This window comes from Bradyrhizobium manausense, from assembly GCF_018129685.1.
GTDB lineage: Bacteria > Pseudomonadota > Alphaproteobacteria > Rhizobiales > Xanthobacteraceae > Bradyrhizobium > Bradyrhizobium manausense_D.
Genome location: NZ_JAFCLG010000004.1, coordinates 339,808 through 441,443, shown reverse-complemented (window position 1 = coordinate 441,443; position 101,636 = coordinate 339,808). Strand labels below are relative to the sequence as shown.

Genomic DNA, 101,636 nt, shown 5'->3' with positions numbered 1-101,636 from the left:
GTGATTGTTGTTGGCCTCGTTGCTCTCCGAAATCGCATTATTGTAGTCGGCGAGTCCGCCGATGTAATACGTGCCGGGGGACAGATTGGCGGGAAGCGCCAGCGAGACAGTCTGGTGATCGTAATAACCGGGGGCCCCGTTCGCCGACAGCCCTGGCGAGGCCACTGTCGTTAGCAGCGTATCTCCAGTCGTGATCGTCGCGTCGGTCGACAGATAGAGGCCCGAGATCGAGGCGGCAGCGGCAGCCTTGCCAAAATTCACCACCCAGAAGTCGACGTTGGTGCTCCCGCCCGGCGCAATCGTCGTGCTGCTGACGCTGTCGAACGATGCGGTCAAATCAGGCTTGGCCGGCGCTGCCGGCGCCGTCACCGTGATCTGCGTGACATCGTGATTGTTGTTGGCCTCGTTGCTCTCCGAAATCGCATTATTGTAGTCGGCGAGTCCGCCGATGTAATACGTGCCGGGGGACAGATTGGCGGGAAGCGCCAGCGAGACAGTCTGGTGATCGTAATAACCGGGGGCCCCGTTCGCCGACAGCCCTGGCGAGGCCACTGTCGTTAGCAGCGTATCTCCAGTCGTGATCGTCGCGTCGGTCGACAGATAGAGGCCCGAGATCGAGGCGGCAGCGGCAGCCTTGCCAAAATTCACCACCCAGAAGTCGACGCTCGTGCTCCCGCCCGCCGCAATCGTCGTGCTGCTCACACTGTCGAACGACGCTGTCAAATCAGGCTTGGCCGGCGCTGCCGGCGCTGTCACCGTGATCCGCGTAGCATCGTGATTGTTGTTGGCCTCGTTGCTCTCTGAAATCGCATTATTGTAGTCGGCGATTCCGCCGATGTAATACGTGCCGGGGGCCAGATTGGCGGGAAGCGCCAGCGAGACAGTCTGGTGGTCGTAATAGCCGGTCGTCCCGTTCGCCGACAGCCCTGGCGAGGCCACCGTCGTTAGCAGCGTATCTCCAGTCGTGATCGTCGCGTCGGTCGACAGATAAAGGCCCGAGATCGAGGCGGCAGCGGGAGCCTTGCCAAAATTCACCACCCAGAAGTCGACGCTCGTGCTCCCGCCCGGCGCAATCGTCGTGCTGCTGACGCTGTCGAACGACGCGGTCAAATCAGGCAGAGGGGGCTGTGCGACAACGGTACTGTCGATAATGCCATCGGCAAATTTGAAATTTTCTACCGCCGTGACGGTGTCGGTGCCATCGGGGGAGCCGCTACGCTGATCGGCGACGGTCCACGTCGCTGAATTCGCATTGTAGGTGACGAGGTAGTCTGCCCTGTTGCCTGAATAGACGACGGTATCGATGCCCGGACCGCCATCGATGGTGTCGTTGCCGCCACCGCCGGTGATCGTGTCGTTGCCGGCACCGCCCTTCAGCACGTTGGCAACGGCATTGCCGATGATGATGTCGTTGCCGGACCCGCCGGTTGCGTTGTCGATCAGCGAGCGCGTGTCGCCATTGTAGAGATAGGCGTTATAGACGTTGCCGGACGCATAATGACCGTTGCCGAGATAGGCCAGCTGCGTGCTTGAGAACAGCGAGGACGCGCCGGGGTTGAGATCGATGGACAGGTTGGTCGTGTAGTTCGACAGATCGTAGGTATTGACGCCGCCGCCGTCCCAGATCGTCTCAAAGATGCGGTTGGCCGAGCCGCCGGCGCCGCCGCCCGGCGCGAGCTGACCGACGCCGTTGATGAACTCCTGCCCCGTCGTCGGGTTCCAGGTGTAGACGGTGTTGCCGCTCTGGGTGTTGTAGTTCGCGCCATACAGCGTCTGCAGCGCGAGGATATCGTTGGCCATGTAGGTCTGCGGATATCCGTAGGCCTCGTTGGTGTAGCCGGTGAGCGGACCGCCGACGTAACTGCGATAGCTCATGACGGTGTATTCGCTGTCATCATGCGCGGCCGGCACCGCGACGTTGGCGACGCCACCCGTCTCCTGGCTGTGCTTGAGGCCGAAGGCATGGCCGAGTTCGTGCAGCGCCGTTGTGAAATAGTAATTGCCGAGTTGCGCCTGGGTGTAGTCGTACGCCGTGCCGAACCAGACGTCGCCACCGGCCGCGTAGTTGCCGGGGTAGTAGGCGTAGGAGGTCGGGTTGGCCGCCGGCGACTGCGCGACCATGATGTCGGCGTAGCTTGAGCCGCTATAAGTGATGCTGGCGTTGGTGTAGCTCTTGATCAGCGCGATGGCGTAATTGATGGCCGCCTGCATCTGGGTCGGCGCAGCCGAAAAGCCGGACGTGGTCGGTTCGCCGTTACCGCCGGTGTACGCGCCATAGGTGCTGGCAAGCGTCGGAAAGCTATAGCTGATCGTGCCGGACCAGGCTGTACCCGCCAGCATGCCATCGATGTCTGCGTTGTTCGTCGCGTTAACGTTGACAGCGGTCGCCATCAGAATTCTCCAAAGCAGTATGCCCCGCTCGAATCCGAGTGCGGACAGGCGCGATTCTACCTAGAGAGTTAGACGTTTGGTTTAAGTTTGGCGAAGCAACCCAACTTCTTTCGTAACGCCGTGTTAAACATCAAATCCCGTATTCATACGGCCCGAAAGGACGATGCAGGTTCCTTCCGCCCGTCCTGATTTGCAATGGAAATCATGAAGCTACATCTGCTCCCGGTCGGCTTGGTCTGCGCCCTCATGGCGCTCTCAAGGCCGGATCATCAGCCCCTTGGAGGATTGTCTGTCATGGTCGGAAAAGCTGGCGCCGATGATGGCGGCAAGGCGGGGCGTGCGCCCTCGGTTCCACCAGCCCGCGCCCCTTCGGCCGCAGTCGCCGAGGAGTACGAGCTCGCCCGGCAAAAGGGCACGGCGGAAGCGTTCGAGCTCTTCATCGCTCGCCACGGCGACGATCCGCTGGCCGAGAAGGCGCGGGCGGAGCTGAAACGCCTGTCCCGTTGAGATCTTTTCTGCCGGGAGCGACAATGTCCGGCTTCGTCCCACACTGCGCCAGCTGACGCGGCACTCAGAGCCCGTCTGATTCGCCGTTCTTCGGTGTCGCGCGCGGCACGAAGGGCGCGAACGACGTGCTGGCCGCGGTCGGCATCGTCAGCTTGCCTCCGCCGTCCGCAGGTACGGGCAATCCCGCCGGCGCACTGGTTGCGCCCGGTCGCTGCAGCGCCAGCACCTCGCTGCGATCGCCCCGCTTGAACGTCACTTCGCGCGGCTGCACCGAGCTCAGCGACCAGCCGCCGAGGGTTTCGCCCGGTCGCATGCGAAGGACCTTCTGGTCGGAGCGGCTGACGAGGATCGCGATAGCATCGCCCTCGCCGACGACGGCCCCAACCAGAATCAGCGGCGGCGGCTCGACCGGTTTTGGCGGCGGCGCGCGAACCTCAACGACCGGGGCGGCAGCGACCGCGCGCGGCGGCGGCCGGCGCGTGGCCGAGAAGATCGGACGTTCCTGGGTCGCCGTTAGCGCCGCCAGCGGCACCGACCACAGCGGATTGCCGCGGGAGGCCGGCCTGCTTGCAGTCGGCGCGGGCCGGGCAGTCGGATTCACCGTGCCGGCATCGGCGCTCGCGGCGGAACGGCCAGCCATGTCGTCGGACAGGATGTCGACGAGCGACGAGGTCGCCGCCATCGCCTGGGCAAGGCCAATCGCCGCGCAAAGCACGGCCAATCGGGTCGGTTTCAGCCAGACGGACATCCAGGTTCCTTCGCGACCTGCCGCGCCAGCGCGCGGCAGGCGCCCCCAAAACTAGACCCGATGGGCCTTGCCTTCAACCGGCTCACGGATCTGCTCAGCCCTCCGATGCCCGCCCCGCGTGTTGCAAAGCGTAAGGATGTTGCCCAATGGCAACGACCGCTGAAATTGCAAAGGAAACGGGCACGAACCAGCGCAGATTGACCGCTGTTCACTGACACCTGATGCAATGGCATGAGATCATGGAGGAAGGGCATACCCCTGCCCGCTCGAATGATGCTTGGGCGATTTACTTGGACGATTTGCTTGGGCGATTTGCTTGGGCGATTTGTGAAGGGCCGATGGCTGGATCGAAGATCGCGCGTGGAAGGAAGGACGACCGGCTGCGCTCCCTCTTCGGGCACGCGCTGGCGACCCTGCTCGCGACCACGGCGCTTGGCGTCGCCGCCGCGCACGCCGCCGACGGCACCTGGACCGGCGCCTCGTCCGGCGAATGGACTGACGGCACCAACTGGAGCTCGACGCCGAGCGTGCCTGATGGCATTGCGACGTTCTCGACCACAGGCCCGACCAGCGTCACCGCCAGCGGCCTCGTCAATATCGGCCAGGTGATCTTCGGCAGCACACCCAACGCGCCGGCCTATAGCATCGCCACCGGCGACTTCTTCGTGGTCAACGGCGCCGGCATTTTCAACAATTCGACCCACACGCAGACATTCACCGTCGGCGCGCCCATGGTGTTCACCAATGCGAGCAGCGCGAGCGGCGGCAGCAATTTCGTGACGTACAGCGTCGTCGGCGGCTCGATGAGCTTCAACAACAGCTCGACCGCCGGCACGGCGCACATCACCAGCAGCGGCGATATCGAGTTCAACAACAACAGCACGGCAGGCACTGCGACGATCGTCAACACCGCGGTGATCAATTTCAACGATTCCAGCTCGGCTGGCGGCTCGAACATCACGAACAACGCGACCGGCTTCGTGACCTTCAACACCACGTCGACCGCCGGCACCGCGGCGATCTCCAACAGCGGCACGCTGAACTTCGCCAACTCGGCCACCGCCGGCAGCTCCACCATCACAACCAGCAACGGCGGCACCACGAACTTCACCGGCACCAGCAGCGGCGGCAGTGCGCGCTTCATCACCGCGCTCGGCGGCACGGTCGACTTTTCCGGCCTGACCAGCGGTGGCACGACCGCTGGCTCGATCGAAGGCGCGGGCAATTACGCGCTCGGCGCCGTCTCGCTGACCACCGGCAGCCTCAACACCGCGACCCAGGTCGACGGCGTGATATCGGGCACCGGCGGCGCACTGACCAAGGTCGGCACCGGCACGCTGACGCTGACGGGCGCCAATACTTATTCGGGCGCGACAACGATCTCGGCCGGAACGCTGGCGCTGTCGGGTACCGGCAGCATCGCTTCCTCCAGCGTCGTCACGGTGAATGCGACGTTCGACATCTCGGCAATGACCCCGTCATTCGCTGCGATCACGACCCTGGCCGGCAGTTCGAGCGGCATCGTCAACATGGGCACCAAAGGGCTGTTCGTCACCAGCGGCTCGACCGAGTTCGCCGGCGTGATCCAGGGCAGCGGCGGCCTCGAGGTCGGCGGCGGAACGCAAACGCTCTCGGGTGTGAATACCTACTCCAATGCGACCCAGATAGACGCCGGCGCCACGCTGGCGCTGAAGGGTGGCGGATCGATTGCGAGCTCGGCCAGCGTCACGTTTACGCCTGGCGGAGGCGGTACATTCGACATTTCGCAAACGACCTCCGGCGCGACGGTGAACGCTCTGGTCTCCGCCACTGGCGGCAGCTTCGTTTCGCTGGGGTCCAAGACGCTGACGATCACAAGCGGCAGCTTGTACGGCGGCGTGATCCAGGATGGCGGCATTGCCGGTGGCGTTGGTGGCAACCTCGTCATCGCCAACGGCGCCACGCAACAGCTCTACGGCGTGAACACCTATACCGGCACCACGACCATCGCGGCCGGTGGCGAGCTGGACCTCACCAATGGCGGCAGTGACGGCAGCATTGCGACCTCGAGCAATGTCATCACCAACGGCCTCTTCGACATCTCGGTCCTCGCCGCCGGCACCTCGATCAAATCCCTGTCGGGTGCAGGCAATGTCAATCTCGGCGCCAACACGCTGACCATCACGCGCGGCAACGGCACCTTCGCCGGCGTCATCCAGGATGGCGGCGCCGGCGGCGGCCTCACGATGGCCGGCGGGACGGAAACCCTGACCGGCGCCAACACCTATACCGGCGCCACCACCGTGAACGGCGGCACGCTGGTCGTGAACGGCTCGATCGTCAGTGCCTCCACCGTCAATGCCGGCGGCACGCTCGCCGGCACGGGCGCCGTCGGCAGTGTCGCGGTCACCGGCGGCACGCTCGCACCGGGCAATCCGGGCGCGGTCGGCACGCTGGCGATCAACGGGGCCCTGAGCTTCACCGCCGCCTCGACCTATCTCGTCCAGATCTCCTCGAGCGCTGCGAGCCTCGCCAACGTCACCGGCGCTGCCAACCTCGGCAGTGCGACGGTGCACGCGAACTTCATCTCAGGGACGGTCCAGAAACAGTACAAGATCCTGCACGCGACCGGCGGCCTCGGCGGCACCACCTTCAACCCCGCCGTCGTCTCCAACATGCCGACGATCAATGCGACGCTGAGCTATGACGCCGCCAACAACGTCTTCCTCAATATCGGCGTCAACTTCACGCCGAGCGGTGGCGGCCTCAACGTCAACCAGCAGAACGTCGCGAGCACGCTGACCAATTTCTTCAACACCACCGGCGGCATTCCCGCGGCCTTTGCCGGGCTGACGCCCGCGGGGCTGACCGCGGCCTCGGGCGAGCTCGGCACCGGCATCATCCAGTCCGCCATCAATGCCGACGGCCAGTTCCTCAATTTGATGCTCGATCCGACCATCGCCGGCCGCTCGAGCGGTTTCACCAAGGCGGGCAGCATCGCGCAATTCGCCGACAGTGATGACACGGATGCTTATGCGTCGATGCGCCTGGCCACCCCGCGCGAGCGCGAGGCCTTTGCAATGGCCACCAAGGCGCCGCTGCTGTCGTCGCAGCCGATCAATCGCTGGAGCGTCTGGACAGCCGGCTATGGCGGCTCGGCGCAGGTCGGCGGCAATGCTGTCGTCGGCTCGCAAGACCTGACGGCACGGGTCTGGGGCGGCGCTGCCGGCGCCGACTACAGGATGTCGATGGATACGCTGGTCGGCTTCTCGCTCGGCGGCGGCGGGCTGAATTACTCGCTTGCCAACGGGATTGGCGCGGGCTCCGCGGACATGTTCCAGGCCGGCGTCTACGGCCGGCACAATTTCGGTCCCGCCTACATCGCCGCGGCGCTCGCCTATGGCTGGCACGATGTCACCACCAACCGCACCGTGGCGGCTGGCGGCTTCGACCAGCTGCAGGGCCGCTTCAAGGCCGACACCTTCTCGGCCCGCTTCGAGGGCGGTTATCGCTTCACGACACCGCTGATCGGCATCACGCCCTATGCGGCCGCACAGGTGACGAACTTCAACCTGCCGAACTATTCCGAAGTCAGCCTCATCAGCGGCGGCCTGTTCGCGCTGAACTATGCCGCGCGCTCGCTGACCGACACCCGCTCCGAGCTCGGTCTGCGCACCGACAAGTCCTACGCGATGCAGAACGGCGTGCTGACCTTGCGCGGCCGCGCCGCCTGGGCGCACGACTATGATCCGAGCCGCGCCGTCACCGCGCTATTCCAGACCTTGCCCGGCACCAGCTTCGTCGTGAACGGCGCCAGGGTCGACGCGGATTCCGCGCTTGTCAGCGCCAGCGCCGAGATGAAATGGCTGAACGGCTTCTCGGTCGCCGGCACCTTCGACGGCGAGTTCTCCGGCAACGTCACCAGCTATTCCGGCAAGGGCGTGTTCAAGTACAGCTGGTGAGCTGCCGGCAACCGTCGCCCTGCGTACGAGCTACGGCTGGCGGGATCGGCGCATGGCTGCTGCGCCGGTCGACGCTTGCCGCATGATCTTTCGGCACTATGGTAGGTCCGCAATCTGTTCCCGGAGCCATCAAAGATGCCCTTTCCGCACGCCTCGGAAGCCCTGTCGCGCTTCACTGTGCTCGATCTGACCCGCGTCCGGTCCGGGCCCACCTGCGTGCGGCAACTCGCGGACTGGGGCGCCACGGTGATCAAGATCGATGCGCTGACCGAGGATTCCGGCGGCGAGCAGCCGGGCGGGCCGCGTCGAGGCTCCGACTTCCAGAATTTGCACCGCAACAAGCGGGCAATGACGCTGAACCTGAAAGACGAGCGCGGGCTCGCCGTGTTCAAGCGCCTCGCCGCCAAGGCCGACGTCGTGGTCGAGAATTTCCGCCCCGACGTGAAGAAGAAGCTCGGCATCGACTATGAGAGCCTCGCCGCGATCAACCCGCGCATCGTCTATGGCAGCATCTCCGGCTTCGGTCAGGACGGCCCCTATCACAAGCGGCCCGGCTTCGATCAGATCGCGCAGGGCATGGGCGGGTTGATGTCGATCACGGGTGCGCCTGGCGGAGGGCCGATGCGGGTCGGCATTCCCGTCGCCGACCTCACCGCCGGCCTGTTCTGCGCCATGGGCATCCTCACCGCGCTGCTCGAGCGCGAGGTTTCGGGCAAGGGCCAGTGGGTGCAGACGTCGCTGCTGCAAGCCCAGATCTTCATGCTCGACTTCCAGGCCGCGCGCTGGCTGATGGAGAAAGAGGTCGCCAAGCAGGCCGGCAACAACCATCCGACCAGCATCCCGACCGGCGTGTTCAGGACCTCCGACGGCTACATCAACATCGCCACGACGGGCGGACGAATCTGGGAGCGCTGCGCGCAGGCCATCGGCGCGCCGGAGCTCTACGATCATCCCGATTATGCGACGGCCCCGGCCCGCTCGAAGAACCGCGACGCGCTCAACGCCGAGATCGAGAAGCGCACCGTCACGAAGTCGACGGAGACCTGGGTGCGCGAGCTCAACGAGGCCGGCGTGCCGTGCGGTCCGATCTACGCCATCGACCAGATGTTCGACGACCACCAGGTCAAGCACCTCGGCATCGCGCAGGATGTGCCCAACGACGAGGGCCGCCATATCCGCCTGGTCGGCCAGCCCGTGACGCTGTCGCGCACGCCGAGCAGGATGGTGGCGCGCCCGCCTGAGTTCGGCGAGCAGACCGACGAGGTGTTGAAGGAGTTCGGCTTCGCCGCCGACGAGATCGCAAGGCTCAGGGACGCCAAGGTGGTGTAGGCGGTAAGCGCGAAGCTACTCACGACAAAGCCCGGCGCGAGCCGGGCTTTGCTTCTCGTGGAACGCCTGTGTTGATGTCAGTATTTCGCGACCACCGGGCCGCCGAACTCATAGTTGATGCCGGCGCGCAGGATGTTGTCGGTGAAGCGCGACGACACGTTGGTGGCAATGGTCGACCCCGCCGGCGCAAGCGTGAACGGACCGGAGTCGAAGCGTCCGAGATCCATGTAGAGATATTCGAGCTTGGCGCTCCAGTTCTGCGTGATCTTGCCTTCGATACCCACGCCCACGGTCCAGCCGGCGCGCGTCGTCGAGGTCGAGCCAACCGAGGCGAGCGCGACGCCGCCGGGGTTGAAGCCGGTCATGGTGCCGGTGGTCTTGATCTCGCCAAAGGCCAGGCCGCCGGTGCCGTAGAACAGCACCTTGGGGGTCGCCAGAATGCCGACGCGGCCACGGAGCGTGCCGAACCATTGCAGCTTCTGGTCGATCGTCAGCGTGGTACCGGCGAGGCCGCCGGCCGGCAGGAAGGTCAGGCCGGGAAGACACGGACCGCCGGCCGGCGCGACGCCGGCGCAGCTGAAGATGGCGCGGCCCTTCTCGTCCGACCAGTTCAGGTCACCCTCGACGCCGAACACCCAGTTCGCGCTCTGCCAGTTGTAACCGGCCTGGCCGCCGGCAACGGCGCCGTTCATGTCGAATGAAGCGCTGGTGATAGAGCCGGCGGGCGGCACGATGATCGCGCCCGTTGCGGTGTTGGTGTAGGTGACGTCGCTGCGCGAGCGACCCCAGCTATAACCGCCATTGGCGCCGATATAGAAACCGGTCCAGCTCCAGACCGGATCGACCATGACCGGTGCCTTGACGTAGGGCTTTGCCGCCAGGTCTGCAGCCAGTGCGCCCGATGCGAACAGCGACATCGCCGCTGCCATTCCCATCACGATCCGCTTCATGGAATCCCCTCCGCACAATCTCGTGATCAAGATATACGCCGCCGCCTGCCCAAATGCTGTGCCGCTACGGCAACAACCGGAAACAATCGAACCGAGGGGTGTTGCGGAACGGAACACAGCCGATTCGTCAGGCCATTGATATCAAACGATATTTTCTTGCGGCCTACCGCGCTGTCGCCCCAGTCCGTTGCGTCCAGCCGAGGCGCCCGAGCAGCCCGTCAATCGCCGGCCAGAACAGCAGCACGATCGCCAGCGTCGTGATCGAGCCGACCAGGCCGTTCGACCAGAACACCTTGAGGTCGCCGCCCGAGCCGATCATCGACAGGCGGAAGGCGTCCTCGGCGCGATTGCCAAGCACGAGCGCGAGCGTAAACGGCGCGAGCGGAATGCCGATCTTCTTGAAGACGTAACCGACGACACCGAAGCCGAGCATCAGCCAGATGTCGAACATCGCATTCTGGATCGCATAGGCGCCGATCGCGCAGGACACCACGATCATCGGCGCGACCGCTGCGAACGGCACGCGCAGGATCGAGGCGAAGATCGGCACAGTCGTCAGCACCAGGACGAGGCCGACGACATTGCCGAGATACATCGAGGCGATCAGGCCCCAGACGAAATCCTTGTGCTCGACGAACAGCAGCGGGCCGGGATTGAGACCCCACACCATCAGCCCGCCGAGCAGGATCGCGGCGGTGCCGGAGCCGGGAATGCCGAGCGCCAGCATCGGCAGCAGCGCCGCGGTGCCGGAGGCATGCGCCGCCGTTTCCGGCGCGAACACGCCTTCGATGCGGCCCTTGCCGAAGGTCTCGGGATCTTTGGCGAAGCGTTTGGCGAGGTTATAGCCCATGAAGGACGCCGCGATCGCGCCGCCCGGCGTGATGCCGAGCCAGCAGCCGATGAAGGACGAACGCAACAGCGTCACCCAATATTTCGGCAAGTCCTTCCACACGCCCAGCACGACACGCAGCGAAATGCTCGCCGCGTGCCCGCGCAGTGCGAGGCGCTCCTCCATCGTCAGCAGGATCTCGCTGATGCCGAACAGGCCGATCACGGCGACGAGGAAATTGATACCGCGCAAGAGCTCGGACGAGCCGAAGGTCATGCGCAGCTGGCCCGACACCGTGTCCATGCCGACGCCGGCCAGCAGCAGGCCAAGCGACATCGAGATGACCGTCTTGTGCCTGGCCTCGCGCCCCAATCCGACGAAGGAGCAGAAGGTCAGGAGGTAAACCGCGAAGAACTCGGGCGGACCGAACTTCAGCGCAAAGGACGAGATCATCGGGGCGAGAAACGTGATCAGCAGCACCGCAACGAGCGAGCCGATGAAAGAGGACGTGAACGCTGCCGTCAGCGCCTCGGCCGCCCTGCCCTGCTGCGCCATCGGATAGCCGTCGAAGGTGGTCGCGACCGACCAGGCCTCACCGGGGATGTTGAACAGGATCGAGGTGATCGCACCGCCGAACAGCGCGCCCCAGTAGATGCACGACAGCATCACGATCGCCGAGGTCGGATCCATCGTGAACGTGAGCGGCAGCAGGATCGCGACCCCGTTGGGACCGCCGAGGCCCGGAAGGACGCCGACGAAGATGCCGAGCACGAGCCCGACCATCATCAGCGCGAGCGTCTTCCACGTCAGCAGGACGGCGAAGCCGTGGAGCAGGAGACCGAAAGCTTCCATCGCATTCGCCCTAGTGGCCGAAGGCCGCTTCGAGCGGCCCTTTCGGCATGATGACGTCGAAGGCGATGTCGAAGGTGACGAACATGATCGCCGTGAACAGGAAGGCGGTCAGCAGCGATTTCCACAGCGCGATCTTGCCGATCGCCCGCATGAAGCCCGCGATCAGCAGGAAGCTCGCGACGTAGAGGCCGAGGAACTGCGTCACCAGGCAGAACAGCAGCGTCGGCACGAACACGGCCATCACGCGGCGGGCCTGCGCGCGCGTGACGAAAGTTTCGGATCGTGTGCGGCGCGCAAGAAGCGCGGCGCTCAGGCCGTAGAGGCTGGCGCCGCCCAGCACGATGGACAGATAGAACGGGAAATAGCCGGGCTCGGGCCCGGTCGAATCCCAGGACGCGCCGCTGCGCCAATTGTCGTAGCCCAGGATGGCAGCGAGCGCGAGCAGCAGCAGGCAGGCGATGATTTCGACCGTGCCGGTGCGCGTGACGGAGGGCGAGTTGTCGTCAGGCGCGGTCGGATCGTCGACGACGATTTCTAGATCGGTTTGGGACATGAGCCGCTTGCACAAGCTGGGAGTGATGTCACCTCGCCCCGCTTGCGGGGAGAGGTCGGCGCGAAGCACCGGGTGAGGGGGACTCTCCACGAGTCCGTCTGCCACTGTCTTCGGGGAGAGAGCCCCTCAACCCGACCCTCTGCCCGTAAGTACGGGGAGAGGGAGAAGAGAGAGCGCCTACTTCGCGACGAACCCTGCTTCCGTCATCAACGACTTGTTCAGGGCATCGTCCTCCTCGAGGAACTGCACCATGTCCTTGCCGGTCAGGAAGATCGGTTTCAGCGCCTGTTTTTCCATGTAGTCCTTGTATTCGGCGGTCTGCGTGACCTTGTGGAACAGCTCGACATAGAATGCCTGCTGCTCACCCGTGACCTTGCCCGGCAGGAACATCGCGCGCAGCATCAAATACTGCACGTCGACGCCCTCCTCCTTGCAGGTCGGGATGTCGGCCCAGGACTGCGTGTCCGTCACCTTGCTGGTGTAGGTGATACGCTCCTTGTCGAACACGCAGAGCGGACGTACCTGGCCGGCGCGCCAGACTTCGAGATTTTCGGACGGGTTGTTGACGTTGGATTCGGTGTGGTTGCCGACCAGCTGGGTCGCGGCCTCGCCGCCGGACTTGTAGGGCAGATAGGAGAACTTCGCACCGGTCTTCTGCTCGAGGAAGACCGTCAGCACGTGATCCTCGCGTTTGGAGCCGGTGCCGCCCATCTTGAACGGCGCGGATGCCGCCTTCGCGGCCTCGACGAATTCCTTCACCGATTTGGGGCCGGCGCTGTTGTCCCACAGCACGAACTGGTCGAGCCCGATCACCGCGACCGGCGTGAGCTCGCGCCAGTTGAACGGGATTTTCGCCGACAGCGGCAGCATGTAGATCAGCGAATAGGCGATCAGCACCTTGTTCGGATCACCCTCGCTGGATTTCATGTACATCAGCGCTTCGGCACCGGACGCCCCACCCTTGAGCGAGACGACGATCGGCTGCTTCATCAGACTGTTCTTCTGGATCGCGGCCTGCATCATCCGCGCCATCTGGTCGGAGGCGCCGCCGGCGCCCGCCGCCACGACGATCTCGACGGGTTTGGTCGGCTCCCAGCCGGCCAGTGCCGGTGCAGCCCAAAGCGCGGCCGTCAGCGCCACTGCGGCCTTCATTCCATGTCCCACGCGTTTCCCCTGGGCATTTCTGGCATTCGGAATGCCAATCTTGTGGTAGCATTGTGGGGATATCCCCGGCAAGTTCAAGCCGGCGGCACTCTCCACCTATGACTTTCGGCGGGATGCGAGAACCTCGTTAGGCCGGAGCCGGCCCCAGGTCGCAAGCCACAGACGAGGGCTGCTCCCGCGGTGGCCGCCAGGCAACACTGCGAACCATTCCGATAGAATCGCGATTCTGCCAATTGCCTCGGTCGTAAGATATCGTTACCCGTTCCTGAAGAGGAACCTGCGAATGGGCTTTCGGAAGCGAATCAATGAGCTGATGATCGCCTTTTTGCAGGGCATTGTCGGCGCAGCCTTGTTCTCGGGGGCAGCGTTGGCCGATCCGCTGCTATTTACCTCCGCGCCGGCCCCCGGCAATGGACCGGCGGTCGATGGCTTCAACGGCAAGGCCGAGGCGTTCGGCGGCTCGCTCGCCAATCGGTCCCTGGGCGGCGCGCAGGGCGCAGTCACGATGCCCTTGGGCCAAAGTATCGGCGCACAGTTGGACGGAGCTTTCGGCAGCTTCGACGGTAGTCGCTTCGGCAATATCGCCGGCCACTTCTTCTGGCGAAATCCGGGTCAGGCCCTGTTCGGCGTCTATGCGAGCCACACCGCCTGGGATCGCTACGGCGGAGCGCGCGTCAGCCAAGTGGCCGGCGAAGGCGAGTATTATTTTGGCCGTTTTACGATCCAGGGAATCGCTGGTGTCGAATTCGGCAACCAGGCTTCCCTGACGACCTCCTCGACCAGCATCGTCGCTCCGGCGGCCCACCTCTTCTTCGTTCCCGGCGCCCCCGGGGTGATCACGGCCACGACCAGCACCTCGGCGTTCGACGTTCGCACCCGGTTCTTCGACCAGATCAACCTCAAATACTATCTGACCGACGACTGGATGGGATATGTCGGCCATCGCTATCTCGGGGGCAAGAACGCGATGGCGCTCGGCAGCGAATATGCCTTCCCGCTCGGCCACCAGATCAAGGCCTCCGCCTTCTTCGAAGCGCGCGTCGGAGAAGGAGACACTCGCGGAATCTGGGGTGGCCTGAAGTTCTACTTCGGCCAGAAGGACAAGCCGCTGATCGCGCGGCATCGTCAGGATGATCCGAACATCTGGAGCACAGACACGTTGTTCAGCATCGTCAATTCGCAGACAGGATCCAGCTCGAGCACGTCGAGCGTCTTCTGCAACCCGCCGGATACCCTGATCGGCGGAAAGTGCGTGTCCGAGGAGGAATAACCGGGGGCCCGCCCTGGGCCAACGGCTGGACTCATCAAGTGGCGGCTATTTTCCCTTCCACACAGGCGTCCGCTTGTTGAGGAAGGCGTCCATGCCCTCGCGGAAATCTTCGCTCATATAGGCCTTGAGGATCAGGTCCTGGCCCTGCTCGCGCGACAGCGTGGGACGGATTCGCCGCACGGCTTCCTTGGCCGTCTCCATCGTGAGGGGCGCGTGGCTTGCGACCAGCCTTGCGGTCTCGTCCGCGCGCCGCTGCAGGGTCTCGACATCGGGCACGATCTCGTTGAGCAGGCCGAGAGCCAGCGCCTCCGGCGCCTCGATCAGACGTGCCGTGAAGATCAGGTCCTTGGTGCGGGCCGGACCGACCAGCGCAACGACACGGCTGATGTTCGACATCGACAGGCAATTGCCGAGCGTGCGCGCGATCGGAAAACCCATGCGCGTCGTCGCGGTGCCGATCCGCAGGTCGCAGCAGGCGGCGATGCCGGCGCCGCCGCCGGTGCAGGCGCCCGCGATGGCCGCAATCACGGGGACGCGGCACTGCTCGAGCGTGCCGAGCACGCGGTCGATCCGCGACTCGTAGTCGAGCGCATCCTGCGCCGTCTCGAAGGCGCGGAACTGGGAGATGTCGGTGCCGGACGCGAAAGCCTTGTCGCCGGCGCCGGTCAGGATCAACACCTTGATGGAGCGATCGGCGTTGATCTCGGTGCAGATCTCCGCCATGCGGTCATACATGGCGAAGGTCATGGCGTTGCGCGCCTGCGGGCGGTTGAAGGTGATCCGCGCGATGCCGTCCGTGACGGAGTAGAGCAGGTCTTCGTCGGCAGTTGCAGGTGCGTTCATCGCGCTTTCACTTTCCAGTTCGTTCAGGCCACCTGGGCCTTGGTCATCGGCACCACGTCGCGTCCCTTCAGGACGTCCATGGCTGCCAGCACGCCGCCGCTCCGATGCGGAATCTTTGCAAGATCCAGGCCCATCTCGACGCCGGCGAGCGTGCCCATCAGCATCAGATCGTTGAAGTGGCCGATATGGCCGATGCGGAACACCTTGCCTTTGACCTTGTTCAGGCCGGTGCCGAGCGACATGTCGAAATTGTCGAGCACCACCTTGCGGAAGGCGTCGGCGTCGTGGCCATCAGGCACGCGCACGCCGGTCAGCGCCGGCGAGTGCGCGGCGGGATCGACGCACTGCGTCTCCAGGCCCCAGACCTTGGCCGCGGCGCGCGTCGCGGCGCTGTGACGCTTATGGCGCGACCAGACGTTCTCGAGGCCTTCCTCCTCCAGCATCTTGACGGCCTCACGCAGGCCCATCAGCAGATTGGTGGCAGGCGTATAGGGGAACGTGCCGAGCTTGTTGAAGGAGATGACCTCCTGCCAGTCCCAATAGGAGCGCATGCCCTCGTTGGCTTTGGCGACACTGAGCGCCTTCTCCGATACGGCGTTGAAGCCCAGGCCTGGCGGCAGCATCAGGCCCTTCTGGGAACCGGCGACCGAGACGTCGATGCCCCAGGCGTCGTGCTCGTATTCCATCGAGCCGAGGCCGGAGATGGTGTCGACCATCAGCAGCGCCGGGTGCTTGACGCGATCGAGCAGCTTGCGCACATCGAGCGGCGGCGTGACGCAGCCGGTCGAGGTCTCGTTGTGGACGACGCAGACCGCCTTGATCGCGTGCTGCTTGTCGGCGCTCAAACGCTTCTCGATCTCGGCAAGGTCCGCACCATGGCGCCAGTCGCCGGGGATGAAGTCGACATCGAGCTTGAACTTGTCGGCGATGCCGCGCCACAGCACGGCGAACTGCCCGGTCTCGCACATCAACACCTTGTCACCGGGCTTGAGCACGTTGACCATCGCCGCTTCCCAGGCGCCGGTGCCGGACGAGGGGAAGATGATCACCGGCTGCTTGGTGCGGAACACCCGCTGCATCGCGGCAAGGGCGGCAAAACCGAGCTCGGCGAACTCCGCACCGCGATGGTCCAGCGTCGGCATGTCCATCGCCCGCAGCACCCGGTCGGGCACGTTGGTCGGTCCTGGAATCTGTAGGAAATGCCTTCCAGTGTGCAGAGTCATCGGCGTCCTTCCCGGTCTGGCCTTGATTTTGATGGCCCGCCGAATAGCACCATTTGACCGGCTTGTCCCCTCTCCTGAAGGTGCCTCCCATGCACATCAGGCGGCCCTACTCGGCCGCCACCACCCTCCCGGACGACGCCGTCGCCTCGGCGTCCGTAAACGGGCGCTCCGGGTGCATCAGGAAGGCAGAAACGCCACCCAGCAGGAGCAGCCCCATCGACATCAGGAACGGCAGGTACCAGTTGCCGGTCGCGTCGATCACGAAACCAGCGACCAGCGGCGAGACGATCGCGGCGAAGGCCGAGCCGGTGTTCATCAGCCCCGACGCGGTCCCCGAATATTTCGGGGCAATGTCCATCGGGATCGACCACATCGGACCGATCACGAGCTCGGCACAGAAGAAGCCGGCCGACAGACACAGCGCGACGATGGTGATGTCGTGGACGAACAGGATCGGGAACAGCGAGAGCAGCGCTCCCGCAAATCCCGTTACGGTGACGCTGAGCCGCGCCAGGCGGACATTGCCGGTGCGATCGAGGATCTTGTCCGAGATCACGCCCCCGACACTGTCGCCGATCACGCCGGCGAAGAAGACGCCGGAGGCGAACAGCGCCGAGTTCTTGATGTCGAGATTGTAGTTGTTCTTGAAGAACAGCGGCAGCCAGTTGAGATAAAGCCAAAGGCACCAGCCGTAGCAGAAATAGGTCAGCGTCACCGGCCACATCCGCCCCAGCAGCGGCCCCCAGGGCACACGCGGCCGCTCGCCGGCCGGGCGCGGCGGCAGCGCGGCAAGCTCGGCCTGCGTGATGGAGGCGTGGTCTTTCGGCTCGTTGCGGAAGTACCAGACCCAGATCACGCCCCAGATCAAGCTGACGAAGCCGAGCACGACGAATGCGCCGCGCCAGGTCAGCCACAGGATCAGGAGCGCCACCACCGGCGGCGTGACGGCATTGCCGAGCCGGGCGAAGGAATGGGTCAGGCCCTGCGCGAAGCCACGGCGATTGGCCGGCGTCCAGTACTGCATCGCGCGCGTCGCGGTCGGGAACGTCGCGCCCTCGCCGAAGCCGAGCGCGAAGCGCGCCACGAACAGAGCGGCAAGACCGTTGACGAAGCCGGTCGAGATGGTGGCGACCGCCCAGATCATGCCGCACCAGAACAGCGTCTTGCGCGGCCCGAAGCGATCGCCGACCCAGCCGCCGATCACCTGAAACAGCAGATACGGATAGGCGAAGGCGGAGAAGACGAGGCCGAGCTGCGTGTTCGAGAGAACGAGCTCCTTCTGGATCTCGCTCGCGGCCGTGCCGATGTTCACCCGATCGACATAGGTGATGAAATACATTGCGCAAAGCATCGCCAGCACGACATGCGTGGCCTTGAACCTGATACCCATCTCCACCCTCCTGATCGTTTCTTATGATTGCCGCCCGCGTGTCTCGCGCGGGCCTTAAGTGCCGACCACTTTGAGATGGGGCGATGCATTGCCCTGCGCGCGCTGCTCCAGCAGCTTCATCGCGGCGTCGACGCCGCCGGAGCGGTGCGGCACGCCGGCGACCGACAGGCCCATCTCGACGCCCGTGAGCGCGCCCAGCAGCGTCAGCGCATTGCATTCGCCGAGATGGCCGATGCGGAAGACCTTTCCGGCGACCTTCGACAGGCCCGAGCCGAGCGACATGTTGTAGTTTTCGAGCACGATCTTGCGGAACTGATCGGCGTCATGTCCGGGCGGCATCAGCACGGCGGTGAGCACCGGCGAGAATTCCGACGGCTCTTGGCAAAGCACTTCGAGCCCCCAATGACTGACGGCGGCACGCGTTGCGGCAGCGAGCCGCTGATGCCGGGCGAACACGTTGTCGAGCCCCTCCTCCAGCAGCATCGCGATCGCCTCGCGCAGGCCGTAAAGCAGGTTGGTCGCCGGCGTGTATGGGAAGAAACCGTGGGCGTTGGGCTTGAGCATCTCCTCCCAGTCGAAATAGGAGCGCGGCATCTTGTTGGTCTTCGCCGCCGCACGCGCCTTCTCCGAGATCGCGTTGAAGCCGAGGCCGGGCGGCAGCATGAAACCCTTTTGTGAGCAGCTGACGCTGACATCGACCTTCCACGCGTCGTGGCGATAGTCGACCGAGCCGAGCGAGGAGATGGTGTCGACCATCAGCAGCGCCGGATGCGAGGTGCGATCGATCGCGGCCCGGATCTCGGCGATGCGGCTGGTCGCGCCGGTCGAGGTCTCGTTGTGCACGACCATCACCGCCTTGATGGCACGGGCCTTGTCCTCGGTGAGCCTGGCCTCGATCACGTCAGGGTCGGCGCCGCGACGCCAGTCGCCCGGCACGAAGTCAACCTCGATACCGAAGCGGCCCGCCATCTGGCGCCACAGCGTGGCGAAATGGCCGGTCTCGACCATCAGCACCTTGTCGCCGGGCGACAGCGTGTTGACGATCGCAGCCTCCCAGGCCCCGGTCCCCGACGACGGGAAGATGATGACGGGCCCCGTGGTCTGAAAGATCTTCTGGCTGCCTTCCAGCACGGTGCGGCCAAGCTCGCCGAATTCGGCGCTCCGGTGGTCGATGACGGGCATGTCCATGGCGCGCAGGACGCGCTCGGGGACCGGGCTCGGGCCCGGAATCTGAAGGAAATGGCGTCCCTGATGCATGAAAACCTCCCTGGCAACGGACTCTGGCCGGCTCGGACGTCATTTTGCATTCATTTTTTGTCATTTCAATCGAAATTTGGTATTCGATTGTGGACGTCGACGCGATATCGCGAGCAAACTACTGTGCTGCAAATGAAATCCACGATTCCCGACACCGGGGTCCCGATCGGCCCATCCAATGGCGGCGAACGCCAGGACAACCGTCACGAGGCCTCGCTCCATGGCGAGATCCTGTTGCGGCTGCGCGACTATGTCGTGGAAGGCAACATTCCCGATGGCGCGCGGGTTCCTGAGCGCCAGCTCTGCGAGATGTTCGGCATTTCCCGCACGCCCCTGCGCGAGGCCCTGAAGGTGCTCGCCGCCGAGGGGCTGATCGAGCTCCTGCCCAACCGCGGCGCCCGAATCCGCCAGCTCAGCCAGCGCGACCTGGAAGAGCTGTTCGACGTGATGGCCGGCCTTGAAAGCCTCGCCGGGCGCCTTGCCTGCGAGGCTATTACAGACGATGAAATCGCCGCGATCGAGCAGCTGCATTACGACATGTACGGTTATTATTTGCACCGCGACATGCCCGGTTATTTCCAGGCCAACCAGCGCATCCACGAGAGCATCGTCGCAGCCGCGCGCAACGAGACGCTCAAGACGGCTTACGCCAGCTTTGCCGGCCGCATTCGCCGCGTCCGCTACTCCGCAAACTTCGCCCGCAAGCGGCGGCGCTGGGCCGAGGCGATGCGCGAGCACGAGGCGATCCTGGACGCCCTGCGCCGCCGTGCGGCCAGCGAGCTCAGCGACATCCTGTTCCAGCACCTGCGCAACAAGCGGGCGGCGGCGCTCGAACACCTCGCCGAGCCTCCAGAGGACACGCCAGCGGCACCTTGATGGGCCACCGGCTTGCTCATTTTGAATTCATAATATAATCGGTCAGAAACTAGAATGAATACTCCAACGAGGTCCAAGGGCCGCGCTGGAGCAATCCGGGACCAGGGATGACAAACGCCTCCTCGCTCGAACGGCGCCTGCGCGCGGCCATGACCGGCGACGTCCTGTTCGACGGCTTCAGCCGCGGCCGCTACGCCACCGATGCCTCGTTCTACCAGATCGTGCCCTCAGGGGTGGTCGTTCCCAAGACCATGGACGAGGCCCTGGCGGCGCTGGCGATCGCGCGCGACGAGGGCGTGAAGGTCACCCCGCGCGGCGGAGGCACCTCGCAATGCGGCCAGACCGTCAATGACGGCCTCGTGGTCGATCTCTCGAAACACCTCAACAGGATCCTGTCGCTCGATGTCGAGGGCCGGACCTGCGTGGTCGAGCCCGGCATCGTGCTCGACGACCTCAACCGCCAGCTGAAAAAGCACGGCCTGTGGTTTCCGGTCGATGTCTCCACGGCGTCGCGCGCCACGATCGGCGGCATGGCCGGCAACAATTCCTGCGGCGGCCGCTCGCTCCGCTACGGGACGATGCGCGACAATACCCTGTCGATGGAGGCCTCTCTCGCCGACGGCACCTTGAGCCGTTTTGGCGAGGTGTCGCGCGACCTGTCCGACTTTAGCGCCAGCGACGGCATGCGCGCATTATTCCGCGACATGCTCGATCTCGGTGCCCGCGAGGCCGACGAGATCGCCGCGCGCTTCCCGAAGGTGCAGCGCCGCGTCGGCGGCTACAATCTCGATGCGCTGACCCCGCGCAATGCCCGCAACAACATGGCGCACCTGCTGGTGGGATCGGAAGGCACCCTCGCCTTCACCACCAAGGTCGAGCTGAAGCTGTGGCCCGTCATCCGCAACAAGGCGCTCGGCGTCTGCCATTTCGGCAGCTTCTACGAGGCAATGGATGCCACCCAGCATCTGGTCAAGCTGAAGCCGATCGCGGTCGAGCTGGTCGACCGCACCATGATCGCGCTCGGCCGCGATATCGCGATGTTCAAGCCGATCATCAACGCGGCGATCAAGGGCGATCCGGATGCCGTGCTGGTGGTCGAGTTCGCCGAGGAGGATCAGGCCGACAATCTGTTGCGCCTGAGGCAGCTCTCCGAGCTGATGGGCGATCTCGGCTTCGGCTGGAACAACGATATCAGCAAGTGGGGCGGCGTGGTCGAGATCACCGAGCCGGCGTTGCAGAGCGGCATCGCCGATTTCCGCGCCGCCGGCCTCAACGTCATGATGTCGATGAAGCAGGAGGGCAAGCCGGTCTCGTTCGTCGAAGACTGCGCCGTGCCGCTGCCGCATCTCGCCGACTACACTCAGCGCCTGAACGAGGTGTTCGCGAAACACGGCACCAGCGGCACGATGTATGCGCACGCCTCCGAGGGCTGTCTGCATGTGCGGCCGGTGCTGAACTTGAAGCTCGAGAAGGACGTCAAGGCGATGCGCGCCATCGCCGAGGAAGCCTTCGCGCTGGTCCGCGAATACAAGGGCTCGCATTCCGGCGAGCATGGCGACGGCCTGGTGCGCTCCGAATTCCACGAGGCCATGTTCGGGAACCGCCTCGTTGCCGACTTCCGCGAGGTGAAGCATCGCTTCGATCCCGCCGGCGTGCTCAATCCCGGCAAGATCGTCGACGCGCCCAGGATGGACGACCGCTCGCTGTTCCGCTTCAAACCCGACTATCGCGTCGCCGACCTCAAGACGAAGCTCGACTGGTCCGCCTGGCCCGGCGCCGGCGGCGGTTTCCAGGGCGCGGTCGAGATGTGCAACAACAACGGTGCCTGCCGCAAGCTCGAGGGCGGCGTGATGTGCCCGTCCTATCGCGCCACCCGCAACGAGAAGGACGTCACCCGAGGACGCGCCAACACGCTGCGGCTCGCGATTTCAGGCCAGCTCGGCCCCGACGCGTTGTCCTCCGACGAGATGATAGAGACGTTGAAACTCTGCGTCTCCTGCAAGGCCTGCCGCCACGAATGCCCCACGGGCGTGGACATGGCCAAGATGAAGATCGAAGTGCTCGCGGCACGGGCAAGCTCCCATGGTTTGACGTTGCGCGATCGCCTGGTCGGGTACCTGCCGCGCTATGCCGGCCTCGCCTCGCGCTTCGCCCCGATCGCGAATTTGCGCAACCACAGCGCGCTCCTGCGCAAGCTGTTCGAGCGCTTTGCCGGCATCAGCGCGCGCCGCGCCCTGCCCGCCTTCCGCAGCGACGTGTTCGTGCCGCCGGCTGAGGTGGCTGGTCCCGAGACCGGCCGCGACGTCGTGCTGTTCGCCGACACCTTCAATCGCATCTACGAGCGGGAGAACCTCGACGCCGCGCTGCGCGTGCTGACAGCCGGCGGTTATCGCGTGCATCTGCCGAAACCCACGAGCGGCAGCCGTCCGCTCTGCTGCGGCCGCACATTCCTGTCGGCCGGTCTGGTCGATGAAGCGAGATACGAGCTCGACCGTGTTGTCGCCGCCTTCGCGCCGTTCGCCGCCCGCGGCGTGGCGATCGTCGGCCTCGAGCCGAGCTGCCTCTTGACGCTGCGCGACGAGCTCGCCTCGCTGCGCAAGGACAACGACGCCAAGGCCGTCGGCGCCCATGCCCTCACCTTCGAGGAGTTTCTGGTGCGCGAGGCCGAAGCCGGCCGCCTGCAACTTCCGCTCGGCCCCGTCGCCGGGAAGGCCGTCGCGCATGGCCATTGTCATCAAAAATCCTTCGGCGCGTTCAAACCGGTCGAGCAGGTCCTTCGGCTCGTTCCCGGCCTCGAGGTCGAGACGATCGAAACGAGCTGCTGCGGCATGGCCGGCGCCTTCGGCTATGGCGCGGACACTTATGACGCCTCGATCGAGATGGCCGAGCTGTCGCTGCTGCCGGCCGTGCGCCGCGCGGACCAGACCACGCTGATCGTCGCAGACGGCACCTCCTGCCGCCACCAGATCCACGATGGCGCCCAGCGCGAGGCACTTCACGTCGCGCGCGTGCTGGCGATGAGCCTGGACCGCACCGAGACCCATTCCACGTCAACTTCTGCAAAGGAAACAAGCCATGGCTGACCTCACGCTCGACACCGCCCGAAAGATCCTCGACGCCGCCTTCGCAAAGTCCACCGAGCTGAAGCTGAAGCCTTTGGTCGTCACCATCCTCGACGCGCGCGGCGTGCTCAAGATCGCCGCCGCGCAGGACGGCACCAGCCTGATGCGCGCCGAGATCGCGCACGGCAAGGCCTATGGCGCCCTCGCGATGGGCATGGGCTCGCGCGCGCTGTATCAGCGGGCGCAGGAGCAGGCCTATTTCATCGATGCCGTGAACACCATTGCGAAGGGCGCGCTGGTGCCGGTCCCCGGCGGCGTGCTGATCATGGACGGCACGACCCTGCTCGGCGCCGTCGGCGTCTCCGGCGACACCTCGGACAATGACGAGGCCTGCGCGGTCGCCGGCATCCAGGCGGCGGGCCTGAAGGCCAACGCGGGGTAATCAGTCGTTTGCGGCGCGCCAGATGAGGCGCGCGACATGCGTGCGCCACCCGCCGCGCGCCGACGATGACGTCGGGCGCGAAACCCTATTCTGCCCTTATACAGCTGTTTTGCCCGACGGAGCAAGGGCTTTTCGGTAAGACCGAAAATTCTCCAGGCGTTTCAACCCCATCCCTACTGTGCATGGGGTTGTTTTCGCTCTTGCTCCCTCTACCTCCCCGTCCAGACCGGCTTCCTCTTCTCACCGAACGCCTTCAGCCCCTCCTTGGCGTCCTCGGTCATCGCCAGCAGAGCGATCTGGCTTTCGGTATAGGCGATGCTCTCGTCGAACGACATCGAGGCAATGGCGCGCATCGCATATTTGCCACGGCGGATGGCGGTCGGCGATTTGTCGACGATCCGGCCGATCAGCCAGTCGACCTTGGCATCGAGCTCGGCCGGGGGCACGACGTAGTTGAGCAGGCCGGCGTCCTTGGCAGCCTTCGCGTCGAAGGGCTCGCCGGTCAGCGCCCATTCATTGACGAGGCGCCGCGGCGCGATCTCCTGCAGCAGGCTCAGCACCTGCATCGGAAACACGCCGACCTTCACCTCCGGCAGGCCGAAGATGACGTGATCGGCGGCGACAGCCATGTCGGTCATGCACAACAGGCCCATGCCGCCGGCCATGCAGACGCCGCTGAGGCGCGCGATCGCGGGCTTGGTCGCATTCTGCGACAGGCGCAGGAGATCGGCATAGTCGACATTCGGCCTGGAATGGTCCATCGCGAACGCGGCGCCGGAATTCTGCAAGTCCGCGCCGGCGCAGAACGCCTTGTCGCCGGCCCCCGTCAGCACGATGACGCGGACATCCTTGTCGTCATGCGCCTCGCGATAGCCACGCGTGATGCCGGCGATGACGTCGCCGTTCAGCGCGTTGCGCTTCTCGGGGCGGTTGATGGTGATCCAGAACGCCTGCCCGCGCTTCTCGGTGATGACGCCTGTGGTGTCGGTCATGACGCAGTTTCCTTGCTCCCGGTTTGCAGCCATTTGCGGCAGCTCGGGCGCAAGGCGCAAGCGCAATTTCCTAAGGCGGCGCCGCTTTAGCGCCTCGACACAAATTTGCGCGCGATCATGGGAGAAGCGCGGCTCAGGCCGCGGTCGCCTTCCGGATCCAGACCTTGTTGTCGTGGAACGCCGCGCCGCCGATCGGGGCGACCGTATCGGCGCCAGTCAGCATGTTGATGCCGCGGCCGCCGATGTGATTCTTGTTCGGATGCACGGACTCCGCGATCAGCACGCCGCGACGCACGCCATCGAACAGCGCGGCGATCAGGGTGGTCTCGCCTCTGATGTTGCCGAGCGTCACCGCATCCCCATCCGCGATGTCGAGCGCGGCGGCATCCAGCGGATGGATCATCACGCTCGCCTTGCCCTCGCGCGCCTGCGAGGACGGGGTCTCGTTGAAAGTGGTGTTGAGGAAACTGCGCGACGGGCTGGTCGCGAGCCGGAACGGATGCGCCTGATCAGTGTGCTCGATCACGGCCCAATGGTCCGGCAAGTCGGGCATCTTGTCGAAATCGCCCATGGTCTGGCCGAACGGCGGGTGGGACCAGTCGGCCTTGAAATGAAACTTCTTGTCGGCATGCGCGAAGCCGTCGAGATAATGCGAGGTGCGGAAGTCCGGCTGCAGGTCGCGCCAGAGGTCGGCCTCGAGGCCGGCGATGTCGCCGTGGTCGCTGAGCTTCAGCGTCGTGTCGATCAACTCGCGCGGCGTCATCTCGAAGCCCGGATGCCTCGCGCCAAGCCGCGGCGCCAGCGCCTGCAGCACCTCGTGATTTGAGCGGCATTCCCCGGGCGGATCGATCAGCTTGGGGCCGACCGAGATGTGCTGGTGGCCGCCGCCGTAATAGAGGTCGTCATGCTCCATGAACATGGTGGCGGGCAGCACGATGTCGGCCATCTCAGCCGTCTCGGTCATGAACTGCTCGTGCACCGCGACGAACAGGTCCTCGCGCGCAAAGCCCTGGCGAACCAGTGCCTGCTCCGGTGCCACCGTCATCGGATTGGTGTTCTGGATCAGCATCGCCTTCACCGGCCCCTTGCCGAGCAGGGCCTCGGCATCGCCGGTGAGGATACGGCCGATCTGCGACTGGTCGAGCGCGCGCGTCGACTTGTCGAGCGCGTCATGGCCTTCGATCACGGCTTCGTTGAAATGCCACAGCGCGTAATTGTTGAAGAAAGCGCCGCCGCCTTCGTATTGCCAGGCGCCGGTCACCGCGGGAATGCAGAGCGCCGCATGCATCTGCGCCGCGCCGTTGCGCGAGCGCGTGAAGCCGTAGCCGAGGCGGAAGAAGGTACGCGGGGTCTCGCCGACCGCCTTGGCAAAGGCCTCGATCTCCGCCACCGGCACGCCCGAGATCGCGGATGCCCATTCGGGCGTGCGCGACTTCAGATGCGCCTCGAGCTCGGCCGGGCAGTCGGTGTACTTGTCCATGTAGGCGCGGTCGGCGTAGCCGTCGCGAAACAGCACGTGCATCACGCCGCAGGCAAACGCGCCGTCGGTCCCGGGCCGCAGCAGGATCTTGATATCCGCCTGCTTCATGGTCTCGTTGTCGTAGATGTCGACCGCCGCGATTCTGGCGCCGCGCTCCTTGCGGGCCCGCGCGGCATGCGTCATCACGTTGACTTGCGTGTTGACCGGGTTGGTGCCCCAGATCACGACGAGGTCGGACAGCGCCATCTCGCGCGGATCAACGCCGGCAATCTTGCCGGTGCCGATCGCAAAGCCGATGCGGGCGACATTGGCGCAGATGGTCTGATAGAAGCGCGAGTACTTCTTCACATGCGTGAGACGGTTGAGACCGTCGCGCATCACCAGCCCCATCGTGCCGGCGTAGTAGTACGGCCAGATCGATTCCGCGCCGAAGTCGCGCTCCGCCTGATTGAAACGATCGGCGATCTCGTCCAGCGCCTCGTCCCACGAAATCCGCGCGAACTGACCGGATCCCTTCGCGCCCGTGCGGCGCATCGGATAGATCAGCCGCTCGGGATGATGGATGCGCTCGGCATAGCGAGCGACCTTGGCGCAGACCACGCCGGCCGTGTAGGTCTGCTTTTTCGAACCCCGGACGCGGCCTATGCTGCGGCCTTCCACCACCTCGACATCGAGCGCGCAAGCCGACGGGCAATCGTGCGGACAGGTGGAGTGGCGGATCTCGATCTTGGCGTGCTGGTTCATGGCCAATTTCGTAACACCAAAACAAGGGGCAGCCGAGGGCATTTATCCGGCAATGCCCATGCAAAATGCTCAAACCATGCGCGGGGCATGTTCCTCCCGCGACCGCGAAAGGCCCGCGGCCATCCCGAAGACGGTCCGATATTCCCGCCAGAACGGACTTTATAAGGCGTCGACAGTCTGCCTCCCCCGCCGCTAGAGTGCCGGCCAACAAAAACGAGCTCAGGGAGGTGGGTATGATGGCCCGACAAATCATGCTGGCGCTGGGCGCCGGCATGCTCGCCATATTCTCGGCAAGCCCATCCCCGGCGCAGGATTATCCGGCCCACGCAGTCCGCATCGTCGTGCCGTTCGGCGCGGGCGGACCTGCCGACGTCGCGGCCCGGCTGATCGGTCAAGCACTCCAGGAGCGCTTCGGCCAGCCCTTCGTGGTCGAGAACCGCACCGGCGCGGGCGGCGTCATCGGCACCGTCGAGGCGGCCAAGTCACCGGCCGACGGCTACACGCTGCTGATGATGTCCAACACGCAGACGGCCAATGAATCTCTGCTGACGCCGGAGCAGCGCAAATACGATCTGATGCGTGACCTTGCGCCGATCGCGCCGGTGAACTATTCCGACCTCGTCATCGTGGTGAACCCGCAAGTCCCGGCGAAGACGTTGCAGGAGTTCATCGCGCTCGCCAGGACTCAGCCCGGCAAGTTGAACTACGCTTCCTCCGGCCAGGGCACGCCGTACCACATGGCCGGCGAGCTGTTCAAAGCCATGGCCGGCATCGACGTCGTCCATGTCCCCTACCGCAACAGTGGCGAGGCGCGCAGCGGCGTGATCGGCGGACAGGTGCAGATGATGATCGACGCCGTGCCGGCGATGGCGCCGAACATCGGCGAAAACCAGGTCCGCGCGCTTGCGACCACCGGCCAGCAGCGCTCCGCCGTACTGCCCGATGTGCCGACGGCCGGCGAGGCTGGCGTTCCCGGCTATGAGGCGACGATCTGGCTCGGCCTGATGGCCCCGACGGGCACGCCCCGGCCCGTCATCGAGAAGCTCAATGCAGCCGTGAGCGCGATGGTGAAGCGACCCGACATCGTCAAGCTCTGGACCGGGCAAGGTGCCGTGCCCATGTCGATGTCGCCGGAGGAATTTGAAAAATTCCTGCGCGGCGACATCGCGAAATGGGCCGACATGGTCAAGAAGCTCGGCAAGTCCTGAAGGCGTAACGGTCATGCCCGTCATCCAATTCCAGCTCAACGGCGCGACGGTCGCCGTGGATACCGATCCCGATCAGACGCTGCTCGACGTGCTGCGCAGCCGGCTCGGCATCACCAGTCCGCATTTTGGCTGCGGAGCCGGTGAATGCGGCGCCTGCCGTGTGGTGGTCGACGACCACGCGATGGCGTCCTGCGATATGCCGATGTGGTCCGTGGCCGACAAGACCGTCGTGACCGTGGAGGGCCTTGGGACCGCCGAGCAGCCGCATCCGCTGCAACGCGCCTTCATCTCCGAGCAGGCGATGCAATGCGGCTATTGCGTCTCCGGGATCCTGGCCAGCGCCGCGGCGCTGCTGAAGCGCAATCCGTCGCCGACGGAAGCCGAGGTCAGAGCTGCGCTCGATCGCAATCTGTGCCGCTGCGGGTCGCACAATCGCATGGTCCGCGCCGTGCTGCGAGCGGCATCGGAGATGTCGTCATCATGAGTATGGCGCCCCCTGCCCCGAATCTCCCGGTCAGCCTGGCCGCCAATCCAAGACTGTCGTCCTGGGTGAAGTTCACTGTTGAGGGCCGCGTGGCCATTTCACCCGGCAAGGTCGAAATCGGCCAGGGCATCGTCACGGCGCTGGCGCAGATCGCAGCGGACGAGCTCGACATCGAGATCGGCCGCATCGACATGATCCGCGCCTCGACCGCGACAAGCCCGAACGAGGGTGTCACATCAGGCAGTCTGTCGATACAGCACTCCGGCCGCGCGCTGCGCCACGTCTGCGCCGATGTACGCCAGCGTTTCCTCCACGCAGCGTCCGAACGTCTCGGCATCGACGCGGGATTGCTCGATGTCGCCGACGGCACGATTTCGGGTCCTGGCAATGTCAGGACCAGCTATTGGGAGCTGTCGGGTGATGTCTCGCTCGACCACGATGCCGTTGCGGGCACGGTGGCGAAGTCGGCCATCGCACGCAGCATGGCCGGACAATCGATCCAACGCGTCGATATTCCAGACAAAGTGTTCGCGCGGCCGCGCTTCATCCATGATCACGCGCTATCGGGATTGCTGCACGGACGCGTGCTGCGGCCGGACGTCTCGGGCGCGAGGCTGATTGCGCTTGACGAAGGTGCCGCGCGCGCTGTTTCCGGGCTGATCGCGGTCGTCCGCGATGGCGGCTTTGCTGGCGTCGTCGCCGAGAGCGAGGTCGCAGCCGAGGCCGCGCTGAAAGCCTTGCGCAAGGGAGCGACATGGTCAGCCGGCCAGCCGCTGCCAAATGAAGGCGATCTGGCCGGCTTCCTGAGGAGCCAGCCGGTCGAAACCACGGTCGTCGACACCAGGATAGCAGCGGCGCCGGCGCAAGCTACGCATAGTCTCCGCCGGCAATACACCCGCCCCTACATCGCGCATGCCTCGATCGCGCCGTCCTGCGCGATGGCGCAATGGAACAGCGACCGTGTCCATGTCTGGACGCACAGCCAGGGCGTCTACCTGCTGCGCGCCGATCTTTCGATCGTCCTCAAGCTGCCGGTTGAAAACATCGTCGTCGAGCACATGGAGGGCGCGGGCTGCTACGGGCATAACGCCGCCGATGACGTGGCACTCGATGCCGTGCTGCTCGCGAGAGCTGCCGGCGGCCTCCCGGTGCGGGTGCAATGGACGCGTCACGACGAGATGTGCCACGCGCCGTTCGGTGCAGCGATGGCGATCGAGATCGCGGCCGACCTTGATGCCGATAACGAGATCGTCGGCTGGCATCACGCGATCTGGAGCAACGGCCATGCAGCGCGGCCGGGGCGCGCAACACAACCCGCACTGCTGGCGGCCAGCGAGATCGCAAATCCCTATCCGCGTATGATCTCGACGAATCCGCCAGCCGCCAATGGTGGCGGTGGAGACCGCAACTCGGTTCCGCTCTATGATTTCCCGGCGTGGACGATCACGAGCCATCGCTTGCTGACCATGCCGGTACGCACCTCGGCGCTGCGGACCCTCGGCGCACAAGGCAACGTGTTCGCCATCGAATCCCTGCTCGACGAGATCGCTGCCCTGCGCGGCGAAGACCCGATCGCATTCCGCTTGCGCCACCTCCGCGACGAGCGGGCGAAGGATGTCCTCCGGACCGCTGCGCGGCGCGCAGGATGGAGGCCGCAAAAGCAATCCGGCATCGGCCATGGAGTCGGCTTCGCCCGCTACAAGAACACCGGCGCTTATTGCGCCGCCATTGCAGAGATAGAAGGAACTGGTGATGACATCCGCGTGAGGCGCCTGACGCTCGCCGTCGACGTCGGCGAGGCCATCAACCCTGATGGCGTCATCAACCAGATCGAAGGCGGCGCGATCCAGGCGACGAGCTGGGTGCTGAAGGAGCGCGTTCGCTTCGACCTGGAGCGCATCACATCGACGTCGTGGACGGACTATCCGATCCTGACTTTCAGCGAGGTCCCGGCGGTGGATGTCGAGATTATCCAGCGGCCGGAGGTCGAGCCTGTCGGCGCCGGCGAGGCCGCACACGGCCCGGTGACAGCAGCGATCGCGAATGCCGTCTTCGACTGTCTCGGCGTGCGCGTGCGCGACCTTCCGATGACGCGAGACAGGATCATCGCAGCCATGGAGCTTACATCGTGACGACCGTGAACATTTTGAGCGGCGGCGCGGCGCAAGGTCTGGTGCGCGGCCTCGCCGAGGCCTTCAAGGCTCAGACCGGATTCGGCATTGACGGTGAATTCGGCGCGGTCGGCGTGATGGCGGACAAGCTGCGCGCAAACACGCCGGCCGACCTTGTGATCCTGACCCAGACCTTCGTTGCCAGGCTCGCCGCAGAGAAGCTGGTCAGTCCTTCCTCGATCGCAGACGTCGGCCGCGTGGAGACTGCCCTCGCCGTCCGCAGCCGCGATCCCAGGGTGAACGCGAAAACAGACGCCGATCTGCGCGATGTCCTGCGGTCCGCGGATGCGATCTACGTTCCTGATACCAAGGCCTCGACCGCGGGCCAGCACGTCGCAAAAGTACTGGACCATCTTGGCATCGCCTATGAAGTCACGTCACGCCTGAAGATATTTCCGAATGGTGCAACGGCGATGCGCGAACTGGCGGCGTCCACCGCGACAAGGCCGATCGGATGCACGCAGGCGACCGAAATCATCGCCACCGACGGCATCGTGCTCTCAGGCCCGCTGCCGCCAGGATCCGAGCTGGTGACGATGTACACGGCAGGCGTCGCCATGCAGGCGGCGCATCCGAAGGAGGCGGCAGCACTGATCGCACTGCTGACTGGCGCGGAGCACGGGGACCTGCGCCGGCGCGTGGGCTTTGCCAGCTGATGCGAACCTTACTTGTGCAGCTGGGTGAGACCGGTCGGCGGACCGTCGACCCCCGTCCAGCCGCCATCGACGAACAGCGTGCTGCCGCTGACATAACTCGCGGCATCCGAGGCGAGATAGGCAACGGCCGTGGCGACCTCGTCGGCGCTGCTCCAGCGATTGAACACGGTGTGCCCGGCGTAGAGATTGAAGATGTCAGGACGTTGCTTGAACGGGCTGGTCAGCGCAGTCTCGACGATGCTCGGCGCGATCGCGTTGACGCGCACGCCGGCATGGCCGACTTCGGAGGCAAAGCCCTTTACGAGGAGACCGATCGCCGCCTTGGTCGAGCCATAGACTCCGAGGCCCGGCTCGATGGTCACCGCGCGCACCGAGGAGCAGGCAATGATGCTGCCGCCCCTCTGTTCGACCATGATGCGGCCAAACGCCTGGAAGAACCAGACCGTGCCCTTGACGTTGAGGGTCAGGACGCGGTCGAGATCCTCCTCGGTGTAGTCGAGAATGGTCTTGCGGATGTTGAGCCCCGGCGTGGTGACGGCAATGTCGAGCCGGGAGAATTTCTGCATCACGATCTTGGCCAGTGCATTGACGTCCGCAGCGCTCGCGGCATCGCATGCAGCCCCTTCGGCCCAGCCGCCCTTGTCGCGAATGCCCTCGGCGGTCGCCTCGGCCGCCTCAAGCGCCCGATCGGCGCAGACGACGCGGGCGCCGAGCCCGGCCAGCGCCTCGGCCGACGATTTGCCGATGCCCGATGCTGCGCCGAGCACCACGGCCGTCTTGCCGGTGAGATCGAAGAGCTTGCGATAGTCCGTCACGGACAGAATTCTCCCTGGCGCGGTTCGCCAGCCAATGCCGGCGAACGCATTACCCCTTGTATCCCATCAGCAGGCGGGGCAGCCACAGCGAGAAGGCCGGGACATAAGTCACGAACATCAGAGCAGCGATCAGGGCGGTGTAGAACGGCAGGATTGTCCGCATCACCGCGCCCACCGAGATGCCGCCGATGGCGCAGCCGACGAACTGCGTGGTTCCGACTGGGGGAGTGTTCAGCCCCAGCGCGCAGTTGATCAGCATCAGCATGCCGAACTGCACGGGATCCATGCCCGCCTTCATCGCGATCGGCAGGAAGATCGGGGTGCAGATCAGGATGGTCGCCGCCATGTCCATGAACGTGCCGAGCAGGAACAGGATGACGTTGATCAGCAGGAAGATCATCCAGGGCTGCGTCGACACCTTGCTCATCAGATCGCCGGCGAAGTCGGCGACCTCATAGAGGCCCATCAGATACTGGAACATGGTGGAGACGCCGATCAGCAGCAGGACCACGCCTGTCGTTTTCACCGCCTTGGCAGCGGCGTGCAGAAAGTTGTTCCAGGTCATCGTCCGGTAGATGAAGAACGTCAGCACGATCGTATAAGTGACGGCGACTGCGGCGGACTCCGTAGCGGTAAAAACGCCGGACAGGATGCCGGTCAGAATGATGCCGACGATCAAAAGGCCCGGCAGAGCTGCCGCAAACGAGCGGAAAACCTCAGCCCAGCCCGGGAATTTCCCGGCGGGATAGCCGCGCTTCACTGCGACCGCGTATGCGGCGACCAGCATGCAAATCATCAGGACAAGCGCCGGCAACAGGCCGGCCGCAATCAGCGCGCCGATCGAGACCTTGCCGCCGGCGGCGAGCGCATAGATGATCATGTTGTGGCTGGTCGGCATAAGCGCGCCCACCAACGAGGCGTGGGTGGTGACGTTGACGGCGTAATCGGTGTCGAACCCCTCCTTTTTCATCATCGGGATCATCACCGCGCCCATCGCCGACACGTCGGCCACGGGCGAGCCGGACACGCCGCCGAACAGCGTACAGGCGACCACGTTCGACATGCCGAGGCCGCCGCGGATGTGGCCGACGAGATTCTTGGCGAGTTGCACAATCTTGTCGGCAACGCCGCCATGCAGCATCAGCTCACCGCTGAAGACGAAGAACGGAATGGCGAGAAACGAGAAAATGTTCATCCCCGACATCATCTGCTGGAAGATGACAGCGACCGGCAGGCCTTCGTAAAGAATGGTGCAAATCGCCGACAGGCCGATCGCGAAGGCGACCGGTACGCCGAGGATCAGGAAGCCGAAAAACGTGGCGCCGAGAATAATCAGTTCCATGAGGGGACGACCTCTTCGCCGCGCAGGAGAGCAATGATGTGCTCGATTGAAAAGGAGACGATCAGAACGCCGGAGGCAATCAGCGGCACATAGCGAACGACCTCGGGGAAGCCGAGATTGGGGATCTTCACCGTTCCCACCGACGCACCGAGGATCCATCCGTTGTAGGCCATGGCAACGCCGAACACGGCCACGAGGACATGGATCACGAGCTCGACCTTCTCGCGCAGGTGATCTGGAAGCATCACCAGCAGACTGTCCATTCCGATGTGTCCGGCATCGCGAACGCCGACGGCGGCGCCGATCAACGTGACATAGAGAATCAGAACCAGCGCAAGGTTCTCGGTCCAGGTCGGACTGGAGTTGAGCACGTAACGTCCGAACACCTGGTAGAACACGATGGTGACGATGATGAGCAGTCCTGTCACCGACAGATACATGCCCGCCTTGGCGATGGGCGCATTGATCCGCGACAGCAGACCGGTGGACGGAGGTCCCGCCTCCTGCTCGTTGTCTGCGACGTGTGGGTCTGTCATCCCGCCCCTCCTTGTGAGGGTCCGGCGTTGCCTCGCGGCGACGCCGGACCCGGTCCCGCTGTGTTTTACTTGGTGTCCTGGATGCGCTTGACGAGGCTCGAGAGCTTTTCGTCACCGGCGAACTTCTGGTACACCGGCTTCATCGCGTCGACGAATTCCTGCTTGTTCGCGATCGTGACGACCTGAACGCCGGCCGCCTCGACGGTCTTGCGGGAAGCCTCCTCACGCTCGTCCCAGAGCTTGCGCATGACCGGCACCGATTCCTTCGCCGCCTTGCGGATCATCGCCTGATCTTCCTTGCTCAGCGTGTCCCAGACTTTCTTGGACATCACGAGGACTTCGGGCGCCAGCGAGTGCTCGGTGACGTTATAGAACTTGGCGGCCTCGAAGTGGCGCGAGGACTCGTAGGAGGGCCAGTTGTTCTCGGCGGCGTCAACAAGGCCGGTCTTGAGCGCGGTGTAGACCTCGCCATAGGGCATCGGCGTCGGATTGGCGCCGAGGCTCTGGATCATGCCGACCCAGAGGTCCGACTGCTGGACGCGGATCTTGAGCCCCTTGACGTCCGCGAGCGACTTGATCGGCGCCTTGACGGTATAGATCGAACGGGCGCCGCTGTCATAGTAAGCGAGGCCGACCAAGCCCGCAGGCTCCATGGCCGCAAGGATCTCATCGCCGATCGGCCCGTCGAGAACGGTGCGCATATGCTGAGTGTCGCGGAAGACGAAGGGCAGGCACAAGGCGACGGTTTCCGGCACGAAGTTGTTCAACGGCGAGGCGTTGATCCGCATCATGTCGAGCGCGCCGATCTTGAGCTGCTCGATGGTGTCCTTCTCCGAGCCCAACGCGCCGTTCGGAAACACCTTCACACCAAGCTTGCCGCCGCTCGCGGTGGCGAGCTGCTTGCCCATGAACTTGACGGCTTCGACAGTCGGATAGTCGGCCGGATGGACGTCCGCCGAGCGGAAGTCGCGCGCCGTCGCGAATGGCGCCGAGACCGTCAGTGCGGCGGCTGCGATGATACCGATCAGTGTCTTCATCTGGGGTTTCCTCCTGAGTTGATTATGTCGTCGTTGGGCTGGTGCTGTGGACCACCTTGGGTCGCTCCACTTCTGGCGTGAAGTCAAGCGTTGCAACTGCACCACCTTCGTAGGATAGCGCGGCGGTGTCGAGCGAATTTGGCTGGTTGGCGATCGCTGCCCGTGGCAGTGCGATGCTCATCGCGCCCACTGCTGCGGGAGTGTGGCAGGTGCCGGCTCCCCGGCAATCGGGCCGCGCCATCGGCCAATGCCGGATGCGCGGTAACGATGCTCATCGTATCCATGGACGTTCCTCTGGTTTGTGCTCGACCGCTATTGGTTGCGGCTTGCAGTCCGGGCGCGATTAACGCGCCGACCGGCGCGATATCGCCAATGTCGTCCCTAGGGCGGGCGACATTCTGAGTCCAAGCCAAATGCGGCATTGATCGATGCTGGACTTGCATTGATCGCCCACAGGGGTGTCCAGGGCAAATCGGCGCAGAATGTCGATTTTCCGAATATTATGCTTTCCGGTGAGGATCGGACGCACCTCCGCGGCCTGGACCCGCGGTCGCGATCCATCGACGGCTACACCGACGAGATCACTCGCCGTCGAGGCCGCTCTCGGCGAGCTCGCGCAGCGCATCGATATCGAGCACGACGATGGCGCCATGCTCGAGGCGCACCCAGTTGCGGCCGGCCCAGGCGCGCAACTGCTTGTTGATGCTCTCGCGCGTCATCCCCACCATCTCGCTGATCTCCTGCTGGGTGATCGCGAGGGTGCCGCTGCCGGAGTCGAAGTTGCGCTCCTCGGTCAGCCCGAGCAACGCGCTCGCGAGCCGACCCGGCAGATTCTGCAGGATCACCTGCTCGACCTGCTGGCTGGTCCAGCGCAACCGAGCGCAGAGCAGCTCGATGAATTTCATCGCCAGCGCCGGCTGACTCTTCACGAACGGAAGGAAGTCGCGGCGATCGATGATGTAAAGCTCGCAGTTGGTGTTGGCGGTCGCGTCGGCCGACCGCGGTGCACCATCAAGCACGGCGATCTCACCGAAGATTTCTCCGGGACCGATCAGATTGAGAATGGCGTTCCGGCCGTCGGGCGAGGAAGAGGATATTTTGACCGTTCCCGTGATGACCGCGAACAGGTTGTTACCGGGATCGCCCTTGGCGGCGATGGTTGCGCCACGCTTGACCGTGGTGTGCTTGGCGTAGCGGCAGAGCTGATCGAGCGCTTCCGCATCCAAGTCTGCGAAGATCGGATGCTTGCGCAGGACCGACAATTTGTTACCCGGCGATTGCCGGGGGTCGCCGGTCTTGTCCTGAGGCACGCCGGGACTCCTGACTGCGAGGCACTGGAGTCCCTGCGTAGTCAGTGTTGCCGGGCTTTTCAACCGGAAAGCGCCGGCACGGCTCGAAGCAAGCCGCCAAAACGCGATTGCGCCACGAAGTCGCATCCGCAGCGTGCGTCAATGCAATTCCGGCCATGCAGAGTTGCAAAGGCGACAGTTCACCCCTGGGCCGGAATAACGCGGGCGGCCGAATCGCGGGTTCGAGGCTGCTATCGCGTCAAAATGAGACAGCGGCCTTGGGAACTCAGTGTTTTGCTTGTGAATCGCGCCGGCCCGCGCTGGTCTGCCGATCCGCCCATGCCAACGCAACGGCGAATGTGACAAACATGGCCACGACGGCAACGGTGACCAGCAACGCGTCAATCGGCATTTTCCCCCTCCCGAACTTGTTTCCGGGGATTATTGGCGATGCGCGCTCCTCGTCATTGATCCGGATCAAAAATCAGGGACGGCCCCCGCAAAGGCCGGGACCTAGGCTGCCGCCAAGGCCTCGACGCGCGCGCGATCGCGCAGGCAGATGCCGCCATGGACGATCTGGATCGCCCCGCGCCGTTCCAGCTTGGTGAAGGTGCGGCTGACGGTTTCGATGGTCAGGCCGAGATAGTCCGCAATGTCCTGCCGGCTCATCGGGAGTGGAACCATATCCGATGCGCCACCGAGCGGCTGCAGTCGCTGGCGCCAAGCGAGCAGAAAGCTTGCAAGCTTCTCCTCCGCCGCGCGTCGACCCAGCAGGACCATGTGGTCGCGTGCCTGGCTCAGTTCGCGAACGGCCAGCTCATTGATCCGTCGTAGCAGGTGCGGCCGCTCCTCCATGAAACGCCCAAACGGCGCCTTGGCGAACTGACACACGGTCACTTCGCCAATTGCATCAGCCGAGAAATTGTGGCGGCCGGACAAATTCATCCCCAGGAAATCGCCGGGCAAGGCAAAGCCCACGATCTGCCGGCGGCCATCGGGCAGCAGCTTGTAGAGCCGCAACACACCTTCGAGGAGGTTATAGAACGACGTCGTGATATCCTCCTCGGAGAACACCGTCTCGCCCGACCCGAAATGAACGCGTCGCCCGAGATGTTCAAACTCGCGGAGCTCGGCCGGCTCGAGCGACGCACACACGGCGAAGCCGCGAACCGCACAGTCGCTGCAAAAATGGCCGTTCGGCTCAATCATCGTCACGGAAGCCTTCATCCATCGCCCCAGGCGTCTGCAAATCTCCGGACCCGGCAAAGTCCACCGCGCCGACTGCATTTTACTGCAACCTGCCAAAGCCGATTGACCCAGATCAAATTTGGTACCTGTCCCCGCCCTATTCTGCGCCGGAAGCTCGAAGGGACCGACGTCCATGCTGCGAAACGCGCTATGCCACGGCTTGATCGGGCTGTTTCTGATCGCTCCGGCGCTTGCTGCCCCGACCGCCGAGCAACGCGGAAAGGCCTACGCGCGAGCCAATTGCGCGCGCTGCCATGCGATCGACCGTCGCTCTGATAGCCCGCTCAAGATCGCGCCGCCGTTCAGGACTCTGCACCAGCGTTATCCAATCGATTCCCTCGAGGAAGCACTCGCCGAGGGTATCTATACCGGTCACGCCGACATGCCCGCCTTCGAGCTCGAGCCGGAGCAGATCCACGACCTCCTGTCCTATCTGAAGACGCTGGAATAAACGGGCGTCAGACCGCCTCCACCGTCCAGCCGATCAGCTCACTGGCTATGCGCGCGAAGGCGGCGTCGAAGGCCGCGACTGCGGCGGCCGGCTCGAGCCTGTCAAGCTTCTCGCCGGCCTCAACGAGACGTGATGCGATCACCTTGCCGGCCTTGTCGACGATCCGAGCCGACAATTCGATCTCGACCCGGGTCTCGCCCAGGGTGGAGATGCGAAAGCGCCTGATGTCGATGAGAAGCTGGTAGTCTGCCTGCCCCAGGTCAGTCGTCCGCAGCGGGGCGTGGGCGATATCGTAATTCTCAAAACTGTCGATCAGCCGCGCCTGCACCAGCTTTGGAATGCTGTCGGCCCACAGGAAGTCGGCAAACCCCGTGACGTCGCCAACCGGCGCGAACAGCATGCGCTGCGTCTGGAGCATCGCGACTGCGGTCGGCTCGGGAATGGCAAGCGACGCGGAGAGCGTCTTGCCGACGGGGGCAGGCTTCTGCGGCGAGCGGAGATCATAGGTCACCTTCTGCGCAGGCGCGCCGCCGCCGGTCATCTTCTCGAGGCCCGCCAGAATGCCGTCGATCTTACCCGTGTTGCGCGCAAGGCCATCTGAGAACGTCCTGAGATTGGCGATGGTGTCCTTGAGCGGGCCGGAATTGTCCTCAAGCACAGTGTCGACGCGCCGCAAGGCATCGCGCGCCGCCTGCGTCATGCTCTGGCCCGCGCCGGGCTCGGCGATCAAGGCCAGGGGCTCGGTGGATTTGGCGACGATCATGCCGCCCTCCAGCGTCACCACCGGCACGCCTGTCAGCCCCTGGAAATCGAGCCCGACCTTGGTGTCGGTGCGCACCGGCGTTGCCGAAGCCACCGAGATGGTTGCGGTAACGAAGCGCGGATTATCGGGCACAAGGCCAAGCTCTGTCACCTCACCGACCCGGATGCCGTTGAACAGCACGCCCGCTCCAACCAGCAACCCCGGCACCGGCCCCTGGAACTGCACGTGGTAATTCGCGCGCGGCCCGACGCCGCCGCTGTTGTTCAGCCAAAAGACAAAGCCGAATACCGCGAGGATCGCGGCCAGCACGAAGCTGCCGATCAGCACATAGGGGGCGCGGGTTTCCATGTCTCATCTCATCTGTGGTTGCAGCATCTGCGAGCGCTTGCCGTGGAAGTAGGCCCGCACCCAGGGATGGTCGGATTGCAGCAATTCGCGCATCGGGCCGATCGCCACGATCTTGCCGTCGGCGAGCGCGGCGACGCGGTCGCAGACCGTGTTGAGGCTCGCGAGGTCATGGGTGACCATGAACACGGTGAGCCCCAGCGTCTTTTGCAGCGTCCTGATCAGCGCGTCGAAATCGCCGGCTGCGATCGGATCGAGGCCGGATGTCGGCTCGTCCAGGAACAGGATCGGCGGATCGAGTGCGAGCGCGCGGGCGAGCGCCACGCGCTTGGTCATGCCGCCGGATAGTTCCGATGGATACTTGTCGCCGTCCTGCGGGCGCAGCCCGACCATTTCGAGCTTGGCGACCGCGATTTCGTCCATCAACTCCTGTGACAGCACGAGATTCTCGCGGAGCGGAAACTGTACGTTCTGCCGGACCGTCAGCGAGGAGAACAGCGCACCCTGCTGGAAGAGGATACCCCATGTCGCAGCCGTGCTGCGATCATGCGCTCCATCGACCGGCTGTCCCATGACGTCGATCGTCCCCCCTCGGCGCGGGATGAGGCCGATGATGGTACGCATCAACACCGACTTGCCTCCGCCGGACGCGCCCACGAGCCCAAGGATCTCGCCACGGCGGACATCGAGCGACAGATGGTCGAGCACGGTCTGGCGGCCAAAACCGACCACGAGGTCACGGACGCGGATCGCGAACTCGTCCTTCGCTTCGGACATGATCACATTCCGATCGAAGCAAAGAACACGGCGAACAGGCCGTCGAGCACGATCACCAGGAAGATCGACTTCACCACCGACGTCGTCGTCTGCCGACCGAGCGACTCCGCGCTCCCCTTCACGCGCAGCCCCTCGCTGCAGGCGACGATCCCGATCACCAGCGCCATGAACGGCGCCTTCAGGATGCCGACCTCAAAATGGGTGACGGAGATGGCCTCATGCAGCCGGGCGATGTAGATCGCCGGCCCCATGTCTCCATAGAACTGCGCGACCAGACCGCCGCCATAGAGCGCGGAAATTGATCCGATGAAGGCGAGAATCGGCAGCGCAATGACGAGCGCGGCCACGCGCGGCAGGATCAGCACGTCGATCGGGTCGAGCCCCATGGTCGAAAGCGCATCGATCTCCTCGCGCATTTTCATCGAGCCGAGTTCGGCGGTGTAAGCGCTTCCCGAACGGCCTGCGACCATGATGGCGACAATCAGGACGCCGAGCTCGCGCAAGACGAGGATTCCGACCATGTCGACCGTGTAGGATTCCGCGCCGAACCGGCGGAAATGGAAGAACCCCTGCTGGGCGATGATGGCGCCGATCAGAAAGGTGATCAGCGCAACAATCGGAATCGCCTGCAGTCCGATCCGGTTGAGCTGATAGACCAGCGACGTCAGCCGCAGCGAGCGTGGCCGGCGCACGACGCCGATCACGGCCATGAACAAGGCACCCAGCATTTGCAGAAAAGTCGCGACCTCTTCGCGGGCGTCGATCGTGGCCTTGCCGAGATCGTTCAGCCTGAGAAGGACCGGATTGGGCGCCGCCGTCGGCGCCGGCGTGTGGCGATTGACCTGGCGCACCTCCTCCAGCAGGCCGCTGAAATGATCGGGCACACCGACCACCTGTGCCGATCTGCCGGAAGATGAAACCTTGCGCGACAGTTTCTCCAGGATCCAGGCCCCGAGCGTGTCGAGCGCGCTGATCCCCGACATATCCAGCGTTACGCTTCGCGAGCGGTCAAGATCCGCACCGACCGATCGGCACAGCGTTTCGAGAGCCGAAACATTGGCCGCGACCCAAGGCCCTTCGGGTCTCAATTTGAGCCCATCCCCAGACGGGGTTGCCAGCAGCAGAGGTTCCAAATTCACGCGCATGTCCTCATGGGACGATCGGCCCCAATAACTGTCTTCTAGGCCGGCATGGCGCGGCTCGATTGACTTGCCTCAAACACAGGTCTGTTCCCCTCATTGACGCAAATCAATGGCCTTCGGGCCTGTCCGCATAGGCTGTCTCCGTTCGATGGAGACCGCCAATGTTCGACACCGGCAGGATGAGCGACGAGCTCAAAGCACTGAAGATCGACGTCACGCGTCTGCTGAGCACCGCCGGCGAGCAAATGTTCGAGACGTCCAAGGACCGCGCCGACGCACTCGCCGATCAGATCAAGGCCGCGCTGGCCGAGCTTAACGAGACCGTCAGCGAGGAGCAGGAACAGCTCCACGGTCTCATGACGGAACGCCCCGTGGCCTCGCTGGCGTCGGCCTTCGCGCTGGGCGTGGTTGTCGGCTTCATGCTGAGGAGGCATTAGGTGAATACGGAGAATGTGGTCAAGCATCTGCGCGCCCTGTGGCGCACGGACAGGATCATCGCGGATATCCGGCTGCGTCATTTGCTGGTCGGGCTTGGCCTGCGGGCCTTCGCGGCACTGATCGCTGCATTCGGGCTCCTGATGCTGGAGCTGTCAGCCTATTTCGCGCTGGTCCAGATCTGTAGCGCGATTGCCGCGGCCGCCATCCTCGGAGCGATCAATTTCGCCATCGCCGCAATTCTGTTCGTCGTTGCAGGACGCTCGCCTTCGGGCCGCGACGTCGAGTTGGCCAATGAAATCCACGACACGTCGATCGAGGCCCTGCAGGTCGAGGCCCGGGCGTTTCAGGCTCAATTGACTGGCGCAGTCCATCACCCGCTCAGCACGATCGTGCCGGTCCTGGTGCCGCTGATCGCGATCATTGTCAAGAACATGCGGAAGACGGCCAGGGAGCCCGCCGCGGAAGCATCGCCCGAAGTCCGCGCATAGCGCGCGTCAGAGCTTCAGTCGCACATCGCAGATATCAGGCTCAGCCGCATCGGGCTTGATTTCGAAGCCGAGCTGCCGGCACATCTCGAGCATCACGACGTTCTCCTTGAGCACGTCGCCCGAGATCGTCTTGAGCCCTTCCGACTTCGCATAGTCGATGATCAGCTGCATCAGGGCCCAGCCAAGCCCCCTGCCCTTGAGGTCGGACCGCAGCAGGATCGCGTATTCACCGCTCTCGTAGATCGAATCCGAGTGCAACCGCACCACGCCGACCATCTCGTTCCCCTCGTCGAACGCGATGAACGCCATGGCCCGCGCATAGTCGAGCTGGGTCAGCCTCGCGATGAACTCGTGGGTAAACTCCTTCATCGGCGCGAAGAATCGCAGCCGAAGATCGTGGGCCGTGACGTGACGCAGGAATTCGTGGATGGTCGGCTCGTCCTCGGGGCGCAGGGGACGCACCGAGATGCGCCAGCCGTCCTTGACCGTCAGACGGCGTTCCCATTGCGACGGATAGGCACGAACAGCGAAATTGGTGGGGCCGGAGCCGGCAAACTTCCGCTGCGGCGATCCGACAGCGACGCGCCCATCGACGGCCGTCACGCCGGTTTCGTCCGCGAGCAGCGGGTTGAGATCGAGCTCGCGGATCTCGGGAATGTCCGCCGCCATCTGCGCCAGCTTGACCAACACCAGGGCGACAGCGTCCTCCTTGACGGCCGGCACATCTCGATAGGCGCGCAGCAGCCGCGACACCCGCGTGCGTTCGATCAGATCTCGGGCAAGCTGCAAATCGAGCGGCGGCAACGCCAGGGCCTTGTCGTTGATGATCTCCACGGCCGTACCGCCGCGGCCGAACACCACGACGGTACCGAACGTCGGATCGTCAGCGAGACCTAGAATGAGCTCACGCGCCTTCGCCTTGACGATCATCGCTTGCACGATGATGCCGTCAATGCGTGCTTCGGGCCGCAACTTCCTCGCCCGCGCGAGAATATCCGCCGCGGCCGCGCGCACCGCAGACGACGTGGTCAGATTGAGCACGACACCGCCGACATCTGACTTATGCACGATGTCGCGCGACATGATCTTCAGCACGACGGTGGCGCCTTGCGCAAATATCTCATCCGCGCAGGCGACCGCCTGCTCGACATCTGCGGCCGCATAGGTCGGCACCATCGCGATGTCATAGCAACCAAGCAGATGCTTGATCTCGACCGGCTCGAGCCATTTGCGTCCGTCGGCGATGGCCGTCGCGACGATCTGCTTTGCAGCGGCCATATCAGGCACGAACGTATCCGGCATCGCAGGGGGAACCTGGCTCAGCTCGTCGACGACCTCGCGATGCCGGACCATATGCATGAAACCGCGCACCGCGTCGTCTTCAGTCGGATAATTCGGAATACCGGCAGTCGACAGCGTCGCAATGATCTCCTGATCAGCCCCGACCCAGGCCGCCAGCACGGGCTTGGCCCAACTCCGGTGCTTGTCGCGATATTTGACGACGAGCTCCGTCACGGTCGTTGCGATCGCTGCGGCCGATGCAATCGCGGTCTGCACGTTGAGGACCAGCACCGCATCATTGCCGGGATCGTCGAGCAGCACGCTCAGCGCCGCGGCATAACGTGATGCATCGGCGTCGCCGACGATGTCGACGGGATTGGCACCTGACCAGGTCGGCGGCAGCACTGCGTCCAGCTTCTCACGCGTATCCGGCATCATGGGCGCGGGAATTCCCCCGAGGTCGGCCAGCCGGTCGACGGCCAGAACGCCTATCCCGCCGCCATTGGTCAGAATGGCGAGGCGCTTTCCCGCAGGTGGTGATCCGACCCGGCCGAGCGTTTCCGCACAATCGAACAGCTCGCGCAGGTCCGACACCCGAAGGACGCCAGCACGGCGGAAGGCCGCATCATAGACGGCGTCCGCGCCGGCAAGCGCGCCTGTATGCGTCGCGGCCGCCTTCGCTCCCTGCGCCATCCGCCCGGACTTCACCACGACGACGGGTTTGACGCGCGCAGCCGCGCGCGCAGCCGACATGAACTTCGGCGCGTTCTTGATGGCCTCTATATAAAGCAGGATCGCGCGAGTCTTGTGGTCCATCGCGAAATGGTCGAGCAGGTCGGCGATATCGACGTCGATCTGATCGCCAATCGTGACGATGCCTGAGAAGCCGACGCCGCGCTGCGCGGCCCAATCCACCATGCCGGCCGCGATCGCACCCGATTGCGAGATCAGAGCGAGGCTTCCGGACGACGGCATGCGCGCGGCAAAGCTCGCATTGAGATTTGCGCCGGGCATCATGATGCCAAGGCAATTGGGACCAATCAGCCGCATTCCATGGTTGCGGGCGGCCGCGATGGCCGCCTCCTGCAAGGATCCCGGGCCATTGCCAAGTCCGGCCGAGACAATCAAGGCACCGGCCGAGCCGCGACGGCCGGCCTGGTCGATGATATCAGGGATCTCATGCGCTGGCGCGGTGACGACAACGAGCTCGGGCACGAAGGGCAATTGCGCCAGGCTCCTCACCGCAGCCATGCCGCCGATCTCGGCATGACGCGGGTTCACCAGGCCAAACTGCCCCTTGAATCCAGCCTTGCGAATGTTCTCCAGGACCGCGCGCCCGACAGAGACCGGGCGAGAGCTTGCGCCGACAAGCGCGACTGATCGGGGCGATAGCAAGTTCTTCAGGCGGTAAATCGACATGACTGTATTCGTCCGTTCGGGCAACAGGTCCGACAGAAGCTAACCCGGATGTGGGTGAAACGCGTCCCTAGTGCGACATCATCACCCAGCAAGGTGGCTGGCCGATGACAGTCTTGGTCACACCGCCCCAGACGGTCTCGTTCAGGCGCGAATGATGGTAGGCGCCCATGACAATGGCATCGACGGCATGGGACTGCGCGAAGCTTCCCAGCACCTTGCCGATCGAACTGCCATTGCCGTTCACGGTTTCAAATGATGCATAGATCCCGTGCTCCCTGAGATGATGGACGAGGCTTGTGCCGGATTGCGTGACCGCTTCATCCTTGTCGTCCGCCACCGTGACGACGCGCACCACGGCAGCAGCTTGCAAGATCGGCAATGCATCACCGACCGCCCGCGCAGCGCGCGCCGAATGGTCCCAGGCAATCACGATATTCTCGAACTCCGGCCGCAACGCCTCAACGTGCTGCTCCGGGCAGAGCAGCAGCGGCCGGCCAGATTGGAACAGGAACGTTTCAACGATGTTTTCGGTCTTGCTGTCGTGCGGCTTCACGGGGATCAGGGTGAGGTCGCAAAAGCGCGCATGTTCGGCCAGGGTCAATGCGATCTCATCAGCCGGGACCCTGCCCGATCGGCTCTGCGCACGAATGCCGAAGCGCGAGGCCGCATTGGTGAATGCGTTCAAGAGCTGCTGCATGTCGCCCACTTCACCCGCAATCCCGAGTTCGGCAGGCTCCGGATCGTCGGGAAACACCGGCTTCGGCCGCACAAAGACATCGTCCTCAAGCGCAAGCCCGGTGATCCTGGCGCCGAGGTCGGCAGCAACGGCCACGCAGTTCTCGATCGCGGCCAGCGTAGGGGCACGCGGCGCGCCAAAAAGTGGCAGAAAGACATCCTTGATGGGCATCGGACTCTCCTTGCTGGCCAAAATAGGCCGCCTCTGCTCCGGCCGCTTGATCCTCCTCAAGCCGGGAAAACTCCGCTTCTCCAGCCGACGACGGGCCTTGACGGAAGTCAAGGACTGGTCGTGATCCCGGCTTAAGGATTACCCTGTTTGAGACCGTTTTGGCGCCTTCATCTGCAACATGCCGGCAGGGATGACAGACACTTCTGCGACCCAGGAACGGATCTTTGCGGCATTGAGCATTCATCCCGGCGTGAAGCGGATCGACACGCACGCAGCCTCGGTTTTCCTTGACGGGACGCGCGCCCTGAAAATCAAGCGGGCGGTCAAGTTTCCGTTTCTTGACTATTCGACACTGCAGAAGCGCAAGGCCGCCTGCGAAGAGGAAATCCGGATCAACCGGCCGCACGCGCCCCAGATCTATCATCGTATCGTGGCCATCACGGAGGAACCGGATGGATCAATAGCGATCGATGGCCGCGGCCGGCCCATCGAATATGCCGTCGACATGTCGCGTTTCGACGAGAGCCGGACACTGGACCATCTGGCGAAGACCGCATCGTTCGATGCGGACCTTGCGACAGCCATCGCCGACGCGATCGCGGCTTCGCATGCCGCAGCGGCGCCCGCTGATGGCACGGCGTGGGTGTCCTCCATTCCTGCCCTGATCGACGGCAACGGCAATGGCTTGCACACCGGCAATCATTTTCCCGTCGCAGAGATCGAGCAGCTCGCGCAATCCTCGCGCGCCGCATTCCTTCGCGCCCGCCCCTTGCTCGAAGAGCGCGCCCGAACAGGTTTCGTACGCCGCTGCCACGGCGACCTGCATCTTGCAAACATCGTTATGATCGAGCAGCAGCCCGTGCTGTTCGACGCGATCGAGTTCGACGCGCAGATGGCGACCGTCGACGTGCTCTACGACCTCGCCTTCACCCTGATGGATCTGTTACGCCACGGTCAACCGCTGGCAGCCAACGCCCTCCTGAACGGATATCTTGCCGCGACGCCTGTCGAAAATCTCGACGCGCTCGGGGCACTGCCGCTGTTCATGTCGATCCGCGCCGCGATCCGGGCCCAGGTGGCGTTGGCGCGGCTGAAGCCGTCTCATTCCGACGAAGCCGGCGTTCTGGACGAAGCGCGCAGTTATTTTGACCTGGCCCGAACGCTGATCACGCCCCCCGCTCCGCGTCTGATTGCCGTGGGCGGATTGTCCGGCACCGGCAAGACGGTTGTGGCGCGCGCGCTCGCGCCAACCATCGTACCACAACCGGGCGCCGTGGTGCTACGCAGCGACGTCATTCGCAAGCAGATGTTCGGGGTCACCGAGACGGAACGTCTTCCGCCATCCGCTTATACGCCGGAGCTTGCGGAGCGCGTTTACGCGAAATTGGCCGAGCGAGCCCACCGCGTGCTGGCCCAAGGCCATTCGGCAATCGTCGACGGCGTGTTCGCTCGCGATGTCGAGCGCGACGCCTTCGCCAGTCTCGCCCGGGACTGTAACGTGCCCTTCATCGGCCTGTTCCTGACCGCAGACTTGGCGACCCGGCAGGCCCGAATCGGCGGTCGCCGCGGCGATGCGTCCGATGCCACCCAAGAGGTTGCCGCGTCGCAAGAGCACTATAATATCGGCCATATCGGTTGGACCATGATCGATGCATCCGGAACTCAAGCGCAGACGCTCCAGGGCTGCCGGGACGCGGTCACTGAGGGCAACAAGGCAATCTGATTGGCGCGGGCTAGGATGGCGCGACCCACCACGAATTCGACCGCGACCGCCCGTCCCAAGCCGGCGGCGAGCCGCAACACGCTGCCCGGCCGCCTCAGCCCCGGCATGGCCTGCGACACAGCTTTCCGAATCATCGCACGCCGTCACCTCGCGGCGGTCCTCGCCCAGCACGACGGCACCTGCCGTGGCGATCCGGATGCGCTGCACGAGATTCGAATCGCCCTGACCCATTTGCGGACCGCGATTCGCTTCTTCTCACCCATGGTTGACGATGCGCTGCGTCCCAAAGTCTGGGCCGAGTTGAAGTGGCTGAACAGCCAGCTCGGCATGGTGCGTGACCTCGACGTCGCCATTGAACGCATCTTGGCCGAGACCGGCGACGAGCTCTCGGTGATCGCCGAACTGCAACACTGGGACGAGAAGCGCGCCGAGAGCCATCGCCTGCTGGCTCGCGCACTGCAATCGGCACGATATCGCCGGCTGGTCGAACTGACCTCGAGCTGGATCGAGAGCGGCCCCTGGTCGACGCGCCGTAGCAAAGTCGCCAACAGGCTGCGCCGCTGCCCGCTCGCCGACCACGCAACGGCCCAGCTGACCGGATGGGAAAGGACCCTGCTCAGGAAGGCCAAGAAGCTGCGCAAGCTTGACGTCGAGAAGCGGCACAAGCTGCGGATTCTCAACAAGCGACTGACCTATTCGATCGAGTCGCTGGAAGACCTGTTCGCCGACAGGTCACTGACCAAGCAGAAGGCGATCCTCAAGCAATTGCGCAGGGCCCAGAAGTCGCTCGGACAGTTGAACGACGATGCGCGAGGGCAGGCCCTGGCTGCGTCCTTGAACAATTCCGTCGCCGCGGCTGGCATTCGCTTTCTCGACCGCAAGCGGGAGAAGAAGCTTCTGCGAACCGCGTGGACGGCCTATCGCAAGCTGGACAAGGTCAAGCCATTCCGCTCCTCCGATTTGACACCGGACGCGGAGCCGGAGGACTAAAGCATGATGTGTTTTGGTTGAATCAATGCGAACCGAGAGCTCAGATCACCTCTCCCGCAGGGAGAGGTGATCCCGGACGCCGATCGAACCTGACTCCATCGCGCTTTAGGTACGGACGTAATCGCCGGGTGCATCAGGCAGGCTGTCAACGTCTCCAAATCCGATCGACGGCGGCTTGCCGACCTCTCCGGATTTCGCGGCGAGCCAGCGGGTCCATTCGGGCCACCACGAACCCTCTGCGTGCGGCGCCAGCTTCAGCCATTCATCCGGGCCGACGTGGGGCGCATCCGCGGGCTTGGTCATCACCTGGTAGCTGTGTCCGGGCTCGTCGGGCGGCGCAACGACACCGGCATTGTGGCCGCCGCTCGTCAACAGGAACGTCACGTCGGCATCGACCTGGTAATGGAGCTTGTGCACGGATCGCCACGGCGCCACGTGGTCGGCGAGCGTACCGACCACGAACATCGGTGTATGAATGTCGGACAGCGAGATGCTCCTGCCCTCGACAATGTAACGTCCCTCGGCGAGATCATTGTTGAGGAATAGTTTGCGCAGATACTCCGAATGCATGCGATATGGCAGCCGTGTCGCATCGGCGTTCCAGGCCATAAGATCGTTCTGCGGCGCCGCCTCGCCCATCAGGTAGTCGCGCGACACCCGCGACCAGATCAGATCGTTCGAGCGCAGCAGCGCGAACGCACCGGCCATCTGTGCCGTATCGAGATAGCCTCGCTGCCACATCATGTCTTCGAGGAAGGCAACCTGGCTTTCATTGATGAAGAGCGTCAGCTCGCCGGCCTCGGTGAAGTCGGTCTGCGCGGCGAGCAGAGTGATGGTACCGAGACGGTCGTCGCCATCGCGGGCCATCGTGGCAGCGGCGATCGACAGCAAAGTGCCACCCAGACAATAGCCGAGCGCATGGGTCTTCCGACCCGGCACAATCCGGTCGATCGCATCCAGTGCGGCCATGACACCCAGCTTGCGGTAGTCGTCGAAGGCGACATCCCGGTCCCCGGCGTCCGGATTGCGCCACGACATCGCGAATACGGTGAAGCCCTGGTCCGTGAGATATTTGACCAGCGAATTATCGGGCGACAGATCGAGGATATAGTATTTCATGATCCAGGCCGGCACGATCAGGATCGGCTCGGGCCGCACTTTTGCGGTCGTCGGAGAATACTGGATCAACTCCATCAACTCGTTGCGGTAGACGACCTTTCCGGGCGACACCGCAACCGTCCGGCCGACGACAAATTGATCATTGCCGGCGGGCTTTTCGACCGAGAGCATTCGCATCAGGTCGCCACACCAATTCTGCCAGCCGAAGACGAAATTCTCGCCGCCGCTCTGAAATGCTTTCTCCAGCACTTCCGGGTTGGTCATCGCGAAATTCGACGGCGCAAGCATGTCCAGCATCTGACGTACCGAAAATTCCACAATGGCTTCGTTCGCCCGCGAGACGCCACGCACCCCGGTCGTCGCGTCGTGCCACCAGCGCTCGCCGAGCAGAAACGCCTGCGCCAGAACGTTGAATGGCGCGGCCTCCCATTGCGGTTCCCTGAAACGGCGGTCCCGTCCCACCGGCCGGATCACGGACCATGGCTTTTGGCCCGGTGACATCGCGTGCGCAGCAGCCTCCACGAAGCGGCCAGTGTCGCGAAGGATATCGTTTGTGATCTCCATGCGACGCTGTGGTGCCGCGGCAAGGTGAAAGCTCCAATCGAGCCAAGCCAGCAGCAGGGCCGCCGGCGAGACCCCATTCGTGAACCGCGCTAACATCGCGTGGAAAGAGCGGTCGAAGGGATAAGGTTCCGGCACCGGCCTGGCGGATGGCTTCTCGGCGATCGGTTCGTTATGCGCCGGAGCGGGAACGACGCCCGCGACCAGTTCGCCGCGGGGCGCCGGCAACGCCGGCTCTTCGGTCCGAGGAAGGATCTGCACCACGCTCATGGAAGGATTCCTGCTCGCATCTGGTCTGCAAGCGGCAGGATAGGGCCGGCCGCTTCAAGGACGTTGAGCTGCATCAATTCCAGAGGCCGATGACATCCGCCGCACCAAGAAGGCCAGCCTCATCGGCTTGACCTGCGTCAAACCGCGCCGCGAGACCTGGTTTAGAAACTCCCTAACTAAAGAAATTCGACAAGCCAGCGGAGCAGCCCATGCGCGCCCATCAGATCATGACCCGATCGGTCATCTCGGTGACCCCCGACACCAGCATCATCGAAGCCGCGAATATCATGCTGAAGCGTCATGTCAGCGGCCTCACCGTGGTCGACGACAGCGGCAAGCTGATCGGCGTGGTCTCGGAAGGTGACTTCATCCGACGCAGCGAAATCGGTACGGGGCGCAAGCGCGGGCGCTGGCTGCGGTTCATCCTCGGCCCCGGCAAATCGGCCAGCGACTTCGTCCACGAGCATGGCCGCAAGGTTTCCGAGGTCATGAGCGCATCGCCGGTCACCATCACCGAGGACACCGCCCTCGCCGAGATCGTTGACCTGATGGAGCGGAACAACGTGAAGCGCCTGCCGGTCGTCCGCGGCGACAAGGTCGTCGGTATCGTGTCGCGCGCCAACCTGCTGCAGGCCGTAGCCGGCCTCGCCCGCGAGGTGCCGGATCCGACCGCCGATGACGATCACATCCGCGGCCGCATCATCGATGCCATCGAGAAGAACGAATGGTGCCCGTTCGGGCTGAACGTCATCGTTCGCGACGGTATCGTTCACTTGAGCGGTGTCATCACCGAGGAGCGGGCGCGGCAGGCGGCGATCGTTGCCGCCGAGAACGTCGAGGGCGTCAAGAAGGTGCACGATCATCTGTGCTGGGTCGACACCATGTCGGGCGTCTATCTGAACTCGCCCGAGGACGAAAGTCTCTCCAAGGCGAGCTGAGCACGATTCAGCTTGGAATGACCGCAGTGGCCTCGATCTCGACGCGCGCGGCCTTCTCGACGAGGCGCACCACCTGAACCAGTGCCATCGCGGGATAATGCGCGCCAAAGACCGCACGGTAGATCTTGCCGAGCTCCTTCAGGTTCGTCAGGTATTCTTCCATATCGACGACATACCAGGTCAGGCGCACCAGATGCTCGGGCCGGGCACCGGCCTCGCCAAGAATTTCAGCGATGTTGCTCAGGGTTTGGCGAACCTGTGCCACGAAGCCGTCTGCAAGGCGCTCGTCGGCATCCCAGCCGATCACGCCGCCCGTGACGACAATGCGCCCCTCGGCGGCCATGCCGTTGGCATAGCCCTTCGGCGTCGGCCAGCCGGAGGGCTGAAGCACCTGCGCCCGCGCGCGGGTCTCGTCATCGTCGGTCGGCAGCACCGCAAGCTGGGGGCCTTTCGGCGTCGTCACGGACAATTCCTGATCCTCATCTCATTGTGCCGCGACGCCCGAGGACGTGGCGGACGCCTGCGCCAATTGCCGCAAGGCGAAGCGCTTCAATTTGCCGGTCTCGGTCTTCGGCAATTGTGTCACAAACTCGATCGCGCGCGGATATTTGTATGGCGCGATCTCCCGTTTGACATGCTCCTGCAACTCCGCCGCGAGCGTGGCATCCGGGATCACACCGGGCGCGGCGATGACGTAGGCCTTCACGATCATCCCGCGTGCCTCGTCCGGCGCGCCGACGACGCCGCACTCGGCGACCGACGGATGCGTGAGCAGCGCTGCTTCCACATCTGTGCCCGCGATGTTGTACCCGGATGACACGATCATGTCGTCGGAGCGCGACTGGTACCAAAAGTAGCCGTCGTTATCCATCAGGTAGGTGTCGCCGGTGAGGTTCCAGCCGTTCTGGACGTATTTCCGCTGCCGCTCGTCGGCGAGATAGCGACAGCCAGTGGGCCCACGCACCGCGAGCCTCCCCATCGTGCCAGCCGGCACATCGTTGCCGTCATCATCAACGATCTTCGCTTCATAGCCCGGCACGGGCTTGCCGGTCGCGCCTGGACGAATCTCGTCCTCGGTCGCACTGATGAAGATGTGCAGCAGCTCGGTCGAGCCGATACCGTCCATTAGCTTGATGCCCGTGGCCTTAAGCCAGGCATCAAATGTCGGCTTGGGCAGCGTCTCGCCGGCCGAGACGCACTTCCGCAGCGAGGAAATGTCGCGGCCCGGAAGCTTGCCGATCATCGCGCGGTATGCAGTCGGCGCGGTGAAGCAGACCGTGATCTTGTACTGCTCGATTGCGGAGAGGATGTCGTCCGGCGTCGTCTTCTCCAGCACGACAAAGGAGGCACCGATATGCATCGGGAACAGCACACCGCCAAAGCCAAACGTGAAAGCAAGCGGCGCCGAGCCGACGAAACGATCCTTCTGCTCGGCCCGCAAGATGTTGCGAGCATAACCATCGCACACAGCCAGCATGTCCCGGTGGAAATGCATGGTGCCCTTGGGATCGCCTGTCGTCCCCGAAGTGAAGGCGATCAGGCAGATGTCATCCGACGCCGTGTCGACCGCCTTGAACTCAGGGCTCGCATCGGCAATCAGCGCCTCGAGCGAGTCGGGCGCGTCGCTGCCCCAATAGACCACATGTTTGAGACCTGGCGCAGCCAGCTTCGCCTTTTCCATCTCGTCGGAGAGTTTTCCGTCGCAAAGCGCGAGCGTGATCTCCGCTTTCTGGATCGGGTAGGACAGCTCCTTGGCGCGCAACAACGGCATCGTCGCCACGCAAATGCCGCCGGCCTTGATTACAGCGAGATAGGTCGCAACCATCATCGGGCTGTTCGCCGAACGCAGCAGCACCCGCCCGCCGGCGACAAGACCAAGCTTGCCGACCAGCACATTGGCGATGCGATTTACGAGCGCCTGCAAGCCACGATAAGTGTAGCTGACTGTGGGACTGATGACGCAAGGCGCATCACCGTGCCCCTGCTCGACCCAGCGATCCAGGAAATAGCTGACGCAGTTCAACCTCGCGGGATAGAGCAACTCGGGGCGCGTGAAGATGAACTCCGGCCAGAGATCAGGCGGCGGCAAGTGCTGCCGCGCGAACGTGTCAACATGGGCGGTCGCGGCGTTGCCGTCATACGAGCCCGACACTTGAACCTTGGCGGCGTTGGCCATCGCACGCTCCTTTGCGCATGGAAAGCACCCGGCAGCACTCACTGGAAAACATTTTAGGCTTAAAACAGTTTGGCGCAATAGCGGATTTTGGGCATTCCATGCATTTTCCTGTGGCAAAAGGGGTCGGCGACCTGCTGGCCGGCCGACTTAAGGCCGACGGCGGGCGGCCGATTTCTGCGCCGATGCCTTGGTCTTGGCGAGGAGCCGCATCAGTTCGCGCACATCTTTCGGTGTCAAATCAGAGAAGAGATCTGCGATCCAGGTCTCGTGTTCCGCGGCCATCCTGCGAAACTCGGCACGACCGAGTTTTGTGAGGCGGATCACCTGTACTCGGCGATCAGTCTCCGATGTGCGACGGTCGAGATGGCCGGACTCCACCAGCCGCTCGACGAGGCCGGTGACGTTGCCGTTGGACACCATCATGCGCTTGGAGACATCGGACAGCGTCATGCCATCGGGCGCCTTGTCGAGCTGCGCCATCAGATCGAAACGGGGCAGCGTGACGTCGAAGCGCTGCCGCAACCGGCCGCGGACCTCGCCCTCGATCAGTGTCGTGCAGGTGAGCAGACGCAACCACAGCCGGAGCTCTTCGGCATGGTCCTCTGGCGTTTCGACAGCCTTGGTCTCGGAATCGAGCATCTCGATGCAGTCACTCGCGGCCGGCATTGGCGCCGGCTCGGATTTACCAACGTTTTGAGCTTCAAATAAATCGGCGCCGGCCGCAAGTCCAAAGCTGCAACAACCGACCGCACGGCCATTTCTTTAGGCTTCAAATAATTGGCGCGCCGCTTGCATGCCCTGCTGCCGGCACGGTGGCGACGTCTCGAGCTTGGCTTGCCGCGAGCGCCGTCATCGGCTTAAGCTTGGATCGGAGTACGCGGCTTGCAGCGCAAGCCTTGATGTCACCGGGGGATCAATCATGAAGACGCAACTGACCTTGGCTGCAGCAGCCTTGCTGCTTGGCACCGCGATGAACCCTGCCCTCGCGCAGGAGAAGATCAAGCTCGGCGTGATCGTGACCCTCTCGGGGCCTGCCGCCGCACTCGGCCAGCAGGTTCGCGACGGCTTTGCCCTCGCCGTGAAGGATCTCGGCAGCAAGATGGGCGGGCGCGACGTCGAGGTCGTCGTGGTCGACGACGAATTGAAACCAGACGCAGCGGTGACCAAGGTCAAGGGTCTTCTGGAACGCGACAAGGTCGATTTCGTGGTCGGCCCGATCTTCTCCAACATCCTCCAGGCGATTCACCGGCCGGTCACGGAATCGAAGACCTTCCTGATCAGCCCCAATGCCGGCCCGTCGACATTCGCCGGCAAGGACTGCAATCCCTTCTTCTATGTGACGTCGTATCAGAACGACCAGGTCCACGAGATCCTCGGCAAGGTGGCGCAGGATCGCGGTTACAAGCGGATGTATTTGATGGTTCCGAACTATCAGGCCGGCAAGGACTCGGTCGCCGGCTTCAAGCTCGACTATAAGGGCGAGATCGTCGAAGAATCCTACATGCCGCTCAACACGCTGGACTTCCAGCCGGAGCTGTCGAAGATTGCGTCGCAGAAGCCCGATGCGCTCTTCACGTTCATGCCGGGCGGCCTCGGCGTCAACCTCGTCAAGCAGTACAAGCAGGCCGGTCTCACCGACAGCATTCCGGTGCTTTCGGCTTTCACGGTTGATGAATCGACCCTGCCGGCACAGCAGGATGCGGCCGTCGGCATGTTCGGCGGCGCCAACTGGGCGCCCAATCTCGAGAATCCGCAGAACAAGAAGTTCGTCGCCGCCTATGAGGCAGCCTATAACGGCGTGCCGGGCACCTATGCCATGCAGGCGTATGACGCAGCGATGCTGATCGACAGTGCAATCAAGAGTGTGAAGGGTGACCTCTCCAACAAGGATGCCGTCGGGGCAGCCTTGAGGAAGGCGGACTTCACATCGCTGCGCGGCTCGTTCAAATTCAACACCAACGGCTATCCGATCCAGGACTTCTACCTGACCAAAGTCGCCAAGCGTCCGGACGGCAAGTTCCAGACCGAGATCGTCCAGAAAGTGTTCGACAATTACGGCGACCGCTATGCCAAGGACTGCAAGGCGGCGAACTAAGGCCGCGCGTCGCGTTTAGGGAGGACTACAAGTGAAGAGCGAAATCACCGGCATCACGCGGGCCAACGAGGGCATCCAGGGCATTTCCTGGAACATCCTCGGCCAGACCTATGTGCCGAAGAGCTGCGCCGAGAACAGCTTCTCCTGGCATGCTACCTTGCCGCCGGGCACGTTCGTGCCGCCGCATATTCATCCAGATCAGGACGAATATCTCTACATGCTGGAGGGCAAGCTCGACTTCGTGCTGGGCAACTCGGAAGCGCAGGCAACGCCCGGTGATCTGATCCGTCTCGGCATGGGCGTGCCGCACGGCATCTTCAACAAGTCGGATCAGACAGCAAAAGTGCTGTTCTGGGTCTCACCGACCAAAAAGCTGTTCGACTTGTTCTGGGGCCTTCACAACATGAAGGAACAGAAACCGGAGGACGTTGTGGCAATGGCCGCCGAGTTCAACATTCACTTCCTGCCGCCGCCCCCAGGCGCCGGCTAGGGGCTCGCATCAGGCCCGCACCGCCGCGAGTCCCGGGACCGCGGCAAAGCCGGCCTTGGTGGCATAGCCACGCACGATCGCCTCGCGCTGGGAATAGCTCAGCACGTTGTCAACATTGTCGAAGCCGTCGGGCGCGAGCTGCTCAACGGCATCGATGACACCCTCGGGCCCGCCGCGGCGATTGGAGCGGACGATGTCCGCCGTCATCGGCAGGCGCTTCTTTTCATATTCCATCAATGCCTGGCGCGGATGCTCGGCGCGGACCAGCGCGTCCGCAAGACAGCGCGCGTCGAGGATCGCCTGCGAGGCACCGTTGGAGCCGACCGGGTACATGGGATGCGCGGCATCGCCGAGCAGCGTGACGCGACCCGACGACCAATAGGGCAAGGGATCGCGATCGCAGGTCGGATATTCGTAGAATTCGGGCGTTGCCGAGATCAGGCTCTTGACGTCGATGTATGGCACCGAGAAGCGCGCGACATGCGGCATCAGTTCCTCGCGCCGGCCCGGCCGCGACCAGTCTTCCTTCCGCGGCGGAGGGGCATTGCCCTCGCCTACCTTCACCAGCACGGCCCAATTGGTGAGGCGGCTCGCCGGGCTCGAACCCTCCGCGATCGGATAGATCACCACCTTGGCGTTGAGGCCGCCCGCGACGATCATCGACTTGCCCGTGAGGAACAGCGGCCAGTCACGCGCACCGCGCCACAGCATCAGGCCGTTCCAGCACGGCGGCCCTTCATTCGGGAATAGCGTGTCACGGACACGCGAATGGATCCCGTCGGCGCCGATCAGGATATCGCCGCGCGCGGTGTGGATGTGTGTACCGGCACGATCGAAGAAGTAGGCCGTGACGCCGCCCTCGTCCTGGGTGAAGGCGCTGAGCCGGCAACCGGTGCGGATTGCATCCGTACCAAGCCGCTCCTCGACGGCCCGATGGATGACACCCTGGAGCCGGCCGCGGTGGATGGAAAATTGCGGCACATCGTGGCCGGCGTCCACGCCCCGCGCCTCGCGCCAGACCTCCTGGCCATGGCGGTTGAGGTAGTAGAGCTGATCGGTACGGATCGCGACGTCGTCGAGCTTTTGCAGCAAGCCAAGGCCGGCAAGTTCGCGCATAGCATGAGGCAGGGTGTTGATACCGACCCCGAGCTCGCGAATGGTATCGGCTTGCTCAAAGATCTCACAGCCGATACCGCGGGCCCGCAGCATCAACGCCGTGGTGAGACCACCAATACCGCCACCGACGATAATTGCCTTCATCGCCTTAACTCCACTGAATACACAGGCAATGGGTTAACGTCGCACGGGCTGTCACTCCGCCGCAAGCGGCTTTGTCGCCTCCGCCTTGAGCTCGGCCCGGGTCTTTGGCTTAGCCTTAATTCTCAGCTCCTCGAGATCCTGCCGGTCGCGCACGCTATTGCGGAAAATCTGGTCCTTTCCGGGCAGATATTGGGGCGGGCAGAACGCGTCGTTCGCCCCGTACCAGGCCGCCGCCTTCATGGTGAAGAAAGGATCGACCAGGTGCGGCCGCCCGAGCGCAACAAGATCAGCCCGGCCGGCGGCCAGGATGGTGTTGGCCTGGTCCGCGGTCGTGATGTTGCCGACGCACATGGTCGCCACCCGCGCCTCGTTGCGGATCTGGTCGGAGAACGGAGTCTGGAACATGCGCCCGTAGACCGGCTGCGCATCACGGACCGTCTGCCCCGTCGAGACATCGACGAGATCGACGCCAGCCGCGGCGAAGGCGCGCGCGATCGCCACCGCATCGTCGCCGTCGATGCCGCCCTCGGCCCAATCCGTCGCCGAAATGCGCACCGACATCGGCTTGTGCTTCGGCCACACGGCGCGCAGTGCCTCAAAAACCTCGAGCGGGAAACGCAACCGGTTTTCGAGCGATCCGCCATACTCGTCGACGCGGGTGTTTGTCAGCGGCGAGATGAAGCTGGCCAGGAGATAGCCGTGGGCGCAATGCAGCTCGAGCATATCGAAGCCACAGCGCTCGCCGCGCTTGGCTGAGGCGACAAATGAATCCCTCACCGCGTTCATTCCAGCGCGATCAAGCTCGCGCGGCACCTGACTGTCCGGGAAATAGGGGAGCGGCGATGCGGAGACGACATCCCAACCACCTTCCTCCAGCGGCCGATCGATGCCATCCCACATCAGCTTGGTTGCGCCCTTGCGGCCGGCATGCCCGAGTTGCAGGCAGATTTTTGCAGCCGAGTTGCCGTGCACGAAATCGACGATGCGCCGCCAGGACGTTTCCTGTTCGTCATTCCATAGACCCGCGCAGCCTGGCGTGATGCGCGCGTCGCGGCTGACACAGGTCATCTCCGTGAATATCAGACCGGCGCCACCAATCGCGCGCGAACCGTAGTGGACGAGATGGAAGTCGCCGGGGACGCCCTCTTTCGCCGAGTACATACACATGGGCGACATTGCGGCGCGGTTGGCGACCTCCATCTCGCGCAGACGAAACGGCTGGAACAGCGGCACCATCGGCTTGTCGGTACTGACGTCGAAGCCATTGCTGCGCACTTGCCTAGCGAACGACTTCTCGACTTCGACGACAAAATCAGGCGCGCGCAGCTTTAGATTGTCATAGGTGATGGCCTTCGAGCGTGTCATCACGCCAAAGGCAAACTGCACGGGATCGAAATCCCAGAAGCGGTCGACATGTTCGAACCAGACCAGCGAGACGTCGGCAGCATGCTGAGTCTTCTCGACCTCCTCGCGACGGCCGTGTTCGTAAAGATCCAATGCAGCCCTGACGCTGGGCGCCTTTGCCATCGCTTCGGCCAGTGCGATCGCGTCCTCCATCGCAAGCTTGGTGCCCGAACCGATCGAGAAATGTGCACTCGCCTTGGCATCGCCAAGCAGCACCATATTGTCTTTGACCCAGCGCTTGCTGCGGATCATCGGGAAATTGCGCCACATCGAGCGGTTGGTCAGCAGCTTGTGCTCGCCGAGGAACCAGCCAAAAATCTCGGCCATCCGCGCCGCCGATTGGGTCTCGTTCAGCCCAATCAGCCCCGCACGCTCGAACGTCACCGGATCGGTCTCGAAAATCCAGGTCGAGTGCCCAGCCTCGTACTGATAGGCGTGGGCGATGAACGGCCCCCATTCGGTCTCCTGAAAGACGAAGGTGAAGGCGTCGAGGGGCCTGGTTGAGCCCATCCAGGCAAACTTGTTGGTGCGGAGGTCAACTTCGGGCTGGAAGTGATCGACGTGCTTCTCCCTAAAGCGGCTATTGACGCCATCTGCGAGCAAAATGAGATCTGCATCGGCAAAGCGAGATTCGTCGTCGATATCGACTTCGAAATGCAGGCTGACGCCAAGCTCGCGCGCCCGCTCCTGCAGGATCAGAAGCAGCTTCTGCCGCGAGCAGCCGCAAAAGCCGTTGCCACCAACCCGGTGCACCGTGCCGCGAAAATGCACGGCGATGTCGTCCCAATAGGCGAATTCCTGGGTGATACGGCGATAGCTCGGAAGGTCGTGCTTTTCGAACTTGTCGAGGGTGGCGTCCGAGAACACCACGCCGAAGCCGAACGTGTCGTCAGCGCGATTGCGCTCGTACACGGTGATCTCGGCGCTCGGGCGCTGCTTCTTGAGCAGGATCGCTGCGTAGAGACCCGCGGGTCCACCACCGATGATCGCGACTTTCATGGGAGCCTCGCCAATTCACCCCGCTACGAAAACTATTTTAAGCCTAAAATAATTTCGCGCAAGCCCCCGTTGGCTGGCCGTCCCCGACGGCGACCGGTTTAGTCGCCCATAAAGACCGGCTTGACCTTATTGGCGAAGGCATGGAAAGCGCGCTCGAAATCCGCCGTCGTCATGCACAGCGCTTGAGCAATCGCCTCCGCCTCGATCGCTTCCTCCACCGACATCGCCCATTCCATGGCCAGCATCCGCTTGGTCATGGTGTTGCCGAAAGTCGGCCCCTCCGCGACCTGCTTGGCCAGCAGTTGCGCCTGGAGCAGCACCTGCTCTGGCGTAACGATCCGGCTGAAGAAGCCCCAGCGCTCGCCCTCTTCCGCGGTCATGAACCGGCCCGTGTAGAGCAACTCGGATGCGCGAGACTGGCCGATAATCCGCGGCAGGATCGCGCAGGCGCCCATGTCGCAGCCGCCAAGACCGACCTTGTTGAACAAGAACGCTACCTTGGCGCCGCTCGACGCGAGCCGCATGTCAGATGCCATGGCGATGATCGCGCCGGCGCCGGCGCAAATGCCCTCGACCGCAGCCACGATCGGCTGCGGGCAGGCCCGCATCGCCTTGACGAGGTCACCGGTCATCCGCGTGAACGCCGTCAATCCCTTGGTGTCCATCTTCACCAGCGGACCGATGATTTCGAACACGTCGCCGCCGGACGAGAAATTCCCGCCGGCGCCGGTAACGACGATCGACTTGACCGCGTCATCGAACGCACAAGCGCGGAAGAGATCGGTTAGCTCGCGGTAGCTCTCAAAGGTCAGCGGATTCTTCCGCTCGGGACGATTGAGCGTTACCGTTGCAACGCCGTCAACCACGGCGAGCAGGAAATGTTGCGGCGAATAGTCAGCGAGTGGCACGGTGACGGGATTGGCTGGTCTGCTCATGAGATTTCCTTCCTTGATCCGGGCCGCTAGATCTCGCCACCGGCGACAGCAATCGCCTGTCCCGTGATCGCACTGGCGTGCTCTCCGCACAACCAAAGCACGGCATTGGCTACTTCTTGGGGCGTGATGAGACGCCCCTGCGGATTGTGTTTTGCGAGCTCCGCGATGGCCTGCTCGCGGGTTCGCCCGGTCTTTTTCATGATATTGTCGATGCTGCCGGCAACCAGATCGGTGTCCGTGAAGCCGGGGCAGACTGCATTTACGGTCACATGGCTGCCGGCCATCTCCTGTGCCAATGAACGAACGAGACCTACCACAGCATGCTTTGCCGCCGCGTATGCGCTCACATAGGCATAGCCCTTGAGTCCGGCTGTCGATGCAATTGCAACAATGCGGCCATAGGGCCGATCCTTCATCCCCGGCAGTACCGCGTGGACGGCGTGCACTACGCCCATGAAATTGACATCCATCATGCGTGCAAAAAGAGCACTGTCGGACTTCGTAAACGGCGCGGATTCGGCGCTGCCGGCGTTGGCAATCAGGATATCGATCGGCTTTCGCGCGTGCGCCTGGATTATCGCCACATTCAGCGCAGCTTCATCCGAGACGTCGGCCACGGCCGCAAAATGAGCCGCCCCTGCGCTGATCGCTTCTTGGAGAGTAGCAGCATTCCGGCCAAGCACGGTCACAGTTGCGCCAGCGCCGACAAGGGACGCTGCAATCGCGCGGCCGATGCCGCGACCGCCACCGGTCACCAACGCGTGCGGCGAATGCGGCAATCCGGACATGCGCGGGCTCCTGAGATCCGATGGTCGTTCCTCCGATATATTTTAACCTTCAAATTTTTGCAACGAAAGCGGCGGATCGACGTGGCGAACGCCATGGCGAAAGGGACCGGCCCAAAAATTGCTTTAAGTATAAAATTATCTCTTCCCATCGTCTGCAGGCCTGTTAGCATCGCTGGGCCAATCCAAAGGATGTCACGTGTCGCAGCCTGCGCCAATGATAACGAAGGACGGACGCTTCGCCTACGAAGTCGCGGGCGATCAGGGCGCGACACCGCTGATTTTCCTGCACGGCATTGGCGGGGCGGCGCGGGCCTGGCGGCAGCAGCTTGCTACGTTCGGCAATCGCTTCCGTACGATCGCGTGGGACATGCCCGGCTATGGCGGATCGGCGCCGCTCGCCAGCGTCAGCATCGCTGCCTTGGCTGATGCGCTCCAGCAATTTATCGAGCAGCTTGGCGCCGCGAAACCCATTCTTGTCGGCCACTCGATCGGCGGCATGATCGTCCAGAAATGGCTAGCGCAATCGCCGAAGCTGGCGCGCGCGATCGTTCTGGCGCAGACAAGCCCGGCCTTCGGCAAGGCCGATGGCGACTGGCAGAAATCATTCATCGCTGCGCGTCTGGGTCCGCTCGACCGCGGCGAGACGATGAAATCGCTGGCACCCTCGCTGGTGAAGGAGCTCGTCGGCGAAGATCCCGACCCGAAGGGCATGGAGCTTGCGCGCGAATGCATGGCCAGCGTGCCGGAAGCGAGCTATCGCGCTATGATGCTGGCGTTGATCGGCTTTGATCAGCGCAGCACGCTCAAGGATATCTCTGTGCCGACGCTGCTGTTGTCCGGCTCGAAGGACAACAATGCGCCGGCGCCGATGATGGCAAAGACCGCGACCTACATTCCTGCGGCCGAATATGTCGAACTCCCCGGCGTCGGCCATCTCGCCAACCTCGAACGCCCCGATACCTTCGACAAGGCACTTGCCAGTTTCGTCGATCGTTTCGCTGCAAAACACGGGTGACTGCGCAATGACCATGCAAGTCAACAAGACGATCACCGCAACCGGCAATGTCGCGCTGGATGCACCAATCTTCGATCCCGTGGCGTTCCGCCTAAACGACGAGCAAGCTGGCATCATCGCGCGAGCGCGGGAGATCGGCCAGAGCGTATTCGCCGGCCGCGCCGCGAAATACGACCGTGAGGCTGTGTTCCCGACCGAGAACTACCGCGATCTGCACCGCGTCGGCCTGCTCGGCATCGCCGTGCCCAAGAAGCACGGCGGGCTTGGCGCGAACTACCAGACCTACGCCCTGGCCGCCGCAGAGATCGGCCGCTATTGCGGCGCGACCGCGCTGACCTGGAACATGCATGTCTGCTCGACGCTATGGTCGGGGCCCTTGGCTGATGATCTCGACATGGACGCGGACACCCGCGCGGAGCACGAAAAGCGGCGGGCCGTTCATTCCAAGCGCATCGTCGAGGACGGGGCGATCTATTCGCAGCCGTTCTCCGAGGGCGGGGCGGCGGCGGCCGGCGGCGCCGCCTTCGGCACGGAAGCAAAGCCGGTCGAAGGCGGCTGGATCGTCAACGGCAAGAAGATCTTTGCATCGCTCTCGGGCCACGCCGACTATTACGGCGTGCTCTGCACGGAGATCGAGGAAGGCGAGAAGGCCTCGCGCCGCAATACGCTCTATCTCGCGATATCAGCCAAGTCGCAAGGCGTCTCGGTCGTCGGCGATTGGGATCCGCTCGGCATGCGCGGCACGGTCTCTCGAACGCTGCTGTTCAAGGATGTCTTCGTGCCGAACGACTCGGCGCTGATGCCGCGCGGGGTCTATTTCCAGGCGGCGATGCGCTGGCCGCACATGTTCTTGACGCTGTCGCCGACCTATATGGGCCTCGCGCAGGCCGCTTATGATTTTACCGTGCGCTATTTGCGCGGCGAAGTGCCGGGCATGTCGCCGGTCAAGCGCCGGATGTATCCGACCAAGCAGATCGCGGTCGCGCAGATGCAGATCAAGCTGGAGCAAATCAAGGGGATCTGGTTTCAGGCCGTCACCGAAGCGTGTGCAAATCCGAGCAAAGAGCAGGTGTTGCGCGCCTATGCCGCGCAATATTCGGTGATGGAAGGCGCCAATGAGCTCGCCGCACTCGCGATCCGCACCTGCGGCGGTCAGGCCATGCTCCGGTCGCTGCCGCTTGAGCGAATCTATCGCGACAGCCGCTGCGGCTCACTGATGCTGCCCTGGACGGCCGAGCTTTGCCTCGACCGGATCGGCCGCGAGGCGCTGTACGAGGCCGGCGAAACGGACGACTAACGGTGGACCTCTGCAGTCTGATCGATCGCAATGCGGCGTTTTCGCCAAACAAGACGGCCATTGCCTTTGAGGGTCAACGGCTGAGCTACGCGGCGTTCGCCGATCGGATCGAACGGACCGCAACAGCGCTTAAGCAAGAGTTCAGTGTCGGTCGCGGTGACCGCGTCGCGATCCTCAGCCTGAACCGGCCCGACTATCTGGTCCTACTCTACGCATGCGCGCGGCTCGGCGCTGTGCTGGTGCCGCTCAACTGGCGGCTGGCAATTGCCGAGCAGCTCTTCATCCTCTCCGATGCCGGCGCCAAGATGCTGGTGCTCGAGCAGGCATTTGAAGGCATTCTTCCAGAAATCGCGCCGGGGACCGCCGTCGTCGGCTTCGATTTTGCGCCGCCGCGCGGCATGACTTTCGAAAGCCTGCTGTCCGGCCGCGAGGGCAGCGGACGTAACCCGCACACTGATCTCTCCTGCCCGCTCCTCATTGTCTACACATCGGGAACCACTGGGCGGCCAAAAGGCGCAGTGCTCCGCCAGGAGGCGCTGTTCTGGAACGGCGTCATGAGCCAGCACATGCACAACATGACGTCGGACGATCATGTGCTCACGGTGCTGCCGTTCTTCCATGTCGGTGGGCTCAACATTCAGACGACCGCAGCGCTCCAGCTTGGCGCGACCGTCACGATCCATGCCCGCTTCACGCCGGACACGACGCTAGCGGCCATAGAACGGGAACGACCGACCCTGACGGTCATGGTGCCGGCGATCATCCAGGCCGTCAGCGAGCACCCGGATTGGGCCACGAGCGATCTCTCGTCGCTGAAAGCCGTCGCGACCGGCTCGACCATCGTGCCGCCACACCTGATCGAGCGCTTCGTGGCACGTGGCATACCGGTGCTCCAGGTTTACGGCTCAACGGAAACCTGCCCCATCGCAGTCTATACGCGCCTAGGTGGCGATCTCTCCCGCAATGGTTCGACCGGTCTTGCCGGTCTGTGCTGCGAAGCGAAGGTGATCGATCAAGCTGGCAACGAAGTGTCGGCAGGCACGCCAGGTGAGATCGCCGTGCGTGGACCCAACGTGTTCTTCGAGTATTGGGGTAATGCGGAGGCCACACGCGACGCGCTGCACGACGGCTGGTATCGCACTGGCGATATTGGCCTGTGCGACGCTGACGGCTATTTCTGGGTCCGCGACCGCAAGAAGAACATGATCATCTCCGGCGGCGAGAATGTCTATCCGGCCGAGGTCGAACGCGTCCTGCTCGAACATCCCGATGTCAGCGAATGCGCGGTGATCGGAAGGCCGGACCCACGCTGGGACGAGGTCCCCATCGCTTATGTGATCCGGCGATCCGGCTGCCGGCTCGAAGCGAACGAGCTAAGAGCTCATGTGCAGGCCCAACTCGCCCGCTACAAGGTTCCGCGCGACATCGTTTTCGTCGCCGACATGCCGCGTACGGCCTTGGGCAAGGTCCAGCATTTCCTGCTGAAGCAGCTTGATGCGCAGTCTCGCGCGCAAGGAGAGGCATCTTGAAGATTGCGGTTCTGGGTGGAGGAAACGGCTCTTTCGCGGCCGCAGGCGACTTTGCGCTATCGGGGCATGAGGTCCGACTCTGGCGGCGTGATGCAGAGCAAGTCGCGGCGCACCGGGCGGCAGGTTCACGCATCCTCGTGAAAGATCACAATGGCCGGCACGATGTGAAGCTTGCGCTGGTCACCACCAATATCGCCGAAGCCGTCGACAGCGTCGAGCTGATCCTGTGCCCCGCCCCGGCTTTCGCTCAGCCGGATATCGCCCGGCTCCTCGCGCCGCATTTGCGGGATGACCAAGTCGTGTTTCTACCGCCGGCGACGTTCGGCTCGATGATCTTCGCCCAGGCGATGCGGGACGCGGGCAATCGGGCCAAGGCCAGCTTCGCCGAGACCGGCACATTGCCGTGGCTCACCCGCAAGCACGGGCCATTCGAGGTTGCGATCACCATCCGAGCCAAGCGGCTGCCGGTCGGCGTCTTACCGCTCGATCAGGCGACCCACGCGCTTGAGGTGATTGGACGCGCCTTCCCGGATGTGATCGAACCATGCGGTGACGCATTGTCCGGCGCACTAATGAACGCGGGCTGCATTATCCATCCGCCGCTGATCGTGATGAACGCGGGCCCGATCGAGCATTTCGAGCGGTGGGATATTCACAAGGAGGGTACGCAGGCATCGATCCGGCGTGTAACCGACGCACTCGACGCCGAGCGAATCGCGGTACGCGAGGCGCTTGGATATGCCGCGCCGCACTTCCCGCTCGCCCATCACTATGCCAAGGAAGGTGAGATCTGGATGTATGGTCGCGGCTCGCATGACCGACTGACTGATTCCGGTGACTGGCGCGAGCCGATCGTGCTGACGGAGCATCGCTACATGCGCGAGGATTTGCGGATGGGGCTGTCGCTGCTGGTATCCGTCGGAGAGCTGGCCGGTGTGGCCACGCCGCTGGCCAGGGGCTTTCTGGCTATTGGCGGCGCCATCTGCGGCGAAGACTTTGTGCACAACGGCCGAACGTTGGAGACCTTGGGGCTCGGCAAGCTTCACAAAACCGAATTGCAGACGCTGCTTCGTGAGGGATTCTAACCGATGACCAGCCGCGCCACCATCGCCTGTCTCGGCGCCGGTCGCATGGGCCGCGGCATCGCCGTCGCGTTCGCCTATGCTGGACACGTGGTCACGATGATCGATATCAAGACCCGCTCGGCGGAGGATTTTGCCAAGTTACAAGCCGACGCGCTCGACGAGGTCCGCAAGACCTTTGCCACCCTGTCCAAGCTGGGCCTTCTGACTGAAGCAGATGTCGGACCGCTCGTCACACGCGTCTCAGTGGTTTCCGCAAGCCAGAGCGGCGCAGCGCTCTCTGAAGCCGAGATGGTGTTCGAGGGCGTTCCCGAAGTCGTAGCGCTCAAGCGAGAGGTCCTGGGAGCGGCTTCAAAGCAGGTCGGCCCAGACACGATCATCGCATCGACGACGTCGACCATCCTCGTCGACGACCTCTCCGGCGCAATCGTCAACCCGTGCCGCTTCCTTAACGTGCATTGGCTCAACCCGGCCTATCTGGTGCCATTGGTCGAGGTGTCGCCCGGCAAAGCCACAGACCCCGCCATCATTGACGAAGTCAAGGCGCTGCTCGAGGGCATCGGCAAGGTGCCGGTGGTTTGCGCGGCGACGCCAGGATTCATAGTCCCGCGCATCCAGGCGCTCGCCATGAACGAAGCCGCGCGCATGGTCGAGGAAGGCGTCGCCAGCGCTGAAGAGATCGACAAGGCGATCCGCTACGGTTTCGGCTTCCGTTATGCCGTATTGGGGTTGCTCGAATTCATCGATTGGGGCGGCGGAGATATTCTATACTACGCCAGCCGCTATCTTGAAAGCGCGCTCGGCAGCGACCGCTATCGCGCGCCGGACGTCATTTCAAGGAATATGCATGAAGGCCGGATCGGCCTGCGCACGGGCGCCGGCTTCCTCGACTATTCAGGCCTCGACATCGATGCCTATCGCGTCAAGCGGCTGCAGGCCATGGTTGACCTGCTCCGGCACTTCGAGTTGGCTCGACCGCCGGTGCTCGACCGCAGCTAACCGAAGACGTCCTGAAGCACGCCTTCCCGGACCACCGCAACGCCGTCGAGCTCGATGGTCGTGCCCATCATCGGCAGGTCGAAATGGCCGGCCGTATAGCGGCCGGCAAATTCGTTGGCGCCTGTCGAAAACAGGAAATTGCCGGAGACGGCGCGGATCTCCGTTCCATTGGTGTCCCGCTGGTCATACATCGACAGTGCTTCGTAGCGCGCGCCTGGATTCATGCCGAAGCCCACGTGGGAGACCGCATAGGCTTCGCGATCGCCCCAGGCGGCAAGATAGGCGCGCATCATGGCGGCGTCCGTGCCCTCACCTTCAAGCTCGACGACATAGTCGTCCTTCAACGTCATCTTCACCGGCGACGTCAGGTAGCGCTTGAACGTAAGATTGACATCGCCGGGCGCCATCACAAGCGTGCCGTTAATCGTTCCACTCTTGGGGAAGCTGACGACGATGCCGCCCGGCCAATGCGCCAGCGTGCCGGGCTTGTCGGTCCAGCCCCAGACCCCGACCGTTGAAGCGCCGACCATGTCCACATCCAGAGCCGTGCCGGCGTTCGAGGTAACCCGCATCCGCTTAGTCCCGCGGAGCACCTTTGCTGCCGTACGAACGCGCTTCTCGAGTGCCGGATCCGGCACCATCCGCTCCAGCGCCTCGGGGTGCTCGTTGGAGATGACAAGGATGCGAGCGCCCGCTTTCAGGATCTCGGGCGTCTCCACCGCGTGCATCAAGCCCTCGATGGTGCAGTCCACCACGAATCCTGCCTGCTGAAGCGCCGTGATGACCGGCCCAAGCTTCTGGATTGCCTCGCTTGCGCCCGTCGAGCGGACCGGAACGATGTTCCTGTTGCGCGGCGTCGGCATGACGACATGAAAAGGCTTCGCGCCCATGCGCAGCAGGGCCAGCTCCGCCAAATGCACATTCAACGCGCGCGACTGGGTCTCCGACAGGATCGCTGCGGTATCGCCGGCCTTGACGGCACAACGCTCAAAGATCTCGCAAAAGGCGTCGATCCATTTTGCCTCGATCCGATCCGCCAGCATGGTTCACTCCCGATCTTCCGGTTTCTTGTTCAGTCAGGTCACGCTTCGGGAAAACCCCGTAAGAGGTAGGATCGCAAGGCGCCTAATAAGGCATTCAGGATCAACCCGAGCAGCGAGATCGTGATTAGCGGCACGAACATGTCAACAGCCTGAAAGGTACGCGCCGCGGTAATGAGCGCATGCCCCAGTCCATCGGTCGACGTGATCATCTCGGCCAGAAACACCACGATGCAGGAAATAACAAGACCGATCCGGCATCCGGTCAGGATCGACGGCATCGCCGCCGGCAAGACTACCTTGAACAGGATTTCATATCGCGGCGTCCCCGCCGCCATGGCCGACCAGATCAGCTTCTGCTCGACGGTCGATGCACCGTAATAGGTGGATAGCAGAATCGGGAAGAGTGCATCCGCCGCCACCAGGGTGATTTTTGACCCGTGGCCGAAACCGAGCAGCAGTAGCAGCGCCGGATACAGCGCGACTTTCGGCAGTGGCGCAAGCACCCGCACGATCGGCCGAACGACGGCATCGACCGCTGGATGGGCAGCGGCCGCGATCCCGACACCGACGCCAAGCACGACCGCAATCGCGAAGCCGGCGAACAACCGGACCAGAGTCGCCGCGACCTCCTGCTGAAATGTCCATGTTACGAGCTGCTGGATCAGACGGCTGAAGACCACCCCTGGCGGCGGTAGCAAAGCCACCGGCGTGAGGCCCGACGATACGAGGCCCTGCCAGACCGCGACTACCAGCACGATCGGCGCAAGCCCTAGGACGACATTCTTTGGGGAGAGACGCGATGTCATGAGAAACTCAGCGGCATGTCGAACTGAGGTTCGGACCAGCGCACTAGCCTGGCTCGCACGCGCTCGAAGATCGCATCAAGGCAAATTCCCATCGCGCCCACGATGATGATCATCGCAAAGACGGTGTCGTATTGCCCCATGTCGAGCGCGTTGAACAGGATGTTCCCCGCCCCAGACTGTCGAGCAATCATCTCGCTGGTGATCATCGTGATGAGCGCGAGCACCAGGCCGGTTCGACACCCGGTCAGGATCTCCGGAAGCGCGGCCGGAAGGACAATACGGACCATGCGATGCAGGGGCGACAACCCCATGGCCGCCCCCGACCACAGCATCTTCTCTTCGACCGCCTTGGCACCTTCAAAACTATGATAGATCACCGGCAGGCTGACGCCGAGGAAGATCACGAGTATCTTCGTCGCTTCGCCGACGCCGAGCCAGAGCATGATGATCGGCATGAGCGCGGCCTTCGGCACTGGATAGATGATCATCAGAAGCGGATTGAAGAATGCCGCAACCGCCCGGTTCCGCCCCATCAACAAACCCAAAGGGATCGAGAAAAGCACTGCTATGCCAAACCCGATCGCCATCCGGCGAAGCGAGGCCATGATGTTGATCAGGGATTCCTTATCGCCCAGGATATCCGGGATCGCGCGAATTGCCTCAAGCGCTGTCGGAAAGCTGTCGTTCTTCAGTGCCAGTGACGCGACTTGCCACGCCACCAGCAATCCGATGCAAGCCAGCACCGGTGCCGCACGCTTTGCCAAGGCAGCCGGCGACGTCATGAAGAAGGCCCGACTGCATCGCTCTCATCGAACATGCGTTCGATATCAACGACGTATTTCTGGTAGCGTGCGTCGAGCAACAGCTCATTGCGGCGGCGCGGTCGCGGCAGATCGATATCAATGACCTCCCGGATACGGCCGGGAGACTTCGACATCATCACGACCTTGTCCGAAAGGAAGACGGCTTCATCGACAGAGTGTGTGACGAATAGCACCGTCTTGCGATCACGCTCCCAGATATTCAAGAGATCGTTCTGGAGCCGAGTGCGGGTGTGAGCATCGAGCGCACCGAACGGCTCGTCCATCAACAGAACTTCAGGATGGTAGGCCAGTGTCCGGGCTAGCGCGACGCGCTGCTTCATGCCGCCTGAGAGCTCTTTGGGGTAGAAATTCTCATAACCCTTGAGCCCGACCATCTCGATCAGAGCGCGGCTCTGCGCTTCTGCTTCGGTGGCTCGCACGCCCTGCTGGCGCGGACCATACATCACGTTGCCCAGCACGGTCTTCCACGGAAACAGCGCGAACTCCTGGAACACTGGCCCCCGATCCGGGCCAGGACCCGCGATCGCCCGCCCCTTCATCTTCGCCGCGCCACTGGTCGGGCTGACGAAACCGCCGACGATATAAAGCAGCGTCGACTTGCCACAACCGGACGGACCGAGAATGGAAACGAATGCCCCCTCTTCGATCGTCAAGGAGATGTCCGACAGTGCCAAATGATCCTTGCGCGCCGAGGTCTGAAAGACCTGCGAGACGCTATCGATCTCGATGATCGTAGAAGCCGGCTGTTGCGACGTCACCGGTCTCACCCATTCGCTCGATCTCGAAGGCACTACCTTCATCCCGTCTCTCGTTTCACTCACGCGCGAACGTCACGCAACAGATCTGCTGAATGTGCTCCAACAGCGGCATGAGCTTAGCAAGAAACCTGCCAAATGGGGCGCTTCTTTCGCGCTCAGTCGAACCACGGCCATTCCGCCGGCCCCTCATGCGTGACCGCTCCGCCCGGCGCCTGACCGACCAGGCGCGCATATTTTGCGAGTGCGCCCGCGCGATGGCGCGGCGGACGTTGCTTCCAGTCACGTTGCCGCGTCGCAAGTTCCTGTTCGTCGACCAACAGATCCATCCGCCGCCCGGTGGCATCAATCCTGATCTTGTCGCCATCGTGCACGAGCGCCAGCGGACCACCGACAAACGCTTCGGGCGAGACATAGCCGATGCACATACCGCGCGTGGCGCCGGAGAACCGGCCATCCGTGATGAGGGCAACCTTCTCGCCCATGCCCTGCCCGTAAATGAGCGCCGTGACGCCGAGCATTTCGCGCATGCCCGGCCCGCCGACCGGCCCTTCGTTGCGGATCACCAAAACCTCGCCGGCCTTGTAGCTGCGGTCACGAACGGCCGCGACGCAAGCCTCTTCATCTTCGAAGACGCGTGCAACGCCCTCGAAGAACAGGTTCCTCAGACCCGCAACCTTGATCACCGCGCCATCAGGACAGAGGCTGCCCTTCAACACCGCTACACCGCCGTCAGGCATGATCGGTGCGCGGGTCGCGTGAACGACCTCGCCGTCAGGGGCGTTGGCCGCGCCATATTCTTCAGCGAGAGTATGGCCTGTGATGGTCAGACAGCGGCCATCGATATGACCACTCTGGATCAGTTCTCGGATGACCACGGCCGCGCCGCCGATATCGTAGACGTCTTTCGCCGTGTACTTGCCCCCAGGTCGCAAGTTCCCGATCAGAGGCGTCCTGGCAAAGACTTCGCCAACATCATCGAGCGTAAACGCGATGCCAGCCTCGTTCGCGATAGCAGGCAGATGTAGCGCCGCATTGGTCGAACCGCCCGTGGCAGCGACGATCGCGGCTCCGTTCTCCAGCGACTTCCGCGTCACGACATCACGCGGCAGCGGCCCGCCCCGTTCGAGCATCTCCATGATGAGCCGCCCGGCGCGACGCGAGATCTGCGCGCGCTCGGCATAGACGCCAGGCACCATCGACACGTTGGGAATGGTCAGCCCCATTGCCTCCGATACCATCCCCATGGTGTTCGCGGTGAACTGACCGGCGCACGCACCAATGGTCGGAAGGCAGGCGCGCTCGATCCGCTCGAGCGTTCGAGCGTCAATCTCACCGGTCATGAAGCCGCCAACGGCCTCATAGGAGTCGAGGACAGTCAACGTCCGCCCATCCACGCGCCCCGGAAGCGAGCTGCCGCCATAAATGAAGATGGAAGGCACGTTGCAACGCACCATCCCCATCATCACGCCCGGAAGCGTCTTGTCGCATCCGCCATACCCAATCAGCGCATCGTAGGCGAGGCCGTGGACGACGGCCTCAATGGAGTCGGCGATCAGTTCGCGCGAAAACAGGGAGAACTTCATCCCCTCGTGGTTCATACTGATGCCGTCGGAGACGGAGACGGTCGAGAATTCACGCGGTGTGCCGCCGGCCTCCTCGATCCCGGTCTTGGCTGCGGCCACCTGGAAATCATGGGTCATATTGCAGGGCGTCTGCTCGCCCTTCATGCTGACGATACCCACCATCGGCTTGGCGATGGCCGCGTCATCCAATCCCATGGCTCGCATGAAGGCGCGGTGGGGCGCCCGGTCGAGGCCGTCGGTCGTTATCCGCGATCGCAGTTTCTTCATGCTTGCATCATCTTCATGCGATGTCCCGCACGAGGCGGGACATCGCGACCTCATAGACCCGGCGCACAACCGGCTGCTTATTGCAGCGGGGCGACGATCGTCGGATGCTTGAACTGCGCGACATCCAACTTTGGCAGCATTCCCGTCTCCGCATAGATGTCCAGCATCTTCTGGATCGCAGGGAAATTCGGCGCCGCGCCGGGATCGCGACCGAAATCATTGTCCTTAAGCAGGTAGGTATCGAGCACCGGAATGGGCGCCTTCAGGACTTCATTGACGACCTTCAACGTCTCCTCACGGTTCGCCAGCGCCTTCTTCATGCCCGACGTGATGTCGCGGACATAGGCCTTGACCAGCTCCGGGTTCTTGTCAACGAAATCGGCGCGGCAGGCCTCAAGGATATGGACGATGTTCGGCATGGCTTGCGACAACGAGAACAGCTTGCGAGTGCCGCCCTTCGCCTCCGCGCGTGCGGCAAACGGCTGGTTCATGTTGACCGCGTCGACGCGCCCCTGGCGCAGCGCATCTTCGGAAACGGCAAAGCCGACCTCGACCAGCTTGATGTCCTTGGCCGGATCGACACCATTCTGCTTCAGCAGCAAATTGAACGGTCCTTGCGTGCCGCCGCCGATCACGGAAATGCCGACCGTCTTGCCTTTGAGATCTGCAATCGTCTTGATCGGCGAGTCATCCATGACCGCCCAGTAGACCGAGAATCCGCCGGGCTTCTCGAACACATGCTGGGCGACGATGTAAGCCTTGAGATTGCCCCCGACCACGCCGTTGGCAAGCGAGAGCGGCGCCTGCGTCGCACAATCGAGTGCGCCGGCGGCCAGTGCCTGCGTCATAGGCGCGGTGCCCTGAAATTGAGTCCACTCGATGTTGTAGGTCTTGCCTAAATCGGGAAATTCGGCCGGCCTGCGCATCATCCAGTACTTGGATTCCTCGGCCGGAATGGTCCAGCCCACGCGGATCGTCTGCTGCGCCCGTAAGGGGCTGGCGCACGCGATCATGGCCGCCGCGGCCCCTGTTGCCAGCATCCACCTCGAAACTGCCCACATCGTGCCCACTCCGCTGCTCCGGCGCCGACCGACGCCACCCAACCCGACCGCCCCAAATGTTTCATGGTTCAAACAATCAAGCAAGCCATGCATGCCGGCCCACTTTAGTCGCGGACTGCGTCATGTATGGTGCGACAGAGGTCGCACGCCGTTGCGCTGCGAGAGGGAGGGAAGCAACCTATGGCTGACGCGACCAAGGCAGACCCGCAAGGCGTCGAGAGGCTCGGCTATCTCGGCCTTGGGCTGATGGGAACGCCGATGACCCGGCGCCTGCTCATGGCCGGCCATCAAGTCATTGTCTGGAACCGCTCGGAGGGCAAAGTCGCGCCGCTCGTCAAAGCCGGCGCCAAGCGCGCGCACACCCCACGCGACTTGCTGGCGAACTGCGACATCGTCTTCATGTGCGTGACGGATGCTGCCGCCGTCGAAGAGGTCATCTTCGGACCAGAGGGCCTCGCAGCAGCCCCTGGCACGGGCAAGCTCGTGGTTGATTTCTCGTCGATCCATCCCGATGCCGCGCGCGAACTTGCGGCGCGATTGAAGGCTGCGAATGGAGCGGGCTGGATCGACGCGCCGGTGTCCGGCGGCACCAAGGGTGCCGAGGAAGGCACGCTCGCCATCATGGCCGGCGGAGAAGCAGCCGATATCGAGAGGGTGCGCCCCTACGTCCTCGCAATGGCGCGCCGGTTCACCCACATGGGTCCGACCGGGGCTGGCCAAACCACAAAGCTGTGCAACCAGGTGATCGTCGGATGCGCAATGGCCGTTCTTGCGGAGGCAACGCGCCTTGCCTCGAATGCGGGGATCGACGCGAGCCGGCTGCCGGAGGCGCTCGCCGGTGGCTTTGCGGACTCGATCCCGCTCCAACTCTTCGTCCCGCGCATGGTCCGGGGTATCCACTCGCCGCCGCTCGGTCACATCGCGACGATGCTGAAGGATCTCGATACGGTCGCCGATGTCGCACAGGCGACATCAACGCCGGTCCCGATGGCGACCCTAGCCGGGCAGATCTTCAGACTTGCCAAGGCTTCGCGCGGTGCGGACGCGGACGCCCTGGAGATCTACAAGCTCTCTGCCCCAGAGCATTGAATCGCCTCACGACTTCTTGCGCTCGTCGTCAGCCAGAAACCGGCCATACGCCCCTCGCGCAAACAGCAGCGGCTCTTTTGCGTTGTAGGCATAGGCCTCGACGGCACCGAGAAAGATCACGTGATCACCGCCGTAATAGCGGTTGACCGATCGGCACTGAAAATTTGCTACGCTCTCTGCAAGCACCGGTGCATTGCCGAGGCCCGGTGTCCAGTCGACGCCGGCAAACTTCTCCTCGGACGATTTCGCAAACCTGTTCGCGAGAGCCTGCTGCGAGGTATCCAGCACGTGGACGGTGAAATGGCTGGCGTTCTGAAACACAGTCAGGCTCGATGAATAGACGCCGAGGCTCCAGAGAACCAAGGGAGGATTCAAGGAGACAGACGCGAACGAGTTGCAGGTGATGCCATACGGCTTTCCATCGGCCGCCGTGGCCGTGATGATCGTGACGCCCGTTCCATAGGTGCCGAGCGCATTGCGGAAGTCACGTGGATCGATCGACGAGCTGTCGCTCGCCAACTCGTTGGCGGGATCCGGAGCGGCCGGCTGCTTTGGCTGATCATTCATCGGCCGGCCTCACAACGTGAGATTCTCGGACGGCAAGCCAAGTGCCACACGTCCGTAGTTCGTTCCGGCCGCGTCAAAATTGAACGCGAGGTGAGAATTGATCGCATGCGCATCACGGAACTGCCGCTGTAGCACCCCCGTCGTGAAAAGTCCGCGCGCCCCGCTCGCCGCAAACAGCATCGAAACGGCGTCAGTGCACAGATTGACGGAGAAGGCACCATCGCGCCGATATCTGGTCTTGGTCGTCATGTCAGGCCAGTGGCTGCGTCGCACATCCTGCATCGCCTCGGTACAGGCCGCGCGCATGACGAGGCGGGCAGCATCGATCTTTGCTGAAGCTTCCGCGATCTTGATTTGCGTGCTCTGGAAGTCGCTCAGCTTGGCGCGGTTGTAGGTCGAGATGCGGTGACGCGCGACTTCCACATAATCATCCAGGCAGGCCTGCGCATTCCCCAGCGCGACGCCGGAGAGAACATAAGGAAACAACGAGAATACCGGCAGGGCATAGAGAGGATTGGGATTCACCTTGCTGCCTGGCGATGCGCCCCCTGCAAGGTCACCCACGGCGACCGTCAAGTGCTCGGGAACAAAGGCGTCCCTGACTTCGACATCCGATGACCCGGTGCCGCGTAGTCCCGCGACGTTCCAGGTATCGAGGATATTGTAGTCGGCTCTGGGCAGCAGAAAGATGCGATACTCGATGCCGTCGGCTTCGTCGTCCGAGGAGACGACACTTGCGAGCATGTTCCAGGCGCAAGAGCCGACGCCCGATGAGAATGGCCAGCTCCCGCGTAACCGGTATCCGCCCTCAACCCTGGTGGCGCGGCCGGCGGGGAAGATAAACGATGACGCGATCAGCACGTCCGGGTCCTTGCCCCAGACCAGATCCTGCGCGCGCTGCTCGAACATACCGAGCATCCAGTGATGACTTGCCAGATTGGCGAGATTCCAGGCCACCGATGCGTCGGCGCGGCCGACCAACTCAGCACAATCGATCAGGGCCACATAGTCGAGCTCGGCGCCGCCAACACGCTTTGGCTGAAGCATGCGGAACAGACCGGCATCGTGCAGATCCCGCTCCGTCTCCGGCGGCAGGTGCCGGAGTTCTTCAGTGCGCGCCGCGCGTTCCCGCAGTTGCGGCAGGAGCGACCTGGCGTTGGCAATCATCGTCGCATAGGCTCGTTCGCCGGAGCCTGCCGACTGCCCCATACTCGGCTCTTGACCAGGCGCCATTCGTGTCCCTCGCTCTCACACATTTATGCGGCGGGAACCCTGCCAAATCAAGCTGGCGCCGACCTCAGGCCGAGGTCGCGGTTTTGCGCAGCCCGAACGCCCCTTTTTCGGCCAAGGCCGCAATCCGGCTCTCGTCGTAACCGAGCGTCTCACGCAGGACGCCTTCCGTATGCTCGCCCAGCAGCGGGGCGGCCACCGGATCAATTGCCGCCGTCAGGCTCATGTTGATCGGCGGCTCGATGTTCGGTACCCACTGCGCCGTGCGATGCGGAATCCGGCTCAGGCGCCCGCGCTCCCGTGCTTCGGGTGCGTTGAATCCCTCCTCGACCGTCCGGAGATAGCCGACCGGGATGTTGGCCAATTTCATCTTCGCCATCCAGTTCTCGAGCGTGTCGCTCGCGAACACCTCCGCTATGGCCGCGCGTAGGAGCTCCTTGTTCTCGGACCGCGCCTTACGCGTCGCGAACTGGGGTGCGTTGATGAGATCCGGACGATTCAGCACCTCGACGACCAGCCGTCGATACAGTCGGTCATTCGCGCAAGCCATGTAAAGCGGACCATCGGATGCCTCGTAAACACCTACGGTGGGCGACCCGCTCGGCGAGTTGCCAAAACGCCCGGGATTCTGGCCGCTGATCAAATAGGCCATACCGTAGAAGCCGGTCATCCCCATGGCGACGTCGAATAGGGCGACCTCGACATGCTGGCCGCGGCCGAGTCGATCCCGTGCCAATAGCGCGAGAAGGATCGCATTGCAGGCCGACATCCCCGTCGCCATGTCGACGATCGGCGGACCGGTACGAACCGCGGGGCCGTCGGCAAATCCGTTAAGTGACATGAAGCCACTCTCGGCTTGCGTGATCGGGTCGAAGCCAGGACGCGAGGCGAACGGTCCGGTACGTCCGTAGGCGGAGATCGAGCAGTAGACAAGCCGCGGATTGAGCGGAGCGACGGCCTCGTAGTCCAGGCCAAATTTCTTCATTACGCCGCTGGAAAAATTCTCGACGACCACGTCCGCCCTCCGGATCAGGTCCAGTGCAACTTCGCGCGCCTCCGGAACTGCAAGATCGAGCGCGATACCGATCTTGTTGCGGTTCAGACTGAGATAGGCCGCACTTTCGCCGCCGATTTCGGCGTGCTCATAAGCGCGCGTGTCGTCGCCTCCATCGGGATTTTCGATCTTGATGACGCGCGCACCGAAATCAGCCAGCGTCTGAGTGCAGGCGGGGCCCGCGACGACGCGTGTGAAATCGACGACGATCAGACCATCGAGCGCAGTTGGTGCTCCCGTCGCCCGCGACAGACGTTCCGGCAGTTGGGGCTTGGTGGACATCCCTGGGCTCCATTACATCGGCTTGTGCTCGCCGAATTTCCCGCAAGCCAACTTAAAGCGCGACAGAACCGAATTCGCAAGTGCTTCAGTAGCGACGCTTCAATACGGAAATTGGCCTTGGAGTACGATGCGGTAGCCACCTTCCGCGCCACGGAACCCATTCAACGAAGCGACCTTCGCCAGTAGAGCGTATGCGACCACGCCCAGGGCACCTCGGGCTCAAAGAGCCGATAGCCCGCCTTGATAAAGTTATTCGCCGAGTAACTGTTATTGGTTGTATCCGAGACGATACCAGTCCATCCGGCGCGCCGGCCGCGCGCTTCGGCGGCGCGCATCAGTTTGAGCTGAAGCCCTCTGCCCCAATGCTGTTGTAAAACTTGAAGTCCACGAAAGATAATCAACCCGTCGCCGGGCGTCTCGATCTTGTCGCTATAGAGCTTGAAGCCATGTCCGAGCCCGAGGCTCGCGATCTTGCCTTCGATCAGCCGCTTTGACGACTGCGCCAACGTCCGCTGCGCCTCGCGGATGCAGACCGCGAGCGTGCCGCGCTCGGCCTGGCAGCTCTCGACCAGCAATTCGCCGAAGAAGTGCGATTTGCCCGAGCCGCGTCCACCGTAGACGCCCTTGTAGCGCGCGGGTTTCAGCAGCGACGCGAAGATCTTTGCGGTCGGGATTTTCAGGATGGACATAGCAAGCGCTTCTCTTTGGCGATGGCGCTAGGACTCCTCGCCGCCGGATTTTCCCGGATGCACGATGATGCGTTCGACCCGGTGGATCAGTTCGAGCACCTCGTCGTCACTGTTCTCGAGCGGTTGCGCCTTGCCCCAGCCGCGATCGAGGATCGCGTTGGCGGCCGAGACGCGCGCGGCGGGCGTTGCCTCGTCGCTGCGCATGACGCCGACGAGAACGTTGATCGCCGTCCTGGTGTGGCTGCGCGCGACCGAGCGGATTTCGGTGAGCGTTCGCGCCCTCGCCCGCCGCTTCGGAACGGGCGGGAGAACGTCCGACATATCGATCTTGAATCCAGCACCGTCACTCATGCAAAAGTCTCCCAGATGACAACAGCAAGCAGGCCCGCAAGCGCGAGCGATATGAGATAGACCGTCATCGTTGCTCCCCGGAAAATAACAGTGCGGCAGATCGCGGCACGACGCGCGATCGTTTCGGCGCGAACCTTATCCCCGTCTTGCGGAGACCGCGGCGGCGCAAGCAAAAGGCTCGCGCCGCGGGCCGGCACGTTCGCGCGTGCACGGCCAGTAAAGTGGTTCGGACGGCGGCGCGCTGGTCGGCGCTCCATGAACGCGTTTCAACGAGGGCGAGGCCGCGATGCGCGGGGCGCCGTCCGATTGCGGGATCGAAACGAAAAAGCCCGCAGCGGATGTTTCCGCGCGGGCCCGACAAACTCGTTTCGATGATGCCATTGTGCCGGTGTTTTGCCCGACGTGTCAAACCTTGACTACAATTTGATCGCGGCCACCGCGATCACGACGATGCGATATAGCGGCAACGCGTTGCCATGAAAAAAACCCGCTGCGGATCATTCCGCCCGGGCTCGACCAACTTCTCTCGATGATGCCATTCTGCCAGTGTTTTGCCCGACGTGTCAAACGACATTGAGCCGAGTTGAAAAATCCGCAGCGGACTTTCAATCCTGGCGAAGTAGCGGCTGTATCCAACGAGAGAACCATTCTTCCGCGTCGTTTCGCGGATTGGCTGAAGCTTCCACTCCCCAAATCGGCGGTGGAATAACATAGCCCGGCTCATCTGCGAATGTGCCGACCGGGCTGCTCAGTTGCCGTGGCTGCTTTTCTTCCACTTTCCAATTGCCAAATCGATCGTCGAATTTAGGAAAAGGCAGATACGGCACCGGCGCGCTACCAGACTCAAACACACTGCCGGCGTTCGAAGCGTTCACGCGGGTGAGACGCCGGACCGCTTCGGGCGCGGCGGCTCCGGCGGCAGAAGCAACTGGTGCCGGAGGTTCGCTCGATGGCTGGTACGGTGTGGCAGCAGCCGCAGTTCCTGGCCAGTTGCCAAAACGATCGCCGAAAGTATCGGAGCGCTCCGGCCCCTGATCGAGAGTGTTGCCCATCAGCGGCTGTGCGCTGGATTGAGCTCCGAGTGGCTGACTGCCGGTGCTGTTGACGCTCGATGCACCGCTTGGACCGAACGGATTGTACGGAGGCGCACCTGCAGCAAGAACGCCACCGCTGGAATTATTCCCTGGTGCTGCGTTGGCAGATGAGTTTATCGCTACACTCGTTCCGCCCAAAGCGCCCAATGCCCATACCCACGCCGGCAACGTGGGCAACGCGGGCAGCAGGAACGGTGCGGCGACGCCAACTGCCGCTCCGCCGAGCAACCAGGGAAGCGCTTCCTGCGCGACAGATGACGCGCTCCCAGGATCACGCATCAGTGGATTCTCATAAAATGGAAGCGGCGCCCCTGTCATCGGATCGAATTGGAGGACGAGCGGATCCGGTGGCGTTGCGGACGTCGGCGGCAATTGGTTGATTCGATGCCAATCTGAATCCAATGCTGGAAAACCGCGCAAACCAAAGGTCAGAGAGGGATTGCCCGGTGTGAAGCCTTCCGGCTGTTGCACGTCACCAGGCGGCACAGGATTGAAACCGGGCAGCCTGGTGTTAACAAAAGATGGCACCAAACCTGGAAGCCCCGGAACCGGTCCAACAGCAGTAAACTGTTGGGAGATTGGAGAGCCTTTGAGAAACTGGCTTACTATCTTGATACGATCTTCAAGATTGAGCGTGCTTGTCGGGGAAAGAATGGGCCAGTGGAGAGCGCCGTTCCATTGTCCAGAGCCACCCAACTGGTCGATCGTGTCCTGCATCTGCTGGATCTGGTCTTCGTTATCTTTGGCGTACCTTCTCCAATTCAAGAACCACTCTTTGTTCGCCTTGTTTGCCTGCTCGCGCGTCATCCCCGTCGGAGTGTTAGGAAATAGGCGGCCATTCGCTTGTGCGTATTTGGCAGCGGCCAGAAGCTTGTTCAGATCGGAAACAGCCTCTTCGAATCGCCCTTGACGGAATTCTGGAGAGAGACCGACACGATCCAGATGCTCGGAGAACCCATTGTAGTACGATTCAAGATGTCCTCCGGAGTGCGGGCTCGTTTCAAGATTGTCGGCAATCCGCTGCCTCGCAGGCAGGGCCATAAGATTTCTGATCCCGTTAATGTCGAATCGCTTAGCCAGTTCCCTAATGACGGGGTGCTTTGCAAGAGACAGAGATAAGACATGATGGATCGGAAACATGCGACCGACACTTTCTGGCGCACGCCGGCATCCGAGCTGATTGTGAGCTCAGCCGACAATTTGAACGGAATGACTGATGAGACGGCCAGCGATGGAAGCCGGCTCTAGATTTGCGCGCGGCATGTCGATGCAGCCGCGCCAATCGATATCGCGGATCGCGAGCAAATGCATTTGACGTCGGCGTTGTAAGCCGAAGTCAAGACGGAAACACTTCGTGCGGCCCTACCCAAGATTTGGGCGCGCATCTCTTTATGCCAACTTTCTGGGAAGGGCCTTCCTTCCAGAGAGAGAGAGAGAGAGAGAGAGAGAGAGAGAGAGAGAGAGAGAGAGAGAGAGCAATTTGCGCGCAGATCAACAAACGAACAAAGCTGGCTTTGCGCCTTCAACGTGACGAGGTTCCGTACCAAAGCGCGCTCACCAAACGGAGGCATCTCGGAAGCGTATTCCCCTCATGCCCCTACAGGCATCCTTCATGACTTGATCACAGATAATGTTTCCCCAAAACCGCGGCCTGAAGATATGGGCCGAACCAACAGCCTCTTCTTTGAAGGCAAGGCTGAACGTTGCCGTAATGTCATATCGCCTGTATTCGGTCCCATCGTCGAGGATTTTGCCCTTCGACTTTTCCTCGTCGATGGCATCGAGTATGCGAATGACATCGCAAAGCCAGTAATCCGGCGCAGGCTTCCGACCGAGAGATCGAGTTTCACACCTCAGGAATGCAACGCCCTCTCGATCCACAGTTTCGAGAACCCGCTTCATTCGATCGGACACGAGCCAGAAATCGTCAAAGAGCTCCCAATCTGCGGGGGCCCGACCGAGAGACGGATCGATCAGCAGGCGGGGCGGCTCGGGAAGGGGTGGAAAGCTTCGCCCGCCCGGCGGCGACATCAGAACGCCGCTAGCGCTCAGAACGCCGCTAGCATTCAGCACGGCGATATTTTCTATTTCTACCGCTAGCGCAGTGTGAAATCCGCCCATCCCTACATGGTAGAATTTTGCTGCCTTCGACTTCCCCAAACGCTTTTCGATAGAGGATTCAGCCATGAGTTGTCGCTCTCTGCGGGTATCCAGCATCTCATCTTGCTCATGCTCGATCGTACTGAGCAATGACCGCTGGCTGTGTTCTACTACGACCAGCTGTCAGTGCAGAGAAAGACAGGCATGCCATTGAACTGTTCGGAATTCTTGTAGTGAACGGTCCGTTCCCGCACATCGCCTCCAAACGTGTCGCCGTCTTTGAGTACATTCCGTGCTCGATTAGATAGACAACGAGGCGGCCACCTTTTTCGATCAGCGCTGCAAGCGTCAGCCCGGAGGGCTCGAATTCAATCTCACGCCCGACAAGAGCGGACAGTCCCATCATCACCGCGCCGATGCCCGGCTCAGAGCGGAACGGCAGCACATCGACCTAGAGTGGGAAAGGATGGTCGGGAAACTGCGCATAAGATTGTTTAGAAAAGATGCAGCCAGAGATCGGAACATCGTGCGACCTTGGCATCCCAAACGAAAAAGCCCGCCGCGGATCACTCAGCCCAAGCCAATCAAACTTTCCGACGATGCCATTCTGCCAGTGTTTTGCCCGACGGGTCAAGCTTATTTTTGATAAACCGAAGCAGCTCCAGCACCTGACGGAGGCTTGGTGCGCTGGGGCTGCCATTCCTGAACTTGCTTTTTTCATACTCGCTCTACTGTGCGATCAGTCGCCGGCGGCGTCTCTGAAGCGGATACCCCTTACGCCGGCGGTTTTGCAGGCATCCTTCACCGTCTGATCACAGATGATGTCGCCCCAGAATCGCGGTCTGAAGATATGGGCAGAACCAACAACCTCTTCTTTGAAGACAAAGCTGGGCCTTGCCATGCCGTCGTATTGCCTGAACTCCGTACCATCATACAATATTTCGCCGCGCGTCTTTTCCTCGTCGATCGCATCGAGCATGCGAATGACATCGCAAAGCCAGTAATCCGGCGCGGGCTTCCGACCGACCGACCGAGTTTCGCATCTGAGGAACGCAACGCCGTCTCGATCCACGGTTTCGAGAACGCCCTTCATCGGAGCGGACACGAGCCAGAAGTCGTGAAAAAAGCTCCCAGTCGACGGGTGCGCGACCGAGAGACGGATTGATCAGCAGGCGCGGCGGCTCGGATAGTGCCGGAAAGCTTCGGCCGCCCCGCGGCGACCGCAGAACACGTCCACCGATGTTTTCCATCTGCCATCCTGGCGCAGTTTGAAACCGAAAATCGAGCCCGACGCGGTAGAATTTCCGCGGCTTTGGCTTGCGCAAGCGCTTCTCGATAGAGGATGCAGTCATCGACTTGTTGCTCTCTGCGGGCATCCCGTTTTCTCAGCTTTCTCATGTGCGTCACAATCAGCAATGTCTGTTGCTTGGCAACTATATTACGACGAGCCATCAGTACAGAGAAACACGGGCATGCCATTGAACTGATCAGAATTCTTGTAACGAACAGCGATGCGCTCCTTCGCATCGCCTCCGAATGTGTCGCCATCTCTGAGCACGCGTCCGTGCTCAATGAGATAGACAACAAGGCCGGCCACCTTTTCGATCAACGCCCCGAGCACCAGCTTGGAGGTATCGAACTCAATCTCACGATCGACAAAAGCGGACAATCCCATCGTCACCGCACCGATTCCCTTCCTCGAACGGAAAGGCAGGACATCAACCCACAGCGTGAAAGGATAGTCAGGAAACGGCGCATAGGATTGCATGGACAGATGCAGCCAAAGATCAGCCGGGCGTGCGACCTTGGCATCCCAGACCACAGCGCAGCATTCCGGCGTGGTTGCTATTAGCGCGCCGATAACGGCTGTCATCAGACGAGCCGTCGACAACAATTGCCGGCTTTGTCCGAGTACCGAGACAATCAAATGACCTCGATGCCGCGCTGCAACCGCGCTCGCCTCCGGCCAGGCCGTCGTCGCGCGCGACCATAGGCCGGGATCCTGCGGAATGGGCGTCGGCATCGACATCACTGTAATGAGTTGATTGCCACAGCGCAGGACCGATGCACCCGCAGAACCCTGGCGGCTACCCGTTGCGCCGGCATCCATCTCGGTTGCGAGTTCCGGGTGCCGGGCGCGAAGCGCTGCGGCAAGCGCGACCATGTCCGGCACTGCTGGCCTTTCCAGCAAGACAAAAGCAAGAAACGATCTACTCATCGTCGCCTCGAAGTGGATCGAGCATGACTCATGCCGTTGCCGCTCACCCTTAGGTTGTTTTGGAACATATCAGGAACAAAGTCAATAGAGTCTCGTTCCAAATTCGGCACAAGGTCGATGGGCGGAAAATGAAGTCCTGCTCAAGGAGCCGCTTTACACAGATTGATTGGGCGAGCCTTTACGACCAACACAGTCGAGATCATCCGCGATCTTGACCGGTGACGTCCGCCCCGACTGGCAGGAACGGACGCAACAGTTGTATTTAGAAACAGAAAGCCCGCGGCGGATTGCTCCGCGCGGGCCCGACAAACTCGTTTCGATGATGCCATTATGCAGGTGTTTTGCCCGACGTGTCAAACGGGCATGTTTGCCGACGCCGCTGACGGTCCGACCAACAGCAGAAGTCCGCATTCCCATGGAACGCTGCATCATGGTAATCATTAAGCCGCAGGGTGAACGCCCCGGAGGAGAATGCGATGCGTTGGATCCTGGCCTTGAGCGTTTTGACAAGCCTGTGCGGAGTTGCGAACGCGGCTAATACACAGCATGCGCACAGCCGTCACGCCGTGACTCGTCCTCATCACGGCGACCCGTCAGGTCGAGCCTCGGGTTTTGCCGACGCGTCGCGTCAACACTCCCGGGCCGGCAATCCCTGCGACAGGCCGGAAATCTATTACGGCTCTTGCCAAGGCTATGCGCCTGGCGAAAAGCAGCAATTTATCGACAGCGTGCTCAACCCTTATTAGGGCGTGTTAGGGCGTGTGCTCATCAACCCGACCAGCGCGATCGGATGCGGGGGCAAGTCCGTTTAAGTCTTCAAGACGGGACATGGCTATTCCGCCCGAGCTTGTCCGTTAAGGGCCAGAAGCGCTTCCGCCTTATTCAATGACCTTGTCCGCTCCCGCGACAAGATACGCTGGAATCGCAAGACCCAGTGCATTAGCCGTCTTCAAGTTGATAAAAGTCTCATATCGATCGGGCTGTTCAACTGGCAGATCGGCGGCATTTGCTCCGTGAATTATTTTATCAACGTATACTGCACCCTGCCTTGCTATTGCAAAAAGATCGGGCCCCAGGCTCATCAAGCCGCCCGCGACAACCGCTTCCCGAAACCCGTGACAGCTCGGTAGATGTTTGGCCAACGCGAGTTCGGCGATGGTCTTTGAGTTTTCGGCAGTTAGCAAGCCGGCAATGACAATCAAGCCCCCGACATTGCTTTGCTGTATTTCAGCGAATGCGGCGGGCAGGTCATCCGCGGTCTTAACGTAGATGGTTTTCAATGCGACGTGCATCTCGGAGGCGGCCTGCTCGATGGAATTCATCGCAAACAGTACGTTCGAATCGCCCTGCGCCGCCAAGACCGCGATCCTTTCAAGCGACGGAACAGCCTCCTTGAGCATCTGCAATCGTTTCGCATAGGTATCGATGGCAGCTTCAAACGAAACCCCGGTCATGTTGCCGCCGGGATGCGAGAGGCTTTGAACCAGCCCAATATCAACGGGCGCGCCGACCGACAGAAACACGGTGGGAACGCTTTGGTTAAGGCGCTTTACGACCGTTGCACCGACCGTTCCCCAAATAACCAGAATGTCAATTTCAGGGAGCAGTTTCGTAACGGCAGCTTCAACTGCCTTCGCCTCGGGCGACGCAATCGCGCGACTTACGACAATGTTTTTCCCTGCAACATAACCGAGTGTGTTGAGCTTCTGCGCGAATTCCTCGAACAATTGATTACCCAATCCGCCGGTACCGACGTAACCGAGCCGCCAGCTTTTTGCGGATAGCTGAGCCCGCGCGGCAAGCGGCAATATGGTCAGCCCCCCCGCAAGCGCGATGAACTCCCGGCGCTTCATTATTTACCTCGATGAATCGTTCCCGTTCAAATTAGCATACTAAAATCTTTCTTCGCTGCGACCTGATGCGAAGCGCAGTCAACTTCGGTCACAAGCTGTCATTAAGCCCCACATCTGAAATGTTCGTGGATGCCGGAACAGGCCACGTTCCATTTCGCTTAGATAAAAGCCCGCCCCGGATTGCTCCGGGCGGGCTGAACCGAACTCTTTCGATGATGCCATTCTGCCAGTGTTTTGCCCGACGGGTCAAGCATTTTCTGACGAAAAACCGAAATAGCCTCCGGCCAACCGTGGGGCACGCCAGAGCCGTGATTGCAGCGGCGGCTCCTATAGCCCTTTTCCTCCGAGCTTCCGCTCCACCTTCTTGCGGCTGTTGCCGACCTTCTTGACCGCCTGCTTCACGGCCGAGGCCGAGCGGCCCGTCTTCTTTGCTTCATAACCGACTTCGTATTTCTGCCCACCCGCGACGCGCGCGCGGTCTTGCTTGCGACCGCGAGCGGTCTGCTTCTTTGCTGTAGCCAAACTTGCGGACGGGCTCATTAATGCACTCCGAGTTGAGGCAACAGGCATCGTTCCCTCTTCTCAAGGTCCGGGAATTTGTCACCTTTAAGGTGGGCGTTCGAGACCGGCGGCACAAAAAAGCCCGCAGCGGATGTCTCCGCGCGGGCTGAACTTGTCGATGATGCCATTATGCCAGTGTTTTGCCCGACGGGTCAAGCCGAATTTTGGCTAAACCGAAGCGGCCCCGGCGCGGGACGGGGGGCTTGGTGCGCCAGAGCCGCCATTCAGCCGGCCAATCGGCGGTGGGCCGGCACGACACCAAATCCAGCCCGACACAGAAGGTTCCTAACCCCCGGGAAGGCGCCGCGCGCCGGCGACGAACACCCCTCCTCCCAGCTCGATATGTGGTGCGCAAAGGGCTTGCTTCAAGCGCCTCGCCTCGGTGTACACCCCCGCGCCTCACCGCTACCCGAGAGGGGTCCTCACATGCCTGTCCTTCTTCCGAAGTCACGTCGGCGCGCCGGCAGCTCGTCAGTTCGCCCGGCGGAGGCGGCCGACCATGCCGTCGTGATCGCCGGCGGCGGGCCGACCGGATTGATGCTGGCGGCCGAGTTGGCGCTGGCGAAGGCCGACGTCGCCATCGTCGAGCGCCGCGCCGGCCGGGATCTCACCGGCACGCGCGCCGGCGGCCTGCACGCGCGCAGCATCGAAATCCTCGACCAGCGCGGCGTTGCCGACCGCTTCCTGCGCGAAGGCAACATCACCCAGCTCGCAGGCTTCGCCTGGACGCGGCTCGACATCGGCGATCTGCCGACCCGGCATCCTTACGGGCTGGCGCTGCGACAGAGCCACATCGAACGCATCCTGGCCGATTGGGTCGAGGAGCTAGGCGTGCCGGTCTACCGCAACCGCGCGCTGACAGGCTTCGTGCAGGACGACGGCGGCGTTGAGGTGACGCTCGACAGCGGCGAGATGCTGCGCGCGCAATATCTGGTCGGCTGCGACGGCGGCCGCAGCCTGGTGCGCAAGACCGCCGGCATCGCCTTTGCGGGCACCGGGCCGTCGCTCAGCAACCTCATGGCGGAGGTCGAGATGCGCGAGCCGCCGCAATGGGGCCTGCGTCACGACGCCCTCGGCTTTCACGGACTCAGCAAGACCGAGAACGAACGCGTGCTGGTGTTGATGACGGAAGTCACGCCCGATCGCAGAGGCGAAGCCGGTTTGCGCGATCTCAGCGGGGCGCTCGTTGCCGTCTACGGCACCGATTTCGGCGTGCACAGCCCGTCCTGGATCTCCCGCTTTACCGATGCAGCCCTGCAGGCCGTGTCTTATCGCCACCGACGCGTGCTGCTCGCCGGCGACGCCGCGCACATCCATCACTCCGTCGGCGGCCAGGGCCTCAACACCGGCTTGCAGGATGCCGTCAATCTCGGCTGGAAGCTGGCGCTGGTGGCCAGAGGGCTGGCGCCCGACAGCCTGCTCGACAGCTACCATGCCGAACGCCATCCGGTGGCCGCGCGGGTGCTGCGCAACACCAGGGCGCAGATCGCCCTGCTCCGCCGCGATGACGACGGCCGCAGAGCCGCGCGCGAGGTCGTCGCCGAACTGCTTGCGATGGAGGAGCCGCGCCGGCGCTATGGCGCGATGATGAGCGGGCTCGACATCAGCTACGATCCCGGCGGCGGGCATCCGCTGCACGGACGCCGCATGCCCGATCTGGCATTGTCCGTCGCAGGCCGTCCCGTGCAGCTGTTCACGCTGCTGCACGAGGCGCGCGGCTTGCTGCTCGATTTCGGCGGGCCTGGCAGGCGCGACATCTCGCCGATGGCAGATCCCTGGGCCGATCGCGTCACGCGCATCGATGCCCGCTATGACGGCGCATGGGAGCTTCCGGCGATCGGAGCAGTCGCCGCGCCGACGGCCGTGCTGGTGCGTCCCGACGGGCATGTGGCCTGGGTCGGTGGCGGAAGCGAAGGCGGGCTTTCGGCGGCGCTGACGACCTGGTTCGGCCCGGCTTAAGACGGGCCGCAACAGGAGGAAGGCCGCGCCTCCGGACCTTGTCTACGCCGCGCGCTGCAAGTCCGCCGTTCGCTCGCCCCGCGCTTCCAGCAGGGCGATCGAGGTCCGCAAATTGTCGCGGCGCGCGCGCAGGGCCTGGGCCAGCATCGAATAGGTGGGGCTGTGCGGATCGGCATTGCCGGAACTGCGCTCCTCCTCGGCAATATCGCCGTCGAGCATCTGGATCCGCCAGGCGAGGTCGGAGATCAGAGCGTGGAGCTGCAGGGACGAGGTCGCTTCGAAACGGGACGCTGACTGCATGTGATCGCCTCAATCTGAGACGGCCCGAGGGGCCGGGCCGGGATTAAGGTCTCTTGCAGCAAAAGCGGTGCCAGCCTGCGGAAGGAACTGGAGAGCTAGATCCCCCTACTCTTCCTTCAGCTTGCGCTCGATATACGCCTCCACCGTCTCGGCGAACGAGCGCTGCACGCCGACCGAGGTGACATGCAGCTCGAGCGCGTCCTGCTGAAGCACGCGCAGGCCGCGCCGGCGTGCGCAGACCGGCGCCATCGCCAGATAATCGTCGATGGCGCTGATCGCCAGCGGAATTCCTCTCGGATCGCCCCGCGCGATCAGCAGACGCAGAAAGCTCAGGCTATCGGCCAGACCCGGCATGGGTCGCCTCTCAGTTCTGCTGTGGCCTCTGCTTCGGTTTGGGCTTCCTGACGGGCTGGGTGTGAGTTCCGAACAGGGCCAGCAGCAACGCGACTTCTTCCTTCGAACCGATCTGGATCATGTCTTTCTCCTTTTCGCTTCGTTGGTCGGCGCGAACTGTGACGGCGTTCACACCGATCTGGTTTCAGGATTGTTTCAGGACTGTTTCGTCAGTGCAAAGCCAGCGCCGCGAAGGGTCCCCGCGCAGACGTTGCTGCCCGCCATCCGTCAAAGTAACCTGCCGCCGCGAACGGGGAGAAGGTCGCAGCGATGCGCATGGTCGTTCTTACGGGTGCGTCAGGTTCAGGCAAAACGACGATTGCAGAGACGATCGCGCAGAAATGCCGACAGGTTCGCGTGTTTCGATTTGATAGCATTGGCGTCCCCTCGCCAGAGGAACGTATCGCGGGTTGGGGATCCGGTGAGGGTTGGCAACGCGCGATGACGATCGAGTGGCTGACTCGGATCGCGAGGGAAGGTGATGCTCTTCCGATCCTGTTCGAAGGCCAGATGCGTCTGGCGTTCATCAAGGAAGGGCTTGCAACCGCCGGAATCAGAGAGGCTCTCGTCGTGTTGGTGCATTGCGATGATGCAACCCGAACTCATCGCCTTTGTCACGAGCGCAACCAGCCGGAGTTGGCTAACGCCGAGATGATGAAATGGGCCAGATATCTTCGCGGTGAGGCTGAGGCGGATGGGGTTGAGCTTCTGGACACGTCGAAAATGTCAATCGAAGAGAGCGTCGACTACGTTTGCGAGCGCCTCGGAGCTAGGCGCTCCAGCTGATGGTCGGCTCAGGATCACTTGCGTGACATCGTCGGCGCGCGGCTGCCCTCAACTATTCGGCTACGAGCCGATGATTGCACCGACGAGGCATAGCAGCGAGCCGAACACCGTGCCGACCATCTGCATCCAGTACCGGATCGGCATCGTGTCCCGATAAAATTCCTGCCGCGACCATCGCGACCAGTCCCACCAGTCGTCGCTGACGAACAGGATCTTGCGCTCGACATAGCCATACCAGGCCTTGCGGGCCCAGTAGATGCTGAACCCGAGGGTCGCAAGGCGATAGAGCAGATCGAGAGCGGGGTTCATGACACCATCCGGCCAAACGCGACGACGACCAAGGCGATATCTCTGCGGGTCTTTGTGTCGCCGCCGCCCGCGCAGGTTCAATCGAACGGGTCAAACTTGAATCGAATGCAAGCATGCGGATTCGGCGGAATGAAATCTGTTCGCGCCACGCTGGCATATGTCCGTTCTCCGGAGAGAGCCGATGTACTACGTCGCCGCCACATTGCTTGGACTGTCAGGATTGTTCTATTCGGCCGGCCATCACGAGCTCGGCTCGTTCGGGGCCGATGTGTGCAGCTACGGCAGCGTGTTCTGCGACAACCCGGGCGTCGTCTTCACCGGCGCTGCGCTGTCCGCCGCCTGGGGCATGTTCGTCAGCATCAAGTAGGCCCACGAACGGCGCCTGTCGGCCGCCGGGCATGACCGCGGCCGCCTGATCCGGCGCGAGCGGAGTGACCCTGGCGTCGTGCGATGGTTCAGGACGCTCCCTCCCGTTTTCAACGTGCGTATCGCAAGCGCGTGGTGCACCGCCGCAGGCGCAGGGTCATGCCCCCGTCTTGAAGGCGAGCTAGACCGCCGGCAGCAGCCGGCCCGAGGAACTTTCCGCTGGCGATCGGGCTTAGCCCTTCAGTTCGCCATTTCCGGAAGGCCAGCCCCTGTCGAACCGATCCAAACATTCTGCCGCCAGGCGCGAAAGCGCCGTTGCTCCGACCAAGTCGGCGCCGACGCTGCTGCAACGGCTGGGGCCGGGCCTGATCACGGGGGCTGCCGACGACGATCCGTCGGGGATCGCCACCTACTCCCAGGCCGGCGCGCAATTCGGCTACGGGCTGCTCTGGACGGTGTTCTTGACGACGCCGTTCATGATCGCGATCCAGCTGGTGAGCGCGCAGATCGGCCGGGTCACCGGCAAGGGGCTGGCGGCCAACGTGATGGCGCTCGCGCCGCGCTGGGTCGTGCTCGGGCTCGTGGCGCTGCTCGTTGCCGCGAACACCTTCAACATCGCCGCCGACATCGCCGCGATGGCGGAGGCGCTCTCGCTCGTGATCGGCGGACTCAATCACGAGCACGCGCTGATCTTCGCCGCCGGCTCGACCATCCTGCAGGTCTTCCTGCCCTATCGGCGCTACGCGCCGGTGCTGAAATTCATGACGCTGACGCTGTTCGCCTATGTCGCGACCGCCTTCACCGTGCAGATCCCGTGGAGCACGGCGCTGCTCGCCGCGGTGTGGCCGAAGGCGGCCGTCAACGCCGACTATTTCATGATGGTGGTCGCGGTGCTCGGCACCACCATCAGCCCCTATCTGTTCTTCTGGCAGGCCTCCCAGGAGGTCGAGGAAATGAATATCGGCACCCGCGACCGGCCGCTCCGCGAGGAGACGCGGCGCGGCGGCGATCCCGAGCTCGCGCGCATCAAGGCCGACACCACGACCGGCATGCTGTTCTCCAATGCCATCGCCTTCTTCATCATCCTGACCACGGCGGCGGTGCTGAACGCAAACGGCGTCACCAACATCAATTCGGCGACTGAAGCGGCCGAGGCGCTGCGGCCGCTCGCCGGCGATTTCACCTTCGCGCTGTTCGCGCTCGGCATCATCGGCACGGGGCTTCTGGCAATCCCGGTTCTGGCGGGCTCGGCGGCTTACGGCGTGGCGGAGGTCTTCGGCTGGCATGCGACGCTGGAGGCGCGGCCGGAAAACGCGGTCGGCTTTTATACGATCATCGCGGCCGCGACCATCATCGGCTTCGGGCTCGGCTTCACCGGCATCAGCGCGATCCACATGCTGGTGTGGAGCGCGGTGCTCAACGGCATCGTCGCGGTCCCGATCATGGCGATGATGATGCTGATCGTGTCGAACGGGACGATCATGGGCCGGTTCAAGGCCCGCCGGTGGCTGGTCGTGCTGGGCTGGCTCGGCACCGCGCTGATGGCGCTGGCCGTCCTCGCGCTGCTCGGCTCGTCCGCGATCGGCTAGAGCGGCGACAGCGCGGCCGAAATCTGGGACGCGATGACGAAGGCCGCGAACACGGCCGGCACGCTGATGAACCGCAAGAACTGGTCGACTGAAAGCATTGATGTCCCCCCAAAGACAAAAGCACCCTCGCCCGCCCGCGCTACTCCACCCCTTGCGCGACGTGCTGACCGGCCGTCAGAAACCGATCTGAAACGGCGGCCCCACTCATCGTGAGGAGCGCCAGAACCGAAATCACGGCCAGAAACTGCATGTCCCATTGATCGGTTCCGATTGTGGCCAAATCGGTCTGGGTTTGGCGCATTTTCAAGAAAAATCATGATCCCCCGATTCTACGGGCTCTCCGCTTGGCAGGATCCAAAATCGACGCCACGCCAAGTGTTTGCAGGCTTCACGACAGCCCGTCGTTAGCCTAACAATTGTGGCTGGGCCCGGGCTTGTGACGGGCCCGCAAGAAAAATAACACCTCGCCAGGCGACAGGGAGCGACATGACAACATCATCAAAAGCAACAAGTCTCGAGATCCTTGCCTGCGATGCCGGCTGGAGAAACTACCATTTCGTCAAGGTGACGACGGAAGACGGCGTCGTGGGCTGGAGCGAGTTTGACGAGGGCTTTGGCTCGCCGGGCGTCGGTGCCGCGATCCAGCGCCTGTCCGCGCGCGTGATCGGCCAGAACGTCTTTCAGCATGAGCGCATCTATGCCGAGCTTTTCGCTGCCACGCGGCCCGCCGCCGGCGGCGTGGTTGCGCAGGCGCTCGGCGCGATCGAGAACGCGCTGCTCGATGCCAAGGCGAAATGCCTGGGTGTGCCCTGCTACGAGCTCCTCGGCGGCAAGATTCGCGACCGCGTCAGGGTCTACTGGTCGCATTGTGCGACGTGGCGCATCAATCATCCCTCCTGGTACAAGCCGGCGATCGAAAATCTCGACGGCGTCAAGGCGATGGGCCGCGAGGTGCGCGAGAAGAAATTCACCGCGCTCAAGACCAACATCTTCTCCTATGACGACGGCAAGCCAACCGGGTGGCGGCCCGGCTTCGGATCGCCCTTCGCGCCCGAGATCAATGTCGACCGCAAGATCCTGCGCGACTTGCGCATGCATTTGGAAGCAATTCGCGACGGCGCGGGCCCTGACGTCGACATCCTGCTAGACTGCAACTTCAACGCCAAGACCGAAGGCTATTTGAAGATCCTGCGCACGATCTCTGATCTCGACATGTTCTGGATCGAGATCGACAGTTTCAACCCGCAAGCCCTTGGCTATATCCGTAGGCATAGCCCGCATCCGATCTCGTCCTGCGAGACGCTGCTGGGCTTGCGCGAATTCCTGCCCTATTTCCATGAGCAGGCGATGGACGTGGCGATCATCGATACGCCCTGGAACGGCGTGTGGCAGTCCATGAAGATCGCCTCAGCCGCGGAAGCCTTCGAGGTCAACGTCGCCCCGCATAATTTCTACGGACACCTCTGCTCGATGATGAACGCGCATTTCTGCGCAGCCGTCCCGAACCTGCGCATCATGGAAATCGACATCGACCGCCTGGCCTGGGACCGCGAGCTGTTCACGCACGAGCCAGAGATTCAGAACGGCCATCTTGTCATTCCCGACCGTCCCGGCTGGGGCACCGAGCCGAACGAGGAAGCACTTCGTGCCCATCCGCCGAAGACGACCGGCGGGCTCCTCAGCTACGGTCGCAAGAGCTGACGCTCATGGCGTAACAGGATTGACGGTCGGGGACGTCTTGGGCCCCGGCCGATCCGGCTCGATTGGGGATTTCGGTTCGGTCGGGAGCACCTTGGCGCCAGCCGCATGCGCTGCTTCGCCCGTCGTTGCATACATGGCGACGTGAGCCGGTTGCATTTGGGCGCGGCTCCATGGCCCATGGTCGACGATCAACATCGCCGCAATCGTCAAACCGGCCACGATCAGCGCAATCACGCCCGGATGGCGGAGCGCCGAGGAAATGGAATTTGCGAAGCGATCATTTGTCATCCGCGAAACTCGTACTTTTCTGTCCCGCAGGTTAATTCGAACACGTCCGCCGAGTTCCGGGCGTGACCGGCAAGTTCCGAGCCATTGTCCGGAACTCAGTTGTTATCCCTGTCATCTTTGCCGCGCGTCACTCCCCTGGCGCGATCGCGTTGCTCGGCGTTGCGCGATCAGTGATTTGCTGGCCGAACAGGCTGCCGATCAGTTCGACCGCGGTGCGCGCCGTGCGGCCACGCTCATCCAGGAATGGATTGAGCTCGACGATATCGGCCGACCCCACCACGCCGGAATCGTGTAGCAACTCCATGATCAGGTGTGCCTCGCGATAGGTCGCGCCCCCCGGCACCGTGGTGCCGACACCAGGCGCGACGCAAGGGTCAAGAAAATCGACATCGAAGCTGACATGCAACACGCCGTCGTCCGCCTTGACGCGCTCGATCACGCGGCGGATCAGCACCGCGACGCCGAACTCGTCGATCTGGCGCATGTCGACAACCCTGATCCGGCGCGCGCGCATCAGCTCCTTTTCCAGCTTGTCGATTGAACGCGCGCCGAACAGGTCGAGTTTGTCAGGATTGATCGATGCGCGTGGATCATCGCCCAGGAGCCCATCGAGGCCTGCCTCGCCACACAGAAATGCAGCCGACATGCCGTGCATATTGGCCGATATCGTCGTCTCCGGCGTGTTGTAGTCGGCATGGGCATCAAGCCAGAGCACGAACAGCTCGCGTCCCTGCTCCTGCCAATGCCGCGCCATCGCGTTGACCGAACCCATCGACAGCGTGTGGTCGCCGCCGAGGAAGATCGGCAGCGCACCGGTTTGCGCGATCTCATAGCCGCGACGGCTGAGCACGCGCGTCCAGCGCTGGATCTCCCGATAGTGATTGGCTTTCTCAGGCGGCCTGTCGTTGAGATCCCCGACCTCGTCCACCGAGAGGTCGCCGTAGTCGACGACCTCGAAATCCAGGCTTTCGAGCAGTGTTGCGAGGCCGGCGGTCCGCAACGCCGCAGGGCCCATCAAGGTGCCGCGCTGTGAAGCGCCCATATCGATGGGCGCGCCCAGCAACGCGATGCGCCGGGCTCGATCCGCGATGGTCCGATCGGTCACGGCAATCTCCTGAGATCAGCAAGGCTGCAACAGCGTAGCAGAGATTCGGCCCCGTCGTTTCACGGGGTCTCCGGGGAAAGGACGAACGTCCCTCGGAACCAATTGCCGCGCGCGGCATTTCCACTGCAAGGCCGGTACCCGCCGTTCAAGACGGCGCCTGTCGCGGATAGCCAAAGGTCTTCGGGCCCGCTGTTCAGAACAAGCGCACGCGCGGATAGCCAAAGGTGCCGGCCTCAGTCTTCATCTTCAGGTTTGGAGGTTGCAAGCGTGAGCACGGACATACCGCAGCCCAATCCCCAGCCCGGCATGGCCGAGCGCGCCATCGATGCAGCCACCGACGTGTCCCACACCATCGGCGAGGTCGCAGGAGGATTGCGCGCTGCCGGCGATCGCCTCACCGTCGCGATCAATGAAGCGCGAAAGCCGGGACGGCCGCTTGCCACCGTAGCGGCAATCACGCGCGAGGCGCCCCTCGCCAGCCTGTTCGTCGCTTTTCTCTTTGGCGTTGCGGTTGCGCGCCGGCGCTGACAATCCGAACCGAAACGACTCAGGCCGCGCTGACAGCCTCGAATTCGGCCGCCAGGAACTGCTTCTCGAAAGCGTCGGCGGGCATCGGACGACCGAAGAAGTACCCCTGCCCTTCCTCGCAGCCCATGCTGACCAGGAAGTCGGCCGTAGCCCGATTCTCGATGCCTTCAGCGACAACCGTCAAGCCAAGCTGCTTGCTGAGGCCGATCGTTGATCCGACGATCGCGGCGTCGTCGGAATCCGCGAGCAGGTCCAGCACGAACGAGCGATCGATCTTGAGCCCGTCGAGCGGAAATTTCTTCAGATAGCTCAGGCTCGCATAGCCCGTTCCGAAATCGTCGAACAGGATGCGGACTCCAAGCTGCTGGATCCGCTTGAACATGTCGAGCACCCGGCTCTCGTCGTGCAGCAGGATATCTTCGGTAACTTCCAACTCAAGCAGCGAGGGCGAAAGACCCGTCATTTTCAGCAATTGCGCAACCGAATCCGCGAGATCACCGCAATGAAGCTGCGACGGCGAGAGATTGATGGCGACGCGCACTTTGTGGCCCGACAATTCCCACGCGCGCGCCTGCCGGGCCGCGGTCTGCATCACCCAGTTCGCGATCCGCTCGGACAATGCCGACGAGTTGACCACCGGCATGAACTCGCCGGGCGAGACGTAGCCGCGCACCGGGTGACGCCACCGGATCAGCGCTTCGGCCCCCACCAGGCTGCCGTCGATCAGGCGCACCTGGGGCTGGTAGAAAAGCTCGAACTCACCGCGGTCCGCGGCAAGCGCCAATTCGCTCTCCAGCGTCAGCCGGCTCTCCAGTTCATGCCTGATGGCGTTCTCGAAGATCACGAGACTGCCGCGCTGCGTCAGCTTTGCCTTGGTCAGCGCAAGATGGCCGTTGCTCAGCAGATCGTCCGCGGTCAGTCCGCCTTCCGGATATACGGCAACGCCGATGCTGATCTTGATCCGGTGCTGGCGTGTAACCGTGACTAGCGGCGCTTCGAACGCGCGGGCGATCCGTTCGGCGAACGCGGCAATGGTCTCGCCGGCCTCGGTGCAATCGAGCGCGATCGCGAATTCGTCGCCGCTGAGCCGGGCGACGACCGCCTTGCCGCCAACTTCCATTCGCAGGCGCTCGGCGACGGCCTGAAGCGCGATATCTCCGGCCGAATGGCCGAACATATCGTTGATCCGCTGAAAGCCGTCGAGCCCAAGCACAAGCAGCGCCGCCTCGGACGACCGCCGCTTCGCCGCACCGATGAGGCTGACCAACTTTGCATGCAGCGTATTGCGATTGGCAAGACCGGTCAGCGCATCGTACTCGGCGAGATACCTGACGCGTTCTGCCTCGCGCTTGCGCACGGAGATGTCGCGCAGGATTGCGCCATATTGGAATCCGTCCGTTCCCTGCCAGCCCGAAAAGCTCGCTTCGACGGGGAAAGTTTCCCCGTTCTTGCGACGGCCTTCGAATTCGACGACGACGGCACCGCCGGGGACCAGCAGCGCCTGACGTGCAGCGTCGCGGATGGCGAAGGCCTTCGTGCCAGCTTCCACCGGAATCGCACACAGCATCTCAAATGGGCGACCGATCATCTCGGTTGGCATGTAGCCAAAGATGGCGCTGGCGCCGGGATTCCAGACCGTAATCCGGTGATGTTCATCGGTGCAGACCAGACCATCGCCAAGCGACATCGCGATACGGTGAAAGCGGCTTTCGGCAATCCGCCCCAACAGGCTGCGGAAATCGATCTCGTCCAGCGCGATGGCTGTCAAATAGGCGACGATCGCGATGTGAAACAGCGACGTGTCGATGATGACTGGCCAACGTTCCTGCACAAGGACCGCAGACAGTTCGATGCCGCCGCCCGCCGCGAGCAGGACGGCGACGCGGACGCCCGGCGCGACACGGCGCCACGAATACATCATCAGCAGGCAGATCACGGCAAGGCCGGCGATCATGCCGATATCGGACGTCCAGCGCAGCATACGGTTCTGCAGAACCGACTCCGTTGCCAGCGCCTGCAAAATGGGTCCTGCGAGAATGCGGCCGTTGGGAACGCTGAACCGGTCGCCGAGCTCGAGTGCCGTGGCACCGACAATGACCTTCTTGTCCCTCAGCTTGTCGAGCGTCTTGGCATCGCGCCGCAGCACGTCGACATAGGAAACAACAGGAATCGACGCAGCCCGAATGCCGAAGTCGATCAGGAATGGCGGCCGCCGATTGGCGTCCTGTCTCGCCAACACCACCGCCATCGAAGGCATCTGGGCGTCACCGAGCTTTTCCGCGACTGGATAGCGGCGAACGAGCCCATCGGATTCGACCGCGACATTGACCACGGCCGGCCACGACTGGTTGCCGAACGGCTTCAGAGGCCGATTGATGTGGGCCGCGCCTCCATTTGGCGTGGGCTGCTTGAAGGATGGCAGGATGGTCGAGCCACCGACCTCGCGAAGTGCGGCAAGAAAGGCTTCGTCCGAAGCCGGATCCGCCGGCGAACTGAAATCGATGTCGAAAGCCACGTCCTGCGCGCCGGCGGCCTCGAGCCTGTGCAGGAGGTCAGCGTGCAGGCTGCGGGGCCAGGGCCACACACCAATCTGATCGATTGAGGGGGCGTCGATGGCGACGACGACGACGTTGCCGGTGGCTGCACGCGACTGCCAGGCAAAGCGCAGATCTGTGAGCGCACTGCGCAGCGCGCCGTGCCATCCCGTGGACAGCACGACCGCCAGGGCGATCACGACGAGGATATGTGGCCGATAGCGCATCACCTTGCCCCCCTTCGCACGGGCGGCGCTCGCCGCCGAGTGCTCCCCCCTTATGACGACCGCACGGTCCTAGTGATGCTTGTACCAACCGTAATGGTTGCCATTGTTGCCGCTGTTGCCGTTTCCGTTGCCACTGTTCCCGTTGCCGCTGTTCCCGTTCCCGCTATTGCCGTTGCCGCTGTTGCCGTTGCCGCTGTTTCCATTTCCGCCATTGCCGTTGCCGGTCGCGCCGCTCCCGCTGCTCCCGCTTCCGGAGGTGCCACCGACCGACCCCGCGGTCGTCGCGACGGTCGTTGCCACGCTCGAGGCCGACGATATGACGCTCGATGTGGCTGCACTGCTGCTCACGGAAACCGCCGTGACCGCAGTACTATTGGCTGCAGTGGTCGTCGCGTTCGACTTGCTATCGCTCCACACTGTGTCGGTGCTGACACTTACGCTACGCACCTGCCCCAGTGCGACCGCGTTATGGGCGAGACCATGGGTGACCTTGTGGAAGTTCAGCTTGACCTCGCCGAGCGAGCTCGAGATGTGCACCACGCCGGCCTTGACTGCGTGAACTCCCGCCGATTGATGCAATTGCGACGCACCGGCCACCTTGGTGCCCTTGTCGATCGTACCAAGCGCATGGATCGCATGACCGTTCGCCGCATCGCGCGGCGCGGGCAGGCCCGACTTCGGCACAGGAACGCGCTCGATCGTCGACGCGCGCGGCTTGCCCTGCTCGATCGGATTGAGCGTGCCGGTGCCGGTGAGGCTGAGACCGGGCTTGCCGTGCTCGAAGGCGGTCGCCACCTGGCCGGGCATCACTTGCGCGATCTGACCAGTCTTGAAATCGGAGACTTCAACCTGGCCGCGGAGCACGCCAACCTTGGTGCTGCCTGCATCCACCGTGACGCTGAAATGCGTTCCCTTGACCACAGCGGCGAGATACGGCGTCTCGACCTCGAAATGCTTGACGTTGCGCTTTTCGACCTCGAGCAGGATCGAACCCGCCTGCTGGACGATGGTGGTCGAGAGTCCCTCCTTCTTCTCGGCGGGCACGCCGACCACCGAATTAGGAGAGATCAAGATCGTCTCCTCGCCGCGAACGAGCAGCACGCGTCCGTTACGCCCGGTGCGAATGGTATCGCCCGGCTTCAGCGTCTCTTCCTGATTCAACGAGACCTGCTGCGCGCCGTTGGTCGCGAGCCAGACCTCCCCCGATGACCTGCTGACCGACCAGACGCCGTCATCCGCAGCGGATGCAACGGACGCCGTTCCCAGGATCAGTGCCGCCATCACGGCGCACCGCATTCCAATCCGGACGAGCATGATGACCCTCAGCCAAAGTTACTGCGAGTCTTCTGCGTATCCGAGATCACTCAAGATTGGCTTAGCGGGAGCCCGGGAGTCGGGCGGCCGCATTAACGGATCATTGACCATAAAAAACTATGAAAAATCATGCGGCTACTGAAACCTTACCGGCGCCTGGGGACGTCTCTGTCAAACTACGGAGAAAAGCCCGCGCGTGGCACGGCGGGACGTTATCTTACTGCCGCACTGTTACTGTTCGGGCCGACGTTTGCGGGAATATCGCAGACCTTCGCGCAACAGGCGAACCAGCCGGGGTTCGATCCTCGTCAGCCCGAGAAATATTTCGAAAACCAAACCGAGCAAGAATCCCTGAACCGGCCTTCGGTGAAGCTGCCCTCGGTCGGCCAGCCCAATACCGGCGGGGATACCAGGCCGCAGTTTGTGCTACGCGGCATGGACATCAGCGGCGCCCACGCCATCCCCCACGATCGCATCGCAACGATCTACCAGCCCTATCTCGGCAAGATGGTCTCGCAAGCGGATCTCGCCTCGATCGCCGGCGCGATCAGTGACCTCTACCGCGCCCAGGGCTTCCATCTCAGTCGCGCGATCGTGCCGGCACAGGACATCGCCGACGGCCGTGTTCGCATCGAGGTGCTCGAAGGCGCAATCGTGGAAACCGAGCTGAAGGGTGACGGGGCCGATCAGTTCGGCGTGAGGCCGATGCTCGGGCCGATCCTGGCCGAGCATCCCTCGCGTCTGGCAACGCTGGAACGCCAGCTCTATCTCGTCAACGGCTGGCCGGGCGTCCGGATCACCGATACTGCACTCGAGGAGATCGGCGGCGCGACTGGTCGCTTCCGCCTCACGATCTATCTGAAAACCTGGCACGTCTTCACATCGTTCGGCCTGGACAATCTCGGCTCATCATCGGTCGGTCCGTGGCAGACCTACGCGACGGGCGCGTTCAACTCGTACCTCACGCCCGGCGACACGCTCGCAGTCAACCTCTCGACCATCGCCAACGACCCGCGCGAGCTAGGCTTCACGCGGCTGTCTTACGACGCTCCGGTCGGTGTCGACGGCGTCAGGCTCGGCGGCTCCGTGCTATACAGCGCGGTCAGGCCTGGCGATGCACGCCGCCTCGCCAGCGACATCACCACGACCGAAGCGTTCGAGCTGCGTGCCAGCATCATTCCGCTCCAGTCGCAATCGTCCACGCTGACTGTGACTGCGGCGACGACCTTCAGCAATGTATCGGAACACGATCTCTACGGCCCCTGGTACAACGACCATATCAGGACCGCCAGCGTCACGGCCGACTATAGGCTGCAGGATAATTTTGGCGGCACCAACTATGCGACGGTGAGCTTCCGCCAGGGTCTCGACATATTCGGCGCCTCGCAATTCAACGACGATCTGTTATCGCGCGATGGCGCTTCCTCAAACTTTTCAGTCCTGAATGTCTGGTTCACGCGTTACCAGACACTCACCGATGCCTGGTCGCTCAAGCTG

90 protein-coding genes (1 of these 90 running past the window's edge) are annotated in these 101,636 nt (G+C 63.1%); 33 read left to right on the top strand and 57 right to left on the bottom strand.

What is annotated here, in order from left to right; genetic code table 11:
• On the bottom strand, nt 1-2,391 hold a 2,391-nt coding region (locus JQ621_RS14610; protein WP_212235390.1), incomplete at its 3' end, for a CARDB domain-containing protein.
• Nucleotides 2,392-2,685: 294 nt separating this feature from the next.
• Here JQ621_RS14610 and JQ621_RS14605 point away from each other — a divergent pair.
• Nucleotides 2,686-2,898, top strand: coding sequence for a hypothetical protein (locus tag JQ621_RS14605; RefSeq protein ID WP_312015419.1), 213 nt, complete (start codon nt 2,686-2,688; stop codon nt 2,896-2,898).
• Between the two features lie 64 nt (nt 2,899-2,962).
• Here the strand turns inward: JQ621_RS14605 and JQ621_RS14600 are convergent, their stop codons facing one another.
• Nucleotides 2,963-3,646: a hypothetical protein gene (locus JQ621_RS14600; protein WP_212235389.1), complete on the bottom strand. Its 684-nt coding sequence runs from the start codon at nt 3,644-3,646 to the stop codon at nt 2,963-2,965.
• A 338-nt stretch (nt 3,647-3,984) separates the two neighbouring features.
• Here JQ621_RS14600 and JQ621_RS14595 point away from each other — a divergent pair, with 338 nt between their 5' ends.
• Both JQ621_RS14595 and JQ621_RS14590 read left to right on the top strand, forming a co-directional pair.
• Nucleotides 3,985-7,587: an autotransporter domain-containing protein gene (locus JQ621_RS14595; RefSeq protein ID WP_249125272.1), complete on the top strand. Its 3,603-nt coding sequence runs from the start codon at nt 3,985-3,987 to the stop codon at nt 7,585-7,587.
• 135 nt (nt 7,588-7,722) lie between these two features.
• Complete coding sequence (locus JQ621_RS14590; protein WP_212235388.1) at nt 7,723-8,916, top strand: CaiB/BaiF CoA transferase family protein; 1,194 nt, start codon at nt 7,723-7,725, stop codon at nt 8,914-8,916.
• Nucleotides 8,917-8,993: 77 nt separating this feature from the next.
• Here JQ621_RS14590 and JQ621_RS14585 read toward each other — a convergent pair whose 3' ends face one another.
• From JQ621_RS14585 to JQ621_RS14570, 4 genes are all read right to left on the bottom strand, one after another.
• Nucleotides 8,994-9,866 (bottom strand): outer membrane protein, encoded by an 873-nt coding sequence (locus JQ621_RS14585; protein ID WP_212235387.1) that lies wholly within the window; start codon nt 9,864-9,866, stop codon nt 8,994-8,996.
• Nucleotides 9,867-10,029: 163 nt separating this feature from the next.
• On the bottom strand, nt 10,030-11,547 hold the full coding sequence (locus tag JQ621_RS14580) for a tripartite tricarboxylate transporter permease (protein ID WP_212235386.1): 1,518 nt from the start codon (nt 11,545-11,547) through the stop codon (nt 10,030-10,032).
• Nucleotides 11,548-11,557: 10 nt separating this feature from the next.
• Nucleotides 11,558-12,100: a tripartite tricarboxylate transporter TctB family protein gene (locus tag JQ621_RS14575; protein WP_212235385.1), complete on the bottom strand. Its 543-nt coding sequence runs from the start codon at nt 12,098-12,100 to the stop codon at nt 11,558-11,560.
• Between the two features lie 177 nt (nt 12,101-12,277).
• Complete coding sequence (locus JQ621_RS14570) at nt 12,278-13,252, bottom strand: tripartite tricarboxylate transporter substrate binding protein (RefSeq protein ID WP_212235384.1); 975 nt, start codon at nt 13,250-13,252, stop codon at nt 12,278-12,280.
• A gap of 295 nt (nt 13,253-13,547) precedes the next feature.
• Between JQ621_RS14570 and JQ621_RS14565 the strand changes: the two genes are divergently transcribed.
• Nucleotides 13,548-14,534, top strand: a complete 987-nt coding sequence (locus JQ621_RS14565; RefSeq protein ID WP_212235383.1) for a hypothetical protein — start codon at nt 13,548-13,550, stop codon at nt 14,532-14,534.
• A gap of 45 nt (nt 14,535-14,579) precedes the next feature.
• On the opposite strand, the gene JQ621_RS14560 is transcribed toward JQ621_RS14565, so the two are convergent.
• The 4 genes from JQ621_RS14560 to JQ621_RS14545 all read right to left on the bottom strand — a co-directional run bounded on the left by JQ621_RS14560 (nt 14,580) and on the right by JQ621_RS14545 (nt 19,247).
• Nucleotides 14,580-15,377: an enoyl-CoA hydratase/isomerase family protein gene (locus tag JQ621_RS14560; RefSeq protein ID WP_212235382.1), complete on the bottom strand. Its 798-nt coding sequence runs from the start codon at nt 15,375-15,377 to the stop codon at nt 14,580-14,582.
• Nucleotides 15,378-15,400: 23 nt separating this feature from the next.
• Entirely contained in the window at nt 15,401-16,600 is a 1,200-nt protein-coding gene (locus tag JQ621_RS14555) for a pyridoxal-phosphate-dependent aminotransferase family protein (protein ID WP_212235381.1), read from the bottom strand.
• A gap of 106 nt (nt 16,601-16,706) precedes the next feature.
• Complete coding sequence (locus JQ621_RS14550; protein WP_212235380.1) at nt 16,707-17,990, bottom strand: MFS transporter; 1,284 nt, start codon at nt 17,988-17,990, stop codon at nt 16,707-16,709.
• 54 nt (nt 17,991-18,044) lie between these two features.
• Nucleotides 18,045-19,247: a pyridoxal-phosphate-dependent aminotransferase family protein gene (locus tag JQ621_RS14545; RefSeq protein WP_212235379.1), complete on the bottom strand. Its 1,203-nt coding sequence runs from the start codon at nt 19,245-19,247 to the stop codon at nt 18,045-18,047.
• Between the two features lie 132 nt (nt 19,248-19,379).
• On the opposite strand from JQ621_RS14545, the gene JQ621_RS14540 reads away from it, so the two are divergent.
• From JQ621_RS14540 to JQ621_RS14530, 3 genes are all read left to right on the top strand, one after another.
• On the top strand, nt 19,380-20,123 hold the full coding sequence (locus tag JQ621_RS14540; protein WP_212235417.1) for a GntR family transcriptional regulator: 744 nt from the start codon (nt 19,380-19,382) through the stop codon (nt 20,121-20,123).
• A 107-nt stretch (nt 20,124-20,230) separates the two neighbouring features.
• The gene (locus tag JQ621_RS14535) at nt 20,231-23,206 is read left to right on the top strand and encodes an FAD-binding and (Fe-S)-binding domain-containing protein (protein WP_212235378.1); all 2,976 of its coding nucleotides are present in this window, start codon (nt 20,231-20,233) and stop codon (nt 23,204-23,206) included.
• The gene (locus tag JQ621_RS14530; RefSeq protein ID WP_027531975.1) at nt 23,199-23,627 is read left to right on the top strand and encodes a GlcG/HbpS family heme-binding protein; all 429 of its coding nucleotides are present in this window, start codon (nt 23,199-23,201) and stop codon (nt 23,625-23,627) included. The genes JQ621_RS14535 and JQ621_RS14530 overlap by 8 nt, the downstream gene beginning before the upstream one ends.
• Nucleotides 23,628-23,836: 209 nt before the next feature.
• Here the strand turns inward: JQ621_RS14530 and JQ621_RS14525 are convergent, their stop codons facing one another.
• Both JQ621_RS14525 and JQ621_RS14520 read right to left on the bottom strand, forming a co-directional pair.
• Complete coding sequence (locus tag JQ621_RS14525; protein WP_212235377.1) at nt 23,837-24,619, bottom strand: enoyl-CoA hydratase/isomerase family protein; 783 nt, start codon at nt 24,617-24,619, stop codon at nt 23,837-23,839.
• A gap of 133 nt (nt 24,620-24,752) precedes the next feature.
• Nucleotides 24,753-26,843, bottom strand: coding sequence for a molybdopterin oxidoreductase family protein (locus JQ621_RS14520; RefSeq protein ID WP_212235376.1), 2,091 nt, complete (start codon nt 26,841-26,843; stop codon nt 24,753-24,755).
• Between the two features lie 233 nt (nt 26,844-27,076).
• Here JQ621_RS14520 and JQ621_RS14515 point away from each other — a divergent pair, with 233 nt between their 5' ends.
• The 4 genes from JQ621_RS14515 to JQ621_RS14500 are packed head-to-tail and all read left to right on the top strand — an operon-like array spanning nt 27,077 to nt 31,362.
• Nucleotides 27,077-28,051 carry a Bug family tripartite tricarboxylate transporter substrate binding protein gene (locus JQ621_RS14515; RefSeq protein WP_212235375.1) on the top strand — a complete coding sequence of 325 codons (975 nt, stop codon included), beginning with the start codon at nt 27,077-27,079 and terminating at the stop codon, nt 28,049-28,051.
• Between the two features lie 13 nt (nt 28,052-28,064).
• Nucleotides 28,065-28,535: a (2Fe-2S)-binding protein gene (locus JQ621_RS14510; protein ID WP_212235374.1), complete on the top strand. Its 471-nt coding sequence runs from the start codon at nt 28,065-28,067 to the stop codon at nt 28,533-28,535.
• 2 nt (nt 28,536-28,537) lie between these two features.
• Nucleotides 28,538-30,667 (top strand): xanthine dehydrogenase family protein molybdopterin-binding subunit, encoded by a 2,130-nt coding sequence (locus JQ621_RS14505; protein WP_249125304.1) that lies wholly within the window; start codon nt 28,538-28,540, stop codon nt 30,665-30,667.
• Nucleotides 30,664-31,362: a molybdate ABC transporter substrate-binding protein gene (locus JQ621_RS14500; protein WP_212235372.1), complete on the top strand. Its 699-nt coding sequence runs from the start codon at nt 30,664-30,666 to the stop codon at nt 31,360-31,362. The genes JQ621_RS14505 and JQ621_RS14500 overlap by 4 nt, the downstream gene beginning before the upstream one ends.
• Nucleotides 31,363-31,370: 8 nt before the next feature.
• Here the strand turns inward: JQ621_RS14500 and JQ621_RS14495 are convergent, their stop codons facing one another.
• From JQ621_RS14495 to JQ621_RS14465, 8 genes are all read right to left on the bottom strand, one after another.
• A complete protein-coding gene (locus tag JQ621_RS14495; protein WP_212235371.1) occupies nt 31,371-32,177 on the bottom strand; it encodes an SDR family NAD(P)-dependent oxidoreductase in 807 nt (268 codons plus the stop codon).
• 49 nt (nt 32,178-32,226) lie between these two features.
• A complete protein-coding gene (locus JQ621_RS14490) occupies nt 32,227-33,519 on the bottom strand; it encodes a TRAP transporter large permease (RefSeq protein ID WP_212235370.1) in 1,293 nt (430 codons plus the stop codon).
• Entirely contained in the window at nt 33,510-34,055 is a 546-nt protein-coding gene (locus JQ621_RS14485; RefSeq protein ID WP_212235369.1) for a TRAP transporter small permease, read from the bottom strand. Before JQ621_RS14485 ends, JQ621_RS14490 begins: the two co-directional genes overlap by 10 nt.
• Nucleotides 34,056-34,120: 65 nt before the next feature.
• Nucleotides 34,121-35,092, bottom strand: a complete 972-nt coding sequence (locus JQ621_RS14480) for a TRAP transporter substrate-binding protein (RefSeq protein WP_212235368.1) — start codon at nt 35,090-35,092, stop codon at nt 34,121-34,123.
• 22 nt (nt 35,093-35,114) lie between these two features.
• Entirely contained in the window at nt 35,115-35,273 is a 159-nt protein-coding gene (locus JQ621_RS14475; protein WP_212235367.1) for a hypothetical protein, read from the bottom strand.
• Nucleotides 35,274-35,673: 400 nt separating this feature from the next.
• Nucleotides 35,674-36,402, bottom strand: coding sequence for a Crp/Fnr family transcriptional regulator (locus JQ621_RS14470; RefSeq protein ID WP_212235366.1), 729 nt, complete (start codon nt 36,400-36,402; stop codon nt 35,674-35,676).
• Between the two features lie 265 nt (nt 36,403-36,667).
• Nucleotides 36,668-36,793 carry a hypothetical protein gene (locus tag JQ621_RS35775; RefSeq protein ID WP_283813188.1) on the bottom strand — a complete coding sequence of 42 codons (126 nt, stop codon included), beginning with the start codon at nt 36,791-36,793 and terminating at the stop codon, nt 36,668-36,670.
• 101 nt (nt 36,794-36,894) lie between these two features.
• Nucleotides 36,895-37,608 carry a helix-turn-helix domain-containing protein gene (locus JQ621_RS14465; RefSeq protein WP_212235365.1) on the bottom strand — a complete coding sequence of 238 codons (714 nt, stop codon included), beginning with the start codon at nt 37,606-37,608 and terminating at the stop codon, nt 36,895-36,897.
• 154 nt (nt 37,609-37,762) lie between these two features.
• Between JQ621_RS14465 and JQ621_RS14460 the strand changes: the two genes are divergently transcribed.
• Nucleotides 37,763-38,080: a c-type cytochrome gene (locus tag JQ621_RS14460; protein ID WP_212235364.1), complete on the top strand. Its 318-nt coding sequence runs from the start codon at nt 37,763-37,765 to the stop codon at nt 38,078-38,080.
• A 7-nt stretch (nt 38,081-38,087) separates the two neighbouring features.
• Here JQ621_RS14460 and JQ621_RS14455 read toward each other — a convergent pair whose 3' ends face one another.
• The 3 genes from JQ621_RS14455 to JQ621_RS14445 are packed head-to-tail and all read right to left on the bottom strand — an operon-like array spanning nt 38,088 to nt 41,104.
• Nucleotides 38,088-39,191: an ABC-type transport auxiliary lipoprotein family protein gene (locus JQ621_RS14455; protein WP_212235363.1), complete on the bottom strand. Its 1,104-nt coding sequence runs from the start codon at nt 39,189-39,191 to the stop codon at nt 38,088-38,090.
• A gap of 3 nt (nt 39,192-39,194) precedes the next feature.
• Nucleotides 39,195-39,965, bottom strand: a complete 771-nt coding sequence (locus JQ621_RS14450) for an ABC transporter ATP-binding protein (protein WP_212235362.1) — start codon at nt 39,963-39,965, stop codon at nt 39,195-39,197.
• Between the two features lie 2 nt (nt 39,966-39,967).
• Nucleotides 39,968-41,104 (bottom strand): ABC transporter permease, encoded by a 1,137-nt coding sequence (locus JQ621_RS14445; protein WP_212235361.1) that lies wholly within the window; start codon nt 41,102-41,104, stop codon nt 39,968-39,970.
• A gap of 164 nt (nt 41,105-41,268) precedes the next feature.
• Between JQ621_RS14445 and JQ621_RS14440 the strand changes: the two genes are divergently transcribed.
• Together JQ621_RS14440 and JQ621_RS14435 are read left to right on the top strand one after the other, a co-directional pair.
• Nucleotides 41,269-41,544 (top strand): hypothetical protein, encoded by a 276-nt coding sequence (locus JQ621_RS14440; protein ID WP_212235360.1) that lies wholly within the window; start codon nt 41,269-41,271, stop codon nt 41,542-41,544.
• A complete protein-coding gene (locus JQ621_RS14435) occupies nt 41,545-42,033 on the top strand; it encodes a phage holin family protein (protein WP_212235359.1) in 489 nt (162 codons plus the stop codon).
• A gap of 6 nt (nt 42,034-42,039) precedes the next feature.
• Here JQ621_RS14435 and JQ621_RS14430 read toward each other — a convergent pair whose 3' ends face one another.
• Both JQ621_RS14430 and JQ621_RS14425 read right to left on the bottom strand, forming a co-directional pair.
• Nucleotides 42,040-44,733: a bifunctional acetate--CoA ligase family protein/GNAT family N-acetyltransferase gene (locus JQ621_RS14430; protein ID WP_212235358.1), complete on the bottom strand. Its 2,694-nt coding sequence runs from the start codon at nt 44,731-44,733 to the stop codon at nt 42,040-42,042.
• A 67-nt stretch (nt 44,734-44,800) separates the two neighbouring features.
• The gene (locus tag JQ621_RS14425) at nt 44,801-45,640 is read right to left on the bottom strand and encodes a universal stress protein (protein ID WP_212235357.1); all 840 of its coding nucleotides are present in this window, start codon (nt 45,638-45,640) and stop codon (nt 44,801-44,803) included.
• Nucleotides 45,641-45,830: 190 nt separating this feature from the next.
• Between JQ621_RS14425 and JQ621_RS14420 the strand changes: the two genes are divergently transcribed.
• Both JQ621_RS14420 and JQ621_RS14415 read left to right on the top strand, forming a co-directional pair.
• The gene (locus JQ621_RS14420) at nt 45,831-47,363 is read left to right on the top strand and encodes a bifunctional aminoglycoside phosphotransferase/ATP-binding protein (RefSeq protein ID WP_212235356.1); all 1,533 of its coding nucleotides are present in this window, start codon (nt 45,831-45,833) and stop codon (nt 47,361-47,363) included.
• A gap of 15 nt (nt 47,364-47,378) precedes the next feature.
• On the top strand, nt 47,379-48,353 hold the full coding sequence (locus JQ621_RS14415; RefSeq protein WP_212235355.1) for a CHAD domain-containing protein: 975 nt from the start codon (nt 47,379-47,381) through the stop codon (nt 48,351-48,353).
• Between the two features lie 105 nt (nt 48,354-48,458).
• Here JQ621_RS14415 and JQ621_RS14410 read toward each other — a convergent pair whose 3' ends face one another.
• Nucleotides 48,459-50,303 (bottom strand): PHA/PHB synthase family protein, encoded by a 1,845-nt coding sequence (locus JQ621_RS14410; RefSeq protein WP_212235354.1) that lies wholly within the window; start codon nt 50,301-50,303, stop codon nt 48,459-48,461.
• Nucleotides 50,304-50,512: 209 nt separating this feature from the next.
• On the opposite strand from JQ621_RS14410, the gene JQ621_RS14405 reads away from it, so the two are divergent.
• A complete protein-coding gene (locus JQ621_RS14405) occupies nt 50,513-51,241 on the top strand; it encodes a CBS domain-containing protein (RefSeq protein WP_212235353.1) in 729 nt (242 codons plus the stop codon).
• Between the two features lie 7 nt (nt 51,242-51,248).
• Here the strand turns inward: JQ621_RS14405 and JQ621_RS14400 are convergent, their stop codons facing one another.
• The 3 genes from JQ621_RS14400 to JQ621_RS14390 all read right to left on the bottom strand — a co-directional run bounded on the left by JQ621_RS14400 (nt 51,249) and on the right by JQ621_RS14390 (nt 54,083).
• The gene (locus tag JQ621_RS14400) at nt 51,249-51,704 is read right to left on the bottom strand and encodes a RidA family protein (RefSeq protein ID WP_212235352.1); all 456 of its coding nucleotides are present in this window, start codon (nt 51,702-51,704) and stop codon (nt 51,249-51,251) included.
• Between the two features lie 21 nt (nt 51,705-51,725).
• Entirely contained in the window at nt 51,726-53,417 is a 1,692-nt protein-coding gene (locus JQ621_RS14395; protein ID WP_212235351.1) for a benzoate-CoA ligase family protein, read from the bottom strand.
• Between the two features lie 147 nt (nt 53,418-53,564).
• Nucleotides 53,565-54,083: a MarR family winged helix-turn-helix transcriptional regulator gene (locus JQ621_RS14390; RefSeq protein WP_212235350.1), complete on the bottom strand. Its 519-nt coding sequence runs from the start codon at nt 54,081-54,083 to the stop codon at nt 53,565-53,567.
• A gap of 253 nt (nt 54,084-54,336) precedes the next feature.
• On the opposite strand from JQ621_RS14390, the gene JQ621_RS14385 reads away from it, so the two are divergent.
• Entirely contained in the window at nt 54,337-55,512 is a 1,176-nt protein-coding gene (locus JQ621_RS14385) for an ABC transporter substrate-binding protein (protein WP_212235349.1), read from the top strand.
• A gap of 31 nt (nt 55,513-55,543) precedes the next feature.
• Complete coding sequence (locus JQ621_RS14380) at nt 55,544-56,002, top strand: cupin domain-containing protein (protein WP_092300198.1); 459 nt, start codon at nt 55,544-55,546, stop codon at nt 56,000-56,002.
• A 9-nt stretch (nt 56,003-56,011) separates the two neighbouring features.
• Here the strand turns inward: JQ621_RS14380 and JQ621_RS14375 are convergent, their stop codons facing one another.
• The 4 genes from JQ621_RS14375 to JQ621_RS14360 all read right to left on the bottom strand — a co-directional run bounded on the left by JQ621_RS14375 (nt 56,012) and on the right by JQ621_RS14360 (nt 61,388).
• Complete coding sequence (locus JQ621_RS14375; protein ID WP_212235348.1) at nt 56,012-57,262, bottom strand: flavin-dependent oxidoreductase; 1,251 nt, start codon at nt 57,260-57,262, stop codon at nt 56,012-56,014.
• Nucleotides 57,263-57,313: 51 nt separating this feature from the next.
• A complete protein-coding gene (locus JQ621_RS14370) occupies nt 57,314-59,665 on the bottom strand; it encodes a bifunctional salicylyl-CoA 5-hydroxylase/oxidoreductase (RefSeq protein ID WP_212235347.1) in 2,352 nt (783 codons plus the stop codon).
• Nucleotides 59,666-59,763: 98 nt separating this feature from the next.
• Entirely contained in the window at nt 59,764-60,600 is an 837-nt protein-coding gene (locus tag JQ621_RS14365) for an enoyl-CoA hydratase family protein (RefSeq protein WP_212235346.1), read from the bottom strand.
• A gap of 26 nt (nt 60,601-60,626) precedes the next feature.
• On the bottom strand, nt 60,627-61,388 hold the full coding sequence (locus tag JQ621_RS14360) for an SDR family NAD(P)-dependent oxidoreductase (protein WP_212235345.1): 762 nt from the start codon (nt 61,386-61,388) through the stop codon (nt 60,627-60,629).
• A 196-nt stretch (nt 61,389-61,584) separates the two neighbouring features.
• Between JQ621_RS14360 and JQ621_RS14355 the strand changes: the two genes are divergently transcribed.
• Genes JQ621_RS14355 through JQ621_RS14335 form a run of 5 tightly spaced genes read left to right on the top strand, consistent with a single transcriptional unit; the run spans nt 61,585 to nt 67,310 of the window.
• Nucleotides 61,585-62,403 (top strand): alpha/beta fold hydrolase, encoded by an 819-nt coding sequence (locus JQ621_RS14355; RefSeq protein WP_212235344.1) that lies wholly within the window; start codon nt 61,585-61,587, stop codon nt 62,401-62,403.
• Between the two features lie 7 nt (nt 62,404-62,410).
• A complete protein-coding gene (locus tag JQ621_RS14350; RefSeq protein WP_212235343.1) occupies nt 62,411-63,700 on the top strand; it encodes an acyl-CoA dehydrogenase family protein in 1,290 nt (429 codons plus the stop codon).
• A 2-nt stretch (nt 63,701-63,702) separates the two neighbouring features.
• The gene (locus tag JQ621_RS14345) at nt 63,703-65,229 is read left to right on the top strand and encodes a class I adenylate-forming enzyme family protein (protein ID WP_212235342.1); all 1,527 of its coding nucleotides are present in this window, start codon (nt 63,703-63,705) and stop codon (nt 65,227-65,229) included.
• Nucleotides 65,226-66,314, top strand: coding sequence for an NAD/NADP-dependent octopine/nopaline dehydrogenase family protein (locus JQ621_RS14340; protein WP_212235341.1), 1,089 nt, complete (start codon nt 65,226-65,228; stop codon nt 66,312-66,314). Before JQ621_RS14345 ends, JQ621_RS14340 begins: the two co-directional genes overlap by 4 nt.
• A gap of 3 nt (nt 66,315-66,317) precedes the next feature.
• Nucleotides 66,318-67,310, top strand: coding sequence for a 3-hydroxybutyryl-CoA dehydrogenase (locus JQ621_RS14335; RefSeq protein ID WP_212235340.1), 993 nt, complete (start codon nt 66,318-66,320; stop codon nt 67,308-67,310).
• Here the strand turns inward: JQ621_RS14335 and JQ621_RS14330 are convergent.
• The 6 genes from JQ621_RS14330 to JQ621_RS14305 form a co-directional block, all read right to left on the bottom strand.
• Complete coding sequence (locus tag JQ621_RS14330) at nt 67,307-68,353, bottom strand: M29 family metallopeptidase (protein ID WP_212235339.1); 1,047 nt, start codon at nt 68,351-68,353, stop codon at nt 67,307-67,309. The two genes, JQ621_RS14335 and JQ621_RS14330, sit on opposite strands and share 4 nt — an antisense overlap.
• A gap of 38 nt (nt 68,354-68,391) precedes the next feature.
• Complete coding sequence (locus JQ621_RS14325) at nt 68,392-69,159, bottom strand: ABC transporter permease (protein WP_212235338.1); 768 nt, start codon at nt 69,157-69,159, stop codon at nt 68,392-68,394.
• Nucleotides 69,156-69,941: an ABC transporter permease gene (locus JQ621_RS14320; protein WP_212235337.1), complete on the bottom strand. Its 786-nt coding sequence runs from the start codon at nt 69,939-69,941 to the stop codon at nt 69,156-69,158. Before JQ621_RS14320 ends, JQ621_RS14325 begins: the two co-directional genes overlap by 4 nt.
• On the bottom strand, nt 69,938-70,783 hold the full coding sequence (locus tag JQ621_RS14315; protein ID WP_212235336.1) for an ABC transporter ATP-binding protein: 846 nt from the start codon (nt 70,781-70,783) through the stop codon (nt 69,938-69,940). The genes JQ621_RS14320 and JQ621_RS14315 overlap by 4 nt, the downstream gene beginning before the upstream one ends.
• A 113-nt stretch (nt 70,784-70,896) precedes the next feature.
• Nucleotides 70,897-72,591: a dihydroxy-acid dehydratase gene (gene ilvD / locus JQ621_RS14310; RefSeq protein WP_212235335.1), complete on the bottom strand. Its 1,695-nt coding sequence runs from the start codon at nt 72,589-72,591 to the stop codon at nt 70,897-70,899.
• A 77-nt stretch (nt 72,592-72,668) separates the two neighbouring features.
• Nucleotides 72,669-73,652 (bottom strand): ABC transporter substrate-binding protein, encoded by a 984-nt coding sequence (locus JQ621_RS14305; RefSeq protein ID WP_212235334.1) that lies wholly within the window; start codon nt 73,650-73,652, stop codon nt 72,669-72,671.
• A gap of 180 nt (nt 73,653-73,832) precedes the next feature.
• Here JQ621_RS14305 and JQ621_RS14300 point away from each other — a divergent pair, with 180 nt between their 5' ends.
• Nucleotides 73,833-74,741 carry an NAD(P)-dependent oxidoreductase gene (locus JQ621_RS14300; RefSeq protein ID WP_212235333.1) on the top strand — a complete coding sequence of 303 codons (909 nt, stop codon included), beginning with the start codon at nt 73,833-73,835 and terminating at the stop codon, nt 74,739-74,741.
• A 6-nt stretch (nt 74,742-74,747) separates the two neighbouring features.
• Here the strand turns inward: JQ621_RS14300 and JQ621_RS14295 are convergent, their stop codons facing one another.
• The 9 genes from JQ621_RS14295 to JQ621_RS14250 all read right to left on the bottom strand — a co-directional run bounded on the left by JQ621_RS14295 (nt 74,748) and on the right by JQ621_RS14250 (nt 84,326).
• Nucleotides 74,748-75,308 carry a flavin reductase family protein gene (locus JQ621_RS14295; protein WP_212235332.1) on the bottom strand — a complete coding sequence of 187 codons (561 nt, stop codon included), beginning with the start codon at nt 75,306-75,308 and terminating at the stop codon, nt 74,748-74,750.
• Between the two features lie 9 nt (nt 75,309-75,317).
• Nucleotides 75,318-76,541 (bottom strand): acyl-CoA dehydrogenase family protein, encoded by a 1,224-nt coding sequence (locus JQ621_RS14290; RefSeq protein ID WP_212235331.1) that lies wholly within the window; start codon nt 76,539-76,541, stop codon nt 75,318-75,320.
• A 64-nt stretch (nt 76,542-76,605) separates the two neighbouring features.
• Nucleotides 76,606-77,874, bottom strand: coding sequence for a CaiB/BaiF CoA transferase family protein (locus JQ621_RS14285; RefSeq protein ID WP_212235330.1), 1,269 nt, complete (start codon nt 77,872-77,874; stop codon nt 76,606-76,608).
• Between the two features lie 161 nt (nt 77,875-78,035).
• Nucleotides 78,036-78,563, bottom strand: a complete 528-nt coding sequence (locus tag JQ621_RS35455) for a phage terminase large subunit (protein ID WP_249125267.1) — start codon at nt 78,561-78,563, stop codon at nt 78,036-78,038.
• A 27-nt stretch (nt 78,564-78,590) separates the two neighbouring features.
• Nucleotides 78,591-78,884: a hypothetical protein gene (locus tag JQ621_RS14270; protein ID WP_212235416.1), complete on the bottom strand. Its 294-nt coding sequence runs from the start codon at nt 78,882-78,884 to the stop codon at nt 78,591-78,593.
• A gap of 635 nt (nt 78,885-79,519) precedes the next feature.
• Nucleotides 79,520-81,148 carry an AHH domain-containing protein gene (locus JQ621_RS14265; protein WP_212235329.1) on the bottom strand — a complete coding sequence of 543 codons (1,629 nt, stop codon included), beginning with the start codon at nt 81,146-81,148 and terminating at the stop codon, nt 79,520-79,522.
• Between the two features lie 414 nt (nt 81,149-81,562).
• The gene (locus JQ621_RS14260) at nt 81,563-82,225 is read right to left on the bottom strand and encodes an imm11 family protein (protein ID WP_249125266.1); all 663 of its coding nucleotides are present in this window, start codon (nt 82,223-82,225) and stop codon (nt 81,563-81,565) included.
• A gap of 622 nt (nt 82,226-82,847) precedes the next feature.
• Nucleotides 82,848-83,201, bottom strand: a complete 354-nt coding sequence (locus JQ621_RS35450) for an imm11 family protein (protein ID WP_249125265.1) — start codon at nt 83,199-83,201, stop codon at nt 82,848-82,850.
• A gap of 345 nt (nt 83,202-83,546) precedes the next feature.
• Nucleotides 83,547-84,326 (bottom strand): DUF4261 domain-containing protein, encoded by a 780-nt coding sequence (locus JQ621_RS14250; protein ID WP_212235328.1) that lies wholly within the window; start codon nt 84,324-84,326, stop codon nt 83,547-83,549.
• A 476-nt stretch (nt 84,327-84,802) separates the two neighbouring features.
• Between JQ621_RS14250 and JQ621_RS14245 the strand changes: the two genes are divergently transcribed.
• Nucleotides 84,803-85,072 carry a hypothetical protein gene (locus JQ621_RS14245; RefSeq protein WP_212235327.1) on the top strand — a complete coding sequence of 90 codons (270 nt, stop codon included), beginning with the start codon at nt 84,803-84,805 and terminating at the stop codon, nt 85,070-85,072.
• 132 nt (nt 85,073-85,204) lie between these two features.
• Here JQ621_RS14245 and JQ621_RS14240 read toward each other — a convergent pair whose 3' ends face one another.
• Nucleotides 85,205-86,179, bottom strand: a complete 975-nt coding sequence (locus JQ621_RS14240; RefSeq protein ID WP_212235326.1) for an ABC transporter substrate-binding protein — start codon at nt 86,177-86,179, stop codon at nt 85,205-85,207.
• Nucleotides 86,180-86,506: 327 nt separating this feature from the next.
• Nucleotides 86,507-86,701 (bottom strand): DUF3606 domain-containing protein, encoded by a 195-nt coding sequence (locus tag JQ621_RS14235; protein WP_212235414.1) that lies wholly within the window; start codon nt 86,699-86,701, stop codon nt 86,507-86,509.
• A gap of 465 nt (nt 86,702-87,166) precedes the next feature.
• Between JQ621_RS14235 and JQ621_RS14230 the strand changes: the two genes are divergently transcribed.
• Nucleotides 87,167-88,699 carry an FAD-dependent monooxygenase gene (locus JQ621_RS14230; RefSeq protein ID WP_212235325.1) on the top strand — a complete coding sequence of 511 codons (1,533 nt, stop codon included), beginning with the start codon at nt 87,167-87,169 and terminating at the stop codon, nt 88,697-88,699.
• A gap of 42 nt (nt 88,700-88,741) precedes the next feature.
• Here JQ621_RS14230 and JQ621_RS14225 read toward each other — a convergent pair whose 3' ends face one another.
• Both JQ621_RS14225 and JQ621_RS14220 read right to left on the bottom strand, forming a co-directional pair.
• The gene (locus JQ621_RS14225) at nt 88,742-88,999 is read right to left on the bottom strand and encodes a hypothetical protein (RefSeq protein ID WP_212235324.1); all 258 of its coding nucleotides are present in this window, start codon (nt 88,997-88,999) and stop codon (nt 88,742-88,744) included.
• A gap of 105 nt (nt 89,000-89,104) precedes the next feature.
• Nucleotides 89,105-89,353, bottom strand: a complete 249-nt coding sequence (locus JQ621_RS14220; RefSeq protein WP_212235323.1) for a hypothetical protein — start codon at nt 89,351-89,353, stop codon at nt 89,105-89,107.
• Between the two features lie 309 nt (nt 89,354-89,662).
• Here JQ621_RS14220 and JQ621_RS14215 point away from each other — a divergent pair, with 309 nt between their 5' ends.
• On the top strand, nt 89,663-90,178 hold the full coding sequence (locus JQ621_RS14215) for a hypothetical protein (protein ID WP_212235322.1): 516 nt from the start codon (nt 89,663-89,665) through the stop codon (nt 90,176-90,178).
• A 60-nt stretch (nt 90,179-90,238) separates the two neighbouring features.
• Here JQ621_RS14215 and JQ621_RS14210 read toward each other — a convergent pair whose 3' ends face one another.
• Complete coding sequence (locus tag JQ621_RS14210) at nt 90,239-90,487, bottom strand: hypothetical protein (RefSeq protein WP_212235321.1); 249 nt, start codon at nt 90,485-90,487, stop codon at nt 90,239-90,241.
• A gap of 181 nt (nt 90,488-90,668) precedes the next feature.
• Here JQ621_RS14210 and JQ621_RS14205 point away from each other — a divergent pair, with 181 nt between their 5' ends.
• The 3 genes from JQ621_RS14205 (at nt 90,669) to JQ621_RS14195 (ending at nt 94,143) form a co-directional block, all read left to right on the top strand.
• On the top strand, nt 90,669-90,854 hold the full coding sequence (locus tag JQ621_RS14205; protein WP_212235320.1) for a hypothetical protein: 186 nt from the start codon (nt 90,669-90,671) through the stop codon (nt 90,852-90,854).
• A gap of 340 nt (nt 90,855-91,194) precedes the next feature.
• Entirely contained in the window at nt 91,195-92,442 is a 1,248-nt protein-coding gene (locus JQ621_RS14200) for an NRAMP family divalent metal transporter (RefSeq protein WP_249125299.1), read from the top strand.
• Nucleotides 92,443-92,928: 486 nt separating this feature from the next.
• Complete coding sequence (locus tag JQ621_RS14195; protein WP_212235319.1) at nt 92,929-94,143, top strand: mandelate racemase/muconate lactonizing enzyme family protein; 1,215 nt, start codon at nt 92,929-92,931, stop codon at nt 94,141-94,143.
• 3 nt (nt 94,144-94,146) lie between these two features.
• Here the strand turns inward: JQ621_RS14195 and JQ621_RS14190 are convergent, their stop codons facing one another.
• Nucleotides 94,147-94,431, bottom strand: a complete 285-nt coding sequence (locus JQ621_RS14190) for a hypothetical protein (RefSeq protein WP_212235318.1) — start codon at nt 94,429-94,431, stop codon at nt 94,147-94,149.
• A gap of 127 nt (nt 94,432-94,558) precedes the next feature.
• The gene (rocF, locus tag JQ621_RS14185) at nt 94,559-95,536 is read right to left on the bottom strand and encodes an arginase (protein WP_212235317.1); all 978 of its coding nucleotides are present in this window, start codon (nt 95,534-95,536) and stop codon (nt 94,559-94,561) included.
• 267 nt (nt 95,537-95,803) lie between these two features.
• On the opposite strand from rocF, the gene JQ621_RS14180 reads away from it, so the two are divergent.
• Nucleotides 95,804-96,064, top strand: coding sequence for a hypothetical protein (locus JQ621_RS14180; RefSeq protein WP_212235316.1), 261 nt, complete (start codon nt 95,804-95,806; stop codon nt 96,062-96,064).
• Nucleotides 96,065-96,083: 19 nt separating this feature from the next.
• Here JQ621_RS14180 and JQ621_RS14175 read toward each other — a convergent pair whose 3' ends face one another.
• Nucleotides 96,084-98,828, bottom strand: coding sequence for an EAL domain-containing protein (locus tag JQ621_RS14175; protein WP_212235315.1), 2,745 nt, complete (start codon nt 98,826-98,828; stop codon nt 96,084-96,086).
• Nucleotides 98,829-98,894: 66 nt separating this feature from the next.
• Nucleotides 98,895-100,139, bottom strand: coding sequence for a FecR family protein (locus JQ621_RS14170; RefSeq protein ID WP_212235314.1), 1,245 nt, complete (start codon nt 100,137-100,139; stop codon nt 98,895-98,897).
• Nucleotides 100,140-100,268: 129 nt separating this feature from the next.
• Between JQ621_RS14170 and JQ621_RS14165 the strand changes: the two genes are divergently transcribed.
• A protein-coding gene (locus JQ621_RS14165; RefSeq protein WP_212235313.1) for a ShlB/FhaC/HecB family hemolysin secretion/activation protein crosses the window boundary here: on the top strand, nt 100,269-101,636 show its 5' portion. It continues 429 nt past the right edge of the window; 1,368 of the gene's 1,797 nt are visible here — the first part of the coding sequence; the start codon lies at nt 100,269-100,271; its stop codon lies beyond the right edge, outside the window.

Coding starts and splice junctions, on each gene's coding strand:
- JQ621_RS14605 (WP_312015419.1), top strand. CDS start 2,686: ATGGTCGGAAAAGCTGGCGCCGATGATGGCGGCAAGGCGGGGCGTGCG.
- JQ621_RS14600 (WP_212235389.1), bottom strand. CDS start 3,646: ATGTCCGTCTGGCTGAAACCGACCCGATTGGCCGTGCTTTGCGCGGCG.
- JQ621_RS14595 (WP_249125272.1), top strand. CDS start 3,985: ATGGCTGGATCGAAGATCGCGCGTGGAAGGAAGGACGACCGGCTGCGC.
- JQ621_RS14590 (WP_212235388.1), top strand. CDS start 7,723: ATGCCCTTTCCGCACGCCTCGGAAGCCCTGTCGCGCTTCACTGTGCTC.
- JQ621_RS14585 (WP_212235387.1), bottom strand. CDS start 9,866: ATGAAGCGGATCGTGATGGGAATGGCAGCGGCGATGTCGCTGTTCGCA.
- JQ621_RS14580 (WP_212235386.1), bottom strand. CDS start 11,547: ATGGAAGCTTTCGGTCTCCTGCTCCACGGCTTCGCCGTCCTGCTGACG.
- JQ621_RS14575 (WP_212235385.1), bottom strand. CDS start 12,100: ATGTCCCAAACCGATCTAGAAATCGTCGTCGACGATCCGACCGCGCCT.
- JQ621_RS14570 (WP_212235384.1), bottom strand. CDS start 13,252: ATGAAGGCCGCAGTGGCGCTGACGGCCGCGCTTTGGGCTGCACCGGCA.
- JQ621_RS14565 (WP_212235383.1), top strand. CDS start 13,548: ATGGGCTTTCGGAAGCGAATCAATGAGCTGATGATCGCCTTTTTGCAG.
- JQ621_RS14560 (WP_212235382.1), bottom strand. CDS start 15,377: ATGAACGCACCTGCAACTGCCGACGAAGACCTGCTCTACTCCGTCACG.
- JQ621_RS14555 (WP_212235381.1), bottom strand. CDS start 16,600: ATGACTCTGCACACTGGAAGGCATTTCCTACAGATTCCAGGACCGACC.
- JQ621_RS14550 (WP_212235380.1), bottom strand. CDS start 17,990: ATGGGTATCAGGTTCAAGGCCACGCATGTCGTGCTGGCGATGCTTTGC.
- JQ621_RS14545 (WP_212235379.1), bottom strand. CDS start 19,247: ATGCATCAGGGACGCCATTTCCTTCAGATTCCGGGCCCGAGCCCGGTC.
- JQ621_RS14540 (WP_212235417.1), top strand. CDS start 19,380: ATGAAATCCACGATTCCCGACACCGGGGTCCCGATCGGCCCATCCAAT.
- JQ621_RS14535 (WP_212235378.1), top strand. CDS start 20,231: ATGACAAACGCCTCCTCGCTCGAACGGCGCCTGCGCGCGGCCATGACC.
- JQ621_RS14530 (WP_027531975.1), top strand. CDS start 23,199: ATGGCTGACCTCACGCTCGACACCGCCCGAAAGATCCTCGACGCCGCC.
- JQ621_RS14525 (WP_212235377.1), bottom strand. CDS start 24,619: ATGACCGACACCACAGGCGTCATCACCGAGAAGCGCGGGCAGGCGTTC.
- JQ621_RS14520 (WP_212235376.1), bottom strand. CDS start 26,843: ATGAACCAGCACGCCAAGATCGAGATCCGCCACTCCACCTGTCCGCAC.
- JQ621_RS14515 (WP_212235375.1), top strand. CDS start 27,077: ATGATGGCCCGACAAATCATGCTGGCGCTGGGCGCCGGCATGCTCGCC.
- JQ621_RS14510 (WP_212235374.1), top strand. CDS start 28,065: ATGCCCGTCATCCAATTCCAGCTCAACGGCGCGACGGTCGCCGTGGAT.
- JQ621_RS14505 (WP_249125304.1), top strand. CDS start 28,538: ATGGCGCCCCCTGCCCCGAATCTCCCGGTCAGCCTGGCCGCCAATCCA.
- JQ621_RS14490 (WP_212235370.1), bottom strand. CDS start 33,519: ATGGAACTGATTATTCTCGGCGCCACGTTTTTCGGCTTCCTGATCCTC.
- JQ621_RS14485 (WP_212235369.1), bottom strand. CDS start 34,055: ATGACAGACCCACACGTCGCAGACAACGAGCAGGAGGCGGGACCTCCG.
- JQ621_RS14480 (WP_212235368.1), bottom strand. CDS start 35,092: ATGAAGACACTGATCGGTATCATCGCAGCCGCCGCACTGACGGTCTCG.
- JQ621_RS14475 (WP_212235367.1), bottom strand. CDS start 35,273: ATGAGCATCGCACTGCCACGGGCAGCGATCGCCAACCAGCCAAATTCG.
- JQ621_RS35775 (WP_283813188.1), bottom strand. CDS start 36,793: ATGCCGATTGACGCGTTGCTGGTCACCGTTGCCGTCGTGGCCATGTTT.
- JQ621_RS14465 (WP_212235365.1), bottom strand. CDS start 37,608: ATGAAGGCTTCCGTGACGATGATTGAGCCGAACGGCCATTTTTGCAGC.
- JQ621_RS14460 (WP_212235364.1), top strand. CDS start 37,763: ATGCTGCGAAACGCGCTATGCCACGGCTTGATCGGGCTGTTTCTGATC.
- JQ621_RS14455 (WP_212235363.1), bottom strand. CDS start 39,191: ATGGAAACCCGCGCCCCCTATGTGCTGATCGGCAGCTTCGTGCTGGCC.
- JQ621_RS14450 (WP_212235362.1), bottom strand. CDS start 39,965: ATGTCCGAAGCGAAGGACGAGTTCGCGATCCGCGTCCGTGACCTCGTG.
- JQ621_RS14440 (WP_212235360.1), top strand. CDS start 41,269: ATGTTCGACACCGGCAGGATGAGCGACGAGCTCAAAGCACTGAAGATC.
- JQ621_RS14430 (WP_212235358.1), bottom strand. CDS start 44,733: ATGTCGATTTACCGCCTGAAGAACTTGCTATCGCCCCGATCAGTCGCG.
- JQ621_RS14425 (WP_212235357.1), bottom strand. CDS start 45,640: ATGCCCATCAAGGATGTCTTTCTGCCACTTTTTGGCGCGCCGCGTGCC.
- JQ621_RS14420 (WP_212235356.1), top strand. CDS start 45,831: ATGACAGACACTTCTGCGACCCAGGAACGGATCTTTGCGGCATTGAGC.
- JQ621_RS14415 (WP_212235355.1), top strand. CDS start 47,379: ATGGCGCGACCCACCACGAATTCGACCGCGACCGCCCGTCCCAAGCCG.
- JQ621_RS14410 (WP_212235354.1), bottom strand. CDS start 50,303: ATGAGCGTGGTGCAGATCCTTCCTCGGACCGAAGAGCCGGCGTTGCCG.
- JQ621_RS14405 (WP_212235353.1), top strand. CDS start 50,513: ATGCGCGCCCATCAGATCATGACCCGATCGGTCATCTCGGTGACCCCC.
- JQ621_RS14395 (WP_212235351.1), bottom strand. CDS start 53,417: ATGGCCAACGCCGCCAAGGTTCAAGTGTCGGGCTCGTATGACGGCAAC.
- JQ621_RS14390 (WP_212235350.1), bottom strand. CDS start 54,083: ATGCCGGCCGCGAGTGACTGCATCGAGATGCTCGATTCCGAGACCAAG.
- JQ621_RS14385 (WP_212235349.1), top strand. CDS start 54,337: ATGAAGACGCAACTGACCTTGGCTGCAGCAGCCTTGCTGCTTGGCACC.
- JQ621_RS14375 (WP_212235348.1), bottom strand. CDS start 57,262: ATGAAGGCAATTATCGTCGGTGGCGGTATTGGTGGTCTCACCACGGCG.
- JQ621_RS14370 (WP_212235347.1), bottom strand. CDS start 59,665: ATGAAAGTCGCGATCATCGGTGGTGGACCCGCGGGTCTCTACGCAGCG.
- JQ621_RS14365 (WP_212235346.1), bottom strand. CDS start 60,600: ATGAGCAGACCAGCCAATCCCGTCACCGTGCCACTCGCTGACTATTCG.
- JQ621_RS14360 (WP_212235345.1), bottom strand. CDS start 61,388: ATGTCCGGATTGCCGCATTCGCCGCACGCGTTGGTGACCGGTGGCGGT.
- JQ621_RS14350 (WP_212235343.1), top strand. CDS start 62,411: ATGACCATGCAAGTCAACAAGACGATCACCGCAACCGGCAATGTCGCG.
- JQ621_RS14335 (WP_212235340.1), top strand. CDS start 66,318: ATGACCAGCCGCGCCACCATCGCCTGTCTCGGCGCCGGTCGCATGGGC.
- JQ621_RS14330 (WP_212235339.1), bottom strand. CDS start 68,353: ATGCTGGCGGATCGGATCGAGGCAAAATGGATCGACGCCTTTTGCGAG.
- JQ621_RS14325 (WP_212235338.1), bottom strand. CDS start 69,159: ATGACATCGCGTCTCTCCCCAAAGAATGTCGTCCTAGGGCTTGCGCCG.
- JQ621_RS14320 (WP_212235337.1), bottom strand. CDS start 69,941: ATGACGTCGCCGGCTGCCTTGGCAAAGCGTGCGGCACCGGTGCTGGCT.
- JQ621_RS14315 (WP_212235336.1), bottom strand. CDS start 70,783: ATGAAGGTAGTGCCTTCGAGATCGAGCGAATGGGTGAGACCGGTGACG.
- ilvD (WP_212235335.1), bottom strand. CDS start 72,591: ATGAAGAAACTGCGATCGCGGATAACGACCGACGGCCTCGACCGGGCG.
- JQ621_RS14305 (WP_212235334.1), bottom strand. CDS start 73,652: ATGTGGGCAGTTTCGAGGTGGATGCTGGCAACAGGGGCCGCGGCGGCC.
- JQ621_RS14300 (WP_212235333.1), top strand. CDS start 73,833: ATGGCTGACGCGACCAAGGCAGACCCGCAAGGCGTCGAGAGGCTCGGC.
- JQ621_RS14295 (WP_212235332.1), bottom strand. CDS start 75,308: ATGAATGATCAGCCAAAGCAGCCGGCCGCTCCGGATCCCGCCAACGAG.
- JQ621_RS14290 (WP_212235331.1), bottom strand. CDS start 76,541: ATGGCGCCTGGTCAAGAGCCGAGTATGGGGCAGTCGGCAGGCTCCGGC.
- JQ621_RS14285 (WP_212235330.1), bottom strand. CDS start 77,874: ATGTCCACCAAGCCCCAACTGCCGGAACGTCTGTCGCGGGCGACGGGA.
- JQ621_RS35455 (WP_249125267.1), bottom strand. CDS start 78,563: ATGTCCATCCTGAAAATCCCGACCGCAAAGATCTTCGCGTCGCTGCTG.
- JQ621_RS14270 (WP_212235416.1), bottom strand. CDS start 78,884: ATGTCGGACGTTCTCCCGCCCGTTCCGAAGCGGCGGGCGAGGGCGCGA.
- JQ621_RS14265 (WP_212235329.1), bottom strand. CDS start 81,148: ATGTTTCCGATCCATCATGTCTTATCTCTGTCTCTTGCAAAGCACCCC.
- JQ621_RS14260 (WP_249125266.1), bottom strand. CDS start 82,225: ATGCTGGATACCCGCAGAGAGCGACAACTCATGGCTGAATCCTCTATC.
- JQ621_RS35450 (WP_249125265.1), bottom strand. CDS start 83,201: ATGAAGGGCGTTCTCGAAACCGTGGATCGAGACGGCGTTGCGTTCCTC.
- JQ621_RS14250 (WP_212235328.1), bottom strand. CDS start 84,326: ATGAGTAGATCGTTTCTTGCTTTTGTCTTGCTGGAAAGGCCAGCAGTG.
- JQ621_RS14245 (WP_212235327.1), top strand. CDS start 84,803: ATGCGTTGGATCCTGGCCTTGAGCGTTTTGACAAGCCTGTGCGGAGTT.
- JQ621_RS14240 (WP_212235326.1), bottom strand. CDS start 86,179: ATGAAGCGCCGGGAGTTCATCGCGCTTGCGGGGGGGCTGACCATATTG.
- JQ621_RS14230 (WP_212235325.1), top strand. CDS start 87,167: ATGCCTGTCCTTCTTCCGAAGTCACGTCGGCGCGCCGGCAGCTCGTCA.
- JQ621_RS14225 (WP_212235324.1), bottom strand. CDS start 88,999: ATGCAGTCAGCGTCCCGTTTCGAAGCGACCTCGTCCCTGCAGCTCCAC.
- JQ621_RS14220 (WP_212235323.1), bottom strand. CDS start 89,353: ATGCCGGGTCTGGCCGATAGCCTGAGCTTTCTGCGTCTGCTGATCGCG.
- JQ621_RS14215 (WP_212235322.1), top strand. CDS start 89,663: ATGCGCATGGTCGTTCTTACGGGTGCGTCAGGTTCAGGCAAAACGACG.
- JQ621_RS14210 (WP_212235321.1), bottom strand. CDS start 90,487: ATGAACCCCGCTCTCGATCTGCTCTATCGCCTTGCGACCCTCGGGTTC.
- JQ621_RS14205 (WP_212235320.1), top strand. CDS start 90,669: ATGTACTACGTCGCCGCCACATTGCTTGGACTGTCAGGATTGTTCTAT.
- JQ621_RS14195 (WP_212235319.1), top strand. CDS start 92,929: ATGACAACATCATCAAAAGCAACAAGTCTCGAGATCCTTGCCTGCGAT.
- JQ621_RS14190 (WP_212235318.1), bottom strand. CDS start 94,431: ATGACAAATGATCGCTTCGCAAATTCCATTTCCTCGGCGCTCCGCCAT.
- JQ621_RS14170 (WP_212235314.1), bottom strand. CDS start 100,139: ATGCTCGTCCGGATTGGAATGCGGTGCGCCGTGATGGCGGCACTGATC.